The organism is Azonexus sp., from assembly GCF_049652925.1.
Taxonomy (GTDB): Bacteria; Pseudomonadota; Gammaproteobacteria; order Burkholderiales; family Rhodocyclaceae; genus Azonexus.
Map to the genome: position 1 here is coordinate 338,531 of NZ_JBASFI010000040.1, position 114,626 is coordinate 453,156.

Genomic DNA, 114,626 nt, shown 5'->3' on the forward strand with positions numbered 1-114,626 from the left:
AACGCCGAATCGATTGCCCTGTATCGCGGCGAGGCGCAGGAGCTGCAACAGGTCAGGCAACGTTTCGCCGCCGCCTTCAAGAACTTCAAGCGCCTGATTCGCAGCCAGCTCGGGCTCAATTTTTTCCAGCACGCCTACGGTTTGCTGACCATCGTTCTGCCCAGCGCCATCATCGCTTCACGGGTGCTCTCGGGTGAGCTTGAAGTCGGCCGGGCGATTCAGGCCGCCGGCGCCTTTGCTGCCGTGCTCGCTGCCTTCTCGCTGATTGTCGAAAATTTCGAAACCCTGAGCCGCTTCGCCGCCGGAGTCGACCGGCTTGATGCCTTGGCCCGGTTTCTCCCGGGCCACCCGGCCGGGAACGTGTGCAATGCGAGCACGATCCTGTCAGTCGACGCCCAGCACCTGAGTCTCGAAAACGTCACCCTGCAAACGCCGAACTACGAGCGAACGCTGATCGAGGACCTCTCGCTCGACATCCGTCCCGGCGAAAACCTGATGATCGTCGGCCCGAGCGGCAGCGGCAAGAGTTCGCTGCTACGCGCCATCGCCGGTATCTGGTACGCCGGCAGCGGGACCATATTCCGGCCGCAGCCCAACGACATCCTGTTCCTGCCCCAGCAGCCCTACATGCTGCTCGGTACCCTGCGCAGCCAGTTGCTCTACCCGTACAAGGGGCGTTCGTTTCCCGATGCCCAGCTGCTGAAGGTGCTGGAAAAGGTGAACCTGGCCGATCTCGCCAACCGTTTTGGTGGACTGGATACCGAGATGGACTGGCAGAAAGTGCTTTCGGTTGGCGAGCAGCAGCGCCTGGCCTTTGCCCGCATCCTGCTCAGCAAACCCCGTTTCGCCATACTCGACGAAGCAACCAGCGCCCTGGACAGCGCCAACGAGACAGCGCTATACCAGCAACTGCAGCAGATGAACACGACGCTGATCAGCGTCGCCCACCGTCCGGCCATCCTCAAATACCACAAGCAGGTGCTGGAACTGGTTGGCGATACGCGGTGGCAGTTCTACGCGGCTGAGGCGTATAGCTTCAAGGCAGACGACGCCGCGCAATAGGCGCCGTCCGCCGGTGCAAAATCAGAGTAGCGGCGCCAGCCAGTACTCTGCATCCTTGATCGACATATCCTTGCGCTTGGCCCAGTCTTCCAGCTGATCGCGCCCGATCTTCGGAATGGCGAAGTACGCCGCCGCCGGATGCCCGATGTAGAACCCGGACACCGCCGCTGCCGGCGTCATGGCACAGGACTCGGTGAGTTCCATGCCGGCGTTGGCCGGGGCGTCGAGCAGGGCGAACAGTTCGCGTTTGGCGGTGTGGTCCGGGCAGGCCGGGTAGCCGGGGGCGGGGCGGATGCCCTTGTATTGCTCGTTGATCAGCTCATTGTTGGTGAGCGCTTCCTCACTGGCGTAGCCCCAATATTGGGTGCGTACTTGTAGATGCAGCCATTCGGCGGCAGCTTCGGCCAGGCGGTCGGCCAGCGACTTGAGCATGATCGCCGAGTAGTCGTCGTTGGCGGCCTCGAAGGCGGCGACGCGTTCTTCGATGCGGTGGCCGGCGGTGACGGCAAAGGCGCCGACGTAGTCGCGCTGGCCGACAAAATCGGCGAGCGCCAGATTGAAGCGGCCTTTTGGCTGTTTGTGCTGCTGACGCAGCCCCACCCAGCGGGTCAGTTCGGTGGTTCGTGACTCGTCGGCGTAGATGATGATGTCTTCATTCTCGGCGCTGGCCGGGTAGAGGCCGAAGACGGCGCGGGCCGACAGCCAGTTTTCACTGACGATTTTGGCCAGCATGGCCTTGGCGTCGGCGAACAACTGGCGGGCAGTTTCGCCGACCGTTTCGTTTTCGAGGATGGCCGGATAGCGGCCGGCCAGATCCCAGCTCTGGAAGAACGGCGTCCAGTCGATGAGCAGCGACAAGTCGCCCAGACTCGGGTTGAGCGTTTGCAGCCCGAGCTGTTTCGGAATGGTTGGCGAGAACGGCTCGTTCCACGTGAAACGGTTGGCGCGGGCTTCTTCCAGCGTCACCATCGTCGGACCCTTGCGGCCGGCGTGTTCGGCGCGCACGGCGTCGTACTCGGTGACGATTTCGGCCATGTAGCCGTCACGCTGGTCGACCGAGAGCAGCTTGGTGGCGACGCCGACGGCGCGCGAGGCATCCGGCACGTAGACCACGGCGCCATCGGTGTTGGGGGCGATCTTGATCGCCGTGTGGGCGCGGCTGGTCGTCGCGCCGCCGATGAGCAGCGGCTGCTTCATGTTGAGGCGCTGCATTTCGCTGGCGACGTGGGCCATTTCTTCGAGCGACGGGGTGATCAGGCCGGACAGGCCGATGATGTCGACGCGATGTTCGAGCGCGGCTTTCAGGATGTTGTCGCAACTGACCATGACGCCGAGGTCGACCACGTCGTAGCCGTTGCAGCCGAGCACCACGCCGACGATGTTCTTGCCGATGTCGTGCACGTCGCCCTTGACCGTCGCCATGAGGATCTTGCCCTTGGAACCCAGCCCGGTGCGGGTCTTTTCCGCTTCGATGTAGGGCAGCAGATGGGCGACCGCCTGTTTCATGACGCGGGCCGATTTGACGACCTGCGGCAGGAACATCTTGCCGGCGCCGAACAGGTCGCCAACGACGTTCATGCCGTTCATGAGCGGGCCTTCAATGACGGAGAGCGGCGGCTTGCCTTCGCTTTCCAGCTTGGCCCGCACTTCTTCGGTATCGGCCACGACGAAATCGGTAATGCCCTTGATCAGCGCGTGTTCGAGGCGCTTTTCGACGGCTTGCTCGCGCCACGAAAGGTCCGGCCCAGTATCCTTGGCCTTGCCTTCCTTGACCGTCTGGGCGAAATCGACGAGCGCTTCGCCGGCTTCCGGGTTGCGGTTCAAGACCACGTCCTCGACCTTCTGACGCAGTTCCGGCTCGAGATCGTCATAGATGCCGAGCATGCCGGCATTGACGATGCCCATGGTCATGCCGGCCTTGATGGCGTGATAGAGGAAAACTGTGTGGATCGCTTCGCGCACGGCGTCGTTGCCGCGGAAAGAAAACGAGACGTTGGAAACGCCCCCGGAAATATGGGCGTGTGGCAGGTTCTGCTTGATCCAGCGGACCGAATTAATGAAATCGACGGCGTAGTTGTCGTGTTCCGGAATGCCGGTGGCGATGGCGAAAATATTGGGGTCGAAAATGATGTCTTCGGCCGGGAAACCGATGCTCAGCAGCAGGTCGTAGGCACGCTTCGAAATCTCGGTCTTGCGCGCGAAGGTGTCGGCCTGACCCTTCTCGTCGAAGGCCATGACGATGACTGCAGCGCCATAGCGGCGGGCGAGTTTTGCCTGCTCGATGAACTTGGCCTCGCCTTCCTTCATCGAGATCGAATTGACGATGCCCTTGCCCTGGATGCATTTGAGGCCGGCCTCGATGACTTCCCATTTCGACGAGTCGATCATGATCGGCACACGCGAAATGTCCGGCTCGGACGCGATTAGCTTGAGGAAGCGATCCATGGCGGCGATCGAATCGAGCATCGCCTCATCCATGTTGATATCGATGACCTGGGCGCCGTTCTCGACCTGCTGGCGGGCGACGGCCAGCGCATCGTCGAAGCGGCCTTCGAGAATCATCCGGGCGAAAGCTTTTGAGCCGGTGACGTTGGTGCGCTCGCCCACGTTTACGTAGAGCGAGTCGGCGCTGACGTTGAACGGCTCGAGCCCGGACAGGCGCAGCTTCTTTTCGATTTTCGGCACTTTTCTCGGGTTGACCGTGGCGACGCGCTCGGCAATGGCCTTGATGTGCTCGGGCGAGGTGCCGCAGCAGCCGCCGACAATATTGACGATGCCGCTCTTCGCCCAGCTCTCGATTTCATCGGCCAGCATGTCCGCCGTTTCGTCGTAACCGCCGAAGGCATTGGGCAGGCCGGCATTCGGATGTGCCGAGACGTAGCAGTCGCAGATGCGCGAGAGTTCCTCGACGTACTGGCGCAATTCGCTGGCGCCGAGCGCACAGTTCAGGCCGAAGGAAACCGGCTTGACATGTGACAGCGAATTCCAGAACGCTTCAGCCGTCTGGCCGGACAGCGTGCGGCCGGAGGCGTCCGTAATCGTGCCGGAAATCATCACCGGCCAGCGCCGGCCGGCGGCGTCGAAGAATTTTTCGATGGCGAACAGCGCCGCCTTGGCGTTGAGCGTGTCGAAAATGGTTTCGACCAGAAGGATGTCGGCGCCGCCGTCGGTCAGGCCGCGGATGGCCTCGAGGTAATCGGTGACCAGGGCGTCGAAGCTGACGTTGCGGTAGCCGGGGTCGTTGACGTCCGGCGAGATCGACGCCGTGCGGCTGGTCGGGCCGAGGACGCCGGCGACAAAGCGCGGCTTGGCCGGGTTGGCGGCGGTGAATTCGTCGCACATCGCGCGGGCCAGCGCGGCGCCGGCATGGTTCAGTTCATAGACGATGGGTTCGAGCTTGTAGTCGGCCTGCGACACGGCGGTCGAGTTGAAGGTGCAGGTCTCGAGAATGTCGGCCCCGGCTTCGAGGTAGTCGCGGTGAATGCCGCCGATGACGTCCGGCCGGGTCAGGACCAGCAAGTCGTTGTTGCCCTTGAGGTCGTGGGCGTGATCCTTGAAGCGCTCGCCGCGATAGTCGGCTTCCTGCAATCCGTGGCGCTGGATCATCGTGCCCATGGCGCCGTCGAGGACGAGCATCTTCTGGGCAAGCAGGGCGGAAAGTTCGGCGGTACGGTCGGGTTGCTGCATGATCACCTCGGCAGAGCAAAATTACGCCGGGCACGCCGCAAAAACGAACGGCGCCACAAACCGGCTGGGTTTGCGAGCGCCGTTGATCATTGCCGAGCCTGGCCCCGGATCCACGCAAAAGCATGAAAAGGGTCGCAGCGCTCCTCGGCAGAACGCACAGTTTACCGGCCGCGCCGCCGGATGCCAAGTTAAGCAACTGATTTAGTTGAAAAGGGGCGCCTCAAGTCAATAGGCCGGGCCGTCGTCTAGCCGGCCAGGGACGCCATGTATTGCTTTTCGGTCACCTCGCCGGAAAAGATAGAGACTGCGTTGCGTCCCCCTTGTTTTGCCTGATACATCGCCCGATCCGCCGAGCGGCGCAGCACATCGAGTGTCTCGCCATGCACCGGGCAAAGCGAAATGCCGATGCTGCAGGCAACACTTTGCGGCCCGGCGCTTGTTTCGATCGGCTGGGCCACGGCAGCGAGCAGCTTTTCCCCGACAGCGCTTGCATCGTCGGCATGTTGGATATTGGCCAGCAAAATAATGAATTCATCGCCGCCGTGGCGGGCTACGGTATCGCAGCCGCGCAGCTCACGCGCCATGCGCTTGCCGGTGGCAATCAGCACCTGGTCGCCAACTTCGTGGCCATGGCGGTCGTTGATTTCCTTGAAGTGGTCGAGGTCGATGAGCAGCAGGGCGAACGGGGTGACATTTCGTTGCCAGGCACGGAAGGCCTGCTCGAATCGATCGGCGAACAGAAAACGGTTGGGCAGGTCGGTGAGCAGGTCGTGGGTGGCCAGATAGGCGGCTCTCTCGTGTTCCTGTTCCGCCTGATCAAGTGACAGGTAGTGGCGCAGCGTGATCCACGGGACGACAAGGAGGGCGGTGCCCAGCAATGCCAGCATGGTCAGGGTTTCCTGACTCAACAAGTCTTGCCAGCGCACCTGACGACTGAACTGCATGATGGTCGGCTGGGAAGGACTGTCGATCTTCAGACGCCGGCTGAGTTCGGGCAAGAACAGCTGGTCCAGCTTGCCCGACGCAACGGCTCTTTGTTCGAACAGCGGGCTTTCCGAGTTCGCCGCCGAGGACAGCCTGGCCGAAAACTCGATGTTTTCGTGACTGGCCAACTGGCCTCGACTTGGCAACAGGGCCTGCGTCTTGATAACCAGCAAGGCAATCATCGTGTTGCCGAAGAAGTTCAGCGTCGTGGATGACGTCCTGGCCGGGCGGGTCACTTCCTGCAGCAATATGTAGGCACTGCCGCCTTCATAGAGGTCGAACACCGGCGAAACGACCGGTTTGATATTGTTGCTGGCCAGCGCCACGGTCTGCGACAGATAGTCTACGGTCTCCAGGCGAAGACCGTAGATCGCCTGCGATTCGGGCAAGGACGGATACATGAAGAGAATCGGCCAGGTGGCGGTTTTCTGGTGGTCGGCCTGAACAGCGCGGCCGGTGATCTGGGCGAAATCCTTGATCGAAAAATCGGCCCGCCAGCCTTTGCGCAATGAGGCTTCGAGTTCGGCCTGCTCGCCCGGGATGATCCTGCGCGCCACCTCGATCATGTAGATATGTGGGTAGGCCGAGGCAGCCGAGGCGGCGTAGCGCATCGTGGACTCGGTATCGCTGCGGTCGACGGCATGCAGGAAAGCGGAAAACCCGGCCAGCACCGCTTCGTTGGTATCCAGTTTCTGTTTGACCTCGCCGGCCATGAGCTGGACGTCTTCATCGAAATGCCCCGACCAGCGGCTGAGCTGGGCTGATATCAGCAGATAGGCGGCGAAGGCGATGATGCCAAGCCAAGCCACCAGAAGGAGGAGAAGCGTTGGCCGTAAACGATGATGCGTCATTGATGCAATCCGCTTTTTTGCACACTGTCTCATCGGCGGCTGGCCCTGTAAATATCCCCTATGGATTACCCTAGGCCGGGAAAGAACGGTCTTTTCAATTTTGGCTGTTTATTCCGGTTGACCGTGGAAATGGGCCTGCCTCAGCCCAGCGGCTCGCAGCGCAGCCAGACGGTGAAACGGGCGCCGGTGCCGGGGGCGCTGGTCGCTGTCAGGTGGCCGCCGTAGCGTTCGATCAGATTCTTGCTGACCCACAGGCCGAGCCCGTTGCCGCCCGGTTTTTTGGCCGTGAAGAAGGGTTCGAACAGGTGCTCGAGGTCGGCCTGGCTGATGCCCGGTCCGGAATCCTCGACATGGAGCTGGATGCCGACCGGCATGTCGGCTTCGTCCCAGTCGTCGACAGCGATCCCCAGCACGCCGCCCTCCGGCATGGCCTGGATGGCATTGACCAGCAGGTTGATGACCACCTGCTGCAGTTCATTCTTGTTGCAGATGATCTGGCGGGCCGAATCGACCTGCTGCTCGATGGCGATGTTGCCGGTCTTCAAGAGGTGGCGAACGAGCAGGAGGCTGTCCTGGATGAGCTGGGCCGGGTCGGTCGGTTCGAGATAGCCGACGTAATCCTGCGGCCGGGCGAATTGCAGCAGCTTGGCGACGATCAGCCGGATGCGCTGGACCTGTTCGTGGATCAGCCTGATCTCCGGCGCGACGGGCTCAGCCTGCGGGCCGAGCAGGTCACGCAGGACGTCGAGGTTGCCCTGGATGACGGCGATCGGGTTGTTGATCTCGTGCGCCACACCGGCGGTCAACTGGCCGATGGCGGCGAGTTTTTCGTTCATGACCAGTTGCGACTGGGCAGCCTTGAGGTCGGCCACGGCCTGTTCCAGTTCGGCCGTGCGCTCGGCGACCTTGGCATCGAGCGAGGCGCCCCAGCGTTTGAGCGAGGTGGCCTGGGCCTGCAGGCGGTCGAGCATGCGGTCGAAATGGGCGGCAACGACGCCGAGCTCATCCTGGCTGGCCACCGCACCGACGCGGGCCTCGCCCTGGCCGTTTTCGATGGCATGCATGGTGGCGTGCATGCGCTCGATCGGCTTGAAGACGCGGCGCGCCCAGAGCACGGCAAAGATGCCGGCAATCAGCATGGCCAGCGCGAAGAGTACGATGACGACGGCGAAGGCCTGCTGGCGGGCATCGACGAAGGGGCCTTCGAGGAAGCCGACATAGAGCATGCCGACGCGCTGCTGGTGGCTGTCGAGCAGCGGTTCGTAAGCCGAGACGTACCAGTCGCTGACGACGAAGGCGCGATCGAGCCAGGTCTGGCCGGCGCCGAGCACGGTGTCGTAGACGGTCTGCGAGACGCGGGTCCCGATCGCCCGGGTGTCGCCAAACAGCCGGACATTGGTGGCCACGCGGACGTCATCGAGAAACAGCGTTGCCGTGCCGGCGCTGCCGAAGGGCAGGGCGCCTTCGGGATAAACGATGGCGTTGAGGCGGTCGATGAAATCGAGATTCTTGTTGAGCAGCACGCCGCCGGTCAGCACGCCGATCAGACGACCCTCGGCATCGAGCACCGGGGCAGCCGAGTGGATGACCAGACCGCGCGTTTCCGCCGCGAGCGGGTTGGGCCGGGCATTGGCCGTGGCGACGATGGGCGTGCGGGCACGGGCGGCCAGCTCGGGGCTGATGGTGAACAGTTGCGGCGCAGAGAACACTTCCGTTTCGGTGCTTGCCTTGCCCTCGAGCGCCGCGGCGATCACCGACCAGGTGGCAGCATCCTGTTTGCTACGGTCAACGTCAAAAAAGTGCAAAAAATCGAGTTTGTGTTCGAGCTGAATCGAGTCGAGCAGGCCGGCCACCGCCATTTCGGGACGGTCGTGCGCATTGCGCAGGGTGCGCGCCAGCCGTTCGGAAGCGGCCAGGCTGGCCACCGAACGGCCGACGCCATCGCTCACCCGCTCGAAATAGCCGTGGGCGACGGCAAGGTCGGAGCGCACCTTGGTGACGAGAAGGCGGTCCAGGTAATCGCCGCCCCAGTAGGCCAGCGCGGCCATCGCCAGCGGCAGCACGATACCGAGCGGGATCAGCGCCAGCAAGAGCAGCCGGGTGCGGATCGAGCGCCGGATCGGTGGGCTCAGATCCCCCAGGCCTGACACTTGCGATCCATCGTCTTGCGCGAGATGCCGAGCCGGCGGCTGGCTTCGGATTTGTTGCCGTCGCAGGCGGCGAGCACGGCGAGAATGTGCTGCTTTTCCACCGCTTCGAGCGTCTCGGTGTTGCCGGCAATCGTCCCGACGCCGATTTCCGGCTCGTTGCCGATGTCGAACCAGCCGAGGATCAGCGAGCGTTCGACCAGATTGCGCAGTTCGCGCACATTGCCGGGCCAGTCGTAATCAGCCAGACGGGCCAGGGTGCGCGAGTCGAGGCTGAGCGGCTCGACCCCGAGGCTGGGGGTAAGCAGTGTGATGAAGTGATCGACGAGCAGCGGGATGTCTTCGGGACGTTCCCGCAAGGGCGGCAGGGTGACTTCAAGCACTTGCAGGCGGTAATAGAGGTCGGGGCGGAAGCGCTGGGCGGCGACCTCGCTCGGCAGTTCGCGGTTGCTCGCGGCAATGACGCGGACGTCGACGGCGATTTCCTGCTCGGAACCGACCGGGCGGATACGCCGCTCTTCGAGCACGCGGAGCAGCTTGGCCTGCGCCGTCAGCGGTAATTCGGAAATTTCGTCGAGAAACAGCGTGCCGCCGCGGGCGTAGTAGAACAAGCCTTCCCGACTCTGCTGGGCGCCGGTGTAGGCCCCCTTGATATGGCCAAACAGCTCGGACTCGATCAGCTCGGCCGGAATCGCCGCGCAATTGACCGGCACGAAGGGGCCACTGGCCCGCGAACTCATCTGGTGCACGGCGCGGGCGGCGACTTCCTTGCCCGTGCCGGATTCGCCAGTCAGCAGGACGGTGGCCGGCGTTGGTGCGATGCGGCGCAGACGTTCGCAGACCCGAACCATGGCCTGCGATTGCCCGATAACGCCTTCGACATTGCTGCGCTGAGCGCCGACCTCGCGGCGCAGGACGAAGTTTTCCCGCACCAGCAGCGATTTTTCCCAGCAGCGCTGAATGGCGTTGAGAATCTGCGCCAGCGAAAACGGCTTGAGCAAGAAGTCGGCTGCCCCGGCGCGCAGGGCATCGATGGCGGTATCGAGATCGGCGTAGGCGGTGATCAGCACGACGTCGCCGGCAAAGCCTTCATCACGCAGCTCATGCAGCCACTCGATGCCGGAACGTCCGGGCATGGCGATGTCGAGGACGATGAGGTCGTAGTGCTTGCGGCGCAGCAAGGGGATTGCCTCTTCGACGCTGTGCGCGGCCTGAACTGCGCCGCACCGCGACGACAGTGCGCGCAAGAGAAAACTGACCATGCCCGGCTCGTCGTCCACGACGAGCACCGAGTACGTTTTCCAGGGCGATTCGGCGGCAGCCGTCTCGTCAGATGACATGATTCAGTGTCTCCATGTGTCTTGCGCCAGCAACGGCGAAACAGATGCAATCGGTGATAATAACCAGCAATTCTCACCCAGCCCTGAAACCGATGCCTCCTCGGCGTGAACATATTCGTGATTTTCCCGGCAAGCGCTGGCTCAACGTCACGCTGCGCACGGCCCACCTGGCCGGTATCGTTCTCTTCGGCGCGGCCTTGCTGGGCACCGGCAGCGTGTTTCCCGGGGCTCTGCTGACCTTCGTTTCCGGTGCCGGCATGTTCGCCATCGACAGCTGGGCCAATCCCCGGCAGCTAGGCGAAGTCGCCGGTTTCGGCATCATTCTCAAGCTTGGCCTGATCGGGCTGGCCGTATTGCAGCCGGCCTGGGCGCTGGCCTTGTTCTGGCTCGTTCTCGTGTTATCCACGATCCTCTCCCACGCCTCCGGCGACTTCCGTCACAAACGGCTTTTCTGAACGACGCCAGGCGGCATCAGAGGATGCCCTCAAAGAGCTGAACGCCGACGCTTTCGCCGACCTCCACGCCGGCGCATTCTTCCGGCAGCACCACGAAGCAGTTTGCCTCCGACATCGAGCGCAGCACACCCGAGCCCTGGTGGCCGGTGGTTTTGACCTGCCAGCGGCCGTCGACCGCAGCAATCGTGCCGCGCAGGTATTCGCGCCGTCCCGGCTGCTTGCGGATCGGATTGGCGGCTTCGACGGTGAGCAGCGGACGCTCCGGCAAAGGGTCGAGGCCGGACAGGCGAAGCAGGGCGTCGAGCGCGAACTGGCTGTAGCTGATCATCACCGCCACCGGGTTGCCGGGAAGGCCGAACAGCCAGGCATTGCCGATCTTGCCAAAGGCCATCGGCCGGCCGGGCTTGATTTTGAGCTTCCAGAACTTCACTTCGCCGAGCTTGGCGAGAATTTCGCGGACAAAATCGGCCTCGCCGACTGAAACGCCGCCGGTCGTGATGATCGCGTCGGCGATGCCGGCCGCTTCGATCAGGGTGGCTTCAAGTGCCGCCGGCTGGTCGGGGACGACGCCGAGATCGATGATCTCGGCGCCCAGCCGGGCGAGCAGGCCGTGCAGCGTGTAGCGGTTGCTGTCGTAGATTTCGCCGGGGGCCAGCGCCTTGCCGATCGAGGCCAGTTCGTCTCCAGTCGAGAAAAAAGCAACGCGCAGACGACGCTTGACGGCCACTTCGGCAATCCCCAGCGAGGCGATCAGGCCCAGTTCAGCCGGGCCGACCTTCTTGCCGGCGGCCAGCGCGACGCTGCCACGGGCCAGATCCTCGCCGGCTCGCCGGGTATTCTGGCCGAGGCGCTGACCGGCCGGGATGAAGACGGCGCCATTCTCGGTCCGCGTCACTTCCTGAACGACCACGGTATCAGCGCCTGCCGGCAGTACTGCGCCGGTCATGATGCGCACGGCCTGGCCCTTGCCCACCTGACCTGAGAAAGCATTGCCGGCAAAGGCGCTGCCCACCACGCTGAGCCGCGTTTCGCCGTCGGCGGCCAGGGTGTCGAAGCGGATGGCGTAACCGTCCATGGCCGAATTGTCGTGGGCCGGCACATCGTGCGGCGCGAAGATATCGGCTGCCAGGACCCGGCCCAGCGCGCTGCGGACCGGAACAAATTCGTGGCCGGTGATCGGCGAAATCTCGTCCAGCATGCGCTGGCGGGCTTCGCCGGCGGTCAGGCTGGGGTCCATGGCGGGGTCGGCGGTGCAGGCGGTGGTGTCGGTCATGGCGTCATTTCTGGGCGTTGGGGAAGAAAACCTGCTGGCCGTCGGCACGGAAAGCGGCAATCGCTGCCTGCCCTTCCTTCGAGACCAGCCACTGGGCGAAGCGCTCGGCAGCTTCTTTTTTGACATGCGGATGTTTCAAAGGATTCACCGGAATGACGCCATAGGGGTTGAACAGCACCGGGTCGCCGGCGTAGAGCAGATCGAGGTCGCGGCGGTTCTTGAAGGCGCCCCAGGTGGCCCGGTCGGAAATCGTGTAGCCGTTGATGGCCGCTGCCATGTTCAGCGTCGGGCCCATGCCGCTGCCGGTTTCCTTGTAGCCGGCCAGCGTTTTCGGATCGGTGTCGGCCTTCTTCCACAGGCGCAATTCGGCGGCGTGGGTGCCGCTCTTGTCGCCGCGCGAGACGAAGGGCTGGCCGCTGGCGCCAATCGCCTTGAGCGCGTCGTTGGCCGTCGCCGCCTTGCGGATGCCGGCCGGATCATCCTTCGGACCGATGATGACGAAATCGTTGTACATGACATCCAGCCGATAGCTGCCGTAGCCATCAGCGACAAATTTGTCCTCGGCGGGGCGGTCATGCACGAACAGCACGTCGGCATCGCCGCGCCGGCCAATGTCCAGTGCCTGGCCGGTGCCGACGGCGACAACGCGTGTCTTGATCGCGGTCGACTGCTCGAACCTGGGCAAAATCCAGCCGAACAGCCCGGACTGCTCGGTCGACGTGGTCGAAGCGACGACCAGCGTTTCCTGCGCGGTGGCGACACCGGCGAGCAGGCCGAGGGCGACAATCAATGATCGAAGGCGATACGCCATGGCAGTTCTCCTTGCAAGAAAGCCCGGGCAGCGGGCGATTGGGGGCGGGCAAAAAAGCGTTGGGCCGTTTCGTGTTCCTGAACGCGACCGTCGGCGAGAAAAATGATGTCGTCAGCCAAGCGTGTCGCTTGACCGAGATTATGCGTCGTCATCAGCACCTTGGCGCCATCGGTGCGAATTTCCCGGATGATGCGCTCGACCGCCTCGGTGGCCGATGGGTCGAGTGCTGCCGTTGGTTCATCTAGCAGCAGCAGACGCGGCCGCATCGCCCAGGCACGGGCCAGGGCCAGGCGCTGGCGCTCGCCGCCGGAGAGCTGGCGGGCGCAATCGCCTGTACGGTGGGCCAGGCCGACGCGCTCCAGGACTTCGACCGTACGCGCCCGCCGTTCGGTGGCGCTCATGGCTTGCGGGCGCAAGGCGAATTCGACATTGGTGAACACCGACAGCCGGAGCAGCATCGGCTGCTGGAAGACCATGGCCAGTCGGCCGTCCGGGGTCGACGAGCCAGCCCAGTCGAGGTGGCCGCCATGCGGTGGCAACAGGCCGGCGAGCAGGCGCAGCAACAGCGTTTTGCCGGCGCCGTTGGGGCCGAGAATGACGCTGATGCCGTCGCCCGACAGGCTCAGGTCGACGCCATCGAGGATGGCCCGTCCGTTGGGCTGGAAATGCAGGTCGGTGATGGTCAGCGGGAACATCAGCCATACCTCCGGGCCGCCCAGCAGCGCAGACCGTGGGCGGCGGCGTTGAGGGCGAGGATCAGTGACATCAAAACAAGGCCGAGGGCAATCGACAGGGCGAGATCGCCCTTGCTGGTTTCCAGCGCGATGGCGGTGGTCATCACCCGCGTGTAGCCGTCGATATTGCCGCCGACGATCATCACCGCGCCCACCTCCGACATCGCCCGGCCCAGCCCGGCCAGCATGGCGACCGAGAGCGAGAAGCGGCAGTCGGCGAGCAACAGCGCGACGGCCTGCGGGCGGCCGATACCGATTACGGAAAACTCCGGGGCGTATTCCTTCCAGGCATCCTCGACGATCTGCCGGCTGACGGCGGCGATCAGAGGCAGGACCAGCACGCTCTGCGCGAAGATCATCGCCGCCGGCGAAAAGAGCAGGCCGTAGCTGCCCAGCGGCCCGCTGCGCGACAGGGCGAGATAGACGAGCACGCCGACCACCACCGAGGGCAGGCCCATCAGGGCGTTGAGCCCGACGATCAGGGCGCCGCGGCCAGGGAACTTGGCGACCGCCAGCCAGGCCCCGAGCGGCAGGCCGAGCAGCGCGCCAATGGCCAGCGCGCTCAGGCTGACGCGCAGCGACAAACCGACGATGTCGAGCAATCGCTGATCGAAGCTGGTCAGCAGGGTGAGGGCGTCGGAAAGTGTGCCTAGCATTGGGACGGCAGGATAACACCGGGTGGCAGGCGCGGGAATCTCGGCCGGGATGGCGAAATATCGTGTCCGGCCGGGCAAAAATAGCCAGCCTTCTTGCCGGGAAATGACATTGGCGCGCAGAACAAACGGGGATTTCGGGCCGGCCTCCAACTTACCCCGTCTGGCTGGCTATAATGCCGGGGCGGTCTGCGTACCGCACTGAATTGGCGGCACTTCGGTGCCTTGTAAGCTGCCGTGACATCCGCGCGGCGGCGGTTGCTGTAGAAATCGGAGCTTCAAATGACCTTGTCCACCGCGCGCCGTCTGGCGCTGAAGGGGGCGCTTGCCTGCGCCTTCGCCGCTGTTTCCTCCTTGCCTGTCGTGGCCGACGAAGCCATCCTGCGCGTTTCGGCCATTCCCGACGAAGCGCCGACCGAGTTGCAACGCAAGTTCGCGCCGCTCGGCAAATACCTCGAAGCGCAGACCGGCATGAAGGTCGTGTTCACCCCGGTGACCGACTACGCCGCCGTTGTCGAGTCGCTGGCCACCAAGAAGATCGACCTCGCCTGGCTCGGCGGTTTCACCTTCGTGCAGGCCAAGATCCGCACCAACGGCACGGCCATTCCCATCGCCCAGCGCGAGGAGGATGCCAAGTTCACTTCCAAATTCATCACCGCCGACCCGGCCATCAAGTCGCTCGCCGATTTGAAGGGTAAGACCTTCGCCTTCGGCGCGCCGTCGTCCACTTCGGGCAGCCTGATGCCGCGCTTCTACCTGCAGCAGGCCGGCCTCAATCCGGAAAAAGATTTCAAGAATGTTGCCTATTCCGGCGCCCATGATGCGACTGTTGCCTTCGTCGCCGCCGGCAAGGCCGAAGCCGGTGTCTTGAACGCCTCGGTTTGGGACAAACTGGTCGAAGCCAAGAAAGTCGACACCGACAAGGTTCGCGTCTTCTCGACGACGCCGCCGTACTTCGACTACAACTGGACGGTGCGTGGCGATCTCGATCCGGTCGTTATCAAGAAGCTGACCGACGCCTTCCTCAAGCTCGACCCGGCCAACCCGGAACACAAGGAAATCCTCGCCCTGCAACGCGCCGCCAAGTTCATCCCGACCAAGAAGGAGAACTACGACGGCATCGAAAAGGCAGCGCACGCCGCCGGCTTGTTGAAGTGAGTTTTTGCTTGAACGGCGTGGGGCTGACCCACGCCAACGGCTTTGCCGCGCTGGATGGCATCACGCTCAAGGCGGAAAAGGGCGAGCGCATCGCCCTGATCGGCCCGTCCGGCGCCGGCAAGACCTCCCTGCTCTCGGTGCTCGGCACGGCGCTGGCGCCGACGGCCGGCACGGCCGAGGTTTTGGATTTTGGCCAAAACTTCCGGTTGACCGTGGAACTGGCCAAACTGCGCGCCCGCATCGGCACGGTCCATCAAGCGCCGCCGATTCCCGGCCGGCAGCGTGTCGTGACGGCGGTTTTGGCCGGCAAGCTCGGCCAGTGGCCGGCCTGGAAGTCGCTCGTCTCGCTGCTCTATCCGCTCGACGTCCCCGGCGCCCGTGCGGCGCTCGAACGCGTCGATCTGGCCGACAAACTGTTCGCCCGCTGCGACCAGCTCTCCGGCGGCCAGTTGCAGCGCGTCGGCATCGCCCGCGTGCTCTATCAGCAGCCCGAGCTGATCCTCGCCGACGAACCGGTTTCCGCCCTCGACCCGACGCTGGCCCTGGCCGCCATCCGCCTGCTCATCGCCGAGGCCGAAGCGCGCGGCGCAACGCTGGTCGCCAGCCTGCACGCCGTCGATCTGGCCATCGGCAATTTCTCGCGCATCGTCGGCGTCAAGGCCGGGCGCATCGCCTTCGACCTGCCGGCCAGCGAAATCACCGTCCCGCTGTTGCACGACCTCTACGCCAGCGAAGGCGACGAGCTGCCGGTGCAGGCGCACGAGCCACATTTCCTGTCGCAAGCCGCCGCCATCGAGGCGGCCACCCGCGCCGCGTGCTGTTGAACCACTCCAATCGCGACCCGGCGGCCCGCTCGCGCCTGATCGGTGCGCTGGCCACGCTGGTCATCCTCTGGCCGCTGTTTCAGGCGGCCGAGGTCAAGCCCGGCGCGCTCGTCGATCCGGGCAACCTCAAGGTCATCGGCAACTTCCTGGCCGGCTTTCTGCCGCCGGAAACCGGCGCCGAATTCATGGGCTACCTCGCCAAGGCGACGCTCGAAACCCTGGCCATCGCCACGGCCGGCATGGCGCTGGCCTTCCTGATCGCTGTGCCGATGGGCTATCTCGCCACCGGTGCCGGGCGCGAAAAGACAACGCTCAACCCCATCACGCGCAGCCTGCTCACCATCCTGCGCGGCATTCCCGAGCTGGTCTGGGCGCTCCTCTTCGTCCACGTCTTCGGCCTCGGCCCGGCCGCTGGCGTGCTGGCGCTCGGTCTGACTTACGGCGGCATGCTGGCCAAGGTCTATGCCGAAATCCTTGAATCGGTCGATGCAGCGCCGGCCCGGGCGCTGCGCCACAACGGCGCCGGCCGGCCGCTGGCCATCCTCTACGGGCTGATCCCGCAGGCTTCGAAGGAGCTGGCTTCGTACACGGTTTATCGCTGGGAATGCGCCATCCGCGCCTCGGTGGTCATGGGCTTCGTTGGCGCCGGCGGGCTCGGCCAGCTCATGGATCAAGCGATGAAAATGCTCAACGGCGGCGAAGCGGCGACCATCCTGCTCGCCTTCATGGTCCTCGTTTTTGCCGCCGACGGTTTCTCGGGCTGGCTGCGCCGGGCGCTCGACACGCCGCCGGCCAACCGCGCCTCACCCTTCGGCCGGCGCAGCGGCGGGCTCGGGTTGGTGCTGGTCGTCAGCATCGTCGCCAGCTTCAATTATTTGGAAATTGGCCTGAAATCCCTGTTGACCGTGGAAGCCGCCCACAGCATCGGCGAATTCGTCGCCGGCTTCTTCCCGCCCGACCTGTCGGCCGAGTGGCTGGCCAAAGTCGGCAAAGGCATCTGGGAAACGCTGGCCATCTCGGTCGTCGGCACCTTGCTTGCCGCCGTCGCCGGCCTGCTGCTCGCCTTGCCCAAATGGCGGGCGCCGTTCAGCTTCCTGCTCAACACCCTGCGCTCGGTGCCGGAGCTGGTCTGGGCGACCATCACCGCGTTGGCCGTCGGCCTCGGCCCCTTCGCCGGCGCGCTGGCCCTGGCCCTGCACACGGCAGGCGTGCTCGGCCGCCTCTACGCCGAAGCCCTCGACAACGCCCCGCCAGCCCCCGGCCTGGCCCTGCGTCTGGCCGGCGCCCCGGGCGGCTTCGCCTTCCTCTACGGCACCTTGCCCGGCGCCGCCCCGCAACTCATCGCCTACACGCTCTACCGCTGGGAAATGAACATCCGCATGGCCGCCATCCTCGGCTTCGTCGGCGCCGGCGGGCTGGGGCAACTACTCTATTTCGAACTCTCGCTTTTCCACCACGCGCAGGCGTCGACGGTGATCATTGCCATGCTTTTCCTGTCGATTGCCGTCGATCAGTCCAGCGCATGGTTGCGCTGGAAAATGCGTTGAGCGGCCCTACCATCATGGTTTTCTTATGGACTCACAAAGCATGCAAAATATCCTGATCATCATCAACGCCGCGCCCTACGGCAACGAACGTTGCCTTTCCGCCCTGCGTCTGGCCACGGCCCTGGCCGGCAGCGATGCCAAGCCAGCAATCCGCATTTTCCTGATGTCCGACGCCACCGTGCTTGGCTTGCCGAACCAGATCGATGGGGCCGGCAACGGGTTGCAGGGCATGGTCGAGGGCTTGGTTACTCAGGGCGTCGAGATCCGCCTGTGCCGGACTTGTGCGCTGGCGCGTGGTCTCGGCGAACTGCCGCTGATTCCCGGCACTTCGATCGGCACGCTGGTCGAACTGGCCGAAGCAACGCTGGCGGCGGACAAGGTCATCACCTTCTGATTTGCGCCGGGCGAGGATTTCATTTTTCGCCCTTTTTTCCGGTTGACCGTAGCAAGCCCGGTTGACCGCGGGAATCACCTCGTTTTGGTAGTCGCCCAATCTGCTGGCAGGAAGGGCTTTTTGGGATGTTTTGGTGGGACAAAATGTCCCATCTTCGCCGTCCATGGACAAAATGTCCCGGTTTTTCACCCCGCTCCGCAACCCTGATTCCCCATCGTTCAATGACTTATGCCGAATGGCACAGTCGTTGCACTGTTCTCCCCTTGCGACACGGGGTCGCATAAAAGAGGGAAAACTCAAATGAACATGAACAGGCGGCAGTTCTTCAAGGTCTGCTCCGCCGGGCTCAGTGGGTCATCCATCGCGTTGATGGGTTTCTCGCCGACCGCAGCCCAGGCGGAAGTACGCACCTTCAAGCTCGCCCGAGCCACCGAGACACGGAATATTTGTCCGTACTGCTCGGTGTCCTGCGGCGTGCTGATCTACTCGACCGGCGATAAATCCAAGAATTCGCAGGCCGAGATCATCCACATCGAAGGCGACCCGGATAATCCGGTCAATCGTGGCACCTTGTGCCCGAAGGGCGCTGGCCTGCGCGACATGGTGCAGAGCGCCAATCGCCTGAAGTGGCCGGAAGTGCGCGAAGCGGGCACGAATGAATGGAAGAAGATTTCCTGGATGGAAGCCTTCGACCGCATCACCAAGCACATGAAGGCGGATCGCGACGCCAATTTCGTCGCCCAGAACAAGGATGGTCTGACGGTAAACCGTTGGCCGACCACTGCATTCCTCGCATCATCAGCAGCGCCGAATGAGGCCGGCTACCTGACCGTGAAGACGATTCGCGCGATGGGCATGACCTCGATCGATACCCAGGCGCGCATTTGACACGCTCCCACGGTGGCCAGTCTGGCTCCGAGTTTTGGGCGTGGTTCGATGACCAACCACTGGGTGGACATCAAGAACGCTGATCTGATTTTCGTGATGGGTGGCAATCCTGCCGAAGCGCACCCGTGCGGCTTCAAGTGGGTGATCGAAGCCAAGAAAAACCGCAAGGCCAAGCTCGTGGTCGTCGACCCGCGCTTCAACCGCACTGCGTCGGTGGCCGATTTCTATGCGCCTGTCCGTTCCGGTTCCGACATCGCCTTCCTCGGCGGCGTCATCAATTACCTGATTGCCAACGACAAGATCCACCACGATTACGTCAAGGCCTACACCAATGCGGCTTTCCTGATCGATCCGGGCTACAAGTTCGACGATGGCATCTTCTCCGGCTACAACGAGGAGAAGCGCAGTTACGGCAAGGACTCCTGGAAGTACCAGATGGGCGCCGATGGTTTTGCTAAGGTCGACGAGACCTGGCAGGACCCGAACTGCGTCTGGCAGATAATGAAGACCCACTATTCCCGCTATACGCCGGAGATGGTGAGCAAGGTCTGCGGCACGCCGAAGGACGCCTTCATCAAGATCTGCGAGATGATTGGCGAGACGGCGGCGCCGAACAAGACGATGACCAACCTCTATGCGCTGGGCTGGACCGAGCACTCCGTCGGTTCCCAGAACATCCGCTGCATGGCGATCATTCAGCAGTTGCTCGGCAACATGGGCATGGCTGGGGGCGGTATCAACGCGCTGCGCGGCCACGCCAACGTCCAGGGCATCACCGACTTCGCGCTCTACGCCCAGCAGCTGCCGGGCTACCTGGCGGCGCCGACCGATGCCGACACCGACCTCAAGAGCTTCCTCGAAAAGAAGACGCCCAAGGCCATGCGCCCGGGCCAGATGAACTACGGGCAGAACTTCCCGAAGTGGTACATCAGCCTGCAAAAAGCGTGGTGGGGCGACGCGGCGACGAAGGAAAACGACTTTGCCTTCGACTACATGCCGAAGCTCGGCGGGGCCTCCGACGTGTTGTCGATCTTCGACCAGATGTACCAGGGCAAGATCAACGGCTTTTTCTGCCAGGGCTTCAACCCGCTGGCTTCCGTCGCCAACAAGAAGAAGGTGTCGGATGCGCTGGCCAAGCTCAAGTACATGGTGGTCATGGACCCGCTGGCGACCGATACTTCCGAATTCTGGAAGCCGCACGGCGAGTTCAACGAGGTCGATCCGGCTGCCATCCAGACTGAAGTCTTCCGTCTGCCGACCACGCTGTTTGCCGAAACCTCCGGCAGCTTCACCAATTCCGGCCGCGTCATCCAGTGGCGCTGGAAGGCGGCGGACGGTCCGGGCGATGCGAAGGACGACACCGAGATCCTGGCGGGGCTGTTCCTCAAACTCAAGGAAATGTATGCCAAGGATGGCGGCGCCTTCCCGGATGCCATCCAGAAGCTGACCTGGGCCTACCGCATTGCCAACAAGCCGTCGCCGGAAGAACTGATGATGGAGTTCAACGGCAAGGCCTTGGCCGACGTGGTCGATCCGAAGGACGCGACCAAGGTACTGATCAAGGCCGGCGAGCAGTTGGGTTCTTTCGCCCACCTGCGCGACGATGGCTCGACGACCTGCGGCAACTGGATCTATTGCGGCGTCTGGTCGCAAGCCGGAAACAACTCGGCGCGGCGAGACAACAGCGATCCGTCCGGTCTCGGCCAGACGATGAACTGGGGCTTCGCCTGGCCGGTCAACCGGCGCATCCTCTACAACCGTGCCTCCTGCGACGTTTCCGGCAAGCCCTGGGATCCGAAGCGGGCGGTGTTGAAGTGGACGGGTAAGGTGTGGGGCGGCAACGACGTTCCAGACATGCGTCCGGATGCGGCGCCGGAAGAGAATGTCATGCCTTTCATCATGAATCCGGAAGGCGTGGCCCGCCTGTTCTGCCGCGACCTGATGGCCGAAGGGCCGATGCCCGAGCATTACGAGCCGTTCGAAAGCCCGCTCGACGCCAACCCGATGCACCCGACGAACCCCAAGGCCAAGTCGAATCCGGCCGCCCGGGTCTATAAGGGCGACATGGAAGCGTTCGGCACGGCCAAGGACTTCCCGTACGTGGCGACGACCTACCGTCTGACCGAGCATTTCCACTACTGGACCAAGCAGAGCAAGATCAACGCGATCATGCAGCCGGAACAGTTCGTGGAAATCGGCGAGGATTTGGCGAAAGAGAAGGGCATTGCCATTGGCGACAAGGTCAAGGTCCGTTCCAACCGCGGCTTCATCAAGGCCGTGGCGGTGGTCACCAAGCGGATCAAGGCGCTCGATGTCGATGGCAAGAAGGTGCACACCATCGGCATTCCGATCCACTACGGTTTCAAGGGGGCGACGAAGCCTGGCTACATCACCAACACCCTGACCCCGTACGTCGGTGACGCCAATACGCAGACGCCGGAGTACAAGGCGTTCCTGGTCAACATCGAGAAAGCGTAAAGGAGAGCTGATATGGCACTGCAATCGCTAGACATCAAACAGCGCTCCGCGACGACGACGCCCTCTACGCAAGTGCGGGAAACCATCGAAATCGCCAAGCTTATCGACGTATCCGCCTGTATTGGCTGCAAGGCGTGTCAGGTCGCCTGCTCGGAGTGGAATGACATCCGCGACGAAGTCGGCAACTGCCACGGCGTCTACGACAACCCGATGGATCTGTCGGCCAAGTCGTGGACGGTGATGCGTTTTACCGAGGTCGAGCAGAACAACAAGCTCGAGTGGCTGATCCGCAAGGACGGCTGCATGCACTGCGCCGACCCCGGCTGCCTGAAGGCCTGTCCGGCCCCGGGGGCCATCATCCAGTACAGCAACGGCATTGTCGATTTCCATCAGGAAAACTGCATCGGCTGCGGCTACTGCGTCACTGGCTGTCCGTTCGACGTCCCGCGCATGTCCAAGGAAGACAACAAGGCCTACAAGTGCTCGCTGTGTTCCGACCGGGTCGCCGTCAACCAGGCGCCGGCCTGTGTGAAGGCCTGCCCGACTGGCGCGATTCAGTTCGGTAGCAAGGAGGACATGAAGGACTACGCGGCCAAGCGCGTCACCGACCTCAAGGAACGTGGCTACGATCAGGCTGGTCTGTATGACCCGCAAGGGGTGGGCGGTACGCACGTCATGTACGTGCTGCATCATGCTGACAAGCCCGACCTCTATGCCGGCCTGCCGGCCAATCCGTCGATCAGCCCGCTGGTCTCGCTGTGGAAGGGCTTCGCCAAGCCGCTCGCCACGCTGGCTTTGGCCGGCGTTGCACTGGGCAGCCTGTTCCACTACGTGACCAAGGGTCCGAATGAGGTCTCGAAAGAGATCGAGGACGAGATCGAACGGGAAGACAAGGAGGAGGCAAAATGATCCGCGATCCGAAAGACCTCAAGCGCTACGAGCCCAAGGAACGGGCCAATCACTGGGTGGTGGGCATCAGCTTCATCCTGCTTGCCCTCTCTGGTCTGGCCTTCTTTCACCCGGCGTTCTTCCCGCTGACGCAGCTGTTCGGTGGCCCGACCTGGGCGCGCATCATCCACCCCTATCTCGGGGTGCTGATGGCGATCTCCTTTCTGGCTCTCTTTTTCCGCTTCAAGCATCTCAACAAGATGACGCCGGCGGACAAGGAGTGGCTGAGCAAGGCGCAAAACATGGTGAATGGCAACGACCACGACATGCCGGAACAGGGCAAGTACAACGGTGGCCAGAAAGTCATGTTCTGGGCGATGGCCATCTGCATGTTGTTGATGACGGTCTCCGGGCTGCTCATTTGGCGCGCCTGGTTCGGCTTCGACATTACGCTCGTCCGTATGGGCGCCGTGGTGCACGCTGCAGCCGGTGCCGTGATGATCGGTCTGATCATGGTCCACGTCTATGCCGCCATCTGGGTCAAGGGCACCATCCGTGCGATGTGGTACGGCACGGTGACCCGGGGCTGGGCCAAGCAGCATCATCGTGGCTGGTACCGCCAGATCACCGGCAAGTAATTGGCAAATATCTGGGCTCGCAGGCGCACCTTGATCCTGCGGCGCCCGTCATTTGCCCGAACGATTTAGCTTTACCTTGCGTTTAGGGGGCTCTGCGGAGAACATTCTGCAACCCCCGTTTTTTTGAGCTGACATGCAGACCCAAACCATTGATTTTCATCCGCCAGCCGAAGAAGCAGCTCCCATTCTGCTGCCGGTGACCACCACGCTGTTCGCCGACCGTGCCGATCGCTTCGCCGCCCTGGCTAGCGGTCACAGCCTTGGCGACTGGCTGGCTTTTCTTGGCCAGTTGAGCCGCGCTCAGCACGAAGCCATCAAGGCACTGCCGGCCTTGGCCTTGCCCGATGCCGCGACACTCGAACAGGCGCGCACCCATGGCATGCCGCCCCTGAACATCGCCGTTCGCCCGGCTGCCTGGCGTACCGTGCTGCGCCAGATCGCCCACGAACTGGGCAAGACTGCGCCCGATGGCGCCGGCAAGGCGCTGGACGCGCTGTTGGCGGCTGACGACGCCTGGCTCGACAAGCTGGCCGACACGCTGCTGAGCGGCGAACTCGAAGCCGGCGACGCGGCCGAGCTGCCTTTCGTCGCCGCCGCCCTGCAGGTCGTCTTCACCCAGCTGGCCAGCCAGCTCGACGCCAGTCAGCTGCAAAAACTTGATGCCCATGGCGTCTGCCCGTGCTGCGGCAGCCCGGCCGTGGCCAGCGTCGTTCGCCTCGGCGCCGCCATCAACAACCTGCGTTACCTGCATTGCAGCCTGTGCAACAGCGAATGGAACGTGCCGCGCGCGACCTGCACGGCCTGCGACACCGACAAGGAAGTCGCGTTGCATGAAGTCGAAGGTTCGAGTGGACAGAAAAGCGGCGCCGTCCGTGCCGAAACCTGCGACGCCTGCAAGAGCTACCTCAAGATCGTCTATCAGGAAAAAGACCCGCGCGTTGACCCGGTGGCCGACGACCTCGCCACGCTGGCCCTCGACATGCTGGTCGATGAAGCCGGCTACGAGCGTTTCGGCCCGAATTTGTTGCTTATCGGCGCGTATAGCGGCTAAAGCCATTTGACCAACCTTTCTGCCCGGTCCGGGTGAAAGCCATGAACGAAAAAAGACACCTTCCTGCGGTCGACCGCGTTTTAGGGCAAATTCCTGAATTAATCGAAGTGCACGGCCGCCAGCTGGTGACCGGCTGCATTCGCGCCGAACTGGCCGCTGTCCGTGAAGGCCTCAAACATGGCCTGCCGCTGCCCGACGAAAACAGTCTGTTATCGGCCATCCGCCGCCGCGCCGACGATGCCGGCCGGGCCAATCTGCGCGCCGTCTTCAATCTGACCGGCACAGTGCTCCACACCAACCTTGGCCGCGCCCAACTGGCCGAGGAAGCCATCGCCGCCATGGTCGAAGCCGCCCGCTCGCCCTGCGCGCTGGAATACGACCTGGCCTCCGGCGGCCGCGGCGACCGCGACGATCTGGTCTCCGGCCTGCTGGCTGAACTGATCGCCGGCGGCTCGCCGGATATCGCGGCGACCATCGTCAACAACAACGCTGCCGCCGTGCTGCTGACCCTCAACGCGCTGGCCCAGGGCAAGGAGGCTGTGGTGTCGCGCGGCGAACTGGTCGAGATCGGCGGCGCTTTCCGCATCCCCGACGTGATGCGTCGGGCGCAGGTCAAGCTGCATGAAATCGGCACGACCAACCGCACCCACGCCAAGGATTTTCAGGAAGCCATCGGCCCGAAAACGGCGCTGCTCATGAAAATCCACACCAGCAACTACGCCGTCACCGGTTTCACGGCGGCGGTCGATGAAAAAGTCATCGCCGACATCGCCCACGCCGCCGGCCTGCCTTTCGTCATTGACCTCGGTAGCGGCACGCTGTGCGATTTTGCCGCCCACGGCCTGCCGGCCGAACCGACGCCGCAGCAGGCGCTAGTGGCGGGGGCGGACATCGTCACCTTCTCCGGCGACAAGCTGCTCGGCGGTCCGCAGGCCGGGCTGATCGTCGGCCGCAAGGACTTGATCGCCAGGATCAAGAAGAACCCGCTCAAGCGCGCCCTGCGTGTTGGCAAGACGACACTGGCGGCGCTCGAAGCGACTTTGCGCCTGTACCGCGACCCGGACCGCCTGGCCGAGCGCCTGCCGACCTTGCGCCTGCTGACCCGGCCTGTCGCCGAGATCAGCGCACTGGCCGAGCGCGTCCTGCCCGCCGTGCAGGCCGCCATCGGCGAACAGGCCACGGTCAGCGTCGCGCCCTGCAGCAGCCAGATCGGCAGCGGTGCCTTGCCGGTCGAACGTCTGCCGTCGGCGGCGCTGGTCGTCCGGCCCAATTTCAAAAAAGCCGGAAAATTCCTGTTGACCGTGGAATCGGCCTTCCGCAGCCTGCCGACGCCGGTCATCGGCTACATCCGCGACGATGCCTACCATCTCGACCTGCGCTGTCTAGAAGCGAAGGACGAAGCCCGCTTCGTGGCGCAATTGCCGGACCTGAAGTTTTGAAAACGAAGTTTATTGAAAGCAGCCTCGTTGGGCGGTCTGCGTACCGCCTGCTGTTTTCTACCGCGCCCAACCGGGCGCACCTGTAAATCCGGGCATCTCCGTGTCCGGGTGGTTCACCTAATGGAGAAGAAAGCATGACCTTCAATCGCCGGCAATTCCTGGCGGCGGGCGCAGTGCTGGGGGCCACGACGGCCATCGCCCAGCCGACCAGCCCGCTGCCTTTCCTGATCAACATGCAGTCCGACCCGCTGCTACCCAAGGCAACCGGCAAGCGCGTCGTCATCTGCGGCGGTGGCTGGGGCGGCATCAGCGCCGCCAAGCACCTCAAGAAGCTGGACGCCAGCCTTGAGGTGGTCGTCCTCGAACGCAACCCGGTGTTCTTTTCCTGCCCGATGAGCAACAAGTGGCTGGTCGATGTCGTCGATACCAACTTCCTGACCTTCAGCTACCTCGAAGTCGCCCAGAAGTACGACTACAAATTCATCCAGACCGAAGTCACCGCCTTCGAGCGCGACAGGAAGCGTGTCATCACCGCCCAGGGCTGGCTCGATTACGACTACCTGATCATCGGCTCGGGCATCCGCTACAACTACGAGGCCTGGTTCGGCAACGACCGCAAGGCGGCCGACTACACCAAGGCCATGTTCCCGGCCGCCTACATTCCGAACGCCGAGCATTTCCGCCTCAAGCAGAGCATCCAGAATTTCAAGGGTGGTGACCTGGTGATGACCCTGCCGCCTCCGCCGCACCGCTGCCCGCCGTCGCCCTACGAGCGCGCCTGCCTGATCGCCGGCCTGTTCAAGGAGCGCAAGATCAAAGGCAAGGTCATCATCCTCGACCCGAAACCGAGCCCGGCGCCGATCACCGGCGGCTTTCAGGAAGCCTTCGCCAATCTCTACAAGGACCAGATCGTCTACGTGCCGAAGGCCGTCATCAAGGAGGTCGATCCCTTCAACAAGAAGATCAAGACCGCAGTCGGCGACTTCACTTTCGACCATTCCATCCTCATGGCACCGCATCAGGCCGGCGACATGGCGTGGAAGGCCGGCGTCATCGGCAAGAACGACGAAGGCAAGCCGACCGGCTGGGCCGGCGTCGATCCCTTCTTCCTCAACATGAAGGACGACCCGGACGTGTACGTGATCGGCGACTCGGTCGGCATGGTCTCGCCGCAGTTCCGCTTCTATCCCAAAGCCGGCCACGTCGCCAACGCCCACGCCCGGATCGTCGCCAAGTACATCAGCGAGCGCGTCAAGGGCCGCGAACCGAAGTACGCGCTTCCCGACAACCTCTGTTTCATGATGGTCAACACCAAGCCGCGTGAAGACATCGCCGTGCGCTTCAAGTACTACGTCAACGACAAGGGCATCATCATCCAGGATCAGGACGACGACAATCTGCGCCGCGATGAACTGGTCAGCGAAGACTTCGCCTGGGCCGGGCGGATGTACGAGGACATGTTCGGCTAGTCGCCAGCGCCCCCGCCAGCGATGCGCGGGGGCGTGCCAAAATGTGATTTTTGACGAAACCTCCAGCGCCATGTCCCACTTCCTCTTCCTCAATGCCAGTACCCGCGAACCGGGCCACATCGGCAACAGCGAAACCCTGGCCCGTCGCGCCGCCGCCGGTCTGTCGGCTGATACGAAGCAAACCTGGGTCAAGCTGGCCGATCTGGAACTTCCGCCTTTCGTCGATCTGCGCCATACCGCCGGCACCTATCCGATGCCGATGGCCGACGCCAAGTCCCTGCTCGACGCCACGCTGGCGGCGACCGACCTGGTCTTTGTCTCGCCCGTTTATTGGTTCTCGATCCCGTCGCCGCTGAAAACCGTTCTCGACCACTGGAGCGCCTGGCTGCGCGTCCCCGGCCTCGATTTCAAGGAAGGCATGGCCGGCAAGCGCCTGTGGGTCGTCGCCACCAGCGGCAACCGCGAAAAGGCCCAGCCAATGCTCGACAGCTACCGCCTGTGCGCCGAATTCCTCGGCATGCAATGGCAGGAACCGCTGTGGGGCAAGGGCGGGGCGCCGGATGCGGTGCTCGCCGATGGCGAAGCGCTGGCTGCGGCGATCCCCTATTTTTGTGGGCAGCCGGCCTAGATGCTCGTCGAACGCCTTTTCCTCAGCCCATCCCGTGGCGCAGCGCAGCGCGAATGCCGGCAGCTGGAGTTGCTGGCCGGGCAGGGCGTCGTTGGTGACCGCCATTTTGCCAAGGCGAACTGGGCAGGCCAGCAACTGACGCTGGTCGAGGCCGAGGAGATCGAGCGTTTCTGCGCCCATACCGGACGCGCCAACGACCTGTCGCTGACCCGCCGCAATGTCGTGACGCGCGGCATCCGCCTGAACGGGCTGGTCGGCCGCCAGTTCCGCCTCGGCAGCTGCCTGCTGATTGGCGTCGAAACCTGCGAGCCGTGCAGTACGCTGGGCCAGCGCTTGGCCAACGAAGCCCTGTCAGCGCCCGAGGTTGTCAAATACTGGGTCGGCCGCGGCGGGCTGCGGGCCAATGTGCTCGCCTCGGGCCAGTTGGCCTGTGGCGATGCACTGACAGTCATTGAAATCGGGGAAGGCGCCGCATGATCATCGGCACCGCCGGCCACATCGACCACGGCAAGACCACGCTGGTCAAAGCCCTGACCGGCGTCGACTGCGACCGCCTGAAGGAAGAGAAGGCGCGCGGCATCACCGTCGACCTTGGCTACGCCTACACCGAAAAGCTCGGTTTCATCGATGTGCCCGGCCATGAAAAGCTCATCCACAATATGCTGGCCGGGGCGACCGGCATCGATTTCGCGTTGCTCGTCATCGCTGCCGACGACGGCCCGATGCCGCAGACCCGCGAGCATCTGGAGATCATCGAACTGCTCGGCATCCGGCGCGGAGCGGTGGCGCTGACCAAAATCGACGTTGCCACGGTCAACCGGAAAAATGAGGCAAAAACGGAAATTGACGAACTGCTCGCCGGCACCGCGCTGGCTGACGCGCCGATCTTTCCGGTTGCTGCCGTCAGTGGCGAAGGCATTGCCGAGTTGCGCACCTACCTCGAAGCCGCAGCGGCGGAGCAGGGCGAGCGCCAGTCGGCCGGCGGCTTCCGCCTCGCCATCGACCGCTGCTTCACGCTGTCGGGAGCCGGCACCGTCGTCACTGGCACGGCCTTCGCCGGTTCGGTCAAAGTCGGCGACCAATTGCTACTGTCGCCACCCAACAAACCCGTCCGCGTGCGCAGCCTGCGCGTCCAGGATGCGCCGGCCGAATCCGGCCACGCCGGGCAGCGCATCGCGCTGGCGCTCTCCGGCATCGAGAAATCCGAGGTCGAACGCGGCCAGTGGATCGTCGCGCCCGGCCTGCACGCCCCGGTCCGCAGATTTGACGCCAAGATCCGCGTTCTCTCGGGCCAACCGCCGCTCAAACACTGGACCCAAGTTCACCTCCACCTCGGCGCCGAAGATGTCCCGGCCCGCATCGGCCTGCTCGGTGCCGACGAGATCGCGCCGGGATTTGAAAATTGGGCCCAAATTGCCGTTGACCGTGAGATCGGTGCCCTGGCCGGTGACTGCTTCATCCTGCGCGACGCTTCGGCCCGCCATACCATCGGCGGCGGCATCGTGCTCGACATCTTCCCGCCCAGTCGCAAAAAAAGCAGCCCGGAACGCCTAGCCATGCTCGCCGCACTGGCCGACGATAATCCGGCGACGGCGCTGCAACTGGCTGCCGAACAACAGCCGGCCGGCGTCGACCTCGCCACCCACGCGCTCAACCGCAATCTCGACGCCAGCAGGCTCAAGGCGTTGTGCCAGCAACTGAACCTTAACGTCGTCGGCGCCACCGCCTTCGCCCCGAGTCGCTGGCAGGAACTCGAAGCCCGCCTGTTCGCCGCCATCGCCGCCGAACACGAGCGCGCCCCCGACCTCACCGGCGTCGAACGCGACCGCCTGCGTCGCCTGACCCTGCCGACGCTCTCCCGCCAGGCTTTCGACGCGCTGCTCGCGACACCGCTGGCTGATGCCCGCATCGCCCAGACCAATGCCTGGCTGCACCTGCCGGGACATCGCGTCCAGTTAGCCGCCGCCGACCTCGCGCTGTGGCAGACCTTGAAACCGCTGCTCGCCGCCGAACCCTATGCCCCGCCGCGTGTCCGTGATGTGGCCAAGGCCAGCGGCATCGGCGAAGACGCCGTGCGCACCCTGGTCAAACGCATCGCTCGTCACGGCGACGCCTGGCCGGTCGCGCACGATCATTTCTTTACAGCCGAAGCCGTTGCCGAACTGGCCCGCAAGGTTGCGACGCTGAACGAACGCGACGGCTGCGCCCGTGCCGCCACGCTGCGCGACGAGATCGGCGGCGGCCGCAAAGTCGCCATCCACATTCTCGAATTCTTCGACCGCATCGGCTACACTCGCCGCGTGCGCGACACCCACGTTTTACGGGGCATCCCGGAGCAATTCGGCTCATGAACAACGGAAGAGATCGTTCCCCGGTGGGACGGCCGGTCTTCAAAACCGGCAGGACCTGTCAAACAGGTTTGGGTAGGTTCGACTCCTGCTCTCTTCCGCCAAATTTCGTTGTCTGCCCGTCCGTGCCTTTGTCGCTCTCGCCTCGCCGTGCAAATCGCACTGTCTTCGGCTCGGCTTCGCGGCACGAACGACCAGTCAACGAAATTACTCCGACAAATTGAAATGGCCCACACTCCCTTTTCCGGCACCATCCCCGACGACCGCCTTTACTGCCCGCGCTACGACATGTGGGTGCAGGAAACCGCGGATGGCGAAGTGCTGATCGGCGCGACCAGTTTCGGCATTTTCCTGGCCGGCGAGATCATTGCCTTTACCAGCAAGCCGAAGGGGGCCGAGGTGGAGATCGGGCGGGGAATGGGCACGGTGGAGTGCCGCAAGACGGTGCTGGCGCTGCATGCGCCGGTGTCTTTTGTTTTGATCGAAGGCAACGACGAGGCCGAGGCGCGGCCGAAACTGGTCAATGTTGATCCCTATGGTGCTGGCTGGATGGCGCGTGCCCAGCCAAGCTCCTGGGCCGACGAAAAGCCGGCGCTGGTCGATGCCGAGGCGTATCGTCGGCACATCCTGAAAATCGAACCGGAGGCGAGCTTTGGCTGACAAACTGGCTTTCCTGATCTGGGCGGCGACGCCGGATCACCCGGAACTGGTGGTCACGCCGCTGGTTCACGCGCTGGCCGCGCGCGCTCTCGATGCCGAGGTTGAAATCCACTTCGCCGGGCCGGCTGTGCGTTGGTTGGTCAGCAGTGTGGCCGACGGCCTGTATGCCACGCCGGAGCGGGAAAAATCGATTGGCGAGTTCCTGCGTGAAGTGGCTGCCGAAGACGTTCGTCTGCTCGCCTGTGGCATGGCCCGTGCCGCCTGGGTTGGCGCGGGCGAGACCTTGATTCCGCAAGCCGGTGCCGCCGGTGCCACCGCCTTCGTCGCCCGCACGCTGAACCCGGCGTGGCGGACGCTGACTTTCTGATGGACAAGGCCGGGATCACCGGTGTCATCCTGGCCGGCGGGCTGGGCCGCCGCATGGGCGGGGTCGACAAGGGCCTGCAATTGTTGAATGGCAAGCCACTGGTGCGCCATGTTGCCGAGCGTCTGGCGCCGCAGGTCGGGCTGTTGGTGATCAATGCCAACCGCAGCCTGGCCGAATACGCCGCCTTCGGTTATCCCGTGCTGGCCGATCAAATTCCCGACTTCGCCGGCCCTCTCGCCGGCCTGCATGCCGCGCTGTCTGCCAGCATCACGCCGCTGGTCGTCACTGCTCCCTGCGACTCGCCCTTTCTGCCCTCTGATCTGGTCAGCCGCCTGCACGCCGGGCTGTCGGATTCGGGGGCGGATATCGCCATTGCCCGTGCAGACGGCCGTTTGCACCCAGTGTTTTGTCTGTGCCGGAAAACGCTACTGCCTCGCCTCGAGCGCTACCTGAAGGCGGGTGGCCGGCGGGTAGCCGAATGGTGCGCGGCGCAAGGGGCCTGCGAAGTCGATTTCGACGATCAGGTGGCCGCATTCGGCAATTTCAACACGCTACCGGAGCTCAGGGAGCGCGAGGACTAGTCTAACCTCCACCGCGCTGGGTCGCCCGGTCGACCCGCGACAGCAGCTTTTCGACAGCCGCTGCAGTGCCGTCGCACACGTTGATTTGAACATCCAACACGGCTAGTTCTAGCGCCCCGATTTTTCTCGGCGCCCGACTGGTCAGGGCGAAATGCAGACGTACGTTGTCGACCGCCACCAGCAGGCCATCCGCTGTCTCGCTGACGGCTGCGCCAAAGGCCTGGACCAGCGCCCGGCGAAACTCTGCCGGCGTGCTGTTCATCTCGCGTATCCGGCTGTCACTCCATGGAAAAGGCCGCTCAGCCACCGGCGATCGGTGGCCAGACGGCCAGGACATCCCCGTCATGCAGCTGCGTGGCCGCCCGCTCCCCCGGCGGTATGAAGGTGCCGTTGACCAGAACCAGGTGGGTCAGCTTGGTCGGCAGCGCAAAAGGCTGCAAAACGGCGTCGACCGCAGCATTCTCGGCAACCTCGATGTCCACCCGGTTATTCTTGCTGCCGGGGGGAAGGTAATCGCTCAGCGTGGCGTAAAGCTTGACGGTCAGGCGCATGGCTCAGCTGTTCGGGCGCTGGCAGGCGATATAGGCCTCGGCGAAACGGGTCGGGGTTTCGAGCAGTTTCTGTTTCCAGGCACCGAGCCGGGTTTTCCCCTGAATCAGGCCGCGCAGGGCGCCGACATGCTCGGTCAGGCCGACCGAAGTCGCGCCGACCAGGATATCGCCGGAGAACTGCAGGCTGATGTAGCGCCCGTTGGCCTCGTCGGATTGCTCGATGCCGTCGCCGTCAGCGACGCCCTGCCATTCACCGAAGGACGATGAAATCATGCCCATCGAGTCGAGCACGTTGATGGCCAGGACGCCCTTCATCCTGGCTGGCTGGCCGGCCATGTTGAGCGCGGCGACGCGCGCCTGGTCGGCGGCATTGGGCTGGATGGCGGCGACCAGATGGCGGCCGCTGAACAGGTCGGGCGCCTCGGCCACGTCGCCAGCGGCGTAGATGCCGGGCACCGAGGTTTGCATGCGGTCATCGACCAGAATGCCCTTGGCCACGTGTACCTTGGTGCCTTCCAGAAAGGCGACGTTGGGGGCGACGCCAGCGGCGACGATGAGCAGATCGCACTCAAAGTGCTCGCCGGTGGAGAGTGCCACGGTCAACGGGGATTTTTGGCCTTTTTCGATAAATTCGACGCCGGCCTTGGTTACCACGCGGACGCCCTGTTTTTCCACCCAGCACTTGATCATGCCGCCGGCTTCCGGCGTCATCATGCGCGGCACCATGCGGTCGCCCATTTCGACGACGGTCAGCTCGACGCCGCGTTTGACCAGCGCTTCCATGATGATGCAGCCGATGAAGCCGGCGCCGAGCTGGATGACGCGCGAGCCCGGTTTGGCCAGCTGGGCGATGGCCCGCGCATCTTCGAGCGTCCAGCAGGTCTGCACTTCCGGCAGGTCGACGCCGGGAATCGGTGGCCGGACGGGGTGCGAGCCCGTCGCGATGAGCAGGCGGTCAAAGTTTTCAAAATGACCATCGTCGAACAAAACCGACTGTTTTTCAGTATTCAGCGAGACCACCCGTCCGCGATGCTGGCGGATATTCAGGCGGTCGAAATGGTCGGCCGACTTGCGCAGGTAGGTGCCCGGCTCATCGATATTGCCTTCCAGCAGGTAGGGAATCGCCATCCGCGAATAGGGCGGTTCGGCCTCGTTGCCGACGAGGACGATTTCGTCGTCCGGCGCGGCTTTCCGCAAGGTTTCAGCGGCAACGACGCCGGCCGGGCCGTTACCCAAAATGATATGTTTCATGTTTCCTCTCCGATAGGGAAAGAAAAGCGGGGCGACGCCAGGCGCCACCCCGCTCAGGCAAGGCTACGCCGATTACAGGCCCAGACGTTCCAGCGTCGCCGTTTCCGGCACGCCTTCCGTGTTCCAGCCGCGGACCTTGTAGTACTCCGGCTTCATCTTGTCGAGGCCGTTGACCATGCCCTTGGCCGGGCCGGTTTTGGCCGGCTCGGTCTTCAGGCGCGGTGGCAGGTCGTCATCCTTGGCGGTGATGCCGGCGGCCAGATTGAACTGGCGCTCCATGTTCCAGATGCGCTCGCCAACCAGATTCAGCTTGTCCATCGACCAGTCGCCTTCGCAAGCGGCCTGGATTTGCGGTTGAACATCGGCCAGCGTCCAGGCGAAGCTGGTGAAGACACAAATGCCCGCAGCGTCGAAAACGCCGGTCGCGTCCTGGAAAGCCTTGACTAGTTCCGGCTTGCCATCGGTGGCGTGCGGATCGGTCTTGACCGGAATGCCGAGCACTTCGGATGCGATGGTATAGCCGCGCAGGTGGCAGGCGCCGCGATTCGACGTGGCATAAGCCAGACCGATACCCTGAATGCCACGCGAGTCATAAGCCGGGAATTCCTGGCTCTTGACGCTCATCGACAGATCGGGGCGGCCATACTTGGCGCACATACGGGCGCTGCCCTGGCCGAGTTCCTTGCCGAAACCTTCGCCGTGGGCGGTCATTTCGACCAGTTTGCACAGCGCTTCGGCCGAACCGAACTGGGCATCGACGCCAATCTGTTCCTTGGTAAGGATGCCCAGATCGTAGAGTTCCATCGCCGCGCCAACTGTCGCGCCGAAGGAAATCGGGTCCATGCCGTGCTCGTTGCAGAGCAGGTTGGCGTATTGCAGGGCCTCCAGATCGCCGACGCCATTGGCCGCGCCGAGCGCCCAGGCGGCTTCGTATTCGAGACCGCCGTTGGCGCCCCAGTATTGCGGGCTGTTCTTGACACTGAAATGGGTTTCGTCGATTTTCGAGATGCGTCCACAGGCGATGGTGCAGCCGAAACAGGCCGCGTTGGTGACGAGATGGGCCTTGCCATCGGTCGGCCGCTTTTCGTGCATGGCTTCGGCCGAAATCTTGCCGGCATCCTCGAACTGCACGTCGCGGTGATTGCGCGTCGGCAGGGCGCCCATTTCGTTGATGACGTTCATCAAGACCTGCGTGCCGTACTTGGGCAAGCCTTGTCCGGTCACTGCATTGTCGGCCAGTACCTTCTTGGCCGCCGTGGTTGCGGCGAGGAAGGCCGGGAAATCCTTGATCCCGGAAACACCCTTGGTGCCGCGAATGGCAACGGCCTTGAGGTTCTTCGAACCCATCACGGCGCCGACGCCGGAACGGCCGGCGGCGCGGTGCAGGTCATTGACGATGCAGGCGAAGAGGGCGAGATTTTCGCCGGCGCCGCCGATCGACGAAACGCGAATGAGCGGGTCCTGATGCAGGCGCTTGATGGTTTCTTCGGTTTCCCAGCAGGTCTTGCCCCACAGGTGGCCGGCATCGCGCAGTTCAGCCTTGTCGTTCTCGATGAACAGGTAAACCGGCTTCGGCGACTTGCCTTCAAAAATAACCATATCCCAGCCGGCGAACTTCATTTCGGCGCCAAAGAAACCGCCCGAATTGGAGCAGGCGATGGCATTGGTCAGGGCGCCCTTGGTGACCACGGTATAGCGGCCGCCGGTCGAGGCCATGGTGCCGGTCAGCGGGCCGGTCGACATGATCATCTTGTTGTCGGGCGACAGCGGATCGACCTTGGGGTCGATTTCTTCAACGAGGTATTTCGAAGCCAGGCCACGCGAGCCAAGGTAATCGTTGGCCCAGGCCATGTTCAGCGGCTCGGGGGTGCAGGTGCCGGCGGTGAGGTTCACGCGCAGGACTTTCTTGTTCCATCCCATGATCTCTCTCCTCAGGCAGCGACAGCGCTGGTATTGGCCTTGGCGGCCCAGGCACGCATGCGATCGAGCCCGGTCCAGTCGGCATCGACGTAGGTGATCGCGCCGGTCGGGCAAGCGCTGACACACTTCGGATCACCGCCGCACAGGTCGCATTTCTGCACCTTGCCGACATCGGCCATGTAATTGACCGTACCGAACGGGCAGGCGATGGTGCATACCTTGCAGCCGACGCAGGTGGCTTCCTTGACGATCTTGGCGCCGGTCGCGGCATCAATCACGATGGCTTCGACCGGGCAGGCATTCATGCACCAGGCGTCGGCGCACTGCGTGCAGGTATAGGGCACCTTGCGGCCCTCATGCTCGAAATCGAACACCTTGATCCGGGATTTGGATGGGTTGATGGCCCCGGTGTGCTCGTAAGAGCAGGCCATCTCGCACTGCAGGCATCCGGTACATTTGGCCGGATCGATGTGAAGCGACTTCTGCATGGTTGTCTCCTCCATGATTTGTTGGGTGTCGCTGAAACTGTATTTTAGTCATGCGCAAACGCACGTCTGAAGAGTGTCCTGCAAACACCTGGAGAAGTCATGCTGCAGTGCGGTATGCGACTGTTATAAAACGGGTTTTAGCTCCCTTGGCTAGCCCTTGGGTTGTACCCGTTTCGAGGTCTTTTTGACGCCGCCATTTTCAGTATCGAAATGAACCATGAAGTAGGTTTCCTCCATCGGCGGCATGCCTTCGATGCGCCATTCCCAGATTTCCTCGCCGAGGTTGGCGAAGAGCTGCTTGGTGGCCGGGGCGCCGAACAGGCGGCGGATGTCGTCCTTGCTCATGCCGACGCGGACCTTGCCGTAGTTGGCGTCATTGAGCACCTGTTCAATCTTGCTGATGACCTGGTTGCTGCTGAAGGTGATCATGTAGCAATTGGTGCCGTTCGGCTGCCGGGCGTATTCCCAGGTCGCCGTGCCGTCGTCGTTGTGGTGCACGAAACCCGGCTCGCCCATGCGGGTGCGGACTTCGCCCTGCGTCGTGATGCCGGGTTTCATTTCCTGCATGTTGACGTAGTCGCAGCCGGGCAGGGCGGCGATGAGGGCCGTCGCGGCAGTGGTGATCCAGGCGGGAAGTTTCATGCAGGCTCCGATAGAACGGTTCGATCAGGTTGTCGCTTTGCGCGGCTTGCTTTCATAATATCGGACTACCCTAATTTTCGGATATGCCGATGCTGCATCTCGACCCTCTCGCCGCCCACGCCCTGCTTCAGGAAAACCCGCAAGCCGTGCTCGTCGATTGCCGGACGGAAATCGAGCACATGTACGTCGGCCACCCGGCCGGTGCCGAGCATGTCGCCTGGCAGGAAGGACCGGACTGGGAGATCGATCCGGAATTCACCGACAAGGTGAAACATCTCGTGCGCAACGACCTGAGCCGGCCGGTGCTGATCATCTGCCGCAGTGGCCAGCGTTCGATCCATGCCGGTGATGCCCTCGAAACGGCTGGGTTCACCCAGGTCATCAACGTCCTCGAAGGTTTCGAAGGGCCGCTCGACGAGAACTATCACCGCGGTACGCTGGCTGGTTGGCGCTTCCGCGGGCTACCTTGGTTTCAAACGTAGGCGCTGGTGGAGCAGGGCGGCGAGGCCGCCGACCAGCAGCAGCCCGGCCATGCCGAACGCCATGGTCAGGGTCGAACCCCAGATGGCCGGGGCGATCAGGGCGGCAGAAATACTGTTGAAGCCTGACTGGAAGAAAGTCTGGCAGGAGGCGGCGAGACCGCGCTGGGCAGGGAACGGGTCGAGGGCGAAAAGGGTCAGGCTGGGCATGGCCAGCGACATGCCCGTCGTGTAGACAAATAGCGGCATGACGCTCCACGGCAGCCCCGGCGGCAGCGCGAGATTGATGATCAGGTTGAAGGCGGCGGCGCTCGCCATGACCATGTAACCGAGCAGGATGGTCCGACTCGGCGATATCTTGCCGGCTAGCCTGCCGGACAGCCATGAACCGAACATCAGGCCGCCCATCGCCGGGCCGAACAGCCAGAGAAAACCGGTTTCCGGGACGCCGAGATGGGTCATCAGAAAAACCGGCGCCGACAGTACGTACACGAAAAACCCGGCGAAATTGAGTGATACCGCCGCACAGGCGAGCAGGAAGGGCGGCGAGGTCATGACCTTCCAGTAGCTTGCGCCAAGGTAGGCCGGGCGTAGCGACTGACGTTTTTCCGGGGGCAGGGTTTCCGGCAGCAGTTTCCAGCAGGCCAGCCACAAGGCTGCGGTCGACACGACCAGAAAGGCAAAAACCGAACGCCAGCCAAACCAGCTTTGCAGCCAGCCGCCGATGACCGGGGCGATGGCCGGGGCCAGGGCGAACATCATGGTGATCTGCGACATCAGGCGCTGGGCCGGGGCGCCGTCGTACAGGTCGCGGACGATGGCGCGGCTGATGACGATGCCGGCACCGGCCGTCATGCCCTGCATTGCCCGCCAGAACCACAGGTGCTCAATGCGCGTGGCCAGCGTGCAGCCGGCCGAGGCGACGGCGAACAGGCCAACAGCAATGAGAATGACGTTGCGTCGGCCGAAACGGTCGGCAATTGCGCCGTGCCACAGCGTCATGACGGCGAACGAGAGCAGGTAGATTGACAGCGTTTGCTGCACTTCGAGCGGCGTGGCGTGCAGTTTTTCCGCTATTTCATGGAAGGACGGCAGGTAGGTGTCGATGGAAAACGGCCCGAGTGCCGACAGCGACGCCAGCAAAATGGCGATGCCGCGTGTTTCCCGCCGCGTCTGGTGTTCACCCACGGGCGAAACGTCGATACTGGATGGCCTCGGCGACGTGAGCGGCGCGGATGTCGTCGCTGGAGGCCAGATCGGCGATCGTCCGCGCGACTTTGAGAATGCGGTGCCAGGCGCGGGCCGACAGGTCGAGCTGGGTTGTTGCCTGTTGCAGCAATTTGTTGCCAGTCGCGTCGGACTGGCAGCCGGCGTCGACTTCCTTGGTGCTCAGCCGGGCGTTCGGCTTCTGTTGCCGGGTCTGCTGGCGATTCTGGGCTTGCTCGACGCGGGCGCGAACGGTCGCTGATGATTCGCCATCGGCCTTGCCGGCGAGGCTTTCGGCGAGCAGTGCGGGGACTTCGATGATCAGGTCAATGAGTATACGGGGCGAAACACTTGATGAGTATCCCAATTCACGCTTCCTTAAGGGTTTATCTTTATATCGAGCGTTCAACTATTCGATGAGAAGCGAATCGCTCCTATTTCCGTCGAGTGCTGGTGACATTAGATAATTCTAAACCTTGTGACTGGCAATGCTCATCATTACGGGGGAAGGCGCCTCCAATCCGAAATGTCGCGTAAGTTTGTTATTGAGATGGCATCAAGAGCTAACGCACCAAAGTTTTCAACGTTCCGGCTAGTATTTCTATATTGTCGATCGAGACATTCCGAACGCCATGCTCGCGATGTGCCACAAACGTCCCATTTAAGTCAGGTGCAGATCAGCCGCTTTTGGTATCGTCCGTTCTTGGCAAGAGGCTACTCGTTGGGCAGCCCCGTCGGCTTGGCAACGTCGTCGCCCGCCTCGGATACCTCGATGTGTGCCAAGAGAGCGAGTACGTCGATGTGCAAGGCATTCGCCAGCCGCTCCAGGCCATCGAGCGAGATATTGGTGACGCAACGCTCCAACTGCGACACATAGGTTCGGTGGAAATCCGCCAACTCGGCCATGACTTCCTGACTCAGGCCACGTTCCTTGCGTAGCCGCCGGAGGTTTTCCGCAACGCGCCGGCGAGCTTCCCCAACTGCTTGATTGTGATTCCCCATAGTGGACCAGAGAGTGGCCGCCTACGGGTTAAGTATCTACAGTCCATTAATCTACTGCTTTTAAATCTCAATCTGTAAAATAGCCATGTCATTTACTTAACCCCATTCGTTCCATCACTCCCTACCGGGAACGGTGAGAGCGAATTTCAGGAACGACCATGCAAATGCTTCGCCTCCTAGCGGTGCTGGCCATCGCCATCGTTGGATTTCCGGTCCGGGCCCAGAGTTTCACGACGGAGCTCAGCAGCGCCACCTATCAGCCAGGGTTGTTGCTGAAAGTCGTGCCGGTCTATTTGCTGCGTGCCGATGGGCGGTGGTCGGCCAGCCTGGCCGGCGACCTCCAGAATTTAGCCACCGAGTTGGTCGACATTTCTTTGGTGGACGGATCCGCCCGGGTACTTACCAAGCCGCCTCCCGGTGGCAAGCGGTTGTGCCTGACAAAGATGAAGGACCGGAGGGAGTTCGGCTACTTGGAATGCAATTCCGCCTTCTACTCGGTCAACAAGGGCTCGGCGGCGGCCGCCACATTGCTCCGTGGGGTCTTGAGCCTCGGCATCCTGACGGCGGCGGATGCGGCGTCGGGCAATACGTCTTTCACTGTATCCATCGACCAGCCTGCCCTTGACACGGCAGTTGCGGAGTCAAAGGCGGTCGAACTGGCCAAAGAGGCAGTGCCGCTGCTCGAATACCGGGCCTTATTCGCCAGAGCCACTTCCCCGCAGCAATTGCGCAGCTTTATCGCTACCTTCGAAGGCACCTTCGATCCAGAGTCGTTGGTAGCGAAAGCCAAGGAGAAACTGCCCACCTCCATCGCGCAGGACGAGGCGCGTATCCAGCAGAAGGCGGCGGAAACGGCGCAACGTGCGGAAGCTCAGCAGCAGCAGGAAATTCGGCGGCAAACCGAGGAAGAAAACTTGGTTGCATTCCGTAGCCGGCTTCGGCCCGGCGACCGGGTGGCAGCCAAGTGGCGGGATGGTCGCAACCTGCTCGTCGGAATGATCGTCGAAATGAAACCGCCCTTGGCCTACGTGCAATGGGAAAACGCGACACCCGCTGTGCAGTGGGTGCGCCTAGAGAGTCTGCTACCGTCCAGGTAGAACCTGAAATCTTAGCTGCTTATAGGTTTCTCACCGTCCGCCCCATCAAGCGACTTCGCTGCCCACCCCTAAAATTTACCAAATCGCCATTCCTTATAACTAGCGGCTCCTTTAAAGTGGGTTTCTTCGGGTTCAAACCCGTCTTGTTTGATCGGCCGCTTTTCTGACAAGGAATAGACCCCGATAATCCGCCCTGCCTCCAGCTGCAAACCCCACGTCGCTTTCCCTGTCATCGGGTCGTGGTAGATCTTGCGCAGGTAACGACGGAGCGGTCCTCTGCGTGCATCCAGCACCAAATCATCGAGATGCTCCGGATACTCATGCGACCCAGCTGGCGAGAGCGTTTCATAATAGTGAAGCAAGGCTTCCCGGAACTCGCGGCCAATGGCGAGCAATTGCACTTCCTGTTCCCGTCGCACCTGCGTTGCGTCAACCTCGATGACGGCTCCAATTCCAATGGACAGGATCATGACCAGGGCGAGCACCCAGATATACGCAAAACCGCTTTCTCGCCCCCCCTGCTTACAGTTGGCCATACTGCATGCCTGCATGCGTTGTTCCCGGCGCCCCGCTGTGCACATTTGAGATACCTGGGCGATCCTGCCGCTTCGATAGGTCGACTACCCAAGTCTGACTGGACTCCGTCATTGGATCAACCGGGACTGCCCGCAGGTAGCCCATATCTACCAACTCATCAAGCGTTCTCGGATAACGCCCCTTGTCTGCCAGGAACTTGTCGAGCACATGCCGCACCGTTCTCAGGTTTTCTTGAAGGACGACTTCCTTAGATTTATCGAGGGCGCCGAAATAGCGAGGAGTGGCAATCGTCAGCAACAGAGCAACAATGGCCATTACGACGAGCATTTCGATGAGCGTAAAGGCCCGTTGCCTGAACAAAGATCGCACGCGAGTTACCATTGACGGTACGGAACGCCGTTTAGGCCAACTGCTGTCGATCGCGTATAGATGTCAAACACGTCCTTGCCCGCCATGGGAAGCTCGGGGCTGGAGGTGTAACTGCGCACACCCCATGAATCCGTGGCCTTGGTGGTCGGATTGGCGGCAAAGGGGTCAGGCGGCAAGCGCCGCAGGAAGTAAATACGTTGACGGACCGGACTGCGCTGATCGATAACGCCGGATACCAATTCATCCAACGAACGAGGATAGCCGCTCTCTCCTGGTGGAATCATGATGCGCCCCTGTTCGGCCGCCCGCTTATAGGCATCGATCGCCCCACGAATCTCGACGAGCGCCAGGCGCAAGTCACGCTCCTTTTCGCGGCGAACACTGTATTCAGCAACTGGCACAGCCATCAATGCGAGGACCCCAAGAATCGCCAGGGTCATCATTAATTCGATAAACGTGAAGCCACGTGACCAGATTGGCATCAGCGCAGTGCCCCGGTTTCGAGCGGAGCGGTTGGCGGCAACGGACTCGGTATGCTGGGCGTCGGTGTGACGAGCGGTGCTGGCACTTGCACCGCCTCACGTGTCGTAAGGCGCAGACTGGCGGCACCAATACTGCTCTCCGTCCCGGATTCGAATTCGGCCAGCGCCAAGTCTTCCCGTCGGATTGAGCGCAGGATACGTGGGGTAATGGAGAGCAAAATCTCGCTACGCTGCCCGTCATCTTTCTGGCTACCAAACAATCGACCCACCACCGGCAGGTCACCCAGGCCAGGAATCTTGTTCGCCGTCTGGCGATCCTCGTCGTTGATCAAACCCGCCAGCACCTGGGTTTCACCATTGCGCAAGCGCAGCGTCGTGCTTGCCCCACGTGTACCGACCTGATATGCCAAGGTTCCCGATTTGCTGGTGATCTCCTTGGAGAGGTTCGAGACTTCCAGATTGATCTTGATGCCAACCTCTTCATCAAGATGCACATTCGGTTCGACTTCCAGCTTCAGACCGACATCCAGGTAATTGACCGATTCGGCGATAAACCCCGTCGACGTGGACGTAGTCGTAATGACTGGCACACGGTCACCAATCAAGATCTTGGCCTTCTCCTTGTTTTTGACGCGTATTCTCGGATTGGCCAACAAGGTTCCGTCCTGGTCCTGTTTATAGGCGTTGATTGATGTAGCTCCGATCGTTGCCTGCGTCGTATTGGCCGTCAAGTGACGCAACTGATTCAGCGTCAGCGCCGATCCGCTGGCAACAAGCGGCGCGAGAGACAACTGGTTCGGCCACTGGATACCCAGTTCCATCAGGCGGGAGCGTTTGACCTCCAGGATTTCCACCTCCAGCATGACTTCCGGATCGCTCAGATCCTGCAGGGCAACAATCCGTTCTGCCATGCGAATCGCATCCGGCGTATCTCTGACAAAAATCAGACCCAGGCGCTCATCGACCGACATATCGCGAACCTTGACGATCGTTTTGAGTGTCTCGGCCACTGCTTTGACGTCCGCATTGGCCACGTAAAAGGTACGCGTCAGCAAGGTCTGATACTCTTTCTGTTTCTGTAGCGTATTCGGGTAAATCAGCAGCGAGTTGCCATTCAGCACCTTCTGCTCCAGTTGGCTGGTCGCCAGAATGACGCGCAATACCTCTTCGACGGTTGAGTTTCTGGCCAGGATGGTGGTTTTTAGATCGGGGCGGATATCCTGATCGAAGAAGAAGTTGATCCCCGATACGGCAGCGATGACGTCGAAAACGGAACGCAGCGAGGCATCGCGTAACTCCAGTGAGATTGGCTTTCGGTAAGCGGCATCGAGGCGAAGCTCTGCCGCCTTGCTCGCCCGTATTATGGTGTCGACCGTCCTCTTCAGGGCCAATGCGTCTTTCTGCCGGGGATTTTCCGAGAGCACCGTCCTTATCCTGGCCTGCACCTCGGCGATACTTTGTTCGTCACCGGCCTTGAGTCGGGGTTCTACTTCAGCCAGTTCGACACGGTGGCGCCGGTCGGTATTCAGAGCGTCCAGGGCTTCGCGGACCAGTCCGGAACCGGAGTCATACTTCAGCGCATTGCGATAAGCGCTTTCTGCCTCATCGTCGCGTCCGGCCTGGCGTGCCAGGTTGCCGGTCTGCAGCCAGCGCAAGGATGCTTGCTGGCGTTGGTTGATCAGCACCATCCGGTATTCCGGATTGCGCGGCTCAAGACGGACGGCCTCCTCGAGACGAACCAGACCGCGATCCGTATCACCGGCAGCGATCAGGGCACTCCCATCGCGGTAGGCGAACATGCCGCCACACCCCGCCAGCAAGCTACTTGCTAGCAACAAGGCGAGCACGCGTAGCGCTCCCATGCAGCGGGAAGGTTTCAGGAAAAGCCAACGTGAGCAAGTCATGGTTCGGTCGCAATCGACAATGGCATCCCGATATCAAGAGTCTGGGTTTGCCGTAAAGGGAGATAGATCAGCGTCATGGTCGGCCCTTCGATCGCCTTGACTTCATACAGGTCATCGATAACGTCACCCAGGCGGGCCGTAAATCCTCGTTGCTCGTTTATCAGCAAGACAAACATGCCCCGCTGATCGACATAGCGGCCAAGCACACGAAACGGCAATGGCGGTGCCTGTGGTGGCGGAGGCGGCGGTGCCGGGACGAATTCAGGCGCGACGACCGGCGGCGTGGCAAAGAGCCCCAAAGAGCTAGCCGACTCGATTCGTTCATGCAGCATCAACGACGGTGCCTGTGTGGAGGGCGCCAAGCTGTCACCAGCGATACGTTCGATTGGCTGCACCAACTCGCCGCTAGGATCAGGGGACCAATAGGCCGCACCGAGCGTAAGCAATAACACGGCAAACAACGCGAACCGCTTGAAGTTCATCGATTGAACTCCGCGGTGCCGGGCGCACCTTTCAGATAGAAGAGCCAGGTCAGTTGGCCCTCGATATCCAGGGTATCGATCCTTTCGCGGGCCAGTTTCAAGCGAACTAGCGCCAATCCAGGATAATCTTTCAGGAGATGGCTGACCATCCCATGGAGTTTGTCCGCGTTCCCGATCAGGGTCATGCTGACCCTCAGCGTTTCGAACGCCTGGCTACCGTCCGCGTCGCGGTGGTACTCCAGATGATCGAGGCGCAAACCATTGTCCCGAGCCTGTTGCTGAAAGACGCTCAAGAGTACGGGAATGTCAGTGGCGGGGGACAGGATGCGCTCAAGTGCTGGCTGACCTTCTGGAGGCTTGTCAGTGGCCCGCTGAGGCGTGATGGGCTCACTGCTTTGCTCTGGGAGTTCCGCCAGCGTTTGGCAACGCTCGCTCAACAGCAGACTGGCCAGCAACAGGATAAGCAGCAATAGTATGCGTGCCATACCCAAGCCCCCAAAACGGGACAATGACCAATGCCAGGCCTGATGTAACGGCCAAGCGCTCCTCAGGGCGATAGCGCGCATTCGAGTCAGCGATGACATCAGTCCTGCCATGCAATCTCCAGTTCGAAACGCAATGGCTTGGCCGGATCAATCTCGACGATTTCATGGCGCAGCAGATCGATACGTCCGACATGCGGGCGAGCCGACAAGGCTTTCATGTAGGCAGAGACCTCATCCAGCCCCTTGGTCTGGCCTAGCAGATGGATTTCTCTTGTGGCACTCAGGGAGGCATCGGTATCGAGCTCGACCGATACGATCCAGATCAGCGTGGCATCGGAAGGGACCAAGCTGCGCAGAAGTTCATCCACCGGGAAATTGAGACGGCGAATTGCTTCCCTATTGCCATCATCGTCCCGGGCTGCGGTTAATTGTGACGAATCAGGCAAGGCAACTTGGGCTGTAACAGGTCGCTGTATTTGATCTGCGATCAGGGAGTGAACGAGCCCGACAGCACCTGCCATGCTCAGGATGGCAGCTACCAAGAAGGCAATCCATAGTTTCTGACCGACTTGACGCCTCTTTGTCAGACCGTGGTGTGCGAGCGGGTGCGTGCTATTAAAGGCTTGGCACGCCATACCGGTGAGGAGGTCACCTTGATCAGTGGCCAAGGCTGAGCTTAGCCAGGCCGGTTGCAAGGCCTGAATTTGCGGCGTCTCCTCAATTGCTTGCTGGCTCAGGTTCAAAAGACGCAAGGGGTGCGCAGCCTCGAGCCCGGGATAACACAGGCAGGTGCGCTGACAGATCAGGGAAGCATCCGCCGGATCGGCGATGAATTGCCGGTGGCCCAGTGGCCTGATGGAAGATTTGGTGACATGAAACAGGCGCAGCCAATTCCCTTCGAGCAAACCCAGCGTCCCTGTAAAACCATCCCGCTGTCTGAGTAGATCGATACAGGCCGTACTCAGGGGCTGAATGCCGAGCAACACGCATCGCGTGCGGTCGGCAAAGTACCTGAGCGTGGCCAGCAGGGCGTCTGGGTAGCGTACAACCCAACAAGGTTCGCCATAGCGACGATCATCAATATGGACGATATCTTCTGTCGCGACTTCATAGCCAGCCATAGCAAAGCCGTCGCTCAAATAGGCCGGCGCCGTATCGCGGCGCAGCAAGGCATCTGACCAGGGCAATACATCAAGGGCTAACCAGTGATCTGAAATCAGCACCTGAAGTGTGCAAGAAACTGGCTTCGACTTGAGAGAAGCGCTGTCCAAGACAGCGAGCAATTCATCCAATGTCCGCGACAAGGCCTGCTGTCGAGTCTCCTCGGGTTGGGGAGAAATTTCGAACTCGATGGCTCCGCTATGGGTCTCGGCATGTGCCGGTACCGGCACCCAGACTAACCGGCGGGCACCGATGACCAAGGTAGCGCTTGAGCGTTGCTTAGCTGGCCACACGGAAAAGCTCCGCCAGGGTGGTTTCGCCCCGGGCAATCATACTCAGCGCCACGGTCTGCATGCTCACCAGGCCGCGCTGCTGCGCCATCTGTTTCAGGGTGGTGATGGGTGATCGTTGCGCGATGTGTTCGCGCAGCACGTCATCCAGCACCAGAACTTCGGCGATCGCTTTACGGCCTCGATATCCGGTACCGCGGCAATGGGTACAGCCGTGTCCAATCCGGTACTGCCAGCTTTGCCATTCGGATTCCGGGATGGCCAATCGCTGCACGAGACCAGACTCCGGCACAGCCGGTACCGCGCAATGCAAGCAATTCAGGCGCATCAGGCGTTGGGCGACAATGCCGTTCAGGGCCGCTGCAAAACTATAAGGATCGACCCCCATGTGCATGAAACGGCCCAGTACGTCATAGACGTTATTGGCATGAACCGATGTCAGGACCAGGTGCCCCGTGAGCGCTGCCTGAACGGCAATCTGTGCCGTTTCTTCGTCGCGAATTTCGCCGACCATGATCTTGTCTGGATCGTGACGCAACAAGGAGCGCAGTCCGCGCGCGAAGGTCAGGCCTTTCTTCTCGTTGACCGGAATCTGGAGAACACGAGGGAGGCGATATTCGACCGGATCTTCGATGGTGACGATCTTGTCGCGCCCGGTGTGAATCTCGGTGATGGCCGCATAGAGCGTCGTGGTTTTACCGGAGCCGGTTGGGCCGGTCACCAGCAACATGCCGTGTGGTCTCGCGGCAAGGTCACGGACATGGGCCATGCTGGCGCTATCCAGCCCTAGATGATCGAGGCGGAGCGTCTGGGCGGCCTCTGTCAGGGCACGGCGATCCAGCAGGCGAAGAACGGCATCTTCGCCAAACAGGCTGGGCATTATGGAGACCCGGAAATCAATTTCCCGGGCATTGACGCGAACCCGGAAGCGACCATCTTGCGGTACGCGCCGTTCGGCGATATCGAGTTCGGCCATGACCTTGATGCGCGAAACGATTTGGTCGGCCATAGCCATCCCGGCCACGCGAGTAATGGGCACCAGGACACCATCAATCCGGTAATGAACTTGCAAGCCCTCCTCATCACACGCCAGATGGATATCACTGGCTTGCAGCTTGAGTGCGTCGTAGAGGGTCGAATTGACAAGTTTGACGGCCGGGCGATCATCGGTTTCGATTGAGGACAGGGTAATGACCGGAATGTCATCCTCGATGAACAATCCGCTCTCCTGAACGTCGAATCGATCGATGGCCTGGATATCCGCTTCCTGCTCCGCCAGGTAAATTGCCAACTCGCCCGGACTGGTCAAACCGACTGAGAAGTTGGTAATTTCCTGTCGATCCAGTTGTCGGCGTACCCAACCCTCCTGGCTGATATCGAAGGGATCGCTCAGGACAAGGATAAATCTTTCGGAATCGGGCAAGGTCAGAAGCAAAAGGGAGCGATTGGCGGATTCCCGATAGGCGATGAGATCAAAGCGCGGTATTGCTTCCCGGAGTCGCTCCAGCGGCATTTCGGCATAGGAGAATGCAGACGCCAAGGCGGCTCGGCAAGTTTCGGCAGGCCAGGAAGCCACGACCTGTAGCGACGCCGGCAGCGACAATCCCTGCTCGAAAGCATGCTGCCGAGCACCGTCCAGAAGTGCCGAGGAAATCGGAGGGGCAACCCCACCCGACAGGGTCTTGTTATCGAGGCTCACTGCAGGCTGCCTGCCAACTCGAAGATGGGTACATAGAGCAGAACGACAACCGTCCCGATAACCAACCCGATGGCGACCATCAGTAGCGGTTCCAGCAGGCGGGATGCCCAATCCACCCAGCGGGAGAATTCCTCATCATGAAACTTCGCGGTTCGTTCCAGCATCCGTGCCATCTGGCCGGAACGTTCACCCACCTTGATCAGTGAATCGGCTACAGGCGTCGAGAGTTGATGCTGGATCAACGCAGCAGACAGGCTCTGTCCGGACTCGACAGCTTCCCTAGCTGATTGCAGGCGTTCCCTGGCGCCATTCCCGAGCAGGCCGGAGACCATGACCATGGCCTGCGGCAAGGCGATGCCGGAGGTAAGCAAGAGGCTGAGACCCCGATAGAAGCGAGCGAGCTGGAAGACATGTATCTGTCGCGCCAGCCAGGGAAGACGCATGAACCCACGGGCCATCGATGCACGTGCCGTAGGACGGCGAAGATAGGCATACGCGCTGAGCGCGCCTGCCGTAGCCCCCGTGATGATTTCCAGGCTGTAGCGATGAATGAACTGTCCAAAGGCAAGGAGCGCGGAGGACGTCCACGGCAACTCGCGACCAGCGGACTCGTAGACCGTGCTGAATTTCGGCACAACATAGCCCAGCAGGAAGAGCGAGACGAAACCACCGACAAGCAAAAGCATAGCCGGGTAGATTGCAGCGGAAACCAGTTTTTTACGAATATCGTCAAATTGCTGCTGGTAGGCAATGTAACGGGTCAAGGCCTGAGCCAGGTCGCCGGTGCGTTCGGCCGCCCGTACCGTCGCAACGTAGATTTCCGGAAATGCTGCGGGGAGTTGTGCCAGTGCCGTTGAGAAGCTGAAACCTTGGGCGAGCGCTTCATCGAGTTGGAGGACAACCTGCCGGTGCGCGGGGCTAGATTCCTTGGCCAGAAGCGTATGGATCACCTCGGTGAGCGTGAGACCGGATTCGAGGAGGGCCAGCAATTGCTGGCTGAACAGCAGCGTTGGGAAGCGGGAAACAAATCGACCAACGTCGGCCGATTTTGGTGCGATTTCCTGCTGTGAGACGATTTGTAGTCCTTGGGCAAGGGCTCGCTGGGCAGCACCGGTAGCCTCCTGAGCCGGGTAGGTACGCGTGACAAGATTCCCATCGGGGCGGCGCAGGACCAAACGGATTTCTCCTCCCGTCTCCTGCCTATTAGGACAAAAAACAGCCTGTGACCTTGATGTTGCAGCTTCCATGAGAGTGAGGCGTGTTATCGGAAGGAGATGTCGGCGTTGTCACCGTCACCACCTTGACGACCGTCCTTGCCATAGGAAAGCAGATCGAAGTCCTGGCCTGTCGTCGAGGGCGTCCGATAGACATAGGGCTTGCCCCAGGGATCAAGGGGGACAGCCTTCTGGAGATAGGGGCCGTTCCATTTTGATTCTGAAGTCGGGCGAGTCACCAAGGCGTTCAAACCCAGATTGGTCTCTGGGTAATGTCCGGTATCTAGCCGATACGCATCTAATGCTCGGCCGAATCCCTCAATCTGGGCCTTGGCGGTGCCTCGCTCTGACTTGCCTATCTGAGAAAAATAACGGGGGCCAACGTAGGAGGCCAAGAGGCCGATGATGACGATAACGACAAGTAACTCCAATAAAGTAAATCCAGCCAGTACAGATTTGTTATTTCGAAAAAACTGCATCGGTCGGCCTACACACCCCACTAATTAATAAGTTGTCAAAGTATCTAGCATCGGCATATTGATCCCAGAAGGCTAAACCGTGAAAAGCTTCCAGAAAATCTCGAATTACACCTGAGCCTTCGATAATTGCTCCAATATAACCGCTGTTTCTAAGTCGTTCAATTGGAAAAACGTCCGAAATATTTAAAATATCTCCGCTAGAGAAAACCTTCCATTTTCCATTATCCAATAAATCCCTAGTTGTAATCTGAACAGAAATAATATTTAAATTATCCAGCTTGGTTTTAGCATCCGGAATTTGATCAAGGAGTCTCGAAAAAAATACGCACAAGACACTATCCATGCAATTTTTTTCTAGGCTAATTATTTGCCCAATTGCGAATTTATCTTTTGCAAGCGGAACCATAAAATAATCGCCGTCTTTCCAGACTTGTTTTCTTTTTGCCAATTTTTTCACCGTTTTATATTATTCACCTACACCAGCACTATATCTTTGCTCTGACATTTGGTGACGTTTGTTAGTCAACTCCCCACCTTCTCGCTGAATCCCTCCTCGCTCGCGAATATTTTTCTCTTCCAAACGATCAAGTTTTTTCCCTGGTTCTGCCCGTCCAATTATTTCAAAGCGATGTTCCACTCCTTCTGATTGATTGTGTTCTTTTTTACGCGCAATGAACCTGTCATCCGATTTTGTCTGACCGACATACTTCTCCCCCGACTTTGGATTTGTACGCAAATAAACAATTCCTTCGTCAACAGACTTTATCGACTTTCCTGCTTCAATTCCACGTGCAGCCTCAACTCCATGAGCAACCCGAGCAGCTTTCAGCGCCTGCCCCGTGCCTGGAACAGGGCTTGCGACGCCAACCACGCTTAAAGCCACATCAGCGACAGCAGCACCAACCCCCACCCCGGAGTACATTGCCAAACCAAGTTTTCCAAGGTCATACATCAGGAACGCTACATCCAACGGACTCCGCCCATCCGGATCAACAAACTTGTACGGATTGTTGTTGGCGTAGGCATAGCGGTTGAAGCTATACAGGTCGTTGGGATCGACCTCCTTCGGATCGATGGCAGTAAAGCGCCCCAGTACCGGATCGTAGTAACGAGCTCCCATATAGGAGAGTCCAGTGTTGCCGTCGTACGGCTTTCCCGCAAAACCCACCTTGTTGTTAGCGCTGGCCGCCGAGTTGGTCAGCTTCTCGCCATAGGGACGATAGGATTCCTTCCAGACAACTTGCCCTGCTGCATTGGTCGCCAGCATTGGCGTACCAGACACATCGTTGTGGAAGTAGGTGGTGGTATCCGTTGCAGCCGCAGCCGAGGTGGCAATGACTGCACCAAGAAGAAGGGCTGCCGAACGCTTCAGGCAACTGCTCAGAATGTTTTTGATCTCCATGCTGTACTCCCTTACTGGCTAGTTTCACGCTGGGCAACGCGCTTGCCGCCCAGATAGATGTATTCAACGAGCTTATTGGCCTGGCTCGGTGTGTATTCGGCCAGTAGGTTACCGTGTGAGCCATATACTTCGTAGGTCTTCACGCCGCCCTTGGTAACGGTGACGCGCTGATTCAGACCGTCGTAGGTATTCGCTACTTGATTGGCCGTTCCACAATTCACACAGCTAAGATTTGGTACACCATCGTAGGTATAGCTACTGCCCGCCCCGGCGAGGATGTCACCGTAAGCATCGTAGGTGTAGCTGCCAGTCCGGTTACCTGAGACGCTGGCCAGACGATTCTGGGCATCGTAGGTGTAGTAAAGGCTATTGGTCCCAAAGATTTGGCTGACCAGATTGCCCACCCCGTTGTATGCAATGCTGCCAGTGCCCCATGGGCCATTGACGGTCGTCAATCGGTTGATGGTGTCGTAACCCAGCGTCCGGTTGTAGTTGGCATCTGCACTGTCGGCAATCGCCGTCAGATTACCCGCGCCATCGTAGGTGTAGCCGCCATTGTTGTAGTACGTCGTTCCTAGTTGGGTCGCAAAACTGCTTGGCCACAGACGGCTGTTCTGTCCATAGGTGCTGATGGTGCCGTTGGCGTAGTTGAGCTGTTTGACCTGCCCGGACGGCCAGTAGCTTACTGCCGTAACGTATCCAGAGATCGCCGTCGGGCGGCCAAGCGCGTCAGGGCTAAATGTCACGCTACGTGCGGAGTACGGGTAGGTCACCGAAGCCAGTTGGTCCAGCGTGTTGTAGCCATAGCCGGTGGTCAGCGTAATGCCATCGATGACGATCGATTCGCTGGTGAGATTGTCGTTCGCGTCATAGATGTAGCTGCGACTGGAGGCCGTGGAAACCACAGTCTTCAACTTGTGCGTCTTGCTATAGGTTTGCGCGACGCTCGGCGTAGTGCCCGGATAGGTCACGGCTGTCAGGCGGTTCTGTCCGTCGTAGGTATAGGCACTTGTGCCAGACGTACCGATAGCACGCGTGGTCATGTTGCCCGCTGCATCGCGACCATAGGTTGTCGTCCCAGTCTCAGGATTGGTCACCGAGGTCAGATAATAATTGGCGTTGTAACCGTAGCTTCGCGTCAGACCGCCTTGGGTGATCGAAGTAACAAGCCCCTTGGAATTACGGCCTATTGCCACATTCGCCGAAGTGTCGGGCGCCGTAATAGACATCAAAAATTGCTGCGAGGGATCTCCGTATGAACGATAGGCATAGGTCGTTGCTTTGGCATTTTCATTGGTAACGGTTACATTGCCAGCCCCGTAACTCTTGGTTTGGGTGGTCGAGTCAGCATTTGTGATACGAACAACCCGGTTGAGAATGTCATATTGATAGCTAGTGCCAATCGTTGCGCCAGGGTTGGATTCAAATATTTTTCGGCCCAATACATCGTAACGATAGGTTCTAGCCACGCCACCCAAGGTAATGCTGACTGGACGCCCAAAACCGTCATAGGCTGTCGCTTCGACAAGAGCACCCCGAGTAGCCGATTTGCTGGTCGCCGAGTAAGCGATGCTGACCGCACTTCCGGTTGGGTAGCCAATGCTCGTTACCCGGTTCATCAGGTCGTAACCGAAAAGCCTGGTTTTCCCCTCCCCATTAGTTTCCGAGGTCACATTTCCGGCATCGCTAACCACTCGGCTGAGAGTAATGCTTTCTGGTTGGGTCTCCGTCTGCGGAATGCCTCGCTTGTAATTGCCATAGCTGTAGACAAGCCCTCGTGGCAAAGTTGCTGATGCAACATTGCCCTGAGCATCGTAGCCAAAACTTGTTAGCACTCCATCTCGATTGATCGAAACCAGGTTCCCGTTCGCATTAAATCCACGAACAATTGAGCTTCCTGTAAATGTTTCATTTTGAAGCTGATTTACGATCCATTTCGTCGTGTCGATATAGTACGAAAGCGAAGTTGACCGAGAGCCACCATTGGGCCCGGCTTCCACGACGAGAGTCGGGTTTCCATAGGCATCGAAGTTGTAATAATTCGTTACAAAATTTGCCCCATTGCGACTAATTGTTTTGGCGCCGAGGAATGGTGCATTTGATGTGGTGTCATACTTATTGGTGTAAGTAACAAAACGACTCATGGCCTCATTGGACATCAAACGCGGGTACCACACATACGATTCAGACTGAGACGAACCAACACTCTTCGTCGCAAGCAGCCCAACCTTCCAAAGCTCACCGTTCGCTACGCTCTGATAACCAAAATGGTTATATATAGTAGTTCCTGCAGGCGAAGACTCTGTTGTGGAGTCGTACACACCTACGGACTTTGAAGGGGCGTAGGAATAGTTCCAGGTTCCGCCATCACTCGACACTTTGCGTGTGACCGCTGCATATAGCCGCGCTCCTAAAACCCCCGTGCCATCAAAGTCGATGTAGGTGTAGGAATAATCTGCCCTGCCTCCCCATGGCGTAATGTAGTACGCCATTTTGTGATGCCCTGGCGTAGTAAGACTCGGTGAAACATAACCATATTGCCAAGCAGTCCCATCCGAACGAGTTACGCTGGACAGCACCGGCAAAAATGCTTCAAGCATGGAGTACCCATAGCTGACCGACTGACCCGAATTGGCCTGAATTTTGGAAATCTGCTTGGCTCCTAGCTGATTTGCCACGTTTGAATAAGAGAATGTGAGCAGCCTCCCATCGTTCGTCTGAACCGTCCCAATTTCAGGGCGCGTGGCATCCGGGTAGGTAATTGTGGCGTAGTTGCCATTCCTGTCTGTGATCTTTGTCGTCTGCCAGACATAGGCACCGTTAAACTCCCCCCATCCAGAGATATAGCGCCGCATTTCATATTGGATGCCATCGGGAGAGTAGACCGTCAGGTAGCCTGGCGCGCCATTGGTGCAAATAAGGCGCCAACTCTGTGGGCTCGTCAAAACATTATTGGCCTGCGGCGTACTTCCAGGATAAAACCATGTCTGCCTGGAGCCATCTGGTGCGATCCAGACCGGATTTTCGTTGGAGGTACCGGGGTTGGCGTTTTGACAAGTAGCACCGTTAAATCCCGTTGTAACCACCCGGCCAAAATGCAGATCCCAGCCGGGACTGATCTGAGTGTAGTGATCACTCGCCTTATCCAGCATCGCTGAGCTATAGGTTCGAAGAACCTTGAGGTCGAACTGCCCATTCCCGGGAATAAACAGATCCACATACTGGTGCTGAGCCGACCCATTGAACGGGTCGATGTGCTCCCAGTAGTTGTTGTTGACGTAGTTACGATTCGGATAGATTCCCGGATCATCGTAATATCCGCGCTGAATATCGGCAACTGCAATCCCAGACAGCAACTGCGCGACACAGATACAACCGATCAAGATTCTTTTCACTTCGCTCCCTCCTGTCGTAACGCCATCATTTTTTGACAGGCGACCTGAGCGTAGCCCTCCAACTTCGTGCAACGCCACCCAAATCACCCACCCGGGGAATACCAACAACATATTAGCCAGAAGATAACAAATAAAAATACGATTGTCATTAACGGCGTAAGCGTTTGGAATGCGGATGCACGCATGTACAGTCGCGTAGCTATTCCAATGCAATCAGCGATTGTGGTCTCTTTCTGCACGGACAGGCGGCATCGGTCGCCAGCATCGGCGTACCGGAAACATCGCTATAGAAATAGGTCGTCGTATCGGTTGCAGTGAAGGATGGTCAAGAGGCCAATGCTGACGATGACGACAAGCAACTTCATTAAAGTAGATCCTGGACTAGATCCTCTCCTGAATTTTGAATCAAACGGGTACCACCTTGGCTAAACTGCATCATCAGTGATTCGCCCTTCCTTACAATTTCTAGCAGGCACGACGGCATTGAAGTACAGCCGTAACGTCTAAAGCTAACTCATCGACAAAGGCCGTATCGGGCAATGTAGAAACCGTTGCAAGCTTCCGAATATGTTCTGGCAATTCATTCATTTTTAGTGGAGTCAGTGGTACAGCTATGGGTTCGTATGTATGCTTAGACTCACGCAAAGTGCGATGAACATCACGCCAGTCATACACAAAGAATCCACGCCGCGCCATTTCAATGAAATCGTCTGGACGTTTCATCGGCACAAGTAATCGAGCCTCTGAGATTTTAGGTAACTCGCACACTGCGGCCTCCACATCTTCAATAGGAAATGAAGAGTCGCTTAGCGCTGAAGTAGGTATAGGGCCTGCGCCTCCCGTAACAAAGGCCCCAAGATGCCCATTTCGATCAGCAGCAAGCCAGAGACAATCGAGCCCGTCAGGATATTCGCGTGTAGCCATGTTATTCACTCATCAGATTTAAATCGTGTCCCTGATGGAAAAGGACTACGGCCGTATGAAGCTTCACAGCGCTGACAGACAGGAACCTGCTCGCCCGTTCGCGGGCGCATAGCTTCCGTAAACCGAACATCGGCCTTATTTCCCCCTAACGCATCAACAACGTGATCCTCGGCACACTTGCCACCGCCACATGCTCGTGCAGCGACTTCGCCAGTCTTTACGTTATATCCACCAGTAACTGTCGCTGGCGCCTTGCCTTTTAAGGGAGCAAGAGATTCAGCTAAGGTGTCACGTGCTGCAGTTGCCTCCGTTTGCTTTGCTGCCCCAGCTGTTCCGCTTCCAATAGCACTACTAGTACTCCGGGCTGCAACTCCTGCGAACATCGGCCCAAGAATAGCACCATCCCCCGCTGCATCAAGGACACCTCCAATCCCTTGCCAATGCACCTGCCCAGAGGTGGCAACCTGCAACGCTGCGTTGAAGCCACCCGAAATCAATGCGCCACTGGCAGCCCATCCAAGAACAGGCAAAAATACTAAGAGCGGACTCCGCCCATCGGGATCGACGAACTTGTACGGATTATTGTTGGCGTAGGCATAGCGGTTGAAGCTATGCAGATCGTTTGGATTGACTTCCTTGGGATCTATCCCGGTAAAGCGTCCGAGCACCGAGTCGTAATAACGGGCTCCCATATAGGAGAGGCCTGTGTTGCCGTCGTACGGCTTACCAGCGAAGCCCACCTTGTTGTTGGCACTGGCCGCCGAGTTGGTCAGCTTCTCGCCGTAGGGTCGATAAGTTTCTTTCCACACGACCTGACCGCTAGCATTGGTCGCCAGCATCGGCGTGCCAGACACATCATTGTGAAAATAGGTGGTCATGTCCGTTGCGGCCACAGCCGAGGTGGCAATGACCGCACCGAGAAGAAGGGCGGCCGAACGCTTCAGCCAGCCAGTCATGACGTACTTGATCTGCATGTTCATCCCCTTACTGGCTGGTTTCGCGCTGGGCAACGCGCTTGCCGCCCAGGTGGATGTATTCAACAAGCTTGTTGGCCTGGCTCGGGGTGTATTCAGCCAGTAGATTACCGTGCGAACCATACACTTCGTAGGTCTTCACGCCGCCCTTGGTAACCGAGACGCGTTGATTCAGGCCGTCGTAGACATTCGCTACCTCGTTCGCCGTACTGCAATTCACGCAACGCAGGTTGGGAACGCCATCGTAGGTGTAGGCACTACCCGGCGCGGTCGCGATATCACCGTAGGCGTCATAGGTGTAGCTGCCACTCCGGTTGCCCGAAACGCTGGAAAGGCGATTCTGAGTATCGTAGGTGTAGTACAGGCTATTGCTTCCCAGGACCTGACTCACCAAATTCCCAACGCCGTTGTAAGCGATCGTGCCATTGCCCCACGGGCCAGTGACCGTCGTCAGGCGATTGATGGCGTCGTAGCCCAGCGTCCGGTTGTAGTTGGCATCGGCGCTGTCGGCAATCGCGGTCAGATTCCCTGTGCCGTCATAGGTGTAGGTACCGTTGTTGTAGTACGTCGCACCCAGTTGCGTAGCAAAGCTGCTCGGCCACAGACGACTGTTCTGGCCATAGGTGCTGATCGTTCCGTTGGCATAGTTGATTTGTTTCATTTGTCCGGAAGGCCAGTAGGCAATCGACGAGACATATCCGGAAACTACCGTCGGACGCCCCAGAACATCCGGGCTGAAGGTGACCGAACGACCTGAATACGGGTAAGTTATCGAGGCCATTTGATCCAGCGCGTTGTAGCCATAGCCGGTCGTCAGTGTGTAGCCATCGACCACGACCGATTCACTGGTCAGGTTGTCATTGGCGTCATAGACGTAGCTGCGCCCCGCCGCCGACGACACCACGCTCTTGAGCTTGTGGGTCTTGCTGTACGTATTGGCTACGCTCGGCGTAGTTCCCGGATAGACCACGGCAGTCAGTCGGTTTTGACCATCGTAGGTGTAGGTGCTAGTACCTGAGGTGCCCACCGCACGGCTGGTCATATTGCCGGCCGCATCACGCCCATAAGTCGTCGAGCCTGTTTCCGGGTTGGTCACCGAGGTCAGGTAGAAATTAGTGTTATAGCCGTAGGTACGGGTCAGACCGCCTTGAGTCATCGAAGTAACCAATCCCAGAAAATTTCTCCCAAGACTCAGCGCAGCATTAGTTCCAGCAGGAGGCGTAATCGCGGTCAGGTAGCGACTATCTGGATTGCCGAATGAAAGGTAGTCATACCGGGTCACCATACCCCGCTCATCCGTCACCTGAGCCGCATTGCCAGCCAGATAACTATTAGTGCGCGTGACGAGTGTCGCGCCACTGGCATCCAGTGCAGATTCAGTTTTGACGCGATCCAAAGCATCATAGGCATAACGCTTTCCTGCACTACTCGCCGCTCCCTGCCAGGGATTCGATTCGAATGTCAGGCGCCCGTTTGCGTCATAGGTATAACTACGAACTGTACGAGTTCCGGAGACGGGACCAATTTCCTGCTGTCGTGCCCGGCCAAAACCATCGTAGCTGGTAATTTCCGTGAGTTGGTCGCGCGTGGCCGTCCGCGATGCTGCTGCCCAGGCGATGGTCGTTGCACTGCCGACAGGGCGTGCTATACGCGTTTGGCGATTGAGCCCGTCGCAGGAATAGGAAGTTGTTTTTCCCTCACCATTGGTTTCAGACAACACGCATCCCGCACTACTGACGCTCCTTGAAATTGTCACACCTTCCGGCTGGCTTTCCTGACGGGCAACACCGCGGTAGTAATCGGCATAAGTTGTGGTGAACCCTCTCGGATTGACCATTGTTTTCATTGATCCGTCTGCATTCCAGGTAAACGAATTTGTTACACCAAAGCGGCTTTCCGACAGAAGGAAAGCACAACTGGAATCGTACGTGCGACTAATCGTGCCGCTACCCAACGAAGGCGTGCTAATTTGCTCGGTTCCGCCTTGGCGTAACGCCCAGTTTGTAGAGTTGGTGCAATAGGCTCTCGAAGTTGTCCTCGCTTGCCCATTACCTGTTTCAACCACGGTTTTGGGATTGCCGTAAATATCAAACGCGCTATAGGCAGAGGTGTAAGTCGATCCATCCCGAACCAGTTTCTGCTGAGACAACTGAGGTTGCGAGACACTACCGCAAGAGGCACCGGAATGAAGTGGAAATAGCGGATTCTTGTCCGAAATTAGAGCAGGACTCCAAGTATTGGTCTCCGTTTGAAGCGTAGCTCCACCAAGGGGAGCGATACTCTGGTTCAACGGAAGACCAATCTTCCAACAAGTCGACGAATCCCCTGAGTTATAGCCAAAATGTTGGGTAACGATCGATTTATCCGCAGTTGTTACCGTCGTCGTATCAATGTCGCCGACCTTTTTGGAGAGGGCATAAGCAAAATTCCACGTGCCACCATCGGACGTCGTTTTCTTGCTTAAGACGCGCATGAAATACACACCACCATCTCCTGGAGCAGTGGTGTAGGTGTATTCATAGCTGATGTTACCACCCCAAGGGTACGTTACAGATTTCAGATGCCCGGCCCCAGCACCTGCAGCATCCGTCGCGGCATAGACCTTGGTTGGAACTTGATACTGGAAGGCATAAGCGGTTCCATCAGTACGCGTTACTGATGTCAGCTGAAAATATTTTGAAGGACTGGTCCCTGGCGCTTTTTGTTCGCGCTGATAGGCATACGTCCACTTGCGCCCGTCATCAGCCGTAATTGAGTTAAGCAGCCAATCAGTGGAATACGCAAAGGTAAGTTTTCTGCCGTCAGAAGCCGTCACAGTACTGAGCAGGGGATATTTCGGCTCGGGATAGGGCAGCCCCGTCGGCGTTCGGATGTAGACCAACGTAATGTAGTTCCCGAACTTATCTGTGATTTTGCTAGGGTACATGTAGGCCTGCCCTGTAGGAGAGGCAGCACGATCGGTCGTAAGCTCATAACGCGTCCCATCAGGTGACGTCACAACAAAACCGGCATCTCCACTCCCAATACAGTCCAAACGCCACATCGTCATAGAGAGATAAGCAGGAACCGTCGTCACTCCTGTGGTGATACCCGCCAGATTGAGATTCGGCCGATAAAAAGTATGGGTTTCGCCACTTGCTGTTTCAAACGAATAGGTTGAGGTGTACATTCTGCTGCAAACACCGGTACCGACCATTCCTGCTTTCAGGCGTCCGAAATGGATATTCCAATTCAGGCCCATCGGCTCGTGCAGATCCGGAAGTCGAGGCGAGTAAGTGCGAATGACCTGAAGGTTGAATCCCCCATTTCCGGGAATGTCGACATCAACATGGTTTAACCGCAGTTGACCCGAGAACAGGTCAATTTTTTCACCGGGATGCTCAATCAGGACCTTTTGCGCGGCATGCGCCATAGGTGGAGGGGCATTGCTCACCAAATCGGCAGCCTGAACGCATGGAATTGCGATGGCTACTGCTATGCCCCAGCAAAAAAGGCCACGAATCATTTTCTTTCTCAACATTGCTCCCTCCGTTTTTTGCGCATAACACGTCCCTGATCATCCAAACATGCAAACCGGGATGAGACTATATCCAATATGCCAATGTCGTCAATGATTACGGTTGTTTTTACAATGATTGATGCCAAACCGCACCAATCATAAACAGGTGCCTAACACCTGTCATGATTCGTCATAAATTTCATGGATCGTGCAGCAGTTGGCTGCCTGCGCCGAGAAAAACGGCTCTTCGGATACTTGTGTGTTTGGTGGGTGTTTCAGGTATTTTTCTGAGCATTTGCCACCAAAACCGGATCGCTCAGAAAGCTGGCGCCCCATCCAAACTGAGGGGGCAGCTTTGTTCAGGCCGGATTCCTGGATTTTAAAGAGCAGCGCCACCAACGGACAAAGCGAACTTGGCAAGTGGCTTTGTATTTAGCGATATTCGGATTCTGGCGATAGCCCTGAAATAACAGTAGATGCCAAAAGACAGATCTTGGCCTTGGCACGGACATGTGTACGAAGGCAACTGACTGAAATATTCAGGCTGTCCAACGAGGTCCTACTGTGGAGAAAATTATTTCATCGTTAACAACGAAGGTTTCGGTCAACTGTGGCTCTAAAAGCCCTGGCTTATGAATAAATAACCAAATTTAGGATGACGCAAAACCCTTGGGGCTCCGCCCCATCCCCCGCGCTCGCCGCGAGGCAGGGGATGGGGTAAAAGCCCCCCACCCCTCCCTCTGAGCGTATATCGCTACGCACCATCAAGGCCTTTCGCGGCATAAACGGCCACCACCCCGCAAGCGGGTCCCCGCCATATATTCCACGGTGCCTTGACGCCGCTCCGCTCATCTCACTGAGTCTGGATCGTTCTTCCGAACCGATTCGATAAGCAAGCCGGTCGTTCTGGCCGTGCGCCGGGAAACGGCTTGTGCTATCGAATCGAAATCATCCTCGACTAAAAGCACCAGATGCTTGCCCCGCGTGATGGCTGTGTAAAGCCATTCACGGGTCACAAGTTGGGTTTTTTCGACGAGAATAATCACGACATCCGACGAACTGCCTTGGGCCTTGTGGCAGGTAATGGCATAAGCCAGCTCCACATCGGTCTCGGCATCCTCGGGGAGTTGGCGCGGCTCTGCTTCGCCATCAAAGTGAATCTGTATATTACATGGCGCGACGGCAGTTACCACGCCGAGCAGGCCGTTGAAGAGCCCATCTTTATATCGATTGGCAGTGATCACAACGGGGTCTCCGTTGGCAATGGCGGCCAGCGGCCCAAGCCGACGCGTCATCGTTTCGGGTGTGCGCCTGGCCTGCGACTCGGTCTCGTTGATCCCATCCACCGTCGCGCGCCGGGCAGCGACGACCATGAGTTCTCCCCGTGCCCGCAGCATTCGCTGCGCCGCTTCCCGGCGTGCCGGATCGAGACGATAGACCCCCTGGGATTCCCCCGCCCACGCCTTGAGGTCGGGTACCTGACCTTCCCGGATGAGTCCGGCAACTCGGGGAATCGCACTGTCTTCGGCCTGACGCAGCACCTTGGTCAGTCTGGCCACACGCGAACCTTCCGCGACCAGATCGTGAAAGACCTTACCAAAGCTGATCGGGAACAACTGACCGTCGTCGCCCGCCAACAGGATCCGTACGCCATCGGGGAGCAAACGCAGTATCCGGCGCAGAGTCGGCGTATCCATCATGCCGGCTTCATCGATGACCAACAGTGACTTGGCATCCAGGGTGACTTCGGGAGGCTGTCCGGTTCCATTCTCTGCGCTCTGCTGCTTCTCCAGCATGCCGATGAGTCGGGCCAGAGTGTAGGCAATCCGGGGACGCGAAGGGGTCGATGCGCCACGAGACAGTTGCAGGGCGGCCTTGCCGGCCAGCGCGCCCATGACGACGTTGCCGCCGATCTGCTCCCAGGACAGAGCCAGGACCTTCATGACCGTTGTTTTGCCGACACCGGCGCCGCCCTGCAGCACACCCAATGGCCGATGCAGCAGTTTGCCGACTGCCCCGCGTTGCTCGTCGGTCAGGGTCAGGCCGGTGGTCGACTCAGCCGCGAGGATCAGGCGCAATAATGATTCACCCGCCGGGATGGCGAGGCTGGGCGGATGCAGTTCGATTCGCTCGAACAAGGCCACCACCTGGTCCTCGATCCAGGCGGCGCCGGGGGCACGTAACAGCCCGTCGCGCTCGCGCAGGTTGCCGATGGCTTGCAGATGATCAAGGGCAGCGTCAGGATCGACATCGCGGTTTCTCAGCAAGGCTTTGATGCGGGCGATCGGCGCTGCCGAGTCGCCTTCGGCGATCAGTTCCCGCCAGACGGAGGCCATTGCCCCTTGCAGGCGTTCTGGGTGGGTTGGGAACTGGGTTTCTCCAGCCTGCCGGAGCAGGGAGCATCCGACTTGATCGGCGGTTTTCCAGGGAATCAGATGGGCAGGAAGGTAGGGATTGTGGAGTAGCCGGCCGATGGCCTCGGGACCTTGCATGAATCGCCAGAGCTGGTTGGCCACCCGCGTGTCGCGGATGCCCACTTTCTCAAGGAAGGTGAGGAATTCCATCTCATCGACCTTCGATTGGTCGCTGCTGTCCTTTTCAGTGAGCGCGGCATAGATCTGAGCGGCAATGCGCGCTGCCAGGGCCGGCTTGCCGGGTTCGATGACGTGCGCGACATCAGCGAGACGGGTGCTGTCGCGCAAGATCTCCGGCAGGTCATGCCCAAATGCAGTGGTGAGCCGCTGGGCGCGCATCGTCCCGATGTTGGGCAAGCGGTTGAGCCAAGGGGCCAGCAGTTCGCCCTTGGGAATATGGCGCTTCATGATGCGGCTGTCGACCTGGGTGGTGGTGATGCCCCGGCGATCGCGGTAATGTTGCCATTGTCCCTTCACCGCGAGGCAATCGCCTATAACTGGCAAGACTCCGTTGCCAACATAGCGCACCCGAACCTTCTTGCCGTCGTCCAGGCGGCCAGAGAAGATGCAGCCCCGTTCGAGTGAGGACAGGATGCGCTCGACAGTGACCACGTCGTCGAAGGCGAAACCGCCGCTCATTCGCGAATCTCGACATAGAGCCCGTCGTGCAGCGCGTCGATTTGGGCGCGCAGGCGCCGATTTTCGGCCTTGACTTGTTCCAGTTCGTGATTGATCTGTTGCAGGCGCTCCAGCAGTTCGGCCTGGGCTGCCTGGGCTTCGACGGCTGCCTGCGAGGCATTCCGGGATTGTTTGGCTTGCTGGGTCAGGCGTACCTTGATGGCTTTGTCATTGGCCGACTCGATGAGCCGTGACCCGATCGGCAGGATGTCCTGGCCCTCGGCCATCAGGTTAACCAGGTCGCAGAGCTCCTTGCGCTCGTAGAGATATTTTTCCTGCGTCTGTTTCAGGCCGATGGACTGGGCGATCGCCCGGACGTTTATCTTGCCATCGGGGGTCGTCGGCAGTGTCGGCGCCCGGCTGTCCGCCGGTTGTTCCAGATAGGCCTGCTCCTGCTCATTCAGGTAGGCCTCCAGGCGGAGTTTGATGTCGGGAATGACGCTGGGTCTCGGCATTACTTCGGTTTCCGCGGAATTGGGGTGATTTTGGAGGCGCCGGAAAGACGGAGCTGCTCCAGGAGAACCGCATTGTCCTGGCGCAGTTTCTCGGCTTCGGCACGGGCTTCATCGCGTTCTGCTTCCGCCTGCAGCAGGTCCAGTTCGGTCTTGACGTGGCTATCCTGCAAGGCGAGATAGCGGGTTTTCCAGTCCTCTGCGCGCTGAACAAAGGTCCGACGCACACGCATGCGGCCAACGGCTTCCTTCTTCTTGAGGGTATCGAGCCAGAGGCTGACACTCTCGCCGAGTGCTCTTTGCTTAGGCGAAAAGAAGGTGGTCGGGTTGATTTCCGCGCGCCGGGCGACCTCGTTCTTGGAAATGGCGCCACCATTGTGGGGGTAAATCCCCTTGTTGGCCTTCATTTCGGCCTCGATGGTGCGCATGGCCTCCTGGACGCGCTGAGCGATTTCTGCGGAACGCTTTTCGCCGCGTGCCTTGGCTGCTTCCTTATGCATGTCACTCATGCCATGGTCTCCAGGATAGATGCTACTGCAGGGTTTTCGCGCCATGCTGTGCTGATATCGTCAAATCGGCTGAGTTCTTCTGAGAGCTGATGGGCATAGTTCGCCGCGACCAGCAATTGGTTGTCTTCCTGTGCCCTGAAGGCATTGGCGATCAGAATGGGAATGACCTTATTGACCTCATCTCGAGCCGACGCTTTCTCAATACGATTCGTACAACCCGACTGGCAATTACCCGTATTTGCTTCGCCCCTTTTCTGTATGCATAGACCGGTCTCTCCAGGCGCTTTGGTACAAACAAGATGATCGTTGACAAGGCGGAAGCTACGCCCGTTGTTGGTCAGAATAACGCTCAGTTCGTAAGCTGAGTTTGCCCCCCAATCTTTCCCTGCCCGGTGGAGTTCTCCCTCATACCGCATCACCGTCTCGGTCATGAGGGGGGCTCCGCCGCCGCCATGGCCACCATAGGGCAGTTCATCCTGTCTGTGCAGGGCGGCATGCATATCCTCGATCAGTTCCTGGCAGTGCATGATTCGCAGTTCCCTTGCTACTTGCTCGATCTCTGCCGCCAGTGCTTTGTCGGTAAGGATGTAATGCAGAGTCATGGCAATGTCGCGATGTCCGAACAATCTCATCAGCACACGAGGACTACCTACGATGGCAATGCCTGCGAGTCGGGCTATGGTTTTGCGGAATCGGTGTGCATGCAAATTTTTACCGCCTGGTTTCGGAGTCTGGCCAAAGCGCGTGGCAAGCATCCGAAGGGCGCTGTTTGCCTCTTTGAGGACTTTTTCGGGGTCGTTGAAGTTCGAGTTTCCAAGCGAGGCCCAGAGATGATCATTTTTTTGATGGCGTTGTTGGCCTATCGCATCATCCCCTCTCGTGAGGCAGGCAATACGCTCCCAGGCCTCGACTAACCTGAATTGTTGTGCCAGAGAATCAACCAGTACTTCCGGTGCTGGCCACTCTCGCTCAACACCTCCCAGACGAGGATGTAGTTTGTAAGTCTTGCCATTTGCGTAGGGGTTTCCGTCGCGCGCCCATTCGATGCAGTCACGATCGAGTGTCATGACTTCGCCCAAGCGGCTGCCTAGAGCCAGCAAGGTGATCCATAGGTGTGCGCTTTGCAGTGTGACCGCAAGTGCCTGAAGGCTGGACCAGGTTCGAGGTGGCCATTCGCATAGATCCATTTTCGAAGGATCCTTGGACAGGTTCTTGCCATGACCAGTGCCATGTCTGAGCCAGAACGGTGGCGCCGTGATGATTTCGCCATTGCGATCTCGCCAAGTATGCTGGGCGAAGTAGCGCTTGAGGCGAGGTTGGAAGCGTTCTGCCCATTCGGCGCCAGGCGCTAAATCCTTGCTGAATTCGGGAATCGATTCGAAAAGGTGAAGAAGATTCGGACCGAGATCCCGTACCACCCACAGTACGCGTGGGCCCATTTCAGCCATGTAAGCATCCGGAATAGGGGGATATGGGACGTGCTCCTTTTCCGTGTATCGAGGCTGAGCCGCCCCTAGCGGAGAGGTTGTTTTGCCTTTGAAATCGATTTTAGTTGGAGCGTCAGTCCAGAGCCCTTGAGCTTGCAGCATGGACATGCGGTCAAGTTGAGCACGAAGGTAACGACCTGACCGAAATTCGTGCAGATATTCGGCTGTGAGTTGAGAGACAAATCCGTCGTGCGGTGTATCCGGACTTTTGAGCCGGTGCGCTATGCCGCGCGCGATGATTGCCGGAACGTCTCGATAAATTACAGTGGCAATAGTCAGTGGCTTCAAGGGTGTTCCGGCTCTTTCACCCCCGCGGGTCAAGCTTGCTGGCCCCAGGCGCATCAGTAAGGCGTAGCGGGTCAACTGTAGTACAGCCTCGTCGAGCAGAGTAGACAGAGCTGGTGAAGATTCAATACCTTCGGGTAGATAGTTAACAAGGCGTCGGCGTAAATCGATAACTCGAAAGGCATTGTGAGCGAATGGAGCCAGCTGACTCGGCGTTTCCCATACGCCGAAGGCGTCTCCATGTCCTAGCATTTGCTGGCAACGGACAGCATTGTCGGGGTCAAGCTGCTGCAGCGTCTCGACAGCAAAGAGGCGCAGGATTTCAGAAGGGGGGCTGGCATGATTGGTGGCAGCCAGCGGCACAAAAGGGTCATGGGCGTTCATACAGCCTCCGATAGTTCGGGCTCGGAGAAGAGTCCTGGGACACGATGCGTACCGGAAATAATGGCTTGTGCCCATTGTTGACGAGCCTCCGTCACCTTGTCGGGGCTGAACAAGGCGAGGATTGCCAGACCATTGTCCAGTTCGTCTTGGAAACTGGATTTGGCCCAGCCATCAACAGGCAGCCCCTGCTGAATAGCCAGCAATTCTTCGACACGCAACGCAATGCCCGGCATGGAGTCGGACATGACTACAGCGTGGGACTTGCATAGCAGGCATCGCTGTGGGCCGCACATCTGTTGGCTTTCCGATGCGGGCTGGATCGCGGAGGGCGGATGAAAAGGATCCTTGCAGGCAATGTTGATCCGGCTTCTTTGCAGCTTTCGATACTCCATTAACCGTTGCTCCATCTCCGGGGTCGGTTTGCCATGACGTTGCAGATGGGCCAAGATCGTAAGGTCAACCCGGCCGGCTTCCAGTTCTGCAAACAGGTGATTGAGGAAATTTCTGGCCGCTGCGTCATGCTCGGCGTTGAGAATGTTGCTGTCGACGTAGGTGACTGAGGTATTGACGTGTTTGTGCCGTAGCGCCCACATGACGGCCAAGATGTTGCCGCCGCTCTGGCGATATACGTATGCCGCAAACATGTCTCTGAAATCACTTGCAGTGACGGGGGGTATGGCTGGCTCCTTACGCGCAGACCGTTCAGCATTGAGCTGAAACAACACCGCAGAAAGATAAGGTCGTAGCTTTCCGTTGATGAGTAGTGGCGTTCTCAGCGTACGGTTCTCAAGCCAGCCAATTTCGCCGTATCGATCGACATAGAGCCAGATACTTCGGCAGCCAATTTCCAGTTGAGTCATTCGCTCGAACTCAGCCTCACGTACGGCTGTAGGAATGTCAGACAGAGTTGTCTCGGCATAACGAGCCCGTGCTTCGGCTAGCATCTCTCGCAACTGTTGCCGCAGCGGCGCCGTACGCTCAAGCCATGTCTTGATAATGAATCCCGGACCGGAACTGTTTTTCCAAAGACCGAAAATCATTTGTTCGGCGCCGCCGGCTCTCGCCTTGGTACCGACCAATTCATAGCTTTCAGGAGAGATTACAAAGCGCGCAGGATTTTTTGGGTGTGAACGTAGAATGGGTTGCGTGGCGTCCAGTGCAAGCAGGGTCGCAGGGTTCCAGCCCGAGCTGACGAGTGCTTGGTGGTAGGCTGCATCGACGTCAGAACGGGTTGGAAATGCGGTAGCACGCATCGTTATCAACTCAAGTGAGGTGCTTTTATAGAAGTTCGTTACGGATTTGCCGTCACGTAGTTCCTCGGCCGAGGGTAGTGTTTTCCCATATTTGGCCTGCATTTCGGCGAAATGACGGACGTGATGGTAGAACTGAACATCGTTTTCATCATCGGGTTCGATTGCCGACGCTCTAAATCGATCGGCTAATGCCCAGCGCTGGCGTACCTTGTCCCAGGCTTGCTTGAGCGCTATGCGCAGCGCTTTGGTTTGTTCGTCAGTCGGCAGGTGTCGCTTTGGCTCCGGATCCTCCGGGGCATTCCAATAGAGTCGTCTGGCGCCCAGCGCAGTGAGGGTCAAACCGGCGTAGCGGCGGAGTGTGTTGAACGTTGTCCGCCGCATACCGCTGCGGTGAGCTGCCTCGCGATGCATATCGGTCAATAGCCGCACGTCCTCGACGCGTGCCATGGCTTGGCCGGCATTTTTTGCAGCGGCCTCAACTGCGTCGAGTAGACGCCACCATGCGCGAAGGGATTTGATGGCTTCTAGGGCTGTTAATTCCGCAGTACCCAAAAGTTCTGCCTGTATGACTGGGGTCAGTTGGCGAATCAGCCTCGGGCGTCCGCTGAAAGGGCCGGACCAGAGCCCTGCTAAAATTGGCTTTTCCGATTGTCCTTCGGCAAATATGTGCAGGTCGATGAGGGTGTTTTCCCTTGGGTGTTGGGTCCAGAACCGTAGTGGATCGTCGGTATCCGGCGGTTCAAGCATCTCATGCGTCGCAAGCGCCACTCCTGCATGCTCTGGCAGGTGGTTTTTGTTATATCTGCGAATGCTCATTCCCCCGTCTCCTCATCCTCATCTAGCTGTTCCAGCCAGCGTTGATGGAGATTGAGATTGACACCCAGACGGTCGGACAACCATTGCAGGTAAATCATCGTGGTTTCGGTCGATACGTGCCGGAGTTGCGGCTGGATCTCCAAGCGGATAATAGAGAGGGCGTTATTCTGAAACGCATGAAGAGCAATCACGTCGTTGTTGGCTCGCTGGGCCAGTTCGAGAAGTTGCTGTTGTTGCTCAAGCCGTTGCCACAGAAGGGAACAAGCCCAGAAGTCGCGTGCCAGGTGAGGCGACCAACCTTTGGGGCGCTTAACACTGCGCCAGAGTTCATAAATGTCTGGGCCGGTGTACCGCTTTCCATCCTGTGGATTCAAAAACAGGTGCACCGTTTCATCCCGAATTTTTCGTTGTTCGGCAATGGATTTGCCTTGGCTGATAGCGATGGCAAGCGCTTTGGGTCTGACCTTCTCTCGGTACTCATGCAGTTTCAATGCGATAGGCATGGGAATCCTGATGGTGCCTACGGGGCCAATCTTGTCTCCGTGGTCTCTCCCATACTCTTTCCCTTTTGCACCGTAGCGAATGTCCACAAGGACTGCCTGCTGTTCCAAATTTGCATTGCGGTTCGCGATTTTCCATGCCGCAGGATCACGCGGTAGCGTGTCGACACGCCAGCAAGCGGCCTCTTCGCGTCGTACCGCAGTCTCGAGGATCGTTTCGCAGATTAGCTGCCCAACCTCACCCTTGCGCTCGTAGATACGTTGTAGCCAACTAAAAATGTCTTTATCCAGGGGAAAGCCGAGACGCCGCTTGTTTTCTCGGACTTTTCCCTTCCTGGCGTCGACAGCTCGAGGTAAATGCCCAGCGCTGCTCGTTGGGCTGCTTGCGACATAGGTTTTGCGTACCTTGGAAATATCAAAAGGGGGACGTAGTCCTTTGTCTGCCGCCCAACTCAAATATTCAGCGGCGACATCCACCCGGGAATTTATGGTTCTGGCAGCAAGAGCGGCGCCATCCCGTGACCAAATTCCTTTGAGCATTTCCCCTTGATAACGTCCGATCAGATCGCGTTTATATTCAGCTTGCAACGGATCCATGCAGCGTATCTCGCACCATTCGAGAAAATTTGCCAGCCGATCGGCATAGTTCTTCATGCTGATCGCAGAAGGTGGTAGGGGGGATTGATCGCTACCACGTCGCTTCGGATCCCAAATGCCGAGTCCTCTGTCAATGAGGAAACGGCTTCCTAGACGGTGGTAGCCCGGTCGGGAATCAAAAATGCATGGTAGATGGGCAACTTTGGCGTACCCGGATTCAGCCAATATGTCCTGAGCGTAAACAACCCTAAAGCCAAATTCCATAGTGTGTTTTTCCTTTCACGCATAATATTAATTGAATCCCAAAAATTTTTCTGTCGAATAATTTCTGTTCATCCGTATAACGATGCGGTCGAGAAAGGGGCCGGAGAGTTTGCCGCGATAGCGGGCAATCTGGTCCGGCGAGCAGCGGCATTTGCCTTTCGACGATCCATGATGTCCACATGGACACGGATTCATCGCAGCGATGAGCTGGAACTCGGCGGGAAACTCCGCCTGCCGGGCGGCCCGGGCGATATGGACGCGCCCCGATTCGAGCGGTTCGCGCAGGGTTTCGAGCACCTTGCGGTCGAACTCGGGCAATTCGTCGAGGAACAAAATTCCCTGATGCGCCAGGCTGATTTCACCAGGCCGTGGCGGATTGCCACCACCAACCAGCGCCACGGCCGAGGCGGTGTGGTGCGGCTGACGGTAGGGGCGAACGCCAAAGCTTTCCGGCCGGAACTGGCCGACCAGCGACAGCACGGCGGCTGATGACTTGGCCGCTTCGCCCTGCAACGCCGGCATCAGGCCCGGCAGGCGGGCGGCGAGCATGGATTTGCCGGAGCCAGGCGGGCCGACCATGAGGAGCGAATGATTGCCCGCTGCGGCAATTTCCAATGCCCGCTTGGCCTGCGACTGGCCGCGAACCTCGGCGAGGTCGGCGAAAATTGGCTGATTTTCCCGGTTGACCGTGGCAATCGCCTGCGGCAGCGTCTCGCGCTCGGCGAGGTGGGCGCAGACATCGAGCAAGGAGCGGGCGGAGAGTATTTCGTTGCTGCCGATCAACGCCGCTTCGCGGGCGCTGGCTTCGGGCAGGATGAACTGCTTGCCGTGGCCAGCGGTTTGCAGGGCCATGGCCAGCGCGCCGCGAATCGGGCGCAATTCGCCGGACAGCGACAACTCGCCGGCAAATTCGTAATCGGCCAGATGCTTGCCGGGAATCTGCCCGCTGGCGGCCAGGATGCCGAGCGCGATAGGCAGGTCGAAACGTCCGGATTCTTTTGGCAGATCGGCCGGCGCCAAGTTCACTGTGATGCGTTTCGATGGAAACTCGAACCCGGAATTAACGATGGCGGCGCGAACGCGGTCACGCGCTTCCTTGACTTCGGTATCCGGCAAGCCGACGAGGGTGAAGCTGGGCAGGCCACTGGCCAGATGAGCCTCGACCGTCACCGGCGGCGCGTTCAGGCCATCCAGTCCTCGACTGTGCGCGATGGCCAGAGCCACTGGGCTACATGCCCGAGCGGGATTTTTCCAGCGCGTCGACGCGGCCTTCGAGATCCTTGAGCTTTTCGCGGGTACGGGCCAGAACTTGCGCCTGAACGTCGAATTCTTCGCGGGTCACCAGATCGAGCTTCGAGAAAAAGCCGCTCATCACCATCTTGGCGTTCTTTTCAATATCCTTGGCCGGCGAGTTGGCCAGCAGGGCGCTGATCTTGGCGCCAAATTCTTCCAGTGTCTTGGGGTCGAGCATGATGTCCTCCGTGGGGTTTTGAGTTTAACACAGCGGAATTATTGCGGTTTTGGACAGCCGCTCACCCATGGTGCGTAACGTTCTGTAACTGCACTGTAATGGTGCGACAACTTGGTGCGTGATCTCGGTTGTAGCGGGCAATCCTTTGATTTTGATCAAAAAAATGCCCTGGCACGCCTTCTGCTATTGCTGTATTGCACAAAATTCTTTTTTTACTTTAATCAATCCGTAGGAGAGAAAACATGAAGAAGTCACTCATCGCCTTGGCTCTTGTTAGCGCCTTTGCCGCTCCGGCCTTCGCCGAAGAAGCTGCTCCGGCATCTGACCATACCGTTACCGGCAACATCGCTGTCGTCAGCAACTACATTTTCCGCGGTATCAGCCAGTCCCAGAACAAGCCGGCCCTGCAAGGCGGTTTCGACTACGCGCACTCCAGCGGTTTGTATGCCGGTTTCTGGGCCTCCAACGTTGGTTGGGTGGATGCTGGTGGCTACAAGGCTAACAATAGCCTTGAAACTGACTTCTACGCTGGCTTCAAGGGCAGCTTCGCTGAAGATTTCACCTTCGATGTCGGCGCCATCAAGTACTACTACCCGGGTACCGCAGTTGCTGGCAAGGTGACGCCGGATACCATCGAAGGCTATGTCGCGATCGGCTGGAAGTTCGTGACTCTGAAGTACAGCCACACCCTGTCAGAGTACATGGTTGCATGGGGTGACCAGAACACCAGCACCCGCAACAGTAACTATCTCGACCTGTCCGCCAACTATGACCTGGGTAATGGCTGGGGTGTCAACGCCCACGTTGGCCGCCAGGAAATCCGGCGTGTTGCTGAAGCTTCGTACACCGACTGGAAGCTGGGCGTGACGAAGGATATCGGCTACGGCGTCGTTGGCTTGGCTTATTCGGATACCGATGCTCCGAGCTGCAACAAGGATGCCGTTACCTATTGTTGGGGCGGCAAGAGCGTCGCTAACCCGACCGCCATCCTGTCCTTCACCAAGACTTTCTAAGCAAGCTTAAAACCTCCCCCGCTTGTGCACCGGCCGGCGCCGGCGGGGGAATTACAAGTCTCAACTTTCTGGGGAACTAGCCATCATGAAATTCGTTACCGCCATCATCAAGCCGTTCAAGCTTGACGAAGTGCGTGAAGCGTTGTCCGCCATCGGCGTGCAAGGCATCACGGTCACTGAAGTGAAAGGTTTCGGCCGGCAGAAGGGCCATACCGAGCTGTATCGGGGCGCCGAGTATGTCGTCGATTTCCTGCCCAAGGTAAAGATCGAAGCTGCCGTCAAGGCTGAGCAGCTGGATCAGATCATCGAAGCGATCGAGAAATCGGCCAGCACCGGCAAGATTGGTGACGGCAAGATCTTCGTCTTCGATGTCGAGCAGGTTATTCGTATCCGGACCGGTGAAACCGGTACCGATGCCCTCTAAGGAGCCACAAATCATGAAACGTCTATTTGCATTGCTGGCTCTGGTCGGTGCCGTCGGTTTCGGCGCTCCGGCCTGGGCTGAAGAAAAGGCTGCGGCGCCTGAAGCTGCCGTTGCCACCGCGCCGGCCGCTGCTTCGGCTGCCGCCGCCCCTGCTGCTGCTGTTGAAGCCGCTCCGGCTGAAGCTGCCCCGGCCGCTGCCCCGCTTGTTCCCAACAAGGGCGACAACGCCTGGGTGATGGTCTGTGCCGCTCTGGTCATCCTGATGTCCATCCCCGGCCTGGCGCTGTTCTACGGCGGTCTGGTCCGCACCAAGAACATGTTGTCGGTGCTCATGCAGGTGTTTGTCACCTTCTCGCTGATCTCCGTTCTCTGGGTGATCTACGGCTACTCCGCCGCCTTCACCGAAGGTAACGAGTTCTTCGGCGTGCTCGACAAGCTCTTCCTGAAGGGTGTCACGATTGAATCGGTTGGCGCGACCTTCTCCAAGGGTGTCGTCATCTCCGAACTGGCCTTCGTGATCTTCCAGGGCGCTTTCGCTGCCATCACCTGCGGTCTGATCGTCGGTGCCTTCGCTGAGCGTGCCAAGTTCTCCGCCGTCCTGGTCTTCATGGTCATCTGGTTCACGCTGTCCTACATCCCGATGGCCCACATGGTCTGGTACTGGGCGGGTCCTGATGCCTACATCGATGCTGCTGCTGGCGAAGCTGCCGGCAAGACGGCTGGCTTCCTGTTCCAGAAGGGCGCGCTCGACTTCGCAGGCGGTACCGTTGTGCATATCAACGCCGCTGTTGCCGGTCTGGTTGGTGCCTACATGGTTGGCAAGCGTACCGGCCTGGGCAACGTCTCGATGGCTCCGCACTCCCTGACCTTCACGATGATCGGTGCTTCCCTGCTGTGGTTCGGCTGGTTCGGCTTCAACGCCGGTTCCGCCCTCGAAGCCTCCGGCGGTGCTGCTCTGGCCATGGTCAATACCTGGGTTGCTACTGCCTGTGCAGCGCTGTCCTGGATGTTCGCTGAATGGATCCTGAAGGGTAAGCCTTCCATGCTGGGTGCTGCTTCCGGTGCTGTTGCCGGTCTGGTGGCGATCACCCCGGCGGCCGGCTTCGTCGGTGTCATGGGCGCCATCATCATCGGCCTGCTGGCTGGCATCGTCTGCCTGTGGGGCGTCAATGGCCTGAAGAAGATGCTCGGTGCTGACGACTCCCTCGACGTCTTCGGCGTCCATGGTATCGGCGGCATCCTCGGCGCTGTCCTGACTGGTGTCTTCGTTGATCCGGCCCTCGGCGGCACGGGTGTCTATGACTACGTGGCCAACGCTGTTGCCCCGTTCGACATGACGACGCAAGTGATCAGCCAGCTGTGGGGTGTCGGTACCGTGGTCGTCTGGTCCGGTGTTGTTTCCCTGGTGGCTTACAAGCTGGTCGATATCGTGATCGGTCTGCGTGTGCCGGAAGAAGAAGAGCGTGAAGGTCTTGACCTCACCTCGCACGGCGAAACCGCTTACCACCACTAAGATTTATCTCTGTAGTCTCTCTCCCTTCGGGCACCTTCGGGTGCCCGTTTTTTTTTGCCGAGAAGCTTTTTATTTTTGGCTGCTTTTCCCGGTTGACCGTGGAATTCGCTATCGCTTCCGGGGGCGCAGGAAGTACGCCTGGGGCAGGTGCTTATTTGATCAGCGGCAGGAGCTGGCGGAAGTCGTCGGTGCCGGCTTGAAGCAGCCACTCGAAAAGCACCATTTCAGTCGTGACGATTTGAACGCCACCGGCCCGCATCCGCTCGATGGCGGCGCTGCGGTTCTCCGGTGTTCGTGACGACGTCGCGTCGGCGACCAGATAAACCTCGAAACCCGCAGCGAGCAGGCCGAAAGCCGTTTGCAGGACGCAAACATGCGTTTCCGTGCCGGTCAGCAGGACTTGCGGCCGCTTGGCGGCGCGCAGCAGATCGATGACGCCGGGTTCGGCGGCGCAGGAAAAATGCATTTTTTCGAAAAACCGGGCGTCGACCGCAGCATTGCGGATAGCGTCGAGGCTGGGGCCGAGACCCTTGACGTATTGCTCGGAAACGAAGGCCGGCACGCCGAGTTGCCGCGCCCCTTCGAGCAGGCGAACCGAATTGGCAGTGACTCGCTCGCGATCGTGGATGGCCGGCGCCAGCTTTTTCTGGATATCGACAACGAGCAGCAGCGAATCGGCGCGGCGAATCAGCATGGCTTATCTGAACACGACAGTCTTGTTGCCATGCACCAGCACGCGGTCTTCGAGGTGGTAGCGCAGGCCGCGGGCGAGCACGGTCTTTTCGATGTCCTTGCCGTAGCGCACCATGTCTTCCGGCGAATCGGAATGGTCGATGCGGATGACGTCCTGCTCGATGATCGGGCCGGCATCGAGCTCGGCCGTGACGAAGTGGCACGTCGCGCCGATCAGTTTGACGCCGCGCGTGTAAGCCTGATGGTAAGGCTTGGCGCCGGCGAAGCTGGGCAGGAAGCTGTGGTGGATGTTGATGATCTTGCCGGCCAGCGCCGTACATAGTTCCGGCGACAGCACCTGCATGTAGCGGGCGAGGACCATCGTGTCGCCGCGCACATCATCGAAAATGCGCTGGATCTCGGCGTAGGCGGCGGCCTTGTTGTCAGGCGTCACCGGCACGTGATGGAAGGGGATGCCGTGCCATTCGACGAAACCACGGAAGGTATCGTGGTTGGAAATGACGCACGGGATCTCGATGTCGAGCTCCTTGGCCTGCCAGCGTGCGAGCAGGTCGTAGAGGCAATGCTCCTGCTTGGAAACCATGACGACGACGCGTTTCTTCACGGCGCTGTCGTTGATCTGCCAGGTCATGTCGAGCGGCTCGGCAACCTCGGTGCGGAAGCGTTCGCGGAATTCGGCAAGCAAGAAAGGCAGTGAATTGGCCTTGATCTCGATGCGCATGAAATAGCGGCTGGTCAGCACGTCTGAATGGAAACTTGACTCGAGAATCCAGCCGCCATTGCCGGCAATGAAGCCGGAAACCCTGGCGATGATCCCGACCTGATCGGGACAGGACGCGGAGAGCGTGTAGAAACGGTCGCTATGCATGCTTGGTAACTCCGGTCGCCGGTGGGCGAATTTTGGTCAGGATTTCACTGGGTTTGCCGTGCATGACCTCGAGCAGCTCATGGCGGGCAACGCTGGTGCTCAGGCCGCGGCTTTCAAGATAGATCATCAGTTCGCAGAAACGCAGGCGCCGCGCCTCGCCCTGTTGCGAGGTATTGCGCCGGTCGTTGAAGGAGTCCATGAGGGTCGAGCCGCAGGGGCAATTGCGGAAAAAATCAACGACGACCTGACCGTCGTCGCCCAGCGACTGCTTGAGCCCCTGGGCGCCGCTGGGCATGGCATGGGTTTGTGCGACATAGTCGGCGACATCGGCAAAACTTCGGCCGCAGCACCGGCAACGTTTGGGGAAAGTGGTTTCGACCAGGGCCTCGAGACCCCGAATCAATTCCGGATCGACGTTGTTGCTCGAAGCCATGGCGGTTCAGGGGTGCTTCAGGCAGCCCGGGCGAAGGCCTTGTCGATTTCAGTGCGCAGGTCGTCGTAATTGAGGACGACCGGATATTGCGGGAATTCGCGGATGACGTTCTCTGGCGGGTGGAACAGGATGCCGCCGTGGGCTTCGCCGAGCATGGCCGTGTCGTTGTACGAATCGCCGGCAGCGACGATCTTGAAGTTCAGCTCCTTGAAGCGCTTGACCGCCTCTCGCTTCTGGTCAGGCATGCGCAGGTGGTAATCGACCAGCATGCCCGCATCGTCGTCTTCCAGCGAATGGCAGAACAGCGTCGGCCAGCCAAGCTGACGCATCAGCGGATGGGCGAATTCGTAGAAGGTGTCGGACAGGATGACGACCTGGTAATCCTCGCGCAGCTTGTCGAGAAAAGCACGAGCGCCGGCCATCGGGCCCATTTCGGCGATCACCTTCTGGATGTCCGGCAGGCCCAGCTTGTGCTCGCGCAGGATATTCAGGCGGTAGGTCATGAGCTTGTCGTAATCCGGCTCGTCGCGGGTCGTCCGCATCAGTTCGGGAATGCCCGTGCGCTTGGAGAATTCGATCCAGATTTCGGGGACAAGGACCCCTTCGAGGTCTAGGCAGACGATTTGCACGGTTTGGCTCCAGCGGCGAGTTCGGGAAAACCGCGATTTTACCCGATGCAGGCTTTGTTTTTGGGCGGTATTTCCGGTTGACCGTGGGATAGGGCGTTGTATTCCGCCGTTGAGTGGCGGCATTGCTTTCTTTTGGCCAAACAAGAAAAATACGTCCGCCAACATTGGTCAAGATCGAATATCCGGACTAGGATGAATGCGAGATTTGAGTAGTTTCCAGCCAATCCAATCAGGAGAGAAGCTCATGGGCAGCAAAGACAAAAAAAAGGAATCAAAGGGTAAGAAACCGCAACCCAAACCGGCGATCCGGTAGGACGAGAACACCAATAGGTGGGCTTGGGGCGTCGCTTGGCGCGTGTTGCGCCGTGCTGACGCTGGATTGCCTGTGCACCAGGGCCGCGGGTTTGGCTACTAATAATTTGCCGAGGTGAAATATGTCCAATGTGACTGATCTGAGCAACAACCAGAAAATTGTTGCCGACATGAAAGCGGTTGTTTCCGATGCCGAAGATATTTTTCGCGAGACTGCCAGCGTTGCTGGCGACAAGATGCTCGACGTGCGTCAGCGAATCAGCGAGCGTCTGGGGGCTGCCAAGGTGCGGGTTGCGAATGCCGAAGCCGCTGTTCTGGAAAAGAGCAAGCTTGCTGCCGCGGCGACGGATGCCTGTGTCCGGAAGAATCCGTGGCAATCGGTCGGGATCGCGGCCAGTGTTGGTCTGGTGCTCGGCATGCTGATCGGGCGTCGATAGGCCAAGGCGGCCAGACGGAAGCATTGCCGGGCGGCGATGCTTCCGGAAAACCCCGAAGGCATTCTCCGGAGAGCCAAGCATTGGTTTGGTCGGCAATCGCCACCAGCCGGAGCAGGGACGAACCGGGTCATTCCATCATCCCCGAAGGCCGGAACAATTCCCGCTCCGCTCAATCGGCCGATGGCAAGGCCTCAAGCGCCTCATGCACTTCCAGCCAGCGCATTTCGGCTTCGTCGATCTGCTCGCCGAGCAGGCCGGCCTGTTTGTGCATTTCCTCGCTTTTTACCCGGTCGACCGTGGCATAGAAGTCCGGATCGGCGAACTGCGCATCGAGCGCTGCTTTTTCCTCATTCCATTTGGCCAGTTTCCGCTCAAGCTGCTCGATCTCCTTGACCAGCGGTCGGCGTTGGGCGAGTAATGCCTGCCGGTTGGCCTTGGCATCGGCACGTTGCGCCAGCCGCTCGGTTTTTTCGGCCGCGACATCCGCTTCCGGCGCCTTCTCTGCGCTGCGCTGGGCGGCCAGCCAGGCGGCGTAGTCGTCGAGGTCGCCTTCGAATTCGGTGACCTTGCCGTCGGCCACGAGCAGCAGTTCGTCGGCGCAGGTGCGCAGCAGATGGCGGTCGTGCGAGACGAAGACGACGCCGCCTTCGAAGTCCTGCATGGCGAAGGTCAGGGCTTCGCGCATTTCGAGGTCGAGGTGGTTGGTCGGTTCGTCGAGCAGGAGCAGGTTGGGCTTGGTGCGGATCAGTAACGCCAGCGCCAGACGGGATTTCTCGCCGCCGGAGAAGGGTTCGATGGCGCGGGTGGCCATGTCGCCGCGGAAATCGAAGCCGCCGATGTAGTCGCGCAGTTCCTGTTCGGTTGCCGTCGGGTCGAGGCGGACCAGATGTTGCAGCGGTGATTCGTCCGGGCGCAGTTGTTCGAGTTGGTGCTGGGCGAAGTAGCCGATGTTCAGCGCCTTGGCTTCTTTGCGCTCGCCGCCTTGCTGGGGAATTGAATTGGCCAGCAGCTTGATCAGCGTCGATTTGCCGGCGCCGTTGCGGCCGAGCAGGCCGATGCGGCAGCCGGGGCGCAGGGTCAGCGTGACGTGGTCGATGATCTTGTGATCGGCGTAGCCGGCCGAGGCTTTTTCGATGGTGAGCAGCGGGTCGGGCAGGGCCGTCGGCTGGCGGAAGGCAAAGTGGAAGGGCGAGTCGACGTGGGCGGCGGCGACCATTTCCATGCGTTCGAGCGTCTTGATCCGGCTTTGCGCCTGGCGGGCCTTGGTGGCCTTGGCTTTGAAGCGTTCGATGAAGCTCGACAGGTGGGCGATTTCGCGTTGCTGGGCTTCGTAGGACGACTGCTGAGTGGCGAGGCGGGCGGCGCGGGCGCGTTCGTAGTCGCTGTAGCCGCCGCTGGTCAGCGTCAGGCGCTGGAGGTCGATGGCGATGATCTGGCCGACAACGGCGTCGAGGAAGTCGCGGTCGTGGGAGATCAAAAGCAGCGTGGCCGGCGTGTTTTTGAGCCAGTTTTCGAGCCAGAAGACGGCGTCGAGGTCGAGGTGATTGGTCGGTTCGTCGAGCAGCAACAGGTCGGCGCGGCAGGACAGGGCGCGGGCGAGGTTGAGGCGGACGCGCCAGCCGCCGGAGAATTCGGAAACCGAACGCTGAAAATCGGCATCGGTGAAGCCCAGCCCGTGCAGCACTTCGGCGACGCGGGCCTTGGCCGAATAGCCGCCGATGTCGGCGTAGCGGGCGTGCAGGTGGCCGATGGCGACGCCGTCGCCGCTGGCTTCCGCTTCGACCAGTTCGCGCTCGATGCGGCGCAGTTCGACGTCGCCGTCGAGGACGAAATCGATGGCCGCATCGGGCAGGGCCGGCGTTTCCTGGGCGACGCGGGCGATGTGCCAGCTGGCGGGGATTTCGACGTTGCCGGATTCGGCGTGGAGTTCGTTGGCGAGCAGCGCGAAGAGGCTGGATTTGCCGCAGCCGTTGGCGCCGACGACGCCGACTTTCCAGCCGGGGTGGAGCTGGACGGAGGCGTCGATGACGAGCGGGCGGCCGGCGCGGGCGAAGGTGACTTGGCGTAAGGCGATCATGAGGGGGCTGATTATAGCGAGGCGGGGCTGCGCAGCGGGTTTTTCAGCGTTTCGGCCGATTCCCACGGTCAACCGGAAAAAACGGCCAAAATTCGAAACATTACAAAGGCTTGCCGCGCTTTCCAGTCATTTTAGCTACGATTTGCGACAGCCTGCTAGAATCACTGAATGATCAAGCAGATCCGCACCGACCAGCTCAAGCCGGGCATGTTCATTCATGACCTCAATTGCGGCTGGCTCGATCATTCCTTCATGTCCAGCACATTCAAGGTGCGCGATCAGGCCACCGTGGACAAGATTATCGAACTGGGCATCCGCGAGCTCTACATCGATACGGTGAAGGGGGCGGATGTGCGCGAGGCCCGGCCGCAAACCGAGGTCAATGCCGACCTCGAGCGCCGCCTGCAGGAAATCGCCCAAAAGCCCGTCGAAAAGCCGGTGATCGCCGACTTGAAAAACGAGGCTGTCCGCGCCCGGCGTCTGCATGCCGAGGCCAACAAGGTCGTCCGGCAGGTGCTGGACGATATCCGTTTCGGCCAGAAAATTCAGGTAGACCGCGTCGAATCGTTGATCGACAGCATGATGGAGTCGGTATTCCGCAATCAGAATGCGTTGTTGCCACTGGCTCGCTTGAAGAAACTCGACGACTACACTTTCGAGCATTCGGTTGGCGTCAGCGCGCTGCTCATCGTTTTTGGCCGGGTCATGAAACTGCCCAAGGAAACCATCAAGGAGCTAGCCATCGGTGGCCTGCTGCACGATATCGGCAAGATTCAGATACCTGATTCCATCATCGACAAACCGGGCAAGCTGACCGATGACGAATATCTGCTGATCCAGTCGCATGTCAGCGCCGGCATAAAACTCCTGGAAAACGCCCCCGGCATCAGCGATGTCGTACTCAAGGTGGTTGGTGAGCACCATGAGCGCATCGATGGCAGCGGTTACCCGAACCGGCTGGTCGGCGCGCAGATTTCCCTCTATGGGCAGATGGCGGCCATCGTCGATGTGTACGACGCGATCACTTCGGAAAAGGTCTATAACCACGGCATGCCTGCGACGCAGGCACTCAAGAAACTCCTCGAGTGGAGCAAACACCACTTCGATCCGCAACTGGTGCAGGCATTCATCCGCGCCGTCGGCATTTATCCGACCGGTTCGCTGGTCCGGCTGGAAAGCAACCGCATGGGCGTTGTCATCGAGCAGAATGATGGCAAGCTGCTCGAACCCGTGGTTCGCGTTTTTTACCACGCCGGCCAGCAGCACTATGTTCCACCCGAGATCGTCGATCTCGCCAAGATGCAGGATCGCGTCGCCAGTATTGAGAGTTACGAAAAATGGAAAATCGATCCCTATCAGTGGTTGCCGGCCTGATCGTCCTGCTTGCCCTGCCGTTCGCCGCGCTCGCCGCCGAGGGCGAGGTGAGCGCCGATCAGCAGGCTGCCTGGCAGATGCGCCTCGACAAGGCCGCGGCGCTGCAGGCCGAGAGCAAGGCGCGCCAGGACGAAGCTGACGAATTGCTGGCCAACAGAAATGCCGAATGCGCGACCAAATTCCTGATCAACGACTGCCGCAACGCCGCCGCCAGGGAACACCTGAAAACAACGCGCGAGGCACGCCGTCTGGGGATTGACGGCAGGGCCATCGAGCGCGAAGTGAAGCGCGAGCAGTTGAGCGACCGGAACAGGGTGCAGGCCGAAGAGGCACCGCATCGCGCTGCCGACCTCGAATTGCGTCAGGCTGAGTCGATGAATGCCCGCCAGGCAGCCGAGGACAAGATGGTAGCCACCCGCGCCGCCAAAGCCGCCAAGGCGGCCGAAGGCGAAAAGCGCAAGATCGCCGAGGCGGAAAAACAGCGCAAGAAACAGGCTGATCACGACGCCCGCGTTGCCCAAAAAAAGCGTGAAGCCGAACAGCGTGCCACTCAGGCCGCCGAGAAAAAATAAGCGAAACTGCCGGCATGATCCGCAAGATAACCATCGACCAGTTGCAGCCCGGCATGTATGTCGTGGACCTGCACAAGCGCTGGTTCGACCATTCCCTGTGGCAATCGAAATTCAAGGTGCGCGACGACGCGCATATCTGGAAGATCAGGGAAGAAGGCATCAGCGAAATCAGCATCGATACCGACAAGGGTGCCGACCTGCCGCCGACGCCGATTGCGCGCATCAACCAGATCGAACAGAAGCTCAAGTCGCTGGCCGAAATACGCGCCGCCAAGCCGCCGACGGTGTCGCTCGGCGAGGAACGGCGCCGGGCCGGCCGGCTGCTGAATGAAGCCAGCAATACGGTGAGCGGGCTGATGCTCGCCGCCAAGGCCGGCAGCAACGTCGATGCCGCTCAACTCGAACCGGTCGTCAGCAAGATGATCGCCTCGGTCATCCGCAATCCCGATGCCCTCGTGCCGCTGGCCCGCCTCAAGCGGCTCGATGCCTATGCCACCGAACACGCCGTGGCGACGGCTGCACTGATCATCGCCTTCGGCCGCCACCAAGGCCTGCCCGAGCCGGAAATCGAAAAACTGGCACTCGGCACCATGGTCAAGGACATCGGCCACGCCTCGCTCGATGCACGGCTGACGGCCAAGCAGGGCGTGCTCTCCAAGGCCGAATACTCCATCGTCCAGAGCCATGTCGAGGAAGGGCTGGCGGTCCTCGATGCCACCTCGCGGCTGTCCGAAACCTCGGTCGCCGTCGTCCTCGAACACCATGAGCGTTACAACGGCTGCGGCTACCCGTACCGCATGGCCGGTGACGAAATTTCCCTGGCCGGCCGCATGGCTGCCATCGTCGACACCTACGATGCGATGACCTCGGACCGCCCCTACCGGGCCGCCATGTCGCCGTCGCACACACTGCGCCAGCTCTACGACGAGGCCGGCTTCCAATACGATCCGACGCTCGTTGCCGCCTTCGTCAAGACGGTCGGCATCTACCCGGTCGGCACGCTGGTCCTGCTCGAAAGCGGGCATCTTGCCGTCGTCGAGCAGCTCCACGCCGAGAACATGCTGACCCCCGTCGTCCGCGTCATTTACCACACCGGCCGGCAGCAATACGTCACCACGCCGGTCGATGTCGACCTCTCGCGCAAGATCGGCAACCACTACGGCCAGATCGTCCGGGCCGAAAACTTTGAACGCTGGGGCATCAGCCCCTTGCGCTGGCAACCTGCCTGATCAATTTCTTTATCGGCGCCGGCACGCCGGCATCGGCGGCACGTTCGATTTCCACCCATTCCAGCCCCGGCTCGGTCGCCTGAAACCGGGCGTCGATCCGGCACAGCACCGGCTCCAGCGTCAGCCGGAAATGCGTGAAGACATGTTTGAACGGTGGCAACTTCGTCATCTCGCCGAGCGTCATCCCGAAGCGCGCCGCGACCGTCTCCGGTTCGCCCTCCGGCGGTACCAGCAAGCCGCCCCACAAGCCCGACGGCGGGCGTCGTTCGAGCAGCAGGCGCTGGCCATCGGTGAGCAACACGAAGGTTGAGGTGCGTTCCGGCACGGCCGCCCGCGGCTTGGCTTCCGGCAATTCACCCTGGCGGCCATCACGTTTGGCGACGCAGCCGTCCGCTACCGGGCAGTCGCCGCAGCGCGGCCGGCTGCGTGTGCACAGCGTGGCGCCAAGGTCCATCAGCCCCTGCGTGTAAACCTCGATGTCGTTCTCCGGCAGCAGGCTCTCGGCCAGCAGCCAAAGACGGTCATGCACGGCCTTGGCGCCGGGGAAGCCCGCGATGCCGAACTGCCGGCACAGCACGCGCTTGACGTTGCCGTCGAGAATCGCCGCCCGGCGGCCGAAGGCGAAGGCGGCAATGGCTGCCGCGGTCGACCGGCCGATGCCCGGCAGTTCCTCAAGTTGCGCTTCGGTTTCAGGAAATTTTCCGGCGTGGACCGTGGCAATCTGCTGCGCGCAGCGGTGCAGGTTGCGTGCCCGGGCGTAATAGCCCAGCCCGGCCCAGTGCTCGATGACCAGCTCGATGGGCGCCGCGGCGAGCGCCAGCACATCGGGAAAACTGGCCAGAAAGCGCGCGTAGTAGGGGATCACCGTGCTGACCTGGGTCTGCTGCAGCATGATCTCGGAAAGCCAGATGCGGTAGGGGTCTTGCGTCTTCTGCCAGGGCAGGTCATGGCGGCCGGCGGTTTTCTGCCAGGCGATCAGGTGTGCGGTAAAACGGTTTTGGGCGGCCAAATTCTGCCTCGACGCGGGCTGCGGGAGCACGGATAATACGGCCTCTTTTTCTTCCGGCATATCCGTCAGCTCCGATGACCCAACCGCAAAACGACAGCCGCGCCCTGCGCAACGCCCTGGGGCGCTATGCCACCGGCGTCACCATCGTCACGGCCATCGACCCGGACGGCCATCCCATCGGCCTGACCGTCAATTCCTTCGCTGCGGTGTCGCTCGATCCGGCGCTCGTCCTCTGGTGCCTGGACAACAAGTCGCACAATCTCGAAGCCTTTCGCAAGGCCACGCACCACGCCATCAACGTGCTGGCTGCCGACCAACAGGATCTGTCGAATCGTTTCGCCACCTGGCCGGCCGACCGCTTTGCCGGCCTGCCGTGGCACGCCGGCGCCGGTGGTGCCCCGCTTTTTCCGGGATGCTGTGCGACTTTCGAAATGGCCAAGGTCACCGAACATGCTGCCGGCGACCACACCATTTTCGTCGGCAGCGTCGAACGCTTCAGTGAAACGCCGGACCTCGCGCCGCTACTGTTCCACGCCGGCCGCTATCGGGAATTGTCCGAACTCGCCTGAGTTCCCGCCTCAATTTGCCGCCGGCAGAACGATCTCGACGAGCAAACCGGCGCTGCCGTCCGGTTTCATTTTTGCGGCAATTTTCCCGTTGACCGTGGAAATCACCTGCCGGGCAATCGCCAACCCCAAACCATAGCCGTCGCCCGTCGCCAGATTCCGCCCGCGATAAAACGGCGTGAATATCGCCTCCAGTTCGGCTTCCGGCACGCCGACGCCCTGATCGGCGATGTGCAGGCGGATCATGCCGTCAGCTTCCTGATTCGCCCCGATCTGCAGGCTTGTTCCGGCCGGCGAAAAGCGCAGCCCGTTGCGCACTACGTTCTCGATGGCCCGGTGCAGCAACTCCGGGTTGGCCTGGACGAAAAGCCCCGGCGACGCCGCGAAATCGATGCCGACCTGCTCGGCTGCTCCCTCGAAGCGCGCATCCTCGACGATCTCGGCCAGCAGCTCACCCAGATCGACCTTTTCCAGCGGACCTGAAACGCCCGCCTCGAGCCGGGAAAGGGTGAGCAACTCGCCGATCAGCCCGTTCATGCGTTCGCCCTCGCGTTCGATGCGCGCCAGCGAATCTTCAAGCCGCCCCGGCTGCTGCCGGGCCAGGCCAATCGCCGCCTGCAGACGGGCCAGCGGCGAGCGCATTTCGTGCGAAACATCGTGCAGCAGGCGTTTCTGAGCCGCCATCAGGGCTTGCAGGCGCTCAGTCATGCGGTCGAAATCCTGGCCCAGATCGGCCAGTTCATCGCGCCGGCCACCCATGGCGCTGCCCACGCGGGTATCGAGATTGCCCTCGGCCGCCGTGGCAAAGGCGTTGCGCAGATGGCGAATCGGCTTGGCGAAATACCACGCCACGCCGGCCGCGCAGAGCAGGCTGGCGATCAGGCCGGCGATCAAAGGAAAAATCGGCAGCGGTCCGCCCGGTCGATTGCCGTCGGGTGGTGGCGGGTGGCGAGGCCGTCCGCTCCCGTCAAATTCCGGCGGCGGTGGTCGGTGCTCGTCAAGCTGCGGTGGCGGCGGGGGCGGCCAATCACCCCGCATGGACGACTGTTGGTGCTCAAACCAGAAAAAGGCGCCGGTGCCAACGATGGCCGCCACCTGGCCGAGCCAGATGAAGAGAAATAGTTTCCAGAACAGGCGCCCCATCTCAGAACCGGATCAACTGGTAACCCTGCCGATAAACCGTCTGGATACACGAGCGCCCATCGGCCAGCGTACCCAGCTTGTGGCGAATGCTCGACAGATGGACGTCGATGCTCCGGTCAAAACGGACCAGCGCCCGGCCCAGCGCCTGTTCTGACAGATCGCTCTTGCTAACTGGCCGCCCGGCGTTGCGGGCCAGCACTTCAAGCAGATTGAATTCTGTGCTGGTCAGGTCGACAGCGACGCCGGCCCATTCGGCCAGTCGCTGTTCCGGCCGAATGCACAGGTCGCCGATCACCATCGGGGCGCTGCTCGGCTCGGCCGAGGGCGCCGAGCGGCGCAGGATGGCGCGCAGGCGGGCGGCCAGTTCACGTGGCTGGCAGGGCTTGGGGACGTAATCGTCAGCCCCCAGCTCAAGGCCGACGATGCGATCCATGTCGTCACCCTTGGCCGTCAGCATGAGCACCGGCATCGCGCTGACCGCCCGGATCCGGCGCAAGACCTCGACGCCGGAAAGGCCCGGCATCATCACATCAAGCACGGCAATGGCGTACTGCCCCGAGAGCGCCGCCTCGGCGCCGCTCAGGCCGTCGTGCAGCGTGGTCACCACAAAGCCGTCCTGAGCCAGATAGTCGCCCAGCATCTCGGCCAGTTCCACGTCGTCATCCACCAGCAAAACTGCCGCCATCGGTTTTTCATCCACAAAATTATCCAGTTGAATCATAGCCAAGGCCGGCGGCTGCGAGCGCTTGATTTACAGAGATTTACCTCATTCCCGATTGCTCTGGTCGGGTAACGATCGGCAAATATTGCCGGCAAGCGGTTTTTGCCGCTAATTGCCAAAAAATTCCAGTTATTGCCGGTTTTCTTTCAGTAAAACTCCACGAATGCAGTTTTTCTTAACATTCTTTTACCCGGATTAACCCAAAGCGCCGTCAAAACACCCCAGTTCGGGCCGATAAATTGCACAAGGAAAGCTACTTGGCCAAAGGCCAGGCATCTCGTCAATTTCATCCAAGGAGCGAATCATGTTGAGCGGAATCAACCAGGCATCTCAAATGGCAAGCATGCTGTTCTCAAAGCTGGACACCAAGAGCCAGGGCTATCTCGAAAAAAGCGATCTGGCCGCAGCCTTCAGCCAGATCACCAGCAACGCCAGTCAAAGCACCAGCAGCACGAGTGCCGAAGACGTCTTCACGGCGCTCGATAGCAACAGCGACGGCAAGGTCACCAAAGACGAATTCGCCACCGTTCTCGCCAAGCTGCAGGAATCAGTCAGCAGCCAGTTCGGCGGCCCGATGCAAGGCCCCGGCGGCATGCCACCCCCGCCCCCGGCCGACGACGCCGGCTTCACCAAGGAAGAACTGACCAGCCAGCTCGAATCGGTCGACAGCAGCGATACGAAACGGTCCGAGCTGATCAACAAGATCGTCGAGAATTTTGAAGCGGCGGACACCGATAGCGACGGCAAGGTCAGCTTCAAGGAAGCCATGGCCTACGACAAATCAACCGAGTCGACCTCCGCCTCCGATACCGGCACAGCCACCGCGACGACCACGGCAAACAACAGCGATGCCGAGGTGATGATGAAAATCATGCAACTGATGCACGCCTACGGCACCGGCCAGGATCAGGAAAACAGCGGGATTGCCACGCTACTCTCAGTGACCGCCTAAGCAACCCGGCCGACCCCGCACAGGAACATTGAACCGGCCGCCTTCTGCGCTTAGAATGGCGGCCTGCCGTCCTGAGCGGGCGTCGTATAATGGTAATACCCTAGCTTCCCAAGCTAGAGCCGTGGGTTCGATTCCCATCGCCCGCTCCACATCGAATTCAGACAGGTTTCTGATCTGCAAGTAAAAAAGCCAACCTTCGCGGGTTGGCTTTTTTGTTGTCTGGTCGATATCTGGTTAGAGCTAGGTAGAGTAAACGCCAAGTGTATCCAATGGCGTCTAGGCGTCCGTTGATCGGCCTGAGCTGTCGTTGGCCCGAGGCTCTGCATCCGGCAGCAATACGCCGTTAACCCGTCGTTCCGCCATGAGATGTTGCCTGATCCAGGGCTGGAACTTGCGTCAGGCTATCCGGAGATGCCGGTGGCAGACAAGAGCCTCTGTTCTCCTCGCTGGATCATTTCATCGATCGACACGGGTGAATTTGCTTGTCGCTGTTTGCGGCTTTTGTCATTGAGATCAGCCAAGAGCTTGATCAAGGACTTCGCTATCTGTTCAGCTTGGGCACGGCTCCACCATGGTACGAACGCATCAACCAGCAGCGCCTCGGAAAGCTCGTCGGCCGAAACATGGAATAGCAGCCCGGCCAAGGTGCGCAGCCCCTTATCGAAACTAGCGAAGAGTAGGCGGATCTGGCTGTCGTTCGCTTCGTTCACCTTCCTGATCATCTCGCTCAAGTGCGTCAAGTCCCAGGCCGTGTTTCGCACGCCGTCGACAGCTCGTAGCCGGTTGGAGGAGAAAAGTTGCTTAAAGAGGCGCTTACGGGGCGGAGAATTTGGGGCGAAGTAGATGCTGGCAAGCAAAGCCGCAGGCCCTGCGATTATGAAGTCGTCTCGCATCCAAGACAGCAACGCCAGCATCCGATCCAAGTTGGGTCGGCCGGATAATTCGAGTTCGGCAATCTTTAAGGCAGCGATGTAGTTGCGCCGCCAGCGGCGCAATGGGAAAGCCAGGTCGTGGGCCTCTGGTGGATGTTGAGGTTCCATCGGGTCCAGCGCATTCAGATCGCCAAAGGCCAGATTCAGCCACGGGTAGGGATCGGCATTGTCGGCGTCCCGAAATCGGGCTAGCTCTAGGTTTGCCGCATCATTGCCTTGTAGTTGGGCGAGCTCATGGAAGGCAATGGAGGGCTCTATCTGAATGTCGAGGAAATGGCAGAAGGCCTTGATCGCGGCGATCTTCCGAAGCGTTTCATCCATCGGTGCGCCGGCCACGATCTTGGCCATTCGGGAAGCGATATTCCGATCCGGTAGAAGTATGGTCTGGATATTTTCGAACTGTGCCTCGAAGATGAACGCATCGGGGTGGCAGAGTCCCACAGGAGGAGGTTGGTAGCCAGGGACAAACACGCCTTCGGCCTCCAACATTTCACCGAGGGCACGAAGCTCCATGTAAGGGAAGTCGGGCGGGAGGATGACAGTTCGCTTGATGCGTTCGGGGTCGTCATCGTCGGGCCCGAAACTCAGAGCGACGCGTTCGGGACTTTGGGGGCGGCGAGATTGGCTCATCCCTAAGTTAGGCTCGAACCGTCGAATTGAGCCTGCATTGCGGGGCCATCTCATAGGCCGTTTGTGGGTGCAAAAAGTCCGGCATGGCATGAGGCTGAAAGTAGAAAACGTGGGATACCACTTTCTGCCGGAACGCAGCATCTAGCGCGGCTGAAAAGCTCGCCACGTTTGCGGTGACCTGTTCCTTCCGTAGCAACCCGCGCCAGTGCGGCCGGTTATCGTGGGGCGATTCCCAGTTCAGCAGTCGGACCAAGGCAGTATGGGCGAACTGCATTCCGTCGCCTCCTGCGACGAAGTGCATGTGGACGTGGGAGTCGGTGTGCTCCTCCTTGTCCTCCAAGTCCCATGTGGTAAACAGCGACTGGACATCGCCATCAAGGTCTGTGCGATAGGCTCCCTCGCGGTCGGTGAAGCTCACATCGTCAATGGTCATTGCCCACTGCTCAGAGTAGCCCTCGTCGGACTTCTCGATCCCGAGCAGCTTGTCCTTGCGAAAGCGTAAATGTATCCCCGCGCCGGCGCCGATCTTGTAAGCGACGTCGCCGGCCAGGGCGCCGAGCAGGTTCTCCTGCATCGCAGTATTCAGCGTGATGTTGAAGTTCTTGGCAGCCTTCTTCATGTGCCGCACCTCGAAAAGCATCCATACGCTGTGGAACTTCCACGCGATTAGTAGAGGCATGCCCACTAGGTCGGCGTAGTTCTGCAGGCGTTCCAGGTAGTCGGGCCTAAACGACAGACGAGGCTCGTTCTTTGATTTCACCTCGATCAACATGGGGGACTTACTGGTCTGGGTCGAGAACTTGGCCAGCAGGTCAGGCACCTGAAACTTCTGCTTGGAGGCTATGGGCACCTGGTGCTGGTCGAGTTTATGCAGGAGCTGGCACTTTCCGAGCCAAGCGCAAACGACCGAGAACTCGTCCTCGACCGGCAGGCCGATGTCGAGGCGGCGAACCTGCTCAGCTACTGCGGCGGCATCTGCGTCATACCCCAGCTCAGCCAAGACGTCTTGGATTAGCCGCGGCAGGTCGGGTGGTGTGCCCCGCTTCTTGGGCTCAATTTCCATGGTGCTTCCTCCAACGACAAAACCAAGGAGCATATCCCCCAATTCGGAAGGCATCAAAAGATGCGATCCGCCGGATAGGGTCAGGTCCGGCTGCAACTCGAAGTGAAAACCCGATATTGACTTCGGCCAACGACTGAACGGCAGTTGAATGGTGCAGTACAGCCGGACAAAACGTTGGATGCCAACGACCGCTAAGGCCGATTTCCAGCACTCGTCTAAAACGTGGATTGGAGATGAAAATTCCAGGTGGTGCCAACGACGCCGCGATATGGTTTAGATATCTATTACACCGCCGCCTGTTTTCGGCCTGCCAGGGTCGGCTACCCGCAATGATGTGACGGCTAGCAATCTGGCCATGGACATTTCAATTTTGGCCGTTTTTTCCGGTTGACCGTGGAAACGTGCCGGCTACACGGGGATGCCAATTAAAAGAAATCAGACAATGGTTTAGATCGAGAAAACCAGCCGGATTCGCGGTAATAATGGATGCGCAGGAACCTGCCACTTCCGGGTGGCGTTTTCTCTTCATATAAAAAGGAGACATCATGATTTTTGAAGGTGGTTGTTACTGCGGCGAGGTGCGTTATCGGGTCGAAGGCGAGCCGGTTCTGGAGGGGCAGTGTCACTGTCGCCAGTGTCAATACATCACGGGGGGCGAGCCGAATACGTTCATTGCTGTCCCGTCGAGCGGCTTTGCTTACACCAAGGGCAATCCGGCCTCATTTACGCGCAGCGATGTGCCCAATGCGGTGACGCGCCGGTTTTGCCCGAATTGTGGCACGGCGATTGGCACGGAGATCCCGGGTGGGCTGATGGCGGTGAAGGTTGGCACGATGGATGAGCCGGCCCGTTTTGTGCCCAAGGTTGCGATTTTTACGGTGGACAAGCAAGCGTTCCACATGATTCCGGAGGGCCTTCCCAGCTTCGAGAGAATGCCAGGCTGAGTTTTTGTTTCGGACATTCACCCCCGGCAAGCTGTCGGGGGGTGTAACCAAAGCAATTGGTTTTCAGCCGAGCAGTTTCCGCTGGTCGAGGTATTTTTCCAGAATTTCCAGGCGGGCGAGCGGGTCGTCGAGTTCGAGCAGTTTTTGCTTGGCGAGGTTCTGGATGGGCAGCACTTCGGTGATGCGGAAGCCGACCCATTCGGCTTCGTCGTAGCGGTGCGGTTCGGGCAGGCGTTCGTTGCCGAGGTCGTCGACGACCCGGCGGAGCAGCGGGACCAGGCGCTGGCGTTCGGGCGGTAGCGGTGTCGGGCCGGTTTCGGCGAGCAGTTCGACGCTGGCTTCGAGCTGGTTGTTTGCGCCGATGCTGGTTTCGATGATGCGGAAGCGGCGGCTGCCGTGGGCGGTGATCATCAGGATGCCGAGCTGTTCCATTTCCCAGTCGCCGATGGTGGCCAGCGTGCCGACGGCGTGCGGTTCGGCGGTGGCGCCGACTTCGCTGCCTTTTGCGATGAGGCAGACGCCGAAGGGCGAGCCGTCTTTCATGCAGGCGGCGGCCATGTCGAGGTAGCGTTGCTCGAAGATCTTGAGCGGCAGCACGCTGCCCGGGAAGAGCACGGTGCTGAGCGGGAAGAGCGGGATGCGCATCGTTTCGACGGCATTGCCGGTCGGCGAGCGGACGAAGTCGAACCAGCCCATCATTCGCCCCAGCGTTGCATCAGCGTGTGCGGCACGCCGATCTGATCGAGGACGCGGGCGACGACAAAATCGACGATGTCCCCGACGCTTTGCGGGCGGTTGTAGAAGCCGGGGCTGGGCGGCAGGATGACGACGCCGGCGCGGCTCAGGCGCAGCATGTTTTCGAGGTGGATGGCGGAAAACGGCGTTTCACGGGGGACCAGCACGAGTTTGCGGCCTTCTTTCATGACGACGTCGGCGGCGCGTTCGATCAGGTTGTCGGCCAGGCCCTGGGCGATGGCGGCCAGTGTGCCCATGCTGCACGGGCAGACGACCATGGCGTCGGGCGGGTTGGAGCCGGAGGCGACCGGGGCGAACCATTCTTCGCGGCCGTAGACAGCGAGGTTTTCCGCGGTGGCGGCGGGCAGGCGGGCGAGCAGGGAGGCTTTGGCATCGCTCGGCCGCGATGGCAGGTCGAATTCGAGTTCCTGCCGGGCGACGACCTGCGAGGCTTGCGAGTATAGCAACTGCACCTTGCAGCCCGATTCGAGCAGGCATTCGAGCAGGCGCAGGCCGTAGGGCATGCCGGAGGCACCGGTGAGTGCGAGGCAAATCGTTTTAGGCATCAGGCAGCTTCCGTGGGGGCGGGTTCAGCCAGCAGTTTAGCCGCGATCAGGCCGTTGATGGTGCCGAAAACCAGTGCCGCGGCGGCGAAAACCGGGGTGAGCAGAAAGACCCCGTCGTGCGGGATGAGCCAGACGCGGGCGAGCAGCAACTGGCCGCCGATGTGGGCGAAGGCGGCGAGGATGGACAGACTGACCGGGCCGAACCAGCGCTTGGGCAGATGGCGGGCGAGGCCGAGAGTGAGCAGGCTGAGCGTCGTGCCGGTGAGCGACAGGAAGAAGCCAGGGGCGAGGAAGAAGCCGAGCAGCAGACTGCCGGCCAAAACCCGCAGGGCGCTGACCCAGACCGCCGTGCCCCAGCCGTAGCGGGCCAGCACAACCAGCGTGACGATGTTGGCCAGCCCCGGCTTGACGCCGGGCAGCGGCGACGGGATGGCGGCGTCGACCAGCGACAGGCCGACGGCCGCCGTGGCCAGCCAGGCGACGCGGCGGTCTTCGGCGGTGACGGTGAGCTCAATAACTGATCGAGTCATAGACCTTGGTCCGCCCGGCGATCTGGACGCTGACGCGATTGGGGGCGCAGATGGCGATTTCGCCGGGGCGCATGAGCCAGCCCTGTTTGACGCAATACTGCCGCGGACTGGGGTCGGAGACGACGCGGGCGCGGCCCGGTTCGACGGCGATCAAGGTGGTGCCGAGCGGGCCGGCGACTTCGTATTGTTTGCGGGCTTTGAGGTCGACTTCGGCGAAAACGCGACCTTCCTGCCGGATGATGGCGCGGTCGGCCAGTCCGCCCTGCCAGAAAACCGGGATGCTGACACCGACGGCGGCGGCGCTGAGCAGCATGACCAGCCAGTCGCCGGGGCGGATTAGCGCCAGCCAGCTCATGGCCTTGCCGGGCGCCGGCGCATTTCAATTTTGGCCATTATTTCCGGTTGACCGTGGAATTGGCTGCCTGCAGCACCCTCAGCTGCCAGCCAGCGTACGGTGGCGGACCAGCACCCGGGCCCGAGTGGCGAATTCGTTGGCCAGCCATTCGGCGATGTAAACCGAGCGGTGCTGGCCGCCGGTGCAGCCGATGGCGACGGTCAGGTAATTGCGGTTGTCGCGGATGTAGGCGGGCAGCCAGGTGGCGACGAAGCGGCTGATGTCGTCGCGCATGCGGCGGACTTCTTCCTCGGCTTCGAGGAAAGCGACGACCGGCTGGTCCTTGCCGGTCAGGGTGCGCAGTTCCGGGTCGTAGTGCGGATTGGGCAGGCAGCGGACGTCGAAGACGAGATCGGCATCGAGCGGGATGCCATGCTTGAAGCCGAAGGACTCGAACATCAGCGTCAGGCCCTGGCCGGGCTCGGCCTCGATGAACTGGCGGACCCATTCGCGCAGGCCGCTGGCCTTCATGCCGCTGGTGTCGATGCGGTGGCCGAGGGTGGAAATCGGCTCGAGCAATTTGTTTTCGGCCCGGATGGCTTCTTCCAGCGTCTGTCCGGCGGTGGCCAGCGGGTGACGCCGCCGCGATTCGGAATAGCGCTTGAGCAGCGTTTCCTCGTGGGAAAAGAGAAAGAGGAAGGTGATTTTGACGCCGTCTTCCTTCAATTTGTCGAGCTTGGCCGGCAGCAGATCCATGCCGTGTCCGGAACGGGCGTCGATGGCGACGGCGACCTTGTCGACATTTTCTTCCTTGAGCATCCCGGCGAGGACTGTCAGCATGATCACCGGCAGGTTGTCCACGCAGTAATAGCCGGCGTCTTCGAGCAGGTTCAGGGCGACGGACTTGCCGGAACCGGAAAGTCCGCTGATCAATATGAGTTCCATGGGGGCAGAGCATAATCAAGGCGGCGCCCCGTATCAACCCGCGGCATAATAGAAAAAAACAGGAGATCATCATGCCCCCGACAATTCCTTTGCTTGACCTCCCATTTCTGGCCGAACTGACCGCGCTGCGCCGCGACATTCACGCCCATCCCGAGCTGGCTTTCAACGAGAACCGGACAGCCGATATCGTCGCCCGCGAACTTGAGCGCTACGGCCTGGAAGTCCATCGCGGCATTGCCAAAACCGGTGTCGTTGGCGTCCTGCGCGCCGGTACCTCGTCCAGAATGGTCGGCCTGCGCGCCGACATGGATGCGCTGCCGCTGGCCGAAATGAACGAGTTCCCGCATCACTCCAAGCACGCCGGGAAAATGCACGCCTGCGGCCACGACGGCCATACCGCCATGCTGCTCGGCGCTGCCCGCCACCTGGCCCAGCATCCCGATTTCGACGGCGTCGCCGTCTTCATCTTCCAGCCGGCCGAGGAATCCGAAGGCGGCGCCGCGGTGATGATCGAGGACGGCCTGTTCGAGCGTTTTCCGGTCGAGGCCGTGTTCGGCCTGCACAACTGGCCGGGCATCCCGGTCGGCGAAATGGCTGTCATGCCCGGGCCGGTCATGGCCGGCACCTGCGCTTTCGAGATTTTCGTGCGCGGCCACGGCTGCCATGCCGCCATGCCGCATCAGGGCGTCGATTCCATCGTCGCCGGCTCGCAGTTGGTGCTGGCCCTGCAAACGGTGGTCAGCCGGACGCTGCATCCGTGCGAATCGGCCGTCGTCAGCGTCACGCAATTCCATGCCGGCGAGGCGTGGAACATCATTCCCGAAGAAGTGGTTTTGCGCGGCACCATCCGCAGCTTCAAGCCGGAGGTGCAGGAAAACATCGAACGCGCCGTCGAACGGCTGTGCAGCGGCATCGCGGCGGCCAACGGGGCGCAGATCAGCGTCCAGTTCGACCACCGCTATCCGCCTACGGTCAACAGCGTCAACGAAGCAAAATTCTGCCGTGATGTTGCCGCTGAAGTCTTCAAGCCCGAGCGTGTGCTGACCGATATCCTGCCCTCGATGGGGGCCGAGGATTTCGCCTACATGCTCAACGAAAAGCCGGGCTGCTACGTCTGGCTCGGCAACGGCCCGGGCACCGGCGGCTGCACGCTGCACAACCCGCACTACGATTTCAACGATGAACTGCTGACCCTCGGCGCCAGCTACTGGGTGCGCCTCGTCCAGCGTTACCTGCCGACGAAGCCAGCGGCCTGAGCCGGCTTTCACGGGCGAAAAAAAGCGGCGTTGAACGCCGCTTTTTAAGTGCTGGGCGCCGCCCCGCCTACAGCTTGAAGCGGGCAACCTGCTGGTTCAACTCGCCGGCCATGCCTTTCAGGCGTTCGGCCGATGCGACGACGTCGCGCATGGCGCGGGCCCCTTCTTCGATCAGGTTGCGCACTTGGCCGATGTGGGTCTGCATGGTTCCTTCGTTCTGATATTCGACGCTGATTGCATCGGTAATGCGCGCCACCACCTGCCTTACCTCGAGCGAACTGGTGTTCATCTGGTCGAAGGCGTCGCGCGCCTGGTTGGATAGCTCGACGCTGTCGTCGACCTGCCGCATGCCGGATTCCATGGCATCAACGGCGCGTGCCGTGCCGGTGTGGATGCTGTCGACCATAGCCGAAATCTCGGCGGTCGATTTTGTCGTGCGTTCGGCGAGCTTGCGCACCTCGTCGGCGACCACGGCAAAGCCGCGCCCCTGTTCGCCGGCACGCGCCGCTTCGATGGCGGCATTGAGGGCGAGCAGGTTGGTCTGGCTGGCGATGTCGGAGATGACGCCGAGTATGGAATTGATCTGGGCGGACAGCGTGCCCAGCTCGCGGATGTGGGTGGCCGTGACCTGCACCGAGCTGGCCATCGATTTCGTTTCTTCTGCTGCCTTGCTGGCCAGCGCTGCACCGCTCCCGGAGATTTTGCTCGATCCCTGAACGATCTGCTCGGCTTCCCTGACGGCATTCATCACCTGGCCGAGGCTTTCGGAGAGGACTTCGCCATTGCTGACCATGCTGCGGGCGACATCCAGTTGCTGATCGCTGCCGCTGGCCACCTGCGAGGTGGCCGACGCCATGTGGGTCGCCGTCTGGGCCACGTCGCTCGCATGCCTGGCCAGCGTGCTGACCAGTTCGCGCAGATGGACTTGCATGGCGGCCAGCCCGGCCAGCAGGCTGTCACGGTCGTCATCGGCAATGGCGATCGGCTGCGTCAGGTCGCCGGTGGCAATCGCGTTGGCTACCTGACGGGCGTAGCCCGGCTCGCCGCCGAGTTGGCGGCGAACATAGGCCAGCGTGGTGATGACGCTGGCGATGCCAACCAGAATGGCCAGTGCCGACAGCGCCAGCACGATGTTGCCGGCCTGTTCGGCCTTGCCAGCCACTTCGAGGCGCTGGGCAGTGGTCGCCTTGTCGATGACCTCGAGGTCATCGAGCAGGGCCTTCTTCAAGGCCCGCCAGGCGGGGGTTTCCTTGCTGTTGATCAGGCTCTTGGCGTCATCGGTGCGGCCCGACTTGATGGCGGCGAGAACTTCGGTCTGGGCGTCGGCCTGGGCCTGGGCGAGCGGTCCGAGGCGAGCCAGCGAACCGCTGAAGCCGTCGACGGAAGCACTGACACCGGCGGCTCGTTCGCGCGCCACGGCGAAGTCCTTGCGGGCTTTTTCGAGATTGTCGAAAGCCTTGGGATTGCTCGGGTCGAGGACAATGTTGCGCAACGCCTGGCCCATTTGCAGCCCCTGGCTGTACATGTCCTGATAGCCATGCTGCAGGGCGCCGATGCCATCGAGGAAGCTGCCAAAACGGGCCGAGGTACTGCGCAGGCCACTGTTGGCGACGACAACGGCAGCAATGAAGGCGGCCATGATCAAGGCCATGCCGAATAACAGGCGGTTACGGAAGCTCATTGCCGAATCCCTTTGAATATTAGGGTTTCATTGTACGGCGTGGTTGTTACGGCAGCTAGCGCGATCAGCCGGCGGTGATCATTCCATCGGTGAGCCGGAGTGCATTGACCAGCAGCAGCTCGCGTTCGAGGCCGGCGACCAGGCGTTCGTCGGAGAGATTCAGAAAGCGGGCGTTGACGTCGACGGCGAACGGCAGCGAGAGGACGAAGGCGGGGAAGTCGGCTTTCGGCAACTGGCGTTTTTCCATCATCGCGAACGAGACGATGACCTTGATGGCATGCCAGGCCAGTTGCCCGATATTGCTGCGGAAGTTGCCAAGGCGCCGGAAAGCCCGTTCAAAAGCGGCGTCGATCGTGGAAAACGGCTTGCCGTGGCCGGGGATGACGATGTCGATAGGCAGCCGGGAGAGCATTTCGAGCGTTTCCTGCGCGCTGGCCAGGCCGTCGGCTTCGCCGAGCAGTTCGGGGAAAATGACGCCGAAGCCGTTTTCCCAGAGCGCATCGCCGGAAATGAGAATGCGCTTTTCCGGGTTGTAGTAGGCCAGCGCTTCCATGTCGTGACCGGGAACGGCCAGCGCCTGCCAGTTGAGGCCGCCCATTTCGACTTCGTCGTTGGCATCGATCAGCCGGTCGTGCTGGAAGCGCGCGCTTTGCTGGCCAAGCGGCGAGAGCAGCAGGGCATCCTTGTCCCACTCGGCAATGACGGCATGGAGGCCGGCCGGGACGATGATCTCGCAGTCGAAGGCTTCCTTGAGCGCGGCGTTGCCGCCGATGTGGTCGGAGTGCGAGTGGGTGTTGATCAGGCGGGCCAGGGTGCGGCCGGCCAGGGCGTGATAGACCAGGTCGACCGTCTGTTGGGCATGCGTGACGTAGCCGCTGTCGACCAGCGTGGCCTGTTCGCCGTCAAAAAACAGGATGTTGTTGGCCGACAGCCAGCCGCGTTCGAGGACGAGCAGGCTGGCCGGGAGGTCAAGGCTCATTCCGGCTTTTCCGGGCTGCCGTCACGATTGGCTGGCTGCGTCGTCGTTGGTACGACGAGCTCGGCGACGATCCCCGGTGCGCTGAGAGGCGGCCGGCCGCAGCCGAGGCAATAGCCGGAATCGGGGTCGGCCATGCAGATGCCGACGCATTGATAGAGTTCTTCGTCGTTCATTTTGTGTTGCCGTTGCTGCGTAATTCGCTTTCCTGCGGGGCCTGTTCACGGCGCCGCCGGGCGACGTTGACCAGGATGTGCTGCTGACCGGCATCGTCGAGGCGCGACCAGGCCGTGATTTCATCGATAGTGCGGAAGCAGCCCTGGCACAGGCCGTTGCTCGCATCCATCTTGCAGATATTGATGCAGGGTGAGGGAGTTGTCATTCAAATCAACATGAAGCGGTGTTGCTGGTCGCGGACCATTTCAACGGCTTCGAGGGCTTCGTCGCGACTGATTCTGGCCAGCATGGCCAGATGAAGACGGCGGTCACGGGCAGTTAGTTCCGGGAAGTTGAGGGTATGGGCGTTGATGTCCTCGGTGCCGTCGTCGCTGACAACGCCCTGGCGGTCGACTGTGATGCTGACCGGCGACAGATGCAGGGCCGGTTCGGGCGACTTGAGGTAATCGGCCAGCGCATCGACCAGATGTTCCGGCATCAGCGATTCGGCGGTGTGGCGCAGTTTGGCGTCGAGCTCGGCCAAATGACGGGTGCCGACAGCAAGTTCATGGCCGCCCGAGGTGCCACGCAGGACGGTGAGGTGGGCGCGTTCCACCGATACATCGGCCCGCAGGCCTTCGCGCTCGTCGCGCAGGGCCTTGACGTGGGCGTGGAAGGTGTGGAGCAGGCTTTCCAGCGCCTTGCAGCGCAGGCCGTGCAGGGTGGTGTCGAGTTGGCAGCTCGGCTCGATCAGCGTCTGGCCGGAGAAAAAGAGAACGAGCTGGGGGACATCGCTGCGGATGACATCGCCCTGCTGCGCCATGCCGAGCTGCTTTTTCTGTTGTCGCCGGGCGGCGAACATGGCGTAGAAATATTCGCTTTCCCAGCTGCACGGCTCGGCGAGAAAGTCGCGCACGGCCTGACTGCGGCCGAGCATCTGGTCGATGTCGCCGGCCGTGGCGAACAGCGCGTGCACCAGCGGATCGTTGGCAAAGGCCTTGCGGTTGATGTCGATCGGGCCGGGCAGCGAGGCGACCAGGCCGTCGCAGTAACCGAGTGCATATTCAACCGGGCCGCTCAGGTGTTTTTCGAAACCCGGGGCAGCCTTGAGCATCGGGTCCACCATCTCGGCCACCCGGTCGAGCGCCTTGCGCAGGGACGGGTCCAGCGGTGGGGCGGGCTTGAGAAAATCAGCAACAGTCGAAAGAAGGCTCACTCGGCAGCTTTGGCACAGAGAGCCCGGCCGGCCTTGGCGCCATTCGGGCGGTTGATGGCACTGGAAATCCAGTCGCCGACTACTGCCAGTTTAGCCAGATCGATGCCGGTTTCAATGCCCATGCCTTGCAATAAATATACAACGTCCTCGGTTGCTACGTTGCCGGAGGCGCCTTTGGCATAGGGGCAGCCGCCGAGGCCGGCAATTGAGCTGTCGAATACGGCCATGCCCATCTGCAGCGAGGCGTAGATGTTGGCGACAGCCATGCCGTAGGTGTCGTGATAATGGCCGGCCAGTTTTTCGATGGGGAGCTGTTTGGCGCAGGCCTCGATCAGGCGTTTGACCGAGGCCGGATTGCCGACGCCGATGGTGTCGCCGAGGGAGACTTCGTAGCAACCCATGGCGAACAGGGTTTTGGCGACTTCGGCGGCCTTTTTCGGATCGACTGCACCTTCGTACGGGCAGCCGACGACGCAGGAAACATAGCCGCGGACCGGAATTTCCAGTGCTGAAGCGGCCGAAACCACTGGTTCGAAGCGTTTCAGGCTCTCGGAAATCGAGCAATTGATGTTTTTCCGGGAAAAACTCTCGGAGGCAGCGCCAAATATGGCAACTTCGGTCGCGCCGGCTTCAATGGCCGCATCAAAACCTTGCAAATTTGGCGTTAAAACCGGGTAGACCGTGGCCGCGCGGCGTTTGATGCCGCGCATGACTGCCGAGTTGTCGCCCATCTGCGGCACCCATTTCGGCGAGACGAAGGAGGTCGATTCGATGACGCGTAGCCCGGCATCGGCGAGGCGTTCGATCAGTTCGATCTTGATCGCCGTCGGGACAACCTGCGCCTCATTCTGCAACCCGTCGCGCGGGCCGACTTCGACGATTTTTACGTGTTTTGTGAGGTTCATGTTGAATGCTCAGCGAGATGGCATCAGAAGCAAGGATATTCCGTGAGCGGCCAGGGTCAATCCTGATCGCGTAACCAGTAAGTGACAGCGCACAGGGCCAGACCGACGACGTAGAGTTGCCAGGTTTCGGAAATGGCGTAGGGGTAAAGCATCAGTGCGACACCCAGCCATTTCACGTACGGGCGGGCGCGCTGCTTTCCGTAGCGGTAGCCGGCCAATCCGAGCAGCCCGAAGATGATGGCGCCGATCAGGTAGGCCGGCGTCGGCAGGGTCAGGCCAAGGGATTGCAGAGAATTCAGGTCTTCCACGAGCGGCTCCGACGACAGCGACAGTTAGCGACATCATCTCACCAGGGACATGGTTAACTGCACCGGGTTCATGACACGCCTTCGAATTCGACCAGTTCAGCCCCATCGCTGACCTGTTCGCCGGCGGCGTAGCAGAAAGTCTTGACGATGCCGGCGGCGGGGGCGGTGATGGTGTGTTCCATTTTCATCGCTTCGAGGATGAGCAGCGGGGCGCCTTTTTCCACCTTCTGGCCGGGCTGGGCGAGCAGGGCGACGACCTTGCCGGGCATCGGCGCGGTCAGGCCGCCACCTTGGGCGCCGCCGGCTTCGACGAGATGCAGCGGGTCATCACGGAGAAGTGAGTACGTGCATCCGTTGAGGAAGATGCTGCGTTTTTCATCGACCGCGACAACGCTCGGCATCAGCCGGCGGTCGTCGAGTTCGACGGCGAAGCGGTCGCCGTCGAGCTTCTTGCCACGGGCCAGCGTGGTCTGGCCGTTGATCGTGATCTGCCATTTGTCGCCCTGGTAGCGAACCATCGCTTCGATCAGGCTGTCGCCATCGCGGAAGCCGATCATCCGGGCGGCCGACAGGTTCATGCGCCAGCCATCGCGGGCGTGCCACGGCGAGCACGGGTCGCCGCTGGTTTTGGCGGCCTGTTTGGCTTCGTGCTGCTCCCAGAGCAGCTCGCCGACCGTGGCGACGAGCAGCGCGTCGCGCGGAACGGCCTGGGCGGCGGGGAAAAGGAATTCCTTCTGGCGTTCGATCAGGCCGGTATCGAGGTCGGCACCGGCAAAGGCCGGGCAGGCAACGAGGCGGGAGAGGAAATCGATGTTGGTGGTGACACCCGCCACCTGATAGTCGGCCAGCGCCTTGCGCATGCGGGCCAGGGCGGCGTCGCGATGTTCGTCCCAGACGATCAGTTTGGCGATCATCGGGTCGTAGAAAGGCGTGATCTCGTCGCCTTCCTCGACGCCGGTATCGACACGGACGTTGAGGCTTTCGGCCGGTGGTGACAGACGAACCAGCTTGCCGGTCGACGGCAGGAAACCCTTGGTGGCATCCTCGGCGTAGATGCGCGCTTCGAGGGCGTGGCCGCGAATCTGCAACTGTTCCTGTGCAAGCGGCAGCGGCTGGCCGGCGGCGACGCGCAATTGCCATTCGACGAGGTCCTGTCCGGTGATCATTTCGGTGACCGGATGCTCGACTTGCAGGCGGGTGTTCATTTCCATGAAATAGAAGCTGCCGTCCTGATTGGCGATAAATTCGACGGTGCCGGCGCCGACATAGCCGACAGCCTTGGCGGCCGCGACGGCGGCCTTGCCCATTTCATGGCGGCGCGCATCGGTCATGCCGGGGGCGGGGGCTTCTTCGAGCACCTTCTGGTGGCGGCGCTGCACGGAGCAGTCGCGTTCGAAGAGATAGACACAATCGCCCTGGCTGTCGGCGAAGACCTGAATTTCGATGTGGCGCGGCTTGGTGATGTATTTCTCGATCAGCACGTGCTCGTTGCCGAAGCTGGAGGCGGCTTCGCGCTTGCACGAGGCGAGGGCGTCGGGGAAATCCTCGGTGCGTTCGACCAGGCGCATGCCCTTGCCGCCACCGCCTGCCGCGGCCTTGATCAGCACCGGATAGCCGATGGCGTCGGCTTCCTGGTGGAGCAGGGCGGGCGTCTGGTCGTCGCCGTGGTAGCCCGGGGTGAGCGGTACGGCGGCCTTGCCCATCAGTTTCTTGGCTTCGGATTTCGAACCCATGGCGCGAATGGCCGAGGCCGGCGGGCCGATAAAGGCGATGCCGTTGGCGGCCAGCGCATCGGCGAAATCGGCATTTTCGGAGAGGAAACCGTAGCCGGGATGGACGGCCTGGGCGCCGGTGCGCTTGCAGGCATCGACGATCCTGTCGGCGACGAGGTATGACTCGCGGGCGGCGGCCGGGCCGAGCAGGACAGCCTCGTCGGCGAGGCGGACATGGCGGGCGTTGGCATCGGCTTCGGAATAGACGGCGACGGTGCGGATACCCATGCGGCGGGCGGTTTTAATCACTCGGCAGGCTATTTCCCCGCGGTTGGCGATGAGGATTTTGTTAAACATGCTGGGTCTCCCGCGGAGAAATAGCCTGAGCGCGCTGCGCACGCAGGCAGTTTGACTTCGTCGCTGCGCCGCTACGCGGCTGGTCGCCTCTGTTGGCAATCAGAATTCTGCTGAACATGCTTATTCCCCAATCCATGCAGGTGAACGTTTGTCGAGGAAGGCGGCGATGCCTTCGCGGGCTTCCGGCGTGGCGCGCAGGTGGGCGATGCGGTGGGCGGTGTCATCGACCAGCGTGTCGTTGATCGGCCGGCCGCTGACGGCACGGATCAGATCCTTGGCGGCGGCCTGGGCAAGCGGGCCGCCTTGCAGCAGCGAGTCGACGATTTCCTGCACTTTGGCATCCAGTTGTTCCGGCCCGACGGCTTCATGAACGAGGCCGATTTCGCGGGCGCGGTCGGCGGTTATACGTTCGGCCGACTGGAAGTAGCGATAAGCCTGACGGGCGCCGATGGCGCGCAGGACGTAGGGCGAAATGGCCGACGGGAGGATGCCGAACTTGACTTCGGAGGTGGCGAAAACGGCCTTGGTCGAGGCGACGGCGATGTCGCAGGCGGCAGCCAGCCCCATGCCGCCACCGAGTGCGGCACCCTGGATTCGGGCGATGGTCGGTTTCTTCATCTCGGCCAGCACACGCAGCATGCGGGCCAGGGCGCGGGCGTCGTTGAGGTTGTCGTCGAGGCCATTGTTGGCGGCACGTTTCATCCAGTTGAGGTCGGCGCCGGCGGAGAAGCTTTTGCCTCGGCCGGCCAGGACGACGACGCGGATGTCGTTATCGGCCTCGGTGGCGATGCAGGCGGCGGTGAGTTCGGCGATGAGGGTTTCGTCGAAGGCGTTATGGAGGTCGGGGCGGTTCATCCAGATAGTGGCGACCGGGCCGGTGAGTTGTATTTCCAGGGCTTGGAAGGGCATTTTGTTTGTCTCGGTTTTGTTATTTGGTTTTGCTGAATTGGCTTGGGTTTCCGCCTTGCTGGCGGGCGTACTTTCTTTTGTGTGGCCAAAAGAAAGTAGCCAAAGAAAAGGCCACCCCTGGGTCGGTGCCGGCGTTGCCGGTTCCCTGCGCTACTCGGCAGGCCGGGCGGCTGCGGAACTCGGGGCTTTGCCCCTCAAACAGTCCTCGCCGACTGCCCCCGGCCTTCCTGCGTTGCTCGGCACCTCTCAAGGGGCCCGGTGAAACGATCCGGGTTTGAGCTTGGGTGCCTGAATGGCCGATTTCATTTTTGGCCGCTTTTTCCGGTTGACCGTGGAAGTCGATTCTTTGCGTTACATCGGTCGAGCGCGGACGCTTTTGGGGCCCCCGTGGAAGGCGCTGAGCAACGCAGGCGGGCCAGGGGCTGTCGGCTTGCGTTGTCTGAGCCGCAGGCGAGTTTAGCAAGCCGCCCGGCCTGCCGAGTAGCGCAAGGAACCCGAAGGGCGCCGCCCCCGGGGTCGCCTTCTTTTTGGCTACTTTTTCTTGGCGAAGCAAGAAAAAGTACGCCCGCCAGCAAGGCGGAATCCCAAGCTCATTCAAAGGAGCCTCAGGCCAATTCGAGGAAACAATCATTTGAGCCCCCTCTCCCGAATCAACCCAGCCATCGGCTGCCCATTCAGCGCCGCAATCAAACTCGCCTGATTAACCGCCGGTTGATTCTGGCTAACCTTCCATTTCCCGACCAGGCGGTCGATGGAAATCTCGATCCCGACCACAGCCCCAAGCATCTTCCCGATGTAATCCGCCGGCGCATCATTAACCGCCCACGGACGCGGCAGCCCGGCTTCGTGCTCAGCGGTCAGGGCATGCAACTGGGCAAGAAGCCACTCGGCATCGTCAATCAGCCGCAACTCACCATAGGCATGCACCGCCGCGTAATTCCAGGTCGGCACGACCTTGCCGTGTTCGGCCTTGGTCGCGTAGCCGGACGGGCTGATATAGCTGTCCGGACCTTTGAAAATCACGAGAATTTTCCGGTTGACCGTAGCATCCGCCGCCAGCGGATTGGCCCGCGCAACATGGCCGCGCAGGGTGCCGTTCGGGCCGGCAGCCGCATCCAGATGCAGCGGAATGTGGTTGGCGTCGAGGCCATTCGGACCTTGCGTGACCAGCGTGGCGAGCGGATGCGCCCGCATCAGCTCGTGCATGACGCCGACGTCGGTTTCCGCAAAATGCTTGGGCAGGTACATCGCCTTACATCCGGAAGATGCCGAACTTCGTCTCTTCGGCCGGCGCATTCATCGATGCCGACAGGCCGAGGCCAAGAACTCGCCGCGTATCAGCCGGATCGATGATGCCGTCGTCCCACAGCCGCGCCGAGGCGTAGTACGGATGCCCCTGCGTCTCGTACTGTTCGCGGATCGGGTCCTTGAATGCCGCCTCTTCCTCGGCGCTCCAGGTCTTGCCAGCCGCTTCGATGCCGTCGCGCTTGACGGTGGCCAATACGCCGGCCGCCTGTTCGCCGCCCATCACCGAAATGCGGGCATTCGGCCACATCCACAGGAAGCGCGGCGAATAGGCGCGGCCGCACATGCCGTAGTTGCCGGCGCCGAACGAGCCGCCGATGACAACGGTGAATTTTGGAACTTTCGCGGTGGCGACTGCCGTCACCATCTTGGCGCCGTCGCGGGCAATGCCGCCGTTTTCGTACTTGCGGCCGACCATGAAGCCGGTGATGTTCTGCAGGAAAACGAGCGGAATGCCGCGCTGGGCGCAGAGTTCGATGAAGTGCGCGCCCTTCAACGCCGATTCGCTGAACAGAATGCCGTTATTGGCGACGATGCCGACCGGGTAGCCGTATATCCGCGCGAAGCCGCAGACCAGCGTCGTGCCGTAGCGCGCCTTGAATTCGTCGAAATTGGAGCCGTCGACGATGCGGGCGATAATTTCGCGCACGTCGAAGGGCTTTTTCGAGTCGGTCGGGATGACGCCGTACAGTTCTTTGGCGGCATAGGCTGGTTCGGTGGGTACCGTCAGCGTAACCGGCGGGGCCTTCTTCCAGTTCAGATCCTTGACTATGCGGCGGGCGATGGCCAAGGCGTGGGCATCGTTCTCGGCCAGATGATCGACGACCCCGGAGATGCGCGTATGGACGTCGGCGCCGCCGAGGTCTTCGGCCGAGACGACCTCACCGGTGGCGGCCTTGACCAGCGGCGGACCGCCCAAAAAGATCGTGCCCTGATTCTTGACGATGATCGACTCGTCGCACATCGCCGGCACGTAGGCGCCGCCGGCCGTGCATGAGCCCATGACGGCGGCGATCTGCGGGATGCCGGCGGCAGACAGGTTGGCCTGATTGAAGAAGATGCGGCCGAAATGTTCCTTGTCCGGGAAAACCTCGTCCTGCATGGGCAGGAAGGCGCCGCCGGAATCGACCAGATAGACGCAGGGCAGCCGGTTTTCGAGGGCGATTTCCTGGGCGCGCAGGTGCTTTTTGACCGTCAAAGGGTAGTAGGTGCCGCCCTTCACGGTCGCGTCGTTGGCGACGACCATGCATTCGACGCCATTGACGCGGCCGATGCCGGCGATCACCGAAGCCGCCGGCACGTCACCGCCGTACATGCCGTAGGCCGCGAACTGGCCGATCTCAAGGAAGGGTGTGCCGGGATCGAGCAGGCCATTGACCCGCTCGCGCGGTAGCAGCTTGCCACGAGCCAGATGTTTCTGGCGCGCCGCTTCCGGGCCGCCGAGGGCGATCTTTTCGACCTTTTCATGCAGGTCGGCGACGACCGTCGTCATGGCCGCCGCGTTGGCCTGGAAATCGGCCGAGCGCGGGTTGAGTTGGGATTTCAGGATGGTCATGTCTCCTCGCTTCTTTTATGTGTGCGTTGCCTGAATTGCGATTTGGTAAGTGCTACAACTGCTTTTCCTCTTTGAGCCACTTGCTGACCGGTTCCGGCCGGTAGGCAGTCATGGTGGCCAGCAGTTTTTCGATGTCGGTGTCGGCCAGCGCCATGGCCCGGTTCTGGGCGCGCAGGAAGCCTTCGGCTACGGCCTTGTCGAACATGGCGAGCAGCGGGTCGTAGAAACCGTTTACGTTGAGCAGTCCCATCGGCTTGGCATGAAAGCCGAGCTGGCCCCAGGTCAGGATTTCGCAGAATTCCTCGAAGGTGCCGAAGCCGCCGGGCAGGGCAATGAAACCGTCGGACAGTTCGGCCATGCGCGCCTTGCGGGTGTGCATCGAATCGACGACCTCGATGCGCGTCAGCGTCCGGTGATCGACGGCGCGACCGGCGACCTCTTTGCCCATCAGCGCCTCCGGGATGACGCCGATGACCGTGCCGCCGGCTTCCAGGCAGGCATCGGCAACGGCGCCCATCAGGCCGATATTGCCGGCGCCGTAGACCAGTTCGATGTTGCGCGCGGCGAGCAGGCGACCGAGCTTTTCAGCCTCGGCGCGATAGATCGGATTGCTGCCAGCGTTGGAACCGCAGAAGACGCAGATTCTTTTCATCGTGTTCTCAAAAACCGCCGGTCTTCAGCCAGTGTTCGATCTGCGGCAGGCGGTCGGCGCCGAAGAAGGCTTCGCCGTCGATGATCACGTGCGGCGAGCCGAAGACGCCGATTTTCAGGGCGTTATCGACTTCGTCCTTGAGACGGGCCTTGATCTCGGGTGTCTGGATGGCTGCGGCCAGTTGTTCGCGGTCGATGCCGAGCCCCGCGGCGATGTCGAGCACCGTGTCTGGCGAGGAGATGTCGAGGTCGTCCACAAAGAAGGCGCGATAGACCGCATGGGCGAAAGCTCGGGCCTGTGCACAATCCTGGCCATGCAGCCAGTAGTAGGCGCGGGCGGCGTTCTGCGTCGGCAACGGGAAGCGGCTGGGCGGGTTGTAGGGAATGCCCATGTGTCGTGCCGAACGATGGAAATCGGCCAGCATGTACTTGCCCTTGGCGCTGACACCATCGGCCGGCGGTCGTGAACCGGTGGCCTGGAAAATGATACCGAGCAGGATCGGATGCCATTTCACCTTGCGGCCGTATTGGGCGGCCAGGGCGTCGATCTTCTCGCTGAGCAGGTAGCCGTAGGGGCTGGAAAAATCGAACCAGAAATCGATTGGGGGCTTGGCGTCGGTCATCTTTTGTCTCCTGTTGGTGCCACGGTCGATTTCATTTTTGGGCTTTTTTTCGGGTTGACCGTGGCAATGGGGTTTGACTACTCGTTGGCGATGCTGCGTCCGATCACCAGCCGCTGGATGTCGTTCGCCCCTTCGTAAATCTGGCAGATACGCACGTCGCGGTAGATTCTCTCGACCGGGAAGTCGCTCGTGTAGCCGACTCCGCCGTGGATCTGGATGGCGTCGGAAGCAATTTTCTCGGCGGCTTCGGAGGCGAACATCTTGGCCATCGAGGCTTCCTTCAGGCAGGGTTTGCCGGCGTCCTTGAGCTGGGCGGCGCGCCAGACCATGAGGCGGGCGGCGTCGAGTAGTGTGTTCATGTCGGCCAGGCGGAAATTGACGGCCTGGTGGTCGATGATAGCCATGCCGAAGGTGACGCGTTCCTTGGCGTAACGCACCGCTGCTTCAAACGCAGCCCGCGCCATGCCGATGCTCTGGGCGGCGATGCCGATGCGGCCGGCTTCGAGGTTGGAGAGGGCAATCTTGTAGCCTTCGCCTTCCTTGCCGAGCAGCGCCGAGGCCGGCACGCGGCAGTTTTCAAGAATGATCTGCACGGTGTCGGAGGCGTGCTGGCCCATCTTGTCTTCAGTACGGCCGACGATGAAGCCGGGCGTCGCGGTCGGGATCAGGAAACAGGAAATCCCCTTCTTGCCAGCCGCTTTGTCGGTCACCGCGAAGACGATGGCCATCTGGGCATGCTTGCCGGTGGTGATGAACTGCTTGACGCCATTGAGCACAAAGAAATCACCATCGCGGTCAGCCCGCGTGGTGATCGCCGCGGCATCTGAGCCGGTGTGCGGCTCGGTAAGGCAGAAGCAGCCGAGCTTCTCGCCACGGGCCAGCGGCTTGAGCCATTCTTCCTTCTGCGCGTCGGTGCCGTACTTCATCGTGATGCCGCAGGCCAGCGAGTTCTGCACGGAGACGATGGTCGACGTGGCGCCGTCACCGGCGGCGATTTCTTCGAGGGTCAGGACCAGCGACATGTAATCCATGCCGGCGCCATCCCATTCCTCGGGGACAACCATGCCGAGCGCGCCGAGTTCGCCGAGTTCCTTGAGCGCCTCGGCCGGGAAGGTGTGGTTCCTGTCCCAGTCGGCGGCGAAGGGGGCGAGGCGTTCCTGCGCGAAGGCGCGCATGGTATCGCGGATCATTTCCTGCTCTTGCGTGAGAATCATCGGTCCGTCTCCGCTCAGAACATTTCAACGGCGAGAGCGGTCGCTTCGCCGCCGCCGATGCACAGGGAGGCAACACCACGTTTCTTGCCGTACTTCTTGAGCGCGCCGAGCAGGGTGACGACGATGCGGGCGCCGGAAGCGCCAATCGGGTGACCCAGCGCACAGGCGCCGCCGTGGACATTGACCTTGGCCGGGTCGAGCTTGAGGTCGTGCAGCGCAGCCATGGTGACGACGGCAAAGGCTTCGTTGATTTCGAACAGATCGACCGATTCTGCGGTCCACCCGGTTTTGGCGAACAATTTCTGCATGGCGCCGACCGGGGCCGACGGGAAGAGGGCAGGTGTGTCGGCGTGCGTCGTGTGCGCAACGATGCGGGCAATCGGCGACAGGCCGAGGCTGGCGGCTTGCGAAGCGCGCATGAGGACCATGGCGGCGGCGCCGTCGGAAATCGACGAGGAGTTGGCCGGGGTCACCGTGCCGTCCTTTTTGAATGCCGGCTTCAAAGTCGGGACTTTTTCAACGTTGACCGCAAACGGGCCTTCATCCTTGTCGATGACGACATCGCCCTTGCGGCCGGCGACGGTGGTCGGGGCGATTTCCCAGGCGAAGGAACCGTTGTTGCTGGCTTCGATGGCGCGGGTCGTCGAACGGATGGCGAATTCGTCTTGCGCTTCACGCGTGAAGCCGTAAGTGGTCGCACACTCTTCGGCAAACGTCCCCATCAGGCGGCCACGGGTTTCCTTGCTGTAGGAATCTTCGAGACCGTCCATGAACATGTGGTCGAACATCTGGCCGTGGCCGAGGCGATAGCCGCCGCGCGCCTTGGAGAGCAGGTAGGGGGCATTGGTCATCGATTCCATGCCGCCGACCACGGCCACGTCATAGGAGCCGGCGAGGATGCCGTCGTGGCCGAGCATGGTGGCTTTCATGGCCGAGCCGCAAACCTTGTGGATGGTGGCGCAACCGGCCGAGAGCGGCAGGCCGGCCTGCAATGCCGCCTGGCGGGCCGGGGCCTGGCCCTGGCCGGCTTGCAGCACACAACCCATCAGCACTTCTTCGATCAGCTTGGCGTCGATGCCGGCGCGCTCGACGGCGGCCTTGATGGCCACGGCACCGAGGTTGGCGGCGGTCAGGGCACTGAAGCCGCCCTGAAACGAGCCCATGGCGGTGCGGGCGGCGGAAACGATAACGATCGGGTCATTCATGCTGTTTTCTCCTGCGTGCGTGTTGTAATCAGGCGTCCAACGCTTTCAGTGCGGCGTCGTAACGGAAAGGCAAATCCTGCGGGTGGTCGACGGTGATGCCGAGGTCGTGGATCAGGCCGTCCTTGAGGCCGTAGATCCAGCCATGGACGGTCAGTTGCTGGCCCCGGCTCCAGGCATCCTGGACGACCGGGTTGTGGCAGACATTGACCACTTGTTCCAGCACATTCAGTTCGCACAGCCGGTCGTGGCGAAGCTCTTCCGGCAAGCTGTTCACGTTGTCCATGTGCTTGTTATGGACGTCATGGACGTGGCGCAGCCAGAGGTCGACAACGCCGACCCGGTCGCGGCGCAGAGCCGCACCGACGCCGCCGCAGCCATAGTGGCCGACGACCATGATGTGCTTCACTTTGAGCACATCGACGGCGTATTGAATGACCGACAGGCAGTTGAGGTCGGTATGGACGACGACGTTGGCGACGTTGCGATGGACGAACACCTCGCCCGGCAGCAGGCCGACGATCTGGTTGGCCGGAACGCGTGAATCGGAGCAGCCGATCCACAGGAATTCCGGGGTCTGCAACTGCGACAGCTTGTCGAAATAGTTGGGGTCGACGGCCTGCATCTGGCCAGCCCAGGCGCGATTGAAGTCGAACAGGTGCGACAGGTTCTCGCTGCGGATTTCTTCTTCCGACCAGTTGTCGAGGTCGAGGGCGAGGAACATCGTGCCTTCGATCGGCGTCTGGTAGTAATTCGGCGCTTCGGTAAAACCCAGTTCGCGGTAGAGCTTCACGGCCATGCGCATGTTGGGCAAAGTGTCGATCATCAGCTTGCGATAGCCGATTTCCTTGGCCGCCTTGATGGCGGCCAGGGCCAGAGCCGCGCCGACGCCGTGGCCGCGCTCTTCCGGCGCGACGTAAAGGCGCTTCATTTCGCAGACGCCTTCGCTGTCGGGCAGCGGGCGAACGCCGACGCAGCCGGCTGGACGGCCGTCAACCTCGGCAAAGAACAGCCGGCCCTGCGGCGCAACATAGGTGCCGGGCAGGGAGGCCATTTCCTGGTCGAAGTTCTGGTACGACAGATCGACGCCGAGCCAGGCCGCGTAATTCCGGAAGTACTGGCGAACCTGCTCCAGTGCTTCGGTATCGTTGGCGGTGAGGGTACGTAGGGTAAGGGTCATGCTGTGAGCTCCTGGTTGCGGTGCTCCCTGCTCGGAAGCACCGGCGGGAGCTGTTTATGCGGTTTCGGCGAAAAGTTCGCGACCAATCAGCATTCTACGGATTTCCGAGGTGCCTGCCCCGATCTCGTAGAGCTTGGCATCGCGCCACAAACGGCCGACCGGATACTCGTTGGTGTAGCCGACACCGCCCAGCGTCTGGATCGCCTCGCCGGCCATCCAGGTCGCCTTTTCGGCGGAATATAGAATGGCACCGGCGGCGTCCTTGCGCAGTGTCCGGGCGTGGTCGGTGGCATCGCAGGCACGGCCGACCGCATAGACGTAGGCGCGGTTGGCCATCCAGGTCGAATACATGTCGGCGACCTTGCCCTGCATGAGCTGGAATTCGCCGATCGCCTGGCCGAACTGCTTGCGTTCGTGGAGGAAGGGCACGACCACATCCATGCAGGCCGCCATGATGCCGAGCGGGCCACCGCACAGCACGGCGCGTTCGTAGTCGAGGCCGGACATCAGCACTTTTGTGCCCTGGCCGACGCCGCCGAGGACGTTTTCTTCCGGCACTTCGCAGTTGTCGAAAAAGAGCGGGAACGTGTTCGAGCCGCGCATGCCCAACTTGTCGAGGTGGGTGCCGTGGCTGAAGCCTTTCGTGCCCTTTTCGACGATGAAGGCAGTCATGCCCTTGGCTCCGGCGTTCGGGTCGGTCTTGGCGTAGACCACCAGGGTGTCGGCATCGCCGCCGTTGGTGATCCACATTTTGGATCCGTTGAGGACGTAACGGTCACCCTTTTTCTCGGCCTTGAGCTTCATCGAGACGACGTCGGAACCGGCATTCGGCTCGGACATCGCCAGGGCGCCGACATGGTCGCCGGAAATGAGCTTGGGCAGATATTTCTGGCGCTGGGCTTCGGTGCCGTTGCGGCGGATCTGGTTGACGCACAGATTCGAGTGGGCGCCGTAGGACAGCCCAATGGAGGCCGAGGCGCGCGAGATTTCTTCGAGCGCGACGATGTGGGCGAGATAGCCCATGTTGGTGCCGCCATATTCCTCGCTGGCGGTCATGCCGAGCAGGCCCATGTCGCCGAATTTCTTCCAGAGGTCGGCCGGGAAATGATTGATGCGGTCGACTTCGGCGGCGCGTGGCGCGATTTCGGCGTCGGCAAAAGCCTTCACCGCATCGCGCAGCAGGTTGATGTCTTCGCCGAGGCCGAAGTCGAGGCTGGGTATGTTCATGGTTTTGTCTCCGTTCCTGGTTATTTTTGAATTACTTTTCGGTCTTGCCGTGCATGACCATGATGGTCTGCTGCATCAGCGCACAAAGCGTTTCCCGGCCGTCTTTCACGGCGAAGACTTCGGCCTGGGTGATGATCAGTGTTTTGCCCGGGCGCACCACCTTGCCGCGGGCGATGAGTTTCTCGCCGTCGGCAGGGGCGACCAGATTCATCTTGAATTCGACGGTGAGTACCGAAGCTGTTTCCGGCACGACGGTCATCGCCGCATAGCCGGCGGCCGAATCGGCAATCATCCCGACCACGCCGCCATGGACGAAACCGTGCTGCTGCTCGACGCCCGTCCAGTGCGGCAGATGGATTTCCGTCCGGCCGTATTCAATGACCGGCATCGTCGCCTGGATCAGTTCCATGGCGTTCTGACGGGCAAAACTGGCGCTGACGCGCTCGGCAAAGTGGGGATCGACGATTTTGCTCATAGGTGGTGATTGTATTTACGTTGACGTTAACGTCAACTAGAGATCAAATATTTTTTACAAAGTATTGCGGCGAGCCACTTCCTGTTCGCACTGGCGTTCAAATTCCGAGATTTCGGCCAGCATTGCCTCAATGTCCTCGCGCTGCTGTTCCAGTGCGGCGCGGCGCTTTTCCATGACGCGCAGGCATTCGAGCAATTGTGGCGTTTCGTCCTCGGTCGAGGCGTACATGCCGATCAGGTCCTTGATTTCGGCCAGCGACAGCCCGAGGCGCTTGCCGCGCAAGGCCATTTTCAGGCGCGCCCGGTCGCGGCGGGTGAAGACACGCTTGCTGCCTTCGCGTTCGGGCGACAGGATGCCTTGGTCTTCCCAGAAACGGATGGTGCGGGGCGTGATGCCGAATTCCCGAGCCAGGTCGGAAATGGCGAAGGTGGTGGCCGTTTGGCTCAAATTGGTCTCCTCAAGGTGCGGCCAAGTTAAACAGATGCGAAGGGTTTTTTCAATCCGCTACCGTATGGTAAGTTGTTTGCCTTGCTATCAAGGTTTCCCATGTCCCTGCATTTTCCTCACGCACACCCGCCGGCCGCCGGCGAACTGACCGAAGTGGCGCCCGGTGTTTTCTGGCTGCGCATGCCGCTGCCCTTCCAGCTTGATCACATCAATCTCTGGCTGCTCCGTGACGGCGCTGGCTGGGTGATCGTCGATACCGGCTTTCCCGACGATGCGGTACGCGCCATGTGGTCGCAGATACTGGAAAAACTCGACGGCCCGGTGACGCGCCTGATCGTCACCCATTTTCATCCGGATCATCTCGGGCTGGCGACGTGGCTCATGGAAAAGACCGGGGCGCCCTTGTCGATGACGACCGGCGAGTTCCTGACGGCGCATGTTGTCTGGCACGAGGTGGCCGGGCATGGCGCGCGTTTCATGGTCGAACAGTTCCGCCAGCATGGCCTGGGTGCCGAGCAACTGGCCAAGTTTGAAAAACGCGGCTCCGGTTATCGCAAGGCTGTCCCGGCGTTGCCTGAATACTATGATCGTCTGAAGATCGGTGACATTGCTACGGTCGACGGGAAAAAATGGCAAATTTTGATAGGTCATGGCCACGCTCCGGAACATATGGCGCTTTACTGCGTCGAACTCGGCGTGTTAATTTCGGGCGACATGCTTTTGCCAAGAATTTCGACCAATATCAGCGTTTTTGCTGCAACCCCGAAGGCTGATGCGTTACGCTGGTTCCTCGAGTCATTGGACGAAATGGCTGATGAAGTTCCGGATGAAACACTGGTTTTGCCTTCGCACGGCTTGCCCTTCACAGGGATTCGGGCGCGGGTTCAGGCACTGCATTCGCATCATGAAGAACGATTGCAAGCTTTGGAAGACAGCTGTGAACTAGCGCCGAAGAGCGCAGCCGAGCTGCTCGATGTGTTGTTCAATCGGGCGCTTGATACACACCAAACCATGTTCGCGATGGGCGAGGCAATTGCCCATCTGAACTACCTTGAGCAAGCTGGTCGGCTGTTACGCAGCATTTGCGCCGACGGGGTGATTCGCTATTCGCGGTTGCAGTCTAAAGCCGCTACGCACTGACAGAGGGAGTTTCAAGATGTCGCAGCAAACCGAAAACCAGGGTATGAACCTGCCGAACCCGGCCGAAATGGCCAAGACCTACGCCGAAGTCGCCCAGCGCGCCTCGCGCCTGATCACCCAGTTCATGGAAAAGAAGGCCAAGGACGGCGTCAATGCACCGACCGACGAACTTGGCGTGGCCAAGGCCTTCATGGACATGTCGTCACGTCTGCTGGCCAATCCGTACAAGATGGCCCAGACCCAGATGAACATGATGTGGGACTACTTCTCGCTGTGGCAAAACACCAGCATGAAGATGATGGGCATGCCGGGCAGCCACCCGGTGGCCGCACCCAAGAAGGGTGACAATCGCTTCAAGGACGAAGAGTGGGAAGAACATTTCATGTTCGACTTCGTCAAGCAGTCCTATCTGATCACTGCCCGTCACCTGCACGATACCGTTGCCGGCACCGAAGGTCTGGACGAAGCGACCCAGCAGAAGGTCAACTTCTTCACCCGTCAATACATCGACGCGCTGTCGCCGTCCAACTTCGCCATGACCAATCCGGAAGTTTTCCGCGAAACCGTCAAGAGCAACGGCCAGAACCTGATCAAGGGCCTTAACAACCTGCTGCATGACGTCGAATCCGGTGATGGCCAGCTGCGCATCCGGATGACCGACACCTCGGCCTTCGAAATGGGCAAGAACGTTGCCACGACGCCGGGCAAGGTGGTCTTCCAGAACGAACTGTTCCAGCTCATCCAGTACAACCCGAGCACCCCGGAACAGAACAAGAAGCCTTTCCTGATTGTTCCGCCGTGGATCAACAAGTACTACATCCTTGACCTGCGCGAGAAGAACTCGCTGGTCAAGTGGGCGACCGACCAGGGCCACACCACCTTCATCATGTCGTGGATCAACCCCGACGAGAAGCTGGCCGCCAAGTCCTTCGAAAACTACCTGCTCGAAGGCTCGCTCGAAGCCATCAACCAGGTTTGTGCCCATACCGGCGAAAACAGCGTCAATCTGGCTGGCTACTGCCTGGGCGGCACGCTGACCATGACCACGCTGGCCTACATGGCGTCCAAGAAGGACAAGCGCGCCAACTCG

Annotated in this window: 109 protein-coding genes, 2 tRNA genes and 1 riboswitch (2 of these 112 running past the window's edge); of the genes, 35 read left to right on the top strand and 76 right to left on the bottom strand. The window is 60.6% G+C overall.

The annotated features are described in order from the left end of the window. On the top strand, positions 1–1,062 hold the 3' portion of the coding sequence (locus WBK19_RS20280) for an ABC transporter ATP-binding protein/permease (protein ID WP_511292878.1). Its footprint begins 657 nt before the window's first position; the window shows 1,062 of its 1,719 coding nt (coding positions 658–1,719); its start codon lies off the left edge, out of view; its stop codon occupies positions 1,060–1,062. A gap of 21 nt (positions 1,063–1,083) precedes the next feature. Here WBK19_RS20280 and metH read toward each other — a convergent pair whose 3' ends face one another. The 4 genes from metH to WBK19_RS20300 all read right to left on the bottom strand — a co-directional run bounded on the left by metH (position 1,084) and on the right by WBK19_RS20300 (position 10,071). Continuing rightward, positions 1,084–4,749 carry a methionine synthase gene (metH, locus tag WBK19_RS20285; RefSeq protein ID WP_511292879.1) on the bottom strand — a complete coding sequence of 1,222 codons (3,666 nt, stop codon included), beginning with the start codon at positions 4,747–4,749 and terminating at the stop codon, positions 1,084–1,086. Between the two features lie 67 nt (positions 4,750–4,816). Then, a riboswitch (S-adenosyl-L-homocysteine riboswitch) is annotated at positions 4,817–4,901 on the bottom strand. A gap of 93 nt (positions 4,902–4,994) precedes the next feature. Beyond that, complete coding sequence (locus WBK19_RS20290; RefSeq protein WP_511292880.1) at positions 4,995–6,584, bottom strand: diguanylate cyclase domain-containing protein; 1,590 nt, start codon at positions 6,582–6,584, stop codon at positions 4,995–4,997. A 140-nt stretch (positions 6,585–6,724) separates the two neighbouring features. Further along, positions 6,725–8,734, bottom strand: coding sequence for a sensor histidine kinase (locus WBK19_RS20295; protein ID WP_511292881.1), 2,010 nt, complete (start codon positions 8,732–8,734; stop codon positions 6,725–6,727). Next, on the bottom strand, positions 8,713–10,071 hold the full coding sequence (locus WBK19_RS20300; protein ID WP_511292882.1) for a sigma-54-dependent transcriptional regulator: 1,359 nt from the start codon (positions 10,069–10,071) through the stop codon (positions 8,713–8,715). Before WBK19_RS20300 ends, WBK19_RS20295 begins: the two co-directional genes overlap by 22 nt. Before the next feature lie 92 nt (positions 10,072–10,163). Here WBK19_RS20300 and WBK19_RS20305 point away from each other — a divergent pair, with 92 nt between their 5' ends. After that, a complete protein-coding gene (locus WBK19_RS20305; RefSeq protein ID WP_511292883.1) occupies positions 10,164–10,526 on the top strand; it encodes a hypothetical protein in 363 nt (120 codons plus the stop codon). Between the two features lie 16 nt (positions 10,527–10,542). Here the strand turns inward: WBK19_RS20305 and moeA are convergent, their stop codons facing one another. From moeA to WBK19_RS20325, 4 genes are read right to left on the bottom strand one after another with little or no spacing between them, the layout of a single operon-like run. Next, positions 10,543–11,799 (bottom strand): molybdopterin molybdotransferase MoeA, encoded by a 1,257-nt coding sequence (gene moeA, locus WBK19_RS20310; protein ID WP_511292884.1) that lies wholly within the window; start codon positions 11,797–11,799, stop codon positions 10,543–10,545. A gap of 4 nt (positions 11,800–11,803) precedes the next feature. Further along, positions 11,804–12,610: an ABC transporter substrate-binding protein gene (locus WBK19_RS20315; RefSeq protein ID WP_511292885.1), complete on the bottom strand. Its 807-nt coding sequence runs from the start codon at positions 12,608–12,610 to the stop codon at positions 11,804–11,806. After that, positions 12,586–13,305 carry an ATP-binding cassette domain-containing protein gene (locus WBK19_RS20320; protein ID WP_511292886.1) on the bottom strand — a complete coding sequence of 240 codons (720 nt, stop codon included), beginning with the start codon at positions 13,303–13,305 and terminating at the stop codon, positions 12,586–12,588. The genes WBK19_RS20315 and WBK19_RS20320 overlap by 25 nt, the downstream gene beginning before the upstream one ends. After that, the gene (locus WBK19_RS20325; RefSeq protein WP_511292887.1) at positions 13,305–14,000 is read right to left on the bottom strand and encodes an ABC transporter permease; all 696 of its coding nucleotides are present in this window, start codon (positions 13,998–14,000) and stop codon (positions 13,305–13,307) included. The genes WBK19_RS20320 and WBK19_RS20325 overlap by 1 nt, the downstream gene beginning before the upstream one ends. 279 nt (positions 14,001–14,279) lie before the next feature. On the opposite strand from WBK19_RS20325, the gene WBK19_RS20330 reads away from it, so the two are divergent. The 17 genes from WBK19_RS20330 (at position 14,280) to mobA (ending at position 31,355) form a co-directional block, all read left to right on the top strand. After that, complete coding sequence (locus WBK19_RS20330) at positions 14,280–15,155, top strand: putative selenate ABC transporter substrate-binding protein (protein WP_511292888.1); 876 nt, start codon at positions 14,280–14,282, stop codon at positions 15,153–15,155. Then, complete coding sequence (locus tag WBK19_RS20335; protein ID WP_511292889.1) at positions 15,152–15,979, top strand: phosphonate ABC transporter ATP-binding protein; 828 nt, start codon at positions 15,152–15,154, stop codon at positions 15,977–15,979. Before WBK19_RS20330 ends, WBK19_RS20335 begins: the two co-directional genes overlap by 4 nt. Further along, the gene (gene phnE, locus WBK19_RS20340; RefSeq protein WP_511292890.1) at positions 15,970–17,526 is read left to right on the top strand and encodes a phosphonate ABC transporter, permease protein PhnE; all 1,557 of its coding nucleotides are present in this window, start codon (positions 15,970–15,972) and stop codon (positions 17,524–17,526) included. The genes WBK19_RS20335 and phnE overlap by 10 nt, the downstream gene beginning before the upstream one ends. A gap of 40 nt (positions 17,527–17,566) precedes the next feature. Next, on the top strand, positions 17,567–17,920 hold the full coding sequence (locus WBK19_RS20345; protein ID WP_511292891.1) for a DsrE/DsrF/TusD sulfur relay family protein: 354 nt from the start codon (positions 17,567–17,569) through the stop codon (positions 17,918–17,920). 300 nt (positions 17,921–18,220) lie between these two features. Further along, positions 18,221–21,286 (top strand): formate dehydrogenase-N subunit alpha, encoded by a 3,066-nt coding sequence (gene fdnG / locus WBK19_RS20350; protein WP_511292892.1) that lies wholly within the window; start codon positions 18,221–18,223, stop codon positions 21,284–21,286. A 12-nt stretch (positions 21,287–21,298) separates the two neighbouring features. After that, on the top strand, positions 21,299–22,195 hold the full coding sequence (gene fdxH / locus WBK19_RS20355) for a formate dehydrogenase subunit beta (protein ID WP_511292893.1): 897 nt from the start codon (positions 21,299–21,301) through the stop codon (positions 22,193–22,195). Then, positions 22,192–22,812 (top strand): formate dehydrogenase subunit gamma, encoded by a 621-nt coding sequence (locus WBK19_RS20360; RefSeq protein WP_511292894.1) that lies wholly within the window; start codon positions 22,192–22,194, stop codon positions 22,810–22,812. The genes fdxH and WBK19_RS20360 overlap by 4 nt, the downstream gene beginning before the upstream one ends. A 133-nt stretch (positions 22,813–22,945) precedes the next feature. Next, on the top strand, positions 22,946–23,863 hold the full coding sequence (gene fdhE, locus WBK19_RS20365) for a formate dehydrogenase accessory protein FdhE (RefSeq protein ID WP_511292895.1): 918 nt from the start codon (positions 22,946–22,948) through the stop codon (positions 23,861–23,863). A 41-nt stretch (positions 23,864–23,904) separates the two neighbouring features. Continuing rightward, entirely contained in the window at positions 23,905–25,302 is a 1,398-nt protein-coding gene (gene selA / locus WBK19_RS20370; protein WP_511292896.1) for an L-seryl-tRNA(Sec) selenium transferase, read from the top strand. Positions 25,303–25,436: 134 nt separating this feature from the next. After that, complete coding sequence (locus WBK19_RS20375; protein WP_511292897.1) at positions 25,437–26,771, top strand: FAD-dependent oxidoreductase; 1,335 nt, start codon at positions 25,437–25,439, stop codon at positions 26,769–26,771. A 70-nt stretch (positions 26,772–26,841) separates the two neighbouring features. Beyond that, the gene (locus tag WBK19_RS20380; protein ID WP_511292898.1) at positions 26,842–27,399 is read left to right on the top strand and encodes a flavodoxin family protein; all 558 of its coding nucleotides are present in this window, start codon (positions 26,842–26,844) and stop codon (positions 27,397–27,399) included. Then, positions 27,400–27,876, top strand: a complete 477-nt coding sequence (locus WBK19_RS20385; protein ID WP_511292899.1) for an MOSC domain-containing protein — start codon at positions 27,400–27,402, stop codon at positions 27,874–27,876. After that, on the top strand, positions 27,873–29,750 hold the full coding sequence (gene selB, locus WBK19_RS20390; RefSeq protein WP_511292900.1) for a selenocysteine-specific translation elongation factor: 1,878 nt from the start codon (positions 27,873–27,875) through the stop codon (positions 29,748–29,750). The genes WBK19_RS20385 and selB overlap by 4 nt, the downstream gene beginning before the upstream one ends. Positions 29,751–29,755: 5 nt before the next feature. Beyond that, positions 29,756–29,851: transfer RNA gene (locus tag WBK19_RS20395), tRNA-Sec, on the top strand. Between the two features lie 121 nt (positions 29,852–29,972). After that, entirely contained in the window at positions 29,973–30,407 is a 435-nt protein-coding gene (locus WBK19_RS20400) for a glycine cleavage system protein H (RefSeq protein WP_511292901.1), read from the top strand. Next, on the top strand, positions 30,400–30,774 hold the full coding sequence (locus WBK19_RS20405; RefSeq protein ID WP_511292902.1) for a DsrE family protein: 375 nt from the start codon (positions 30,400–30,402) through the stop codon (positions 30,772–30,774). The genes WBK19_RS20400 and WBK19_RS20405 overlap by 8 nt, the downstream gene beginning before the upstream one ends. Beyond that, complete coding sequence (gene mobA / locus WBK19_RS20410) at positions 30,774–31,355, top strand: molybdenum cofactor guanylyltransferase MobA (RefSeq protein WP_511293095.1); 582 nt, start codon at positions 30,774–30,776, stop codon at positions 31,353–31,355. The genes WBK19_RS20405 and mobA overlap by 1 nt, the downstream gene beginning before the upstream one ends. A 1-nt stretch (position 31,356) precedes the next feature. Here the strand turns inward: mobA and WBK19_RS20415 are convergent, their stop codons facing one another. From WBK19_RS20415 to WBK19_RS20440, 6 genes are all read right to left on the bottom strand, one after another. Then, a complete protein-coding gene (locus WBK19_RS20415; RefSeq protein WP_511292903.1) occupies positions 31,357–31,617 on the bottom strand; it encodes a hypothetical protein in 261 nt (86 codons plus the stop codon). A gap of 37 nt (positions 31,618–31,654) precedes the next feature. Further along, entirely contained in the window at positions 31,655–31,906 is a 252-nt protein-coding gene (thiS, locus tag WBK19_RS20420; protein ID WP_511292904.1) for a sulfur carrier protein ThiS, read from the bottom strand. Between the two features lie 3 nt (positions 31,907–31,909). After that, positions 31,910–33,157: an NAD(P)/FAD-dependent oxidoreductase gene (locus WBK19_RS20425; RefSeq protein ID WP_511292905.1), complete on the bottom strand. Its 1,248-nt coding sequence runs from the start codon at positions 33,155–33,157 to the stop codon at positions 31,910–31,912. A gap of 72 nt (positions 33,158–33,229) precedes the next feature. Further along, complete coding sequence (locus WBK19_RS20430) at positions 33,230–35,077, bottom strand: aldehyde ferredoxin oxidoreductase family protein (protein WP_511292906.1); 1,848 nt, start codon at positions 35,075–35,077, stop codon at positions 33,230–33,232. A gap of 11 nt (positions 35,078–35,088) precedes the next feature. Further along, entirely contained in the window at positions 35,089–35,565 is a 477-nt protein-coding gene (locus WBK19_RS20435) for a 4Fe-4S dicluster domain-containing protein (protein ID WP_511292907.1), read from the bottom strand. Positions 35,566–35,715: 150 nt separating this feature from the next. Further along, a complete protein-coding gene (locus WBK19_RS20440; protein ID WP_511292908.1) occupies positions 35,716–36,207 on the bottom strand; it encodes a hypothetical protein in 492 nt (163 codons plus the stop codon). 89 nt (positions 36,208–36,296) lie between these two features. On the opposite strand from WBK19_RS20440, the gene WBK19_RS20445 reads away from it, so the two are divergent. Then, positions 36,297–36,689: a rhodanese-like domain-containing protein gene (locus WBK19_RS20445; protein WP_511292909.1), complete on the top strand. Its 393-nt coding sequence runs from the start codon at positions 36,297–36,299 to the stop codon at positions 36,687–36,689. On the opposite strand, the gene WBK19_RS20450 is transcribed toward WBK19_RS20445, so the two are convergent. The 3 genes from WBK19_RS20450 to WBK19_RS20460 all read right to left on the bottom strand — a co-directional run bounded on the left by WBK19_RS20450 (position 36,669) and on the right by WBK19_RS20460 (position 38,894). Next, entirely contained in the window at positions 36,669–37,874 is a 1,206-nt protein-coding gene (locus tag WBK19_RS20450; protein ID WP_511292910.1) for a multidrug effflux MFS transporter, read from the bottom strand. The genes WBK19_RS20445 and WBK19_RS20450 overlap by 21 nt on opposite strands. Continuing rightward, positions 37,867–38,259, bottom strand: coding sequence for a magnesium chelatase subunit ChlI family protein (locus WBK19_RS20455; RefSeq protein WP_511292911.1), 393 nt, complete (start codon positions 38,257–38,259; stop codon positions 37,867–37,869). The genes WBK19_RS20450 and WBK19_RS20455 overlap by 8 nt, the downstream gene beginning before the upstream one ends. A 347-nt stretch (positions 38,260–38,606) precedes the next feature. Next, on the bottom strand, positions 38,607–38,894 hold the full coding sequence (locus WBK19_RS20460) for a helix-turn-helix domain-containing protein (RefSeq protein ID WP_511292912.1): 288 nt from the start codon (positions 38,892–38,894) through the stop codon (positions 38,607–38,609). 158 nt (positions 38,895–39,052) lie between these two features. Here WBK19_RS20460 and WBK19_RS20465 point away from each other — a divergent pair, with 158 nt between their 5' ends. Next, positions 39,053–39,991 (top strand): hypothetical protein, encoded by a 939-nt coding sequence (locus WBK19_RS20465; RefSeq protein ID WP_511292913.1) that lies wholly within the window; start codon positions 39,053–39,055, stop codon positions 39,989–39,991. Positions 39,992–40,059: 68 nt separating this feature from the next. Here the strand turns inward: WBK19_RS20465 and WBK19_RS20470 are convergent, their stop codons facing one another. The 25 genes from WBK19_RS20470 to WBK19_RS20590 all read right to left on the bottom strand — a co-directional run bounded on the left by WBK19_RS20470 (position 40,060) and on the right by WBK19_RS20590 (position 70,397). Further along, on the bottom strand, positions 40,060–40,527 hold the full coding sequence (locus WBK19_RS20470; protein ID WP_511292914.1) for a type II secretion system protein: 468 nt from the start codon (positions 40,525–40,527) through the stop codon (positions 40,060–40,062). Continuing rightward, complete coding sequence (locus WBK19_RS20475; protein WP_511292915.1) at positions 40,514–40,897, bottom strand: type II secretion system protein; 384 nt, start codon at positions 40,895–40,897, stop codon at positions 40,514–40,516. Before WBK19_RS20475 ends, WBK19_RS20470 begins: the two co-directional genes overlap by 14 nt. A gap of 5 nt (positions 40,898–40,902) precedes the next feature. After that, positions 40,903–41,379 (bottom strand): type II secretion system protein, encoded by a 477-nt coding sequence (locus WBK19_RS20480; RefSeq protein WP_511292916.1) that lies wholly within the window; start codon positions 41,377–41,379, stop codon positions 40,903–40,905. Then, a complete protein-coding gene (locus tag WBK19_RS20485; RefSeq protein WP_511292917.1) occupies positions 41,379–43,283 on the bottom strand; it encodes a secretin GspD/PilQ domain-containing protein in 1,905 nt (634 codons plus the stop codon). The genes WBK19_RS20480 and WBK19_RS20485 overlap by 1 nt, the downstream gene beginning before the upstream one ends. Further along, a complete protein-coding gene (locus tag WBK19_RS20490) occupies positions 43,280–43,765 on the bottom strand; it encodes a hypothetical protein (RefSeq protein WP_511292918.1) in 486 nt (161 codons plus the stop codon). The genes WBK19_RS20485 and WBK19_RS20490 overlap by 4 nt, the downstream gene beginning before the upstream one ends. Next, positions 43,762–44,361, bottom strand: coding sequence for a hypothetical protein (locus tag WBK19_RS20495; RefSeq protein ID WP_511292919.1), 600 nt, complete (start codon positions 44,359–44,361; stop codon positions 43,762–43,764). Before WBK19_RS20495 ends, WBK19_RS20490 begins: the two co-directional genes overlap by 4 nt. Next, complete coding sequence (locus WBK19_RS20500) at positions 44,349–45,671, bottom strand: PilN family protein (protein WP_511292920.1); 1,323 nt, start codon at positions 45,669–45,671, stop codon at positions 44,349–44,351. The genes WBK19_RS20495 and WBK19_RS20500 overlap by 13 nt, the downstream gene beginning before the upstream one ends. Positions 45,672–45,690: 19 nt before the next feature. Continuing rightward, the gene (locus WBK19_RS20505) at positions 45,691–47,400 is read right to left on the bottom strand and encodes a GspE/PulE family protein (RefSeq protein WP_511292921.1); all 1,710 of its coding nucleotides are present in this window, start codon (positions 47,398–47,400) and stop codon (positions 45,691–45,693) included. Further along, positions 47,397–48,575 carry a type II secretion system F family protein gene (locus tag WBK19_RS20510; protein WP_511292922.1) on the bottom strand — a complete coding sequence of 393 codons (1,179 nt, stop codon included), beginning with the start codon at positions 48,573–48,575 and terminating at the stop codon, positions 47,397–47,399. Before WBK19_RS20510 ends, WBK19_RS20505 begins: the two co-directional genes overlap by 4 nt. 86 nt (positions 48,576–48,661) lie before the next feature. Continuing rightward, on the bottom strand, positions 48,662–49,093 hold the full coding sequence (gene gspG / locus WBK19_RS20515; protein ID WP_511292923.1) for a type II secretion system major pseudopilin GspG: 432 nt from the start codon (positions 49,091–49,093) through the stop codon (positions 48,662–48,664). Further along, positions 49,074–49,541, bottom strand: coding sequence for an Imm26 family immunity protein (locus WBK19_RS20520; protein ID WP_511292924.1), 468 nt, complete (start codon positions 49,539–49,541; stop codon positions 49,074–49,076). The genes gspG and WBK19_RS20520 overlap by 20 nt, the downstream gene beginning before the upstream one ends. Before the next feature lie 18 nt (positions 49,542–49,559). After that, positions 49,560–50,495: an RHS repeat-associated core domain-containing protein gene (locus WBK19_RS20525; protein WP_511292925.1), complete on the bottom strand. Its 936-nt coding sequence runs from the start codon at positions 50,493–50,495 to the stop codon at positions 49,560–49,562. Between the two features lie 11 nt (positions 50,496–50,506). Continuing rightward, the gene (locus WBK19_RS20530; RefSeq protein ID WP_511292926.1) at positions 50,507–53,890 is read right to left on the bottom strand and encodes a hypothetical protein; all 3,384 of its coding nucleotides are present in this window, start codon (positions 53,888–53,890) and stop codon (positions 50,507–50,509) included. Positions 53,891–54,355: 465 nt separating this feature from the next. After that, positions 54,356–54,814 (bottom strand): hypothetical protein, encoded by a 459-nt coding sequence (locus WBK19_RS20535; RefSeq protein WP_511292927.1) that lies wholly within the window; start codon positions 54,812–54,814, stop codon positions 54,356–54,358. 5 nt (positions 54,815–54,819) lie between these two features. Next, a complete protein-coding gene (locus tag WBK19_RS20540) occupies positions 54,820–55,788 on the bottom strand; it encodes an RHS repeat domain-containing protein (protein WP_511292928.1) in 969 nt (322 codons plus the stop codon). A gap of 10 nt (positions 55,789–55,798) precedes the next feature. After that, positions 55,799–59,308 (bottom strand): RHS repeat domain-containing protein, encoded by a 3,510-nt coding sequence (locus WBK19_RS20545; protein ID WP_511292929.1) that lies wholly within the window; start codon positions 59,306–59,308, stop codon positions 55,799–55,801. 159 nt (positions 59,309–59,467) lie between these two features. Continuing rightward, on the bottom strand, positions 59,468–59,686 hold the full coding sequence (locus WBK19_RS20550; RefSeq protein WP_511292930.1) for a hypothetical protein: 219 nt from the start codon (positions 59,684–59,686) through the stop codon (positions 59,468–59,470). 449 nt (positions 59,687–60,135) lie between these two features. Then, positions 60,136–62,340, bottom strand: a complete 2,205-nt coding sequence (locus WBK19_RS20555; RefSeq protein ID WP_511292931.1) for an AAA family ATPase — start codon at positions 62,338–62,340, stop codon at positions 60,136–60,138. Next, positions 62,337–62,834 carry a hypothetical protein gene (locus tag WBK19_RS20560; protein ID WP_511292932.1) on the bottom strand — a complete coding sequence of 166 codons (498 nt, stop codon included), beginning with the start codon at positions 62,832–62,834 and terminating at the stop codon, positions 62,337–62,339. The genes WBK19_RS20555 and WBK19_RS20560 overlap by 4 nt, the downstream gene beginning before the upstream one ends. Next, a complete protein-coding gene (locus tag WBK19_RS20565; protein WP_511292933.1) occupies positions 62,834–63,340 on the bottom strand; it encodes a hypothetical protein in 507 nt (168 codons plus the stop codon). Before WBK19_RS20565 ends, WBK19_RS20560 begins: the two co-directional genes overlap by 1 nt. Continuing rightward, entirely contained in the window at positions 63,337–65,496 is a 2,160-nt protein-coding gene (locus tag WBK19_RS20570; RefSeq protein WP_511292934.1) for a hypothetical protein, read from the bottom strand. Before WBK19_RS20570 ends, WBK19_RS20565 begins: the two co-directional genes overlap by 4 nt. Beyond that, positions 65,493–67,565 (bottom strand): hypothetical protein, encoded by a 2,073-nt coding sequence (locus tag WBK19_RS20575; RefSeq protein ID WP_511292935.1) that lies wholly within the window; start codon positions 67,563–67,565, stop codon positions 65,493–65,495. The genes WBK19_RS20570 and WBK19_RS20575 overlap by 4 nt, the downstream gene beginning before the upstream one ends. Next, complete coding sequence (locus tag WBK19_RS20580; protein WP_511292936.1) at positions 67,562–68,719, bottom strand: site-specific integrase; 1,158 nt, start codon at positions 68,717–68,719, stop codon at positions 67,562–67,564. Before WBK19_RS20580 ends, WBK19_RS20575 begins: the two co-directional genes overlap by 4 nt. Before the next feature lie 234 nt (positions 68,720–68,953). Further along, positions 68,954–70,150, bottom strand: a complete 1,197-nt coding sequence (locus WBK19_RS20585; RefSeq protein WP_511292937.1) for a YifB family Mg chelatase-like AAA ATPase — start codon at positions 70,148–70,150, stop codon at positions 68,954–68,956. A 4-nt stretch (positions 70,151–70,154) separates the two neighbouring features. Further along, positions 70,155–70,397, bottom strand: a complete 243-nt coding sequence (locus WBK19_RS20590) for an accessory factor UbiK family protein (protein ID WP_511292938.1) — start codon at positions 70,395–70,397, stop codon at positions 70,155–70,157. 242 nt (positions 70,398–70,639) lie between these two features. Between WBK19_RS20590 and WBK19_RS20595 the strand changes: the two genes are divergently transcribed. From WBK19_RS20595 to WBK19_RS20605, 3 genes are all read left to right on the top strand, one after another. Then, complete coding sequence (locus WBK19_RS20595) at positions 70,640–71,410, top strand: TorF family putative porin (protein WP_511292939.1); 771 nt, start codon at positions 70,640–70,642, stop codon at positions 71,408–71,410. 85 nt (positions 71,411–71,495) lie between these two features. Beyond that, a complete protein-coding gene (gene glnK / locus WBK19_RS20600; RefSeq protein WP_226403271.1) occupies positions 71,496–71,834 on the top strand; it encodes a P-II family nitrogen regulator in 339 nt (112 codons plus the stop codon). Positions 71,835–71,847: 13 nt separating this feature from the next. Beyond that, the gene (locus tag WBK19_RS20605) at positions 71,848–73,347 is read left to right on the top strand and encodes an ammonium transporter (protein WP_511292940.1); all 1,500 of its coding nucleotides are present in this window, start codon (positions 71,848–71,850) and stop codon (positions 73,345–73,347) included. 151 nt (positions 73,348–73,498) lie between these two features. Here WBK19_RS20605 and WBK19_RS20610 read toward each other — a convergent pair whose 3' ends face one another. The 4 genes from WBK19_RS20610 to thrH are packed head-to-tail and all read right to left on the bottom strand — an operon-like array spanning position 73,499 to position 75,970. After that, on the bottom strand, positions 73,499–74,041 hold the full coding sequence (locus WBK19_RS20610) for a hydrolase (RefSeq protein ID WP_511292941.1): 543 nt from the start codon (positions 74,039–74,041) through the stop codon (positions 73,499–73,501). Positions 74,042–74,044: 3 nt separating this feature from the next. Continuing rightward, complete coding sequence (gene purU / locus WBK19_RS20615; protein WP_511292942.1) at positions 74,045–74,908, bottom strand: formyltetrahydrofolate deformylase; 864 nt, start codon at positions 74,906–74,908, stop codon at positions 74,045–74,047. Beyond that, the gene (locus tag WBK19_RS20620; protein WP_511292943.1) at positions 74,901–75,341 is read right to left on the bottom strand and encodes an oxidoreductase; all 441 of its coding nucleotides are present in this window, start codon (positions 75,339–75,341) and stop codon (positions 74,901–74,903) included. Before WBK19_RS20620 ends, purU begins: the two co-directional genes overlap by 8 nt. Before the next feature lie 17 nt (positions 75,342–75,358). Beyond that, entirely contained in the window at positions 75,359–75,970 is a 612-nt protein-coding gene (thrH, locus tag WBK19_RS20625; RefSeq protein ID WP_494646358.1) for a bifunctional phosphoserine phosphatase/homoserine phosphotransferase ThrH, read from the bottom strand. A gap of 434 nt (positions 75,971–76,404) precedes the next feature. Between thrH and WBK19_RS20630 the strand changes: the two genes are divergently transcribed. Further along, positions 76,405–76,719: an ElaB/YgaM/YqjD family protein gene (locus tag WBK19_RS20630; protein ID WP_511292944.1), complete on the top strand. Its 315-nt coding sequence runs from the start codon at positions 76,405–76,407 to the stop codon at positions 76,717–76,719. A gap of 169 nt (positions 76,720–76,888) precedes the next feature. Here WBK19_RS20630 and WBK19_RS20635 read toward each other — a convergent pair whose 3' ends face one another. Continuing rightward, positions 76,889–78,796, bottom strand: coding sequence for an ATP-binding cassette domain-containing protein (locus WBK19_RS20635; RefSeq protein WP_511292945.1), 1,908 nt, complete (start codon positions 78,794–78,796; stop codon positions 76,889–76,891). A gap of 168 nt (positions 78,797–78,964) precedes the next feature. Here WBK19_RS20635 and WBK19_RS20640 point away from each other — a divergent pair, with 168 nt between their 5' ends. Genes WBK19_RS20640 through WBK19_RS20650 form a run of 3 tightly spaced genes read left to right on the top strand, consistent with a single transcriptional unit; the run spans position 78,965 to position 81,971 of the window. Next, on the top strand, positions 78,965–80,170 hold the full coding sequence (locus WBK19_RS20640) for an HD-GYP domain-containing protein (RefSeq protein WP_511292946.1): 1,206 nt from the start codon (positions 78,965–78,967) through the stop codon (positions 80,168–80,170). Then, a complete protein-coding gene (locus WBK19_RS20645; RefSeq protein WP_511292947.1) occupies positions 80,134–80,742 on the top strand; it encodes a hypothetical protein in 609 nt (202 codons plus the stop codon). Before WBK19_RS20640 ends, WBK19_RS20645 begins: the two co-directional genes overlap by 37 nt. A gap of 14 nt (positions 80,743–80,756) precedes the next feature. Next, a complete protein-coding gene (locus WBK19_RS20650) occupies positions 80,757–81,971 on the top strand; it encodes an HD-GYP domain-containing protein (protein WP_511292948.1) in 1,215 nt (404 codons plus the stop codon). Here WBK19_RS20650 and mutY read toward each other — a convergent pair. Next, a complete protein-coding gene (gene mutY, locus WBK19_RS20655) occupies positions 81,943–82,980 on the bottom strand; it encodes an A/G-specific adenine glycosylase (protein WP_511292949.1) in 1,038 nt (345 codons plus the stop codon). The genes WBK19_RS20650 and mutY overlap by 29 nt on opposite strands. A 74-nt stretch (positions 82,981–83,054) precedes the next feature. Between mutY and WBK19_RS20660 the strand changes: the two genes are divergently transcribed. Continuing rightward, on the top strand, positions 83,055–83,549 hold the full coding sequence (locus WBK19_RS20660; RefSeq protein ID WP_494646351.1) for a flavin reductase family protein: 495 nt from the start codon (positions 83,055–83,057) through the stop codon (positions 83,547–83,549). A gap of 9 nt (positions 83,550–83,558) precedes the next feature. Here WBK19_RS20660 and WBK19_RS20665 read toward each other — a convergent pair whose 3' ends face one another. Together WBK19_RS20665 and WBK19_RS20670 are read right to left on the bottom strand one after the other, a co-directional pair. Then, positions 83,559–84,689, bottom strand: coding sequence for an ATP-binding protein (locus WBK19_RS20665; RefSeq protein WP_511292950.1), 1,131 nt, complete (start codon positions 84,687–84,689; stop codon positions 83,559–83,561). A 1-nt stretch (position 84,690) separates the two neighbouring features. Beyond that, the gene (locus WBK19_RS20670) at positions 84,691–85,389 is read right to left on the bottom strand and encodes a response regulator transcription factor (protein ID WP_511292951.1); all 699 of its coding nucleotides are present in this window, start codon (positions 85,387–85,389) and stop codon (positions 84,691–84,693) included. A gap of 325 nt (positions 85,390–85,714) precedes the next feature. Between WBK19_RS20670 and WBK19_RS20675 the strand changes: the two genes are divergently transcribed. Both WBK19_RS20675 and WBK19_RS20680 read left to right on the top strand, forming a co-directional pair. After that, positions 85,715–86,362: an EF-hand domain-containing protein gene (locus WBK19_RS20675; RefSeq protein ID WP_511292952.1), complete on the top strand. Its 648-nt coding sequence runs from the start codon at positions 85,715–85,717 to the stop codon at positions 86,360–86,362. Between the two features lie 75 nt (positions 86,363–86,437). After that, positions 86,438–86,511 (top strand) — tRNA-Gly (locus WBK19_RS20680). A gap of 252 nt (positions 86,512–86,763) precedes the next feature. Here the strand turns inward: WBK19_RS20680 and WBK19_RS20685 are convergent. Together WBK19_RS20685 and WBK19_RS20690 are read right to left on the bottom strand one after the other, a co-directional pair. Further along, positions 86,764–87,924: a hypothetical protein gene (locus tag WBK19_RS20685; RefSeq protein ID WP_511292953.1), complete on the bottom strand. Its 1,161-nt coding sequence runs from the start codon at positions 87,922–87,924 to the stop codon at positions 86,764–86,766. A 7-nt stretch (positions 87,925–87,931) separates the two neighbouring features. Beyond that, positions 87,932–88,987, bottom strand: coding sequence for a hypothetical protein (locus tag WBK19_RS20690; RefSeq protein WP_511292954.1), 1,056 nt, complete (start codon positions 88,985–88,987; stop codon positions 87,932–87,934). Positions 88,988–89,532: 545 nt separating this feature from the next. Between WBK19_RS20690 and WBK19_RS20695 the strand changes: the two genes are divergently transcribed. Next, positions 89,533–89,931, top strand: a complete 399-nt coding sequence (locus tag WBK19_RS20695) for a GFA family protein (protein WP_226496770.1) — start codon at positions 89,533–89,535, stop codon at positions 89,929–89,931. Positions 89,932–89,994: 63 nt separating this feature from the next. Here WBK19_RS20695 and WBK19_RS20700 read toward each other — a convergent pair whose 3' ends face one another. The 5 genes from WBK19_RS20700 to rapZ form a co-directional block, all read right to left on the bottom strand. Next, the gene (locus tag WBK19_RS20700) at positions 89,995–90,630 is read right to left on the bottom strand and encodes an LON peptidase substrate-binding domain-containing protein (protein WP_511292955.1); all 636 of its coding nucleotides are present in this window, start codon (positions 90,628–90,630) and stop codon (positions 89,995–89,997) included. Next, the gene (locus WBK19_RS20705) at positions 90,627–91,232 is read right to left on the bottom strand and encodes a flavin prenyltransferase UbiX (RefSeq protein ID WP_511292956.1); all 606 of its coding nucleotides are present in this window, start codon (positions 91,230–91,232) and stop codon (positions 90,627–90,629) included. The genes WBK19_RS20700 and WBK19_RS20705 overlap by 4 nt, the downstream gene beginning before the upstream one ends. Beyond that, positions 91,232–91,762 carry a Gx transporter family protein gene (locus WBK19_RS20710; protein WP_511292957.1) on the bottom strand — a complete coding sequence of 177 codons (531 nt, stop codon included), beginning with the start codon at positions 91,760–91,762 and terminating at the stop codon, positions 91,232–91,234. The genes WBK19_RS20705 and WBK19_RS20710 overlap by 1 nt, the downstream gene beginning before the upstream one ends. Then, the gene (locus tag WBK19_RS20715; RefSeq protein ID WP_511292958.1) at positions 91,743–92,117 is read right to left on the bottom strand and encodes a NusG domain II-containing protein; all 375 of its coding nucleotides are present in this window, start codon (positions 92,115–92,117) and stop codon (positions 91,743–91,745) included. Before WBK19_RS20715 ends, WBK19_RS20710 begins: the two co-directional genes overlap by 20 nt. Before the next feature lie 78 nt (positions 92,118–92,195). Then, positions 92,196–93,041, bottom strand: a complete 846-nt coding sequence (gene rapZ, locus WBK19_RS20720) for an RNase adapter RapZ (RefSeq protein WP_511292959.1) — start codon at positions 93,039–93,041, stop codon at positions 92,196–92,198. A gap of 71 nt (positions 93,042–93,112) precedes the next feature. On the opposite strand from rapZ, the gene WBK19_RS20725 reads away from it, so the two are divergent. Then, positions 93,113–94,297 carry a M20 aminoacylase family protein gene (locus WBK19_RS20725; protein ID WP_511292960.1) on the top strand — a complete coding sequence of 395 codons (1,185 nt, stop codon included), beginning with the start codon at positions 93,113–93,115 and terminating at the stop codon, positions 94,295–94,297. Positions 94,298–94,364: 67 nt separating this feature from the next. On the opposite strand, the gene WBK19_RS20730 is transcribed toward WBK19_RS20725, so the two are convergent. The 19 genes from WBK19_RS20730 to WBK19_RS20820 form a co-directional block, all read right to left on the bottom strand. Further along, complete coding sequence (locus WBK19_RS20730) at positions 94,365–95,978, bottom strand: methyl-accepting chemotaxis protein (RefSeq protein ID WP_511292961.1); 1,614 nt, start codon at positions 95,976–95,978, stop codon at positions 94,365–94,367. A gap of 64 nt (positions 95,979–96,042) precedes the next feature. Further along, on the bottom strand, positions 96,043–96,957 hold the full coding sequence (locus WBK19_RS20735; protein ID WP_511292962.1) for an MBL fold metallo-hydrolase: 915 nt from the start codon (positions 96,955–96,957) through the stop codon (positions 96,043–96,045). Further along, a complete protein-coding gene (locus WBK19_RS20740) occupies positions 96,954–97,130 on the bottom strand; it encodes a hypothetical protein (protein ID WP_511292963.1) in 177 nt (58 codons plus the stop codon). The genes WBK19_RS20735 and WBK19_RS20740 overlap by 4 nt, the downstream gene beginning before the upstream one ends. Beyond that, positions 97,127–97,336, bottom strand: coding sequence for a DUF1289 domain-containing protein (locus WBK19_RS20745; protein WP_511292964.1), 210 nt, complete (start codon positions 97,334–97,336; stop codon positions 97,127–97,129). The genes WBK19_RS20740 and WBK19_RS20745 overlap by 4 nt, the downstream gene beginning before the upstream one ends. Next, entirely contained in the window at positions 97,337–98,326 is a 990-nt protein-coding gene (locus WBK19_RS20750; RefSeq protein ID WP_511292965.1) for a hypothetical protein, read from the bottom strand. Then, the gene (locus WBK19_RS20755) at positions 98,323–99,231 is read right to left on the bottom strand and encodes a hydroxymethylglutaryl-CoA lyase (RefSeq protein ID WP_511292966.1); all 909 of its coding nucleotides are present in this window, start codon (positions 99,229–99,231) and stop codon (positions 98,323–98,325) included. Before WBK19_RS20755 ends, WBK19_RS20750 begins: the two co-directional genes overlap by 4 nt. A gap of 56 nt (positions 99,232–99,287) precedes the next feature. Then, positions 99,288–99,539 (bottom strand): hypothetical protein, encoded by a 252-nt coding sequence (locus tag WBK19_RS20760; RefSeq protein WP_511292967.1) that lies wholly within the window; start codon positions 99,537–99,539, stop codon positions 99,288–99,290. Between the two features lie 68 nt (positions 99,540–99,607). Beyond that, entirely contained in the window at positions 99,608–101,608 is a 2,001-nt protein-coding gene (locus WBK19_RS20765) for an acetyl/propionyl/methylcrotonyl-CoA carboxylase subunit alpha (RefSeq protein ID WP_511292968.1), read from the bottom strand. Positions 101,609–101,728: 120 nt separating this feature from the next. Next, entirely contained in the window at positions 101,729–102,517 is a 789-nt protein-coding gene (locus WBK19_RS20770; RefSeq protein ID WP_511292969.1) for an enoyl-CoA hydratase/isomerase family protein, read from the bottom strand. A 627-nt stretch (positions 102,518–103,144) separates the two neighbouring features. Next, positions 103,145–103,765, bottom strand: coding sequence for an FMN-binding negative transcriptional regulator (locus tag WBK19_RS20775; protein WP_511292970.1), 621 nt, complete (start codon positions 103,763–103,765; stop codon positions 103,145–103,147). A 4-nt stretch (positions 103,766–103,769) separates the two neighbouring features. After that, positions 103,770–105,377, bottom strand: a complete 1,608-nt coding sequence (locus tag WBK19_RS20780) for a carboxyl transferase domain-containing protein (RefSeq protein ID WP_511292971.1) — start codon at positions 105,375–105,377, stop codon at positions 103,770–103,772. Between the two features lie 52 nt (positions 105,378–105,429). Then, entirely contained in the window at positions 105,430–106,029 is a 600-nt protein-coding gene (locus tag WBK19_RS20785) for an LOG family protein (RefSeq protein ID WP_511292972.1), read from the bottom strand. A gap of 7 nt (positions 106,030–106,036) precedes the next feature. Continuing rightward, positions 106,037–106,651 (bottom strand): 2-hydroxychromene-2-carboxylate isomerase, encoded by a 615-nt coding sequence (locus WBK19_RS20790; RefSeq protein WP_511292973.1) that lies wholly within the window; start codon positions 106,649–106,651, stop codon positions 106,037–106,039. 77 nt (positions 106,652–106,728) lie between these two features. Continuing rightward, complete coding sequence (locus tag WBK19_RS20795) at positions 106,729–107,865, bottom strand: acyl-CoA dehydrogenase family protein (RefSeq protein WP_511292974.1); 1,137 nt, start codon at positions 107,863–107,865, stop codon at positions 106,729–106,731. Between the two features lie 14 nt (positions 107,866–107,879). Further along, the gene (locus WBK19_RS20800) at positions 107,880–109,070 is read right to left on the bottom strand and encodes an acetyl-CoA C-acyltransferase (protein WP_511292975.1); all 1,191 of its coding nucleotides are present in this window, start codon (positions 109,068–109,070) and stop codon (positions 107,880–107,882) included. Positions 109,071–109,098: 28 nt separating this feature from the next. Then, the gene (gene can, locus WBK19_RS20805; protein ID WP_511292976.1) at positions 109,099–110,247 is read right to left on the bottom strand and encodes a carbonate dehydratase; all 1,149 of its coding nucleotides are present in this window, start codon (positions 110,245–110,247) and stop codon (positions 109,099–109,101) included. 54 nt (positions 110,248–110,301) lie between these two features. Continuing rightward, a complete protein-coding gene (locus WBK19_RS20810; RefSeq protein WP_511292977.1) occupies positions 110,302–111,474 on the bottom strand; it encodes an isovaleryl-CoA dehydrogenase in 1,173 nt (390 codons plus the stop codon). Between the two features lie 31 nt (positions 111,475–111,505). Then, a complete protein-coding gene (locus WBK19_RS20815) occupies positions 111,506–111,949 on the bottom strand; it encodes a PaaI family thioesterase (RefSeq protein ID WP_511292978.1) in 444 nt (147 codons plus the stop codon). A gap of 54 nt (positions 111,950–112,003) precedes the next feature. Next, positions 112,004–112,396 (bottom strand): MerR family transcriptional regulator, encoded by a 393-nt coding sequence (locus WBK19_RS20820; RefSeq protein ID WP_511292979.1) that lies wholly within the window; start codon positions 112,394–112,396, stop codon positions 112,004–112,006. Positions 112,397–112,495: 99 nt separating this feature from the next. Between WBK19_RS20820 and WBK19_RS20825 the strand changes: the two genes are divergently transcribed. Beyond that, positions 112,496–113,536 carry an MBL fold metallo-hydrolase gene (locus WBK19_RS20825; protein WP_511292980.1) on the top strand — a complete coding sequence of 347 codons (1,041 nt, stop codon included), beginning with the start codon at positions 112,496–112,498 and terminating at the stop codon, positions 113,534–113,536. Between the two features lie 16 nt (positions 113,537–113,552). Then, on the top strand, positions 113,553–114,626 hold the 5' portion of the coding sequence (locus tag WBK19_RS20830) for a PHA/PHB synthase family protein (protein WP_511292981.1). It continues 762 nt past the right edge of the window; the window shows 1,074 of its 1,836 coding nt (coding positions 1–1,074); it begins with the start codon at positions 113,553–113,555; the stop codon falls past the right edge of the window.

Coding starts and splice junctions, on each gene's coding strand:
- WBK19_RS20755 (WP_511292966.1), bottom strand. CDS start 99,231: ATGAACCTCACAAAACACGTAAAAATCGTCGAAGTCGGCCCGCGCGAC.
- WBK19_RS20620 (WP_511292943.1), bottom strand. CDS start 75,341: ATGGCTTCGAGCAACAACGTCGATCCGGAATTGATTCGGGGTCTCGAG.
- WBK19_RS20490 (WP_511292918.1), bottom strand. CDS start 43,765: ATGAACTTCAAGCGGTTCGCGTTGTTTGCCGTGTTATTGCTTACGCTC.
- WBK19_RS20710 (WP_511292957.1), bottom strand. CDS start 91,762: ATGACTCGATCAGTTATTGAGCTCACCGTCACCGCCGAAGACCGCCGC.
- WBK19_RS20765 (WP_511292968.1), bottom strand. CDS start 101,608: ATGTTTAACAAAATCCTCATCGCCAACCGCGGGGAAATAGCCTGCCGA.
- WBK19_RS20385 (WP_511292899.1), top strand. CDS start 27,400: ATGCTCGTCGAACGCCTTTTCCTCAGCCCATCCCGTGGCGCAGCGCAG.
- metH (WP_511292879.1), bottom strand. CDS start 4,749: ATGCAGCAACCCGACCGTACCGCCGAACTTTCCGCCCTGCTTGCCCAG.
- WBK19_RS20345 (WP_511292891.1), top strand. CDS start 17,567: ATGCAAAATATCCTGATCATCATCAACGCCGCGCCCTACGGCAACGAA.
- WBK19_RS20565 (WP_511292933.1), bottom strand. CDS start 63,340: ATGAGTGACATGCATAAGGAAGCAGCCAAGGCACGCGGCGAAAAGCGT.
- thiS (WP_511292904.1), bottom strand. CDS start 31,906: ATGCGCCTGACCGTCAAGCTTTACGCCACGCTGAGCGATTACCTTCCC.
- WBK19_RS20695 (WP_226496770.1), top strand. CDS start 89,533: ATGATTTTTGAAGGTGGTTGTTACTGCGGCGAGGTGCGTTATCGGGTC.
- WBK19_RS20595 (WP_511292939.1), top strand. CDS start 70,640: ATGAAGAAGTCACTCATCGCCTTGGCTCTTGTTAGCGCCTTTGCCGCT.
- WBK19_RS20305 (WP_511292883.1), top strand. CDS start 10,164: ATGCCTCCTCGGCGTGAACATATTCGTGATTTTCCCGGCAAGCGCTGG.
- WBK19_RS20555 (WP_511292931.1), bottom strand. CDS start 62,340: ATGAGCGGCGGTTTCGCCTTCGACGACGTGGTCACTGTCGAGCGCATC.
- WBK19_RS20795 (WP_511292974.1), bottom strand. CDS start 107,865: ATGATTCTCACGCAAGAGCAGGAAATGATCCGCGATACCATGCGCGCC.
- WBK19_RS20315 (WP_511292885.1), bottom strand. CDS start 12,610: ATGGCGTATCGCCTTCGATCATTGATTGTCGCCCTCGGCCTGCTCGCC.
- moeA (WP_511292884.1), bottom strand. CDS start 11,799: ATGACCGACACCACCGCCTGCACCGCCGACCCCGCCATGGACCCCAGC.
- selA (WP_511292896.1), top strand. CDS start 23,905: ATGAACGAAAAAAGACACCTTCCTGCGGTCGACCGCGTTTTAGGGCAA.
- WBK19_RS20540 (WP_511292928.1), bottom strand. CDS start 55,788: ATGCAGATCAAGTACGTCATGACTGGCTGGCTGAAGCGTTCGGCCGCC.
- WBK19_RS20640 (WP_511292946.1), top strand. CDS start 78,965: ATGATCAAGCAGATCCGCACCGACCAGCTCAAGCCGGGCATGTTCATT.
- WBK19_RS20535 (WP_511292927.1), bottom strand. CDS start 54,814: ATGGCTACACGCGAATATCCTGACGGGCTCGATTGTCTCTGGCTTGCT.
- WBK19_RS20730 (WP_511292961.1), bottom strand. CDS start 95,978: ATGAGCTTCCGTAACCGCCTGTTATTCGGCATGGCCTTGATCATGGCC.
- WBK19_RS20435 (WP_511292907.1), bottom strand. CDS start 35,565: ATGCAGAAGTCGCTTCACATCGATCCGGCCAAATGTACCGGATGCCTG.
- WBK19_RS20780 (WP_511292971.1), bottom strand. CDS start 105,377: ATGACCATCCTGAAATCCCAACTCAACCCGCGCTCGGCCGATTTCCAG.
- WBK19_RS20380 (WP_511292898.1), top strand. CDS start 26,842: ATGTCCCACTTCCTCTTCCTCAATGCCAGTACCCGCGAACCGGGCCAC.
- WBK19_RS20770 (WP_511292969.1), bottom strand. CDS start 102,517: ATGCCCTTCCAAGCCCTGGAAATACAACTCACCGGCCCGGTCGCCACT.
- WBK19_RS20605 (WP_511292940.1), top strand. CDS start 71,848: ATGAAACGTCTATTTGCATTGCTGGCTCTGGTCGGTGCCGTCGGTTTC.
- WBK19_RS20735 (WP_511292962.1), bottom strand. CDS start 96,957: ATGAGCCTTGACCTCCCGGCCAGCCTGCTCGTCCTCGAACGCGGCTGG.
- WBK19_RS20560 (WP_511292932.1), bottom strand. CDS start 62,834: ATGCCGAGACCCAGCGTCATTCCCGACATCAAACTCCGCCTGGAGGCC.
- WBK19_RS20440 (WP_511292908.1), bottom strand. CDS start 36,207: ATGAAACTTCCCGCCTGGATCACCACTGCCGCGACGGCCCTCATCGCC.
- WBK19_RS20300 (WP_511292882.1), bottom strand. CDS start 10,071: ATGTCATCTGACGAGACGGCTGCCGCCGAATCGCCCTGGAAAACGTAC.
- WBK19_RS20290 (WP_511292880.1), bottom strand. CDS start 6,584: ATGACGCATCATCGTTTACGGCCAACGCTTCTCCTCCTTCTGGTGGCT.
- WBK19_RS20645 (WP_511292947.1), top strand. CDS start 80,134: ATGGAAAATCGATCCCTATCAGTGGTTGCCGGCCTGATCGTCCTGCTT.
- purU (WP_511292942.1), bottom strand. CDS start 74,908: ATGCATAGCGACCGTTTCTACACGCTCTCCGCGTCCTGTCCCGATCAG.
- WBK19_RS20725 (WP_511292960.1), top strand. CDS start 93,113: ATGCCCCCGACAATTCCTTTGCTTGACCTCCCATTTCTGGCCGAACTG.
- WBK19_RS20430 (WP_511292906.1), bottom strand. CDS start 35,077: ATGGGATGGAACAAGAAAGTCCTGCGCGTGAACCTCACCGCCGGCACC.
- WBK19_RS20590 (WP_511292938.1), bottom strand. CDS start 70,397: ATGCTCGACCCCAAGACACTGGAAGAATTTGGCGCCAAGATCAGCGCC.
- WBK19_RS20545 (WP_511292929.1), bottom strand. CDS start 59,308: ATGTTGAGAAAGAAAATGATTCGTGGCCTTTTTTGCTGGGGCATAGCA.
- WBK19_RS20630 (WP_511292944.1), top strand. CDS start 76,405: ATGTCCAATGTGACTGATCTGAGCAACAACCAGAAAATTGTTGCCGAC.
- WBK19_RS20445 (WP_511292909.1), top strand. CDS start 36,297: ATGCTGCATCTCGACCCTCTCGCCGCCCACGCCCTGCTTCAGGAAAAC.
- WBK19_RS20675 (WP_511292952.1), top strand. CDS start 85,715: ATGTTGAGCGGAATCAACCAGGCATCTCAAATGGCAAGCATGCTGTTC.
- WBK19_RS20785 (WP_511292972.1), bottom strand. CDS start 106,029: ATGAAAAGAATCTGCGTCTTCTGCGGTTCCAACGCTGGCAGCAATCCG.
- WBK19_RS20375 (WP_511292897.1), top strand. CDS start 25,437: ATGACCTTCAATCGCCGGCAATTCCTGGCGGCGGGCGCAGTGCTGGGG.
- rapZ (WP_511292959.1), bottom strand. CDS start 93,041: ATGGAACTCATATTGATCAGCGGACTTTCCGGTTCCGGCAAGTCCGTC.
- WBK19_RS20570 (WP_511292934.1), bottom strand. CDS start 65,496: ATGAACGCCCATGACCCTTTTGTGCCGCTGGCTGCCACCAATCATGCC.
- WBK19_RS20415 (WP_511292903.1), bottom strand. CDS start 31,617: ATGAACAGCACGCCGGCAGAGTTTCGCCGGGCGCTGGTCCAGGCCTTT.
- WBK19_RS20650 (WP_511292948.1), top strand. CDS start 80,757: ATGATCCGCAAGATAACCATCGACCAGTTGCAGCCCGGCATGTATGTC.
- glnK (WP_226403271.1), top strand. CDS start 71,496: ATGAAATTCGTTACCGCCATCATCAAGCCGTTCAAGCTTGACGAAGTG.
- WBK19_RS20705 (WP_511292956.1), bottom strand. CDS start 91,232: ATGCCTAAAACGATTTGCCTCGCACTCACCGGTGCCTCCGGCATGCCC.
- WBK19_RS20325 (WP_511292887.1), bottom strand. CDS start 14,000: ATGCTAGGCACACTTTCCGACGCCCTCACCCTGCTGACCAGCTTCGAT.
- WBK19_RS20660 (WP_494646351.1), top strand. CDS start 83,055: ATGACCCAACCGCAAAACGACAGCCGCGCCCTGCGCAACGCCCTGGGG.
- WBK19_RS20740 (WP_511292963.1), bottom strand. CDS start 97,130: ATGAACGACGAAGAACTCTATCAATGCGTCGGCATCTGCATGGCCGAC.
- mobA (WP_511293095.1), top strand. CDS start 30,774: ATGGACAAGGCCGGGATCACCGGTGTCATCCTGGCCGGCGGGCTGGGC.
- WBK19_RS20715 (WP_511292958.1), bottom strand. CDS start 92,117: ATGAGCTGGCTGGCGCTAATCCGCCCCGGCGACTGGCTGGTCATGCTG.
- WBK19_RS20580 (WP_511292936.1), bottom strand. CDS start 68,719: ATGAAGAACTATGCCGATCGGCTGGCAAATTTTCTCGAATGGTGCGAG.
- WBK19_RS20330 (WP_511292888.1), top strand. CDS start 14,280: ATGACCTTGTCCACCGCGCGCCGTCTGGCGCTGAAGGGGGCGCTTGCC.
- WBK19_RS20825 (WP_511292980.1), top strand. CDS start 112,496: ATGTCCCTGCATTTTCCTCACGCACACCCGCCGGCCGCCGGCGAACTG.
- WBK19_RS20815 (WP_511292978.1), bottom strand. CDS start 111,949: ATGAGCAAAATCGTCGATCCCCACTTTGCCGAGCGCGTCAGCGCCAGT.
- WBK19_RS20360 (WP_511292894.1), top strand. CDS start 22,192: ATGATCCGCGATCCGAAAGACCTCAAGCGCTACGAGCCCAAGGAACGG.
- WBK19_RS20775 (WP_511292970.1), bottom strand. CDS start 103,765: ATGTACCTGCCCAAGCATTTTGCGGAAACCGACGTCGGCGTCATGCAC.
- WBK19_RS20700 (WP_511292955.1), bottom strand. CDS start 90,630: ATGATGGGCTGGTTCGACTTCGTCCGCTCGCCGACCGGCAATGCCGTC.
- gspG (WP_511292923.1), bottom strand. CDS start 49,093: ATGCAGTTTTTTCGAAATAACAAATCTGTACTGGCTGGATTTACTTTA.
- WBK19_RS20400 (WP_511292901.1), top strand. CDS start 29,973: ATGGCCCACACTCCCTTTTCCGGCACCATCCCCGACGACCGCCTTTAC.
- WBK19_RS20425 (WP_511292905.1), bottom strand. CDS start 33,157: ATGAAACATATCATTTTGGGTAACGGCCCGGCCGGCGTCGTTGCCGCT.
- selB (WP_511292900.1), top strand. CDS start 27,873: ATGATCATCGGCACCGCCGGCCACATCGACCACGGCAAGACCACGCTG.
- fdhE (WP_511292895.1), top strand. CDS start 22,946: ATGCAGACCCAAACCATTGATTTTCATCCGCCAGCCGAAGAAGCAGCT.
- WBK19_RS20810 (WP_511292977.1), bottom strand. CDS start 111,474: ATGAACATACCCAGCCTCGACTTCGGCCTCGGCGAAGACATCAACCTG.
- WBK19_RS20690 (WP_511292954.1), bottom strand. CDS start 88,987: ATGGAAATTGAGCCCAAGAAGCGGGGCACACCACCCGACCTGCCGCGG.
- WBK19_RS20470 (WP_511292914.1), bottom strand. CDS start 40,527: ATGGCCAACTGTAAGCAGGGGGGGCGAGAAAGCGGTTTTGCGTATATC.
- WBK19_RS20495 (WP_511292919.1), bottom strand. CDS start 44,361: ATGGCAGGACTGATGTCATCGCTGACTCGAATGCGCGCTATCGCCCTG.
- WBK19_RS20685 (WP_511292953.1), bottom strand. CDS start 87,924: ATGAGCCAATCTCGCCGCCCCCAAAGTCCCGAACGCGTCGCTCTGAGT.
- can (WP_511292976.1), bottom strand. CDS start 110,247: ATGACCCTTACCCTACGTACCCTCACCGCCAACGATACCGAAGCACTG.
- WBK19_RS20665 (WP_511292950.1), bottom strand. CDS start 84,689: ATGGGGCGCCTGTTCTGGAAACTATTTCTCTTCATCTGGCTCGGCCAG.
- WBK19_RS20745 (WP_511292964.1), bottom strand. CDS start 97,336: ATGACAACTCCCTCACCCTGCATCAATATCTGCAAGATGGATGCGAGC.
- WBK19_RS20575 (WP_511292935.1), bottom strand. CDS start 67,565: ATGAGCATTCGCAGATATAACAAAAACCACCTGCCAGAGCATGCAGGA.
- WBK19_RS20465 (WP_511292913.1), top strand. CDS start 39,053: ATGCAAATGCTTCGCCTCCTAGCGGTGCTGGCCATCGCCATCGTTGGA.
- WBK19_RS20485 (WP_511292917.1), bottom strand. CDS start 43,283: ATGACTTGCTCACGTTGGCTTTTCCTGAAACCTTCCCGCTGCATGGGA.
- WBK19_RS20460 (WP_511292912.1), bottom strand. CDS start 38,894: ATGGGGAATCACAATCAAGCAGTTGGGGAAGCTCGCCGGCGCGTTGCG.
- WBK19_RS20480 (WP_511292916.1), bottom strand. CDS start 41,379: ATGCCAATCTGGTCACGTGGCTTCACGTTTATCGAATTAATGATGACC.
- WBK19_RS20800 (WP_511292975.1), bottom strand. CDS start 109,070: ATGAATGACCCGATCGTTATCGTTTCCGCCGCCCGCACCGCCATGGGC.
- WBK19_RS20635 (WP_511292945.1), bottom strand. CDS start 78,796: ATGATCGCCTTACGCCAAGTCACCTTCGCCCGCGCCGGCCGCCCGCTC.
- WBK19_RS20320 (WP_511292886.1), bottom strand. CDS start 13,305: ATGTTCCCGCTGACCATCACCGACCTGCATTTCCAGCCCAACGGACGG.
- WBK19_RS20790 (WP_511292973.1), bottom strand. CDS start 106,651: ATGACCGACGCCAAGCCCCCAATCGATTTCTGGTTCGATTTTTCCAGC.
- WBK19_RS20610 (WP_511292941.1), bottom strand. CDS start 74,041: ATGCTGATTCGCCGCGCCGATTCGCTGCTGCTCGTTGTCGATATCCAG.
- fdxH (WP_511292893.1), top strand. CDS start 21,299: ATGGCACTGCAATCGCTAGACATCAAACAGCGCTCCGCGACGACGACG.
- WBK19_RS20525 (WP_511292925.1), bottom strand. CDS start 50,495: ATGGAGATCAAAAACATTCTGAGCAGTTGCCTGAAGCGTTCGGCAGCC.